General features: G+C 69.4%; 108 protein-coding genes and 3 rRNA genes (1 of these 111 cut by a window edge). 83 read left to right on the top strand and 28 right to left on the bottom strand.

What is annotated here, in order from left to right:
• Window positions 1–470: 470 nt before the first annotated feature.
• The 37 genes from J8N05_RS09845 (at window position 471) to J8N05_RS10025 (ending at window position 26,292) form a co-directional block, all read left to right on the top strand.
• On the top strand, window positions 471–1,190 hold the full coding sequence (locus J8N05_RS09845; RefSeq protein WP_210882044.1) for a hypothetical protein: 720 nt from the start codon (window positions 471–473) through the stop codon (window positions 1,188–1,190).
• Window positions 1,191–1,672: 482 nt separating this feature from the next.
• On the top strand, window positions 1,673–1,981 hold the full coding sequence (gene rpsJ, locus J8N05_RS09850; protein WP_003948644.1) for a 30S ribosomal protein S10: 309 nt from the start codon (window positions 1,673–1,675) through the stop codon (window positions 1,979–1,981).
• A 16-nt stretch (window positions 1,982–1,997) separates the two neighbouring features.
• Entirely contained in the window at window positions 1,998–2,642 is a 645-nt protein-coding gene (gene rplC, locus J8N05_RS09855; RefSeq protein WP_210882045.1) for a 50S ribosomal protein L3, read from the top strand.
• A 7-nt stretch (window positions 2,643–2,649) separates the two neighbouring features.
• Window positions 2,650–3,306 (top strand): 50S ribosomal protein L4, encoded by a 657-nt coding sequence (gene rplD / locus J8N05_RS09860; RefSeq protein ID WP_189776121.1) that lies wholly within the window; start codon window positions 2,650–2,652, stop codon window positions 3,304–3,306.
• The gene (gene rplW, locus J8N05_RS09865; RefSeq protein WP_107022195.1) at window positions 3,306–3,722 is read left to right on the top strand and encodes a 50S ribosomal protein L23; all 417 of its coding nucleotides are present in this window, start codon (window positions 3,306–3,308) and stop codon (window positions 3,720–3,722) included. Before rplD ends, rplW begins: the two co-directional genes overlap by 1 nt.
• Window positions 3,723–3,761: 39 nt before the next feature.
• Window positions 3,762–4,598 (top strand): 50S ribosomal protein L2, encoded by an 837-nt coding sequence (gene rplB, locus J8N05_RS09870; protein ID WP_028805741.1) that lies wholly within the window; start codon window positions 3,762–3,764, stop codon window positions 4,596–4,598.
• A gap of 12 nt (window positions 4,599–4,610) precedes the next feature.
• The gene (rpsS, locus tag J8N05_RS09875; protein WP_010986346.1) at window positions 4,611–4,892 is read left to right on the top strand and encodes a 30S ribosomal protein S19; all 282 of its coding nucleotides are present in this window, start codon (window positions 4,611–4,613) and stop codon (window positions 4,890–4,892) included.
• A gap of 42 nt (window positions 4,893–4,934) precedes the next feature.
• Window positions 4,935–5,282 (top strand): 50S ribosomal protein L22, encoded by a 348-nt coding sequence (gene rplV, locus J8N05_RS09880; protein ID WP_030619142.1) that lies wholly within the window; start codon window positions 4,935–4,937, stop codon window positions 5,280–5,282.
• Entirely contained in the window at window positions 5,282–6,133 is an 852-nt protein-coding gene (rpsC, locus tag J8N05_RS09885; protein WP_107022196.1) for a 30S ribosomal protein S3, read from the top strand. Before rplV ends, rpsC begins: the two co-directional genes overlap by 1 nt.
• 5 nt (window positions 6,134–6,138) lie before the next feature.
• The gene (gene rplP, locus J8N05_RS09890; RefSeq protein WP_010986348.1) at window positions 6,139–6,558 is read left to right on the top strand and encodes a 50S ribosomal protein L16; all 420 of its coding nucleotides are present in this window, start codon (window positions 6,139–6,141) and stop codon (window positions 6,556–6,558) included.
• On the top strand, window positions 6,558–6,782 hold the full coding sequence (gene rpmC / locus J8N05_RS09895) for a 50S ribosomal protein L29 (protein WP_003998824.1): 225 nt from the start codon (window positions 6,558–6,560) through the stop codon (window positions 6,780–6,782). Before rplP ends, rpmC begins: the two co-directional genes overlap by 1 nt.
• On the top strand, window positions 6,782–7,069 hold the full coding sequence (rpsQ, locus tag J8N05_RS09900; protein ID WP_107022197.1) for a 30S ribosomal protein S17: 288 nt from the start codon (window positions 6,782–6,784) through the stop codon (window positions 7,067–7,069). The genes rpmC and rpsQ overlap by 1 nt, the downstream gene beginning before the upstream one ends.
• Before the next feature lie 102 nt (window positions 7,070–7,171).
• On the top strand, window positions 7,172–7,540 hold the full coding sequence (rplN, locus tag J8N05_RS09905) for a 50S ribosomal protein L14 (protein WP_003992364.1): 369 nt from the start codon (window positions 7,172–7,174) through the stop codon (window positions 7,538–7,540).
• Window positions 7,541–7,542: 2 nt separating this feature from the next.
• The gene (gene rplX / locus J8N05_RS09910) at window positions 7,543–7,866 is read left to right on the top strand and encodes a 50S ribosomal protein L24 (protein ID WP_149511971.1); all 324 of its coding nucleotides are present in this window, start codon (window positions 7,543–7,545) and stop codon (window positions 7,864–7,866) included.
• On the top strand, window positions 7,866–8,423 hold the full coding sequence (gene rplE, locus J8N05_RS09915; protein ID WP_107022199.1) for a 50S ribosomal protein L5: 558 nt from the start codon (window positions 7,866–7,868) through the stop codon (window positions 8,421–8,423). Before rplX ends, rplE begins: the two co-directional genes overlap by 1 nt.
• A gap of 5 nt (window positions 8,424–8,428) precedes the next feature.
• Entirely contained in the window at window positions 8,429–8,614 is a 186-nt protein-coding gene (locus J8N05_RS09920; RefSeq protein WP_003948630.1) for a type Z 30S ribosomal protein S14, read from the top strand.
• A gap of 236 nt (window positions 8,615–8,850) precedes the next feature.
• Window positions 8,851–9,249 carry a 30S ribosomal protein S8 gene (gene rpsH / locus J8N05_RS09925; RefSeq protein WP_081218894.1) on the top strand — a complete coding sequence of 133 codons (399 nt, stop codon included), beginning with the start codon at window positions 8,851–8,853 and terminating at the stop codon, window positions 9,247–9,249.
• 24 nt (window positions 9,250–9,273) lie between these two features.
• The gene (rplF, locus tag J8N05_RS09930) at window positions 9,274–9,813 is read left to right on the top strand and encodes a 50S ribosomal protein L6 (RefSeq protein WP_210882046.1); all 540 of its coding nucleotides are present in this window, start codon (window positions 9,274–9,276) and stop codon (window positions 9,811–9,813) included.
• A gap of 3 nt (window positions 9,814–9,816) precedes the next feature.
• Window positions 9,817–10,200, top strand: coding sequence for a 50S ribosomal protein L18 (gene rplR, locus J8N05_RS09935; RefSeq protein ID WP_107022201.1), 384 nt, complete (start codon window positions 9,817–9,819; stop codon window positions 10,198–10,200).
• A gap of 42 nt (window positions 10,201–10,242) precedes the next feature.
• Window positions 10,243–10,845, top strand: coding sequence for a 30S ribosomal protein S5 (rpsE, locus tag J8N05_RS09940; protein ID WP_055513610.1), 603 nt, complete (start codon window positions 10,243–10,245; stop codon window positions 10,843–10,845).
• Between the two features lie 2 nt (window positions 10,846–10,847).
• Window positions 10,848–11,030 (top strand): 50S ribosomal protein L30, encoded by a 183-nt coding sequence (gene rpmD, locus J8N05_RS09945; protein WP_055513612.1) that lies wholly within the window; start codon window positions 10,848–10,850, stop codon window positions 11,028–11,030.
• Between the two features lie 2 nt (window positions 11,031–11,032).
• Window positions 11,033–11,488, top strand: coding sequence for a 50S ribosomal protein L15 (gene rplO / locus J8N05_RS09950; protein ID WP_107022203.1), 456 nt, complete (start codon window positions 11,033–11,035; stop codon window positions 11,486–11,488).
• A 248-nt stretch (window positions 11,489–11,736) separates the two neighbouring features.
• Window positions 11,737–13,050: a preprotein translocase subunit SecY gene (secY, locus tag J8N05_RS09955; protein WP_210882047.1), complete on the top strand. Its 1,314-nt coding sequence runs from the start codon at window positions 11,737–11,739 to the stop codon at window positions 13,048–13,050.
• Window positions 13,050–13,739, top strand: coding sequence for an adenylate kinase (locus J8N05_RS09960; protein WP_210882048.1), 690 nt, complete (start codon window positions 13,050–13,052; stop codon window positions 13,737–13,739). The genes secY and J8N05_RS09960 overlap by 1 nt, the downstream gene beginning before the upstream one ends.
• 101 nt (window positions 13,740–13,840) lie before the next feature.
• A complete protein-coding gene (gene map, locus J8N05_RS09965) occupies window positions 13,841–14,677 on the top strand; it encodes a type I methionyl aminopeptidase (RefSeq protein WP_210882049.1) in 837 nt (278 codons plus the stop codon).
• A 340-nt stretch (window positions 14,678–15,017) separates the two neighbouring features.
• On the top strand, window positions 15,018–15,239 hold the full coding sequence (gene infA, locus J8N05_RS09970; protein WP_003948620.1) for a translation initiation factor IF-1: 222 nt from the start codon (window positions 15,018–15,020) through the stop codon (window positions 15,237–15,239).
• A 57-nt stretch (window positions 15,240–15,296) separates the two neighbouring features.
• Window positions 15,297–15,410, top strand: coding sequence for a 50S ribosomal protein L36 (gene rpmJ / locus J8N05_RS09975; protein WP_003998809.1), 114 nt, complete (start codon window positions 15,297–15,299; stop codon window positions 15,408–15,410).
• Window positions 15,411–15,626: 216 nt separating this feature from the next.
• Complete coding sequence (rpsM, locus tag J8N05_RS09980; protein WP_107022207.1) at window positions 15,627–16,007, top strand: 30S ribosomal protein S13; 381 nt, start codon at window positions 15,627–15,629, stop codon at window positions 16,005–16,007.
• Between the two features lie 69 nt (window positions 16,008–16,076).
• Window positions 16,077–16,481 carry a 30S ribosomal protein S11 gene (gene rpsK, locus J8N05_RS09985; RefSeq protein WP_003956432.1) on the top strand — a complete coding sequence of 135 codons (405 nt, stop codon included), beginning with the start codon at window positions 16,077–16,079 and terminating at the stop codon, window positions 16,479–16,481.
• A gap of 122 nt (window positions 16,482–16,603) precedes the next feature.
• Window positions 16,604–17,626: a DNA-directed RNA polymerase subunit alpha gene (locus J8N05_RS09990; RefSeq protein WP_003966937.1), complete on the top strand. Its 1,023-nt coding sequence runs from the start codon at window positions 16,604–16,606 to the stop codon at window positions 17,624–17,626.
• A 188-nt stretch (window positions 17,627–17,814) separates the two neighbouring features.
• Window positions 17,815–18,324: a 50S ribosomal protein L17 gene (gene rplQ, locus J8N05_RS09995; protein ID WP_210882050.1), complete on the top strand. Its 510-nt coding sequence runs from the start codon at window positions 17,815–17,817 to the stop codon at window positions 18,322–18,324.
• Between the two features lie 145 nt (window positions 18,325–18,469).
• Window positions 18,470–19,327: a tRNA pseudouridine(38-40) synthase TruA gene (gene truA / locus J8N05_RS10000; protein ID WP_210882051.1), complete on the top strand. Its 858-nt coding sequence runs from the start codon at window positions 18,470–18,472 to the stop codon at window positions 19,325–19,327.
• A gap of 298 nt (window positions 19,328–19,625) precedes the next feature.
• The gene (locus J8N05_RS10005) at window positions 19,626–21,236 is read left to right on the top strand and encodes a glycosyltransferase family 2 protein (protein WP_407699894.1); all 1,611 of its coding nucleotides are present in this window, start codon (window positions 19,626–19,628) and stop codon (window positions 21,234–21,236) included.
• Complete coding sequence (locus J8N05_RS10010) at window positions 21,236–22,264, top strand: glycoside hydrolase family 26 protein (RefSeq protein ID WP_210882052.1); 1,029 nt, start codon at window positions 21,236–21,238, stop codon at window positions 22,262–22,264. The genes J8N05_RS10005 and J8N05_RS10010 overlap by 1 nt, the downstream gene beginning before the upstream one ends.
• Window positions 22,264–24,153 (top strand): ArnT family glycosyltransferase, encoded by a 1,890-nt coding sequence (locus tag J8N05_RS10015; RefSeq protein WP_210882053.1) that lies wholly within the window; start codon window positions 22,264–22,266, stop codon window positions 24,151–24,153. Before J8N05_RS10010 ends, J8N05_RS10015 begins: the two co-directional genes overlap by 1 nt.
• 77 nt (window positions 24,154–24,230) lie before the next feature.
• The gene (locus tag J8N05_RS10020) at window positions 24,231–25,535 is read left to right on the top strand and encodes a UDP-glucose dehydrogenase family protein (RefSeq protein ID WP_210882054.1); all 1,305 of its coding nucleotides are present in this window, start codon (window positions 24,231–24,233) and stop codon (window positions 25,533–25,535) included.
• Between the two features lie 4 nt (window positions 25,536–25,539).
• Window positions 25,540–26,292 carry a polyprenol monophosphomannose synthase gene (locus J8N05_RS10025; RefSeq protein ID WP_210882055.1) on the top strand — a complete coding sequence of 251 codons (753 nt, stop codon included), beginning with the start codon at window positions 25,540–25,542 and terminating at the stop codon, window positions 26,290–26,292.
• Between the two features lie 152 nt (window positions 26,293–26,444).
• On the opposite strand, the gene J8N05_RS10030 is transcribed toward J8N05_RS10025, so the two are convergent.
• Window positions 26,445–27,311: a hypothetical protein gene (locus J8N05_RS10030; RefSeq protein WP_210882056.1), complete on the bottom strand. Its 867-nt coding sequence runs from the start codon at window positions 27,309–27,311 to the stop codon at window positions 26,445–26,447.
• Window positions 27,312–27,690: 379 nt separating this feature from the next.
• Between J8N05_RS10030 and rplM the strand changes: the two genes are divergently transcribed.
• The 3 genes from rplM to glmM all read left to right on the top strand — a co-directional run bounded on the left by rplM (window position 27,691) and on the right by glmM (window position 30,487).
• Window positions 27,691–28,134, top strand: a complete 444-nt coding sequence (gene rplM / locus J8N05_RS10035; RefSeq protein WP_055614906.1) for a 50S ribosomal protein L13 — start codon at window positions 27,691–27,693, stop codon at window positions 28,132–28,134.
• Between the two features lie 45 nt (window positions 28,135–28,179).
• On the top strand, window positions 28,180–28,704 hold the full coding sequence (gene rpsI, locus J8N05_RS10040) for a 30S ribosomal protein S9 (RefSeq protein ID WP_107022214.1): 525 nt from the start codon (window positions 28,180–28,182) through the stop codon (window positions 28,702–28,704).
• 424 nt (window positions 28,705–29,128) lie between these two features.
• A complete protein-coding gene (gene glmM, locus J8N05_RS10045) occupies window positions 29,129–30,487 on the top strand; it encodes a phosphoglucosamine mutase (RefSeq protein WP_210882057.1) in 1,359 nt (452 codons plus the stop codon).
• A gap of 146 nt (window positions 30,488–30,633) precedes the next feature.
• Here glmM and coaA read toward each other — a convergent pair whose 3' ends face one another.
• Window positions 30,634–31,623, bottom strand: a complete 990-nt coding sequence (coaA, locus tag J8N05_RS10050; protein ID WP_210882058.1) for a type I pantothenate kinase — start codon at window positions 31,621–31,623, stop codon at window positions 30,634–30,636.
• A gap of 267 nt (window positions 31,624–31,890) precedes the next feature.
• On the opposite strand from coaA, the gene J8N05_RS10055 reads away from it, so the two are divergent.
• Together J8N05_RS10055 and glmS are read left to right on the top strand one after the other, a co-directional pair.
• Window positions 31,891–32,055: a hypothetical protein gene (locus J8N05_RS10055; protein WP_210882059.1), complete on the top strand. Its 165-nt coding sequence runs from the start codon at window positions 31,891–31,893 to the stop codon at window positions 32,053–32,055.
• A gap of 114 nt (window positions 32,056–32,169) precedes the next feature.
• Complete coding sequence (glmS, locus tag J8N05_RS10060) at window positions 32,170–34,017, top strand: glutamine--fructose-6-phosphate transaminase (isomerizing) (protein ID WP_210882060.1); 1,848 nt, start codon at window positions 32,170–32,172, stop codon at window positions 34,015–34,017.
• Here the strand turns inward: glmS and J8N05_RS10065 are convergent.
• Window positions 33,978–34,190, bottom strand: coding sequence for a DUF397 domain-containing protein (locus J8N05_RS10065; protein ID WP_210882061.1), 213 nt, complete (start codon window positions 34,188–34,190; stop codon window positions 33,978–33,980). The genes glmS and J8N05_RS10065 overlap by 40 nt on opposite strands.
• 8 nt (window positions 34,191–34,198) lie before the next feature.
• Complete coding sequence (locus J8N05_RS10070) at window positions 34,199–35,029, bottom strand: helix-turn-helix domain-containing protein (protein WP_210882062.1); 831 nt, start codon at window positions 35,027–35,029, stop codon at window positions 34,199–34,201.
• A gap of 243 nt (window positions 35,030–35,272) precedes the next feature.
• Here J8N05_RS10070 and J8N05_RS10075 point away from each other — a divergent pair, with 243 nt between their 5' ends.
• The 3 genes from J8N05_RS10075 (at window position 35,273) to J8N05_RS10085 (ending at window position 37,110) form a co-directional block, all read left to right on the top strand.
• A complete protein-coding gene (locus J8N05_RS10075) occupies window positions 35,273–35,695 on the top strand; it encodes an ATP-binding protein (protein WP_210882063.1) in 423 nt (140 codons plus the stop codon).
• Window positions 35,696–35,775: 80 nt separating this feature from the next.
• The gene (locus J8N05_RS10080; RefSeq protein ID WP_247706219.1) at window positions 35,776–36,705 is read left to right on the top strand and encodes a hypothetical protein; all 930 of its coding nucleotides are present in this window, start codon (window positions 35,776–35,778) and stop codon (window positions 36,703–36,705) included.
• A 33-nt stretch (window positions 36,706–36,738) separates the two neighbouring features.
• Complete coding sequence (locus J8N05_RS10085; RefSeq protein ID WP_210882064.1) at window positions 36,739–37,110, top strand: holo-ACP synthase; 372 nt, start codon at window positions 36,739–36,741, stop codon at window positions 37,108–37,110.
• 138 nt (window positions 37,111–37,248) lie between these two features.
• On the opposite strand, the gene J8N05_RS10090 is transcribed toward J8N05_RS10085, so the two are convergent.
• Entirely contained in the window at window positions 37,249–37,569 is a 321-nt protein-coding gene (locus J8N05_RS10090) for a hypothetical protein (protein WP_210882065.1), read from the bottom strand.
• A 333-nt stretch (window positions 37,570–37,902) separates the two neighbouring features.
• Here J8N05_RS10090 and J8N05_RS10095 point away from each other — a divergent pair, with 333 nt between their 5' ends.
• The 5 genes from J8N05_RS10095 to tsaE all read left to right on the top strand — a co-directional run bounded on the left by J8N05_RS10095 (window position 37,903) and on the right by tsaE (window position 43,510).
• Window positions 37,903–39,339 (top strand): NAD(P)H-hydrate dehydratase, encoded by a 1,437-nt coding sequence (locus J8N05_RS10095; protein WP_210882066.1) that lies wholly within the window; start codon window positions 37,903–37,905, stop codon window positions 39,337–39,339.
• Window positions 39,340–39,470: 131 nt separating this feature from the next.
• Window positions 39,471–40,427: a L,D-transpeptidase family protein gene (locus J8N05_RS10100; protein WP_210882067.1), complete on the top strand. Its 957-nt coding sequence runs from the start codon at window positions 39,471–39,473 to the stop codon at window positions 40,425–40,427.
• A gap of 105 nt (window positions 40,428–40,532) precedes the next feature.
• Window positions 40,533–41,672 carry an alanine racemase gene (gene alr / locus J8N05_RS10105; RefSeq protein ID WP_210882068.1) on the top strand — a complete coding sequence of 380 codons (1,140 nt, stop codon included), beginning with the start codon at window positions 40,533–40,535 and terminating at the stop codon, window positions 41,670–41,672.
• Between the two features lie 94 nt (window positions 41,673–41,766).
• A complete protein-coding gene (locus tag J8N05_RS10110) occupies window positions 41,767–43,017 on the top strand; it encodes an alpha/beta fold hydrolase (protein WP_210882069.1) in 1,251 nt (416 codons plus the stop codon).
• Entirely contained in the window at window positions 42,983–43,510 is a 528-nt protein-coding gene (tsaE, locus tag J8N05_RS10115) for a tRNA (adenosine(37)-N6)-threonylcarbamoyltransferase complex ATPase subunit type 1 TsaE (protein ID WP_210882070.1), read from the top strand. The genes J8N05_RS10110 and tsaE overlap by 35 nt, the downstream gene beginning before the upstream one ends.
• Window positions 43,511–44,077: 567 nt before the next feature.
• Here tsaE and J8N05_RS10120 read toward each other — a convergent pair.
• The gene (locus J8N05_RS10120; protein ID WP_210882071.1) at window positions 44,078–44,632 is read right to left on the bottom strand and encodes a hypothetical protein; all 555 of its coding nucleotides are present in this window, start codon (window positions 44,630–44,632) and stop codon (window positions 44,078–44,080) included.
• A 141-nt stretch (window positions 44,633–44,773) separates the two neighbouring features.
• Between J8N05_RS10120 and tsaB the strand changes: the two genes are divergently transcribed.
• Genes tsaB through J8N05_RS10140 form a run of 4 tightly spaced genes read left to right on the top strand, consistent with a single transcriptional unit; the run spans window position 44,774 to window position 47,310 of the window.
• Window positions 44,774–45,433: a tRNA (adenosine(37)-N6)-threonylcarbamoyltransferase complex dimerization subunit type 1 TsaB gene (gene tsaB / locus J8N05_RS10125; RefSeq protein WP_210882072.1), complete on the top strand. Its 660-nt coding sequence runs from the start codon at window positions 44,774–44,776 to the stop codon at window positions 45,431–45,433.
• Window positions 45,434–45,453: 20 nt separating this feature from the next.
• Complete coding sequence (gene rimI / locus J8N05_RS10130; RefSeq protein WP_210890110.1) at window positions 45,454–45,927, top strand: ribosomal protein S18-alanine N-acetyltransferase; 474 nt, start codon at window positions 45,454–45,456, stop codon at window positions 45,925–45,927.
• Window positions 45,920–47,059, top strand: a complete 1,140-nt coding sequence (tsaD, locus tag J8N05_RS10135; protein ID WP_210882073.1) for a tRNA (adenosine(37)-N6)-threonylcarbamoyltransferase complex transferase subunit TsaD — start codon at window positions 45,920–45,922, stop codon at window positions 47,057–47,059. Before rimI ends, tsaD begins: the two co-directional genes overlap by 8 nt.
• Window positions 47,056–47,310: a hypothetical protein gene (locus J8N05_RS10140; RefSeq protein WP_210882074.1), complete on the top strand. Its 255-nt coding sequence runs from the start codon at window positions 47,056–47,058 to the stop codon at window positions 47,308–47,310. The genes tsaD and J8N05_RS10140 overlap by 4 nt, the downstream gene beginning before the upstream one ends.
• 87 nt (window positions 47,311–47,397) lie before the next feature.
• Here the strand turns inward: J8N05_RS10140 and J8N05_RS10145 are convergent, their stop codons facing one another.
• From J8N05_RS10145 to J8N05_RS10160, 4 genes are all read right to left on the bottom strand, one after another.
• Window positions 47,398–49,695: a beta-xylosidase/alpha-l-arabinosidase gene (locus J8N05_RS10145; protein WP_210882075.1), complete on the bottom strand. Its 2,298-nt coding sequence runs from the start codon at window positions 49,693–49,695 to the stop codon at window positions 47,398–47,400.
• Window positions 49,696–49,721: 26 nt separating this feature from the next.
• Window positions 49,722–50,624, bottom strand: a complete 903-nt coding sequence (locus tag J8N05_RS10150) for a carbohydrate ABC transporter permease (protein ID WP_210882076.1) — start codon at window positions 50,622–50,624, stop codon at window positions 49,722–49,724.
• 4 nt (window positions 50,625–50,628) lie between these two features.
• A complete protein-coding gene (locus J8N05_RS10155) occupies window positions 50,629–51,510 on the bottom strand; it encodes a carbohydrate ABC transporter permease (RefSeq protein ID WP_210890111.1) in 882 nt (293 codons plus the stop codon).
• A 62-nt stretch (window positions 51,511–51,572) separates the two neighbouring features.
• Window positions 51,573–52,961 carry an ABC transporter substrate-binding protein gene (locus tag J8N05_RS10160; RefSeq protein ID WP_210882077.1) on the bottom strand — a complete coding sequence of 463 codons (1,389 nt, stop codon included), beginning with the start codon at window positions 52,959–52,961 and terminating at the stop codon, window positions 51,573–51,575.
• 163 nt (window positions 52,962–53,124) lie between these two features.
• Here J8N05_RS10160 and J8N05_RS10165 point away from each other — a divergent pair, with 163 nt between their 5' ends.
• From J8N05_RS10165 to J8N05_RS10185, 5 genes are all read left to right on the top strand, one after another.
• Window positions 53,125–54,153 carry a LacI family DNA-binding transcriptional regulator gene (locus J8N05_RS10165; protein ID WP_210882078.1) on the top strand — a complete coding sequence of 343 codons (1,029 nt, stop codon included), beginning with the start codon at window positions 53,125–53,127 and terminating at the stop codon, window positions 54,151–54,153.
• Window positions 54,154–54,358: 205 nt separating this feature from the next.
• The gene (locus J8N05_RS10170) at window positions 54,359–55,477 is read left to right on the top strand and encodes an LCP family protein (protein ID WP_407699895.1); all 1,119 of its coding nucleotides are present in this window, start codon (window positions 54,359–54,361) and stop codon (window positions 55,475–55,477) included.
• 131 nt (window positions 55,478–55,608) lie between these two features.
• Window positions 55,609–55,965 carry a YciI family protein gene (locus tag J8N05_RS10175; protein ID WP_107022241.1) on the top strand — a complete coding sequence of 119 codons (357 nt, stop codon included), beginning with the start codon at window positions 55,609–55,611 and terminating at the stop codon, window positions 55,963–55,965.
• Window positions 55,966–56,167: 202 nt separating this feature from the next.
• A complete protein-coding gene (locus J8N05_RS10180; protein ID WP_210890113.1) occupies window positions 56,168–57,394 on the top strand; it encodes an RNA polymerase sigma factor in 1,227 nt (408 codons plus the stop codon).
• Window positions 57,395–57,851: 457 nt separating this feature from the next.
• Entirely contained in the window at window positions 57,852–58,976 is a 1,125-nt protein-coding gene (locus tag J8N05_RS10185; RefSeq protein WP_210882079.1) for a dipeptidase, read from the top strand.
• Window positions 58,977–59,022: 46 nt separating this feature from the next.
• On the opposite strand, the gene J8N05_RS10190 is transcribed toward J8N05_RS10185, so the two are convergent.
• Entirely contained in the window at window positions 59,023–59,388 is a 366-nt protein-coding gene (locus J8N05_RS10190) for a VOC family protein (protein WP_210882080.1), read from the bottom strand.
• Between the two features lie 232 nt (window positions 59,389–59,620).
• Here J8N05_RS10190 and J8N05_RS10195 point away from each other — a divergent pair, with 232 nt between their 5' ends.
• The 3 genes from J8N05_RS10195 to J8N05_RS10205 all read left to right on the top strand — a co-directional run bounded on the left by J8N05_RS10195 (window position 59,621) and on the right by J8N05_RS10205 (window position 61,630).
• Window positions 59,621–60,046: a peptidase inhibitor family I36 protein gene (locus J8N05_RS10195; RefSeq protein WP_210882081.1), complete on the top strand. Its 426-nt coding sequence runs from the start codon at window positions 59,621–59,623 to the stop codon at window positions 60,044–60,046.
• A 6-nt stretch (window positions 60,047–60,052) separates the two neighbouring features.
• Window positions 60,053–61,015 carry a hypothetical protein gene (locus J8N05_RS10200; protein WP_210882082.1) on the top strand — a complete coding sequence of 321 codons (963 nt, stop codon included), beginning with the start codon at window positions 60,053–60,055 and terminating at the stop codon, window positions 61,013–61,015.
• 114 nt (window positions 61,016–61,129) lie between these two features.
• Window positions 61,130–61,630: a CGNR zinc finger domain-containing protein gene (locus tag J8N05_RS10205; protein WP_210882084.1), complete on the top strand. Its 501-nt coding sequence runs from the start codon at window positions 61,130–61,132 to the stop codon at window positions 61,628–61,630.
• A 38-nt stretch (window positions 61,631–61,668) separates the two neighbouring features.
• Here J8N05_RS10205 and J8N05_RS10210 read toward each other — a convergent pair whose 3' ends face one another.
• The gene (locus tag J8N05_RS10210; protein WP_210882086.1) at window positions 61,669–63,012 is read right to left on the bottom strand and encodes a UDP-glucose dehydrogenase family protein; all 1,344 of its coding nucleotides are present in this window, start codon (window positions 63,010–63,012) and stop codon (window positions 61,669–61,671) included.
• A gap of 188 nt (window positions 63,013–63,200) precedes the next feature.
• Here J8N05_RS10210 and J8N05_RS10215 point away from each other — a divergent pair, with 188 nt between their 5' ends.
• Window positions 63,201–64,358 carry an acyl-CoA dehydrogenase gene (locus tag J8N05_RS10215; RefSeq protein WP_210882088.1) on the top strand — a complete coding sequence of 386 codons (1,158 nt, stop codon included), beginning with the start codon at window positions 63,201–63,203 and terminating at the stop codon, window positions 64,356–64,358.
• A 75-nt stretch (window positions 64,359–64,433) separates the two neighbouring features.
• On the opposite strand, the gene J8N05_RS10220 is transcribed toward J8N05_RS10215, so the two are convergent.
• Window positions 64,434–65,705, bottom strand: coding sequence for an LCP family protein (locus tag J8N05_RS10220; RefSeq protein WP_210882090.1), 1,272 nt, complete (start codon window positions 65,703–65,705; stop codon window positions 64,434–64,436).
• Window positions 65,706–65,824: 119 nt separating this feature from the next.
• Between J8N05_RS10220 and J8N05_RS10225 the strand changes: the two genes are divergently transcribed.
• A complete protein-coding gene (locus tag J8N05_RS10225; RefSeq protein ID WP_210882092.1) occupies window positions 65,825–66,370 on the top strand; it encodes an acyl-CoA thioesterase in 546 nt (181 codons plus the stop codon).
• 354 nt (window positions 66,371–66,724) lie between these two features.
• On the opposite strand, the gene J8N05_RS10230 is transcribed toward J8N05_RS10225, so the two are convergent.
• On the bottom strand, window positions 66,725–68,203 hold the full coding sequence (locus J8N05_RS10230) for an LCP family protein (protein ID WP_456339977.1): 1,479 nt from the start codon (window positions 68,201–68,203) through the stop codon (window positions 66,725–66,727).
• A gap of 127 nt (window positions 68,204–68,330) precedes the next feature.
• On the opposite strand from J8N05_RS10230, the gene J8N05_RS10235 reads away from it, so the two are divergent.
• Window positions 68,331–69,359: a glycosyltransferase family 2 protein gene (locus tag J8N05_RS10235; protein ID WP_210882095.1), complete on the top strand. Its 1,029-nt coding sequence runs from the start codon at window positions 68,331–68,333 to the stop codon at window positions 69,357–69,359.
• A 103-nt stretch (window positions 69,360–69,462) separates the two neighbouring features.
• Here J8N05_RS10235 and J8N05_RS10240 read toward each other — a convergent pair whose 3' ends face one another.
• The 4 genes from J8N05_RS10240 to J8N05_RS10255 all read right to left on the bottom strand — a co-directional run bounded on the left by J8N05_RS10240 (window position 69,463) and on the right by J8N05_RS10255 (window position 75,656).
• On the bottom strand, window positions 69,463–71,235 hold the full coding sequence (locus J8N05_RS10240; protein ID WP_210882096.1) for an LCP family protein: 1,773 nt from the start codon (window positions 71,233–71,235) through the stop codon (window positions 69,463–69,465).
• 74 nt (window positions 71,236–71,309) lie between these two features.
• Window positions 71,310–73,052 carry an LCP family protein gene (locus tag J8N05_RS10245; protein WP_210882097.1) on the bottom strand — a complete coding sequence of 581 codons (1,743 nt, stop codon included), beginning with the start codon at window positions 73,050–73,052 and terminating at the stop codon, window positions 71,310–71,312.
• 260 nt (window positions 73,053–73,312) lie between these two features.
• A complete protein-coding gene (locus J8N05_RS10250) occupies window positions 73,313–74,653 on the bottom strand; it encodes an LCP family protein (protein ID WP_407699967.1) in 1,341 nt (446 codons plus the stop codon).
• Between the two features lie 247 nt (window positions 74,654–74,900).
• The gene (locus J8N05_RS10255; protein ID WP_210882099.1) at window positions 74,901–75,656 is read right to left on the bottom strand and encodes a TIGR03089 family protein; all 756 of its coding nucleotides are present in this window, start codon (window positions 75,654–75,656) and stop codon (window positions 74,901–74,903) included.
• Window positions 75,657–75,766: 110 nt separating this feature from the next.
• Here J8N05_RS10255 and J8N05_RS10260 point away from each other — a divergent pair, with 110 nt between their 5' ends.
• Entirely contained in the window at window positions 75,767–77,290 is a 1,524-nt protein-coding gene (locus J8N05_RS10260; RefSeq protein WP_210882100.1) for a peptidoglycan recognition protein family protein, read from the top strand.
• A 165-nt stretch (window positions 77,291–77,455) separates the two neighbouring features.
• Entirely contained in the window at window positions 77,456–78,538 is a 1,083-nt protein-coding gene (gene manB / locus J8N05_RS10265; protein WP_210882101.1) for a mannose-1-phosphate guanylyltransferase, read from the top strand.
• Between the two features lie 239 nt (window positions 78,539–78,777).
• Here manB and J8N05_RS10270 read toward each other — a convergent pair whose 3' ends face one another.
• The 4 genes from J8N05_RS10270 to J8N05_RS10285 all read right to left on the bottom strand — a co-directional run bounded on the left by J8N05_RS10270 (window position 78,778) and on the right by J8N05_RS10285 (window position 82,827).
• Window positions 78,778–79,797 (bottom strand): DNA-3-methyladenine glycosylase family protein, encoded by a 1,020-nt coding sequence (locus J8N05_RS10270; protein WP_210882103.1) that lies wholly within the window; start codon window positions 79,795–79,797, stop codon window positions 78,778–78,780.
• A 90-nt stretch (window positions 79,798–79,887) separates the two neighbouring features.
• A complete protein-coding gene (locus tag J8N05_RS10275) occupies window positions 79,888–81,258 on the bottom strand; it encodes a coenzyme F420-0:L-glutamate ligase (protein WP_210890114.1) in 1,371 nt (456 codons plus the stop codon).
• 14 nt (window positions 81,259–81,272) lie between these two features.
• The gene (gene cofD / locus J8N05_RS10280; protein ID WP_210882105.1) at window positions 81,273–82,232 is read right to left on the bottom strand and encodes a 2-phospho-L-lactate transferase; all 960 of its coding nucleotides are present in this window, start codon (window positions 82,230–82,232) and stop codon (window positions 81,273–81,275) included.
• Between the two features lie 70 nt (window positions 82,233–82,302).
• Window positions 82,303–82,827 carry a cysteine dioxygenase gene (locus J8N05_RS10285; protein WP_210882106.1) on the bottom strand — a complete coding sequence of 175 codons (525 nt, stop codon included), beginning with the start codon at window positions 82,825–82,827 and terminating at the stop codon, window positions 82,303–82,305.
• A gap of 750 nt (window positions 82,828–83,577) precedes the next feature.
• On the opposite strand from J8N05_RS10285, the gene J8N05_RS10290 reads away from it, so the two are divergent.
• From J8N05_RS10290 to J8N05_RS10300, 3 genes are all read left to right on the top strand, one after another.
• Window positions 83,578–83,841, top strand: a complete 264-nt coding sequence (locus tag J8N05_RS10290) for a WhiB family transcriptional regulator (protein ID WP_107022476.1) — start codon at window positions 83,578–83,580, stop codon at window positions 83,839–83,841.
• A gap of 257 nt (window positions 83,842–84,098) precedes the next feature.
• A complete protein-coding gene (locus tag J8N05_RS10295) occupies window positions 84,099–87,860 on the top strand; it encodes a glycosyltransferase (protein ID WP_210882107.1) in 3,762 nt (1,253 codons plus the stop codon).
• Entirely contained in the window at window positions 87,857–89,392 is a 1,536-nt protein-coding gene (locus J8N05_RS10300) for a DUF5719 family protein (RefSeq protein WP_210882108.1), read from the top strand. The genes J8N05_RS10295 and J8N05_RS10300 overlap by 4 nt, the downstream gene beginning before the upstream one ends.
• A 47-nt stretch (window positions 89,393–89,439) precedes the next feature.
• Here J8N05_RS10300 and J8N05_RS10305 read toward each other — a convergent pair whose 3' ends face one another.
• Entirely contained in the window at window positions 89,440–89,892 is a 453-nt protein-coding gene (locus J8N05_RS10305) for a metallopeptidase family protein (RefSeq protein ID WP_210890115.1), read from the bottom strand.
• A 375-nt stretch (window positions 89,893–90,267) separates the two neighbouring features.
• Here J8N05_RS10305 and J8N05_RS10310 point away from each other — a divergent pair, with 375 nt between their 5' ends.
• From J8N05_RS10310 to J8N05_RS10340, 7 genes are all read left to right on the top strand, one after another.
• Window positions 90,268–90,648 (top strand): DUF3499 domain-containing protein, encoded by a 381-nt coding sequence (locus J8N05_RS10310; protein ID WP_210890116.1) that lies wholly within the window; start codon window positions 90,268–90,270, stop codon window positions 90,646–90,648.
• A gap of 175 nt (window positions 90,649–90,823) precedes the next feature.
• Window positions 90,824–92,440 carry an L-lactate permease gene (locus J8N05_RS10315; RefSeq protein WP_210882109.1) on the top strand — a complete coding sequence of 539 codons (1,617 nt, stop codon included), beginning with the start codon at window positions 90,824–90,826 and terminating at the stop codon, window positions 92,438–92,440.
• A gap of 102 nt (window positions 92,441–92,542) precedes the next feature.
• Window positions 92,543–93,937 (top strand): phosphomannomutase/phosphoglucomutase, encoded by a 1,395-nt coding sequence (locus J8N05_RS10320; protein ID WP_210882110.1) that lies wholly within the window; start codon window positions 92,543–92,545, stop codon window positions 93,935–93,937.
• Between the two features lie 247 nt (window positions 93,938–94,184).
• Window positions 94,185–94,370 carry a Trm112 family protein gene (locus J8N05_RS10325; RefSeq protein ID WP_107022483.1) on the top strand — a complete coding sequence of 62 codons (186 nt, stop codon included), beginning with the start codon at window positions 94,185–94,187 and terminating at the stop codon, window positions 94,368–94,370.
• Between the two features lie 105 nt (window positions 94,371–94,475).
• The gene (locus J8N05_RS10330) at window positions 94,476–95,603 is read left to right on the top strand and encodes an SIS domain-containing protein (RefSeq protein WP_210882112.1); all 1,128 of its coding nucleotides are present in this window, start codon (window positions 94,476–94,478) and stop codon (window positions 95,601–95,603) included.
• Window positions 95,604–95,709: 106 nt separating this feature from the next.
• Window positions 95,710–96,861: a mannose-6-phosphate isomerase, class I gene (manA, locus tag J8N05_RS10335; protein ID WP_210882114.1), complete on the top strand. Its 1,152-nt coding sequence runs from the start codon at window positions 95,710–95,712 to the stop codon at window positions 96,859–96,861.
• A gap of 190 nt (window positions 96,862–97,051) precedes the next feature.
• A complete protein-coding gene (locus J8N05_RS10340; protein WP_210882116.1) occupies window positions 97,052–98,029 on the top strand; it encodes a cation diffusion facilitator family transporter in 978 nt (325 codons plus the stop codon).
• 132 nt (window positions 98,030–98,161) lie between these two features.
• On the opposite strand, the gene J8N05_RS10345 is transcribed toward J8N05_RS10340, so the two are convergent.
• Complete coding sequence (locus J8N05_RS10345) at window positions 98,162–100,261, bottom strand: fructose-specific PTS transporter subunit EIIC (RefSeq protein WP_282108145.1); 2,100 nt, start codon at window positions 100,259–100,261, stop codon at window positions 98,162–98,164.
• 492 nt (window positions 100,262–100,753) lie between these two features.
• On the opposite strand from J8N05_RS10345, the gene ahcY reads away from it, so the two are divergent.
• Both ahcY and J8N05_RS10355 read left to right on the top strand, forming a co-directional pair.
• Window positions 100,754–102,211, top strand: coding sequence for an adenosylhomocysteinase (gene ahcY / locus J8N05_RS10350; RefSeq protein WP_210882118.1), 1,458 nt, complete (start codon window positions 100,754–100,756; stop codon window positions 102,209–102,211).
• 82 nt (window positions 102,212–102,293) lie between these two features.
• The gene (locus J8N05_RS10355; protein ID WP_210882120.1) at window positions 102,294–102,971 is read left to right on the top strand and encodes a hypothetical protein; all 678 of its coding nucleotides are present in this window, start codon (window positions 102,294–102,296) and stop codon (window positions 102,969–102,971) included.
• 42 nt (window positions 102,972–103,013) lie between these two features.
• Here J8N05_RS10355 and J8N05_RS10360 read toward each other — a convergent pair whose 3' ends face one another.
• A complete protein-coding gene (locus J8N05_RS10360) occupies window positions 103,014–104,153 on the bottom strand; it encodes an RDD family protein (RefSeq protein ID WP_210882121.1) in 1,140 nt (379 codons plus the stop codon).
• Between the two features lie 127 nt (window positions 104,154–104,280).
• On the opposite strand from J8N05_RS10360, the gene J8N05_RS10365 reads away from it, so the two are divergent.
• Entirely contained in the window at window positions 104,281–105,288 is a 1,008-nt protein-coding gene (locus J8N05_RS10365) for a stage II sporulation protein M (RefSeq protein ID WP_210882122.1), read from the top strand.
• A gap of 195 nt (window positions 105,289–105,483) precedes the next feature.
• Here J8N05_RS10365 and J8N05_RS10370 read toward each other — a convergent pair whose 3' ends face one another.
• Entirely contained in the window at window positions 105,484–105,747 is a 264-nt protein-coding gene (locus J8N05_RS10370; RefSeq protein WP_210882123.1) for a hypothetical protein, read from the bottom strand.
• Window positions 105,748–105,895: 148 nt separating this feature from the next.
• On the opposite strand from J8N05_RS10370, the gene J8N05_RS10375 reads away from it, so the two are divergent.
• From J8N05_RS10375 to rrf, 3 genes are all read left to right on the top strand, one after another.
• Window positions 105,896–107,421, top strand: a 16S ribosomal RNA gene (locus J8N05_RS10375).
• Window positions 107,422–107,736: 315 nt separating this feature from the next.
• A 23S ribosomal RNA gene (locus tag J8N05_RS10380) occupies window positions 107,737–110,859 on the top strand.
• A gap of 88 nt (window positions 110,860–110,947) precedes the next feature.
• Window positions 110,948–111,064, top strand: a 5S ribosomal RNA gene (rrf, locus tag J8N05_RS10385).
• The 16S, 23S and 5S rRNA genes sit together here, the layout of an rRNA operon.
• Window positions 111,065–111,186: 122 nt before the next feature.
• On the opposite strand, the gene J8N05_RS10390 is transcribed toward rrf, so the two are convergent.
• Window positions 111,187–112,497, bottom strand: coding sequence for a DUF58 domain-containing protein (locus tag J8N05_RS10390; protein WP_210882124.1), 1,311 nt, complete (start codon window positions 112,495–112,497; stop codon window positions 111,187–111,189).
• Window positions 112,497–112,673, bottom strand: the final stretch of a protein-coding gene (locus tag J8N05_RS10395; protein WP_210882125.1) for an AAA family ATPase. It continues 825 nt past the right edge of the window; 177 of the gene's 1,002 nt are visible here — the last part of the coding sequence; the start codon falls outside the window, past its right edge; its stop codon occupies window positions 112,497–112,499. Before J8N05_RS10395 ends, J8N05_RS10390 begins: the two co-directional genes overlap by 1 nt.

The raw sequence follows: 112,673 nt of genomic DNA on the forward strand, positions 1-112,673 counted from the left end.
CCCATCCGGCCCGGCGAGGTGAACGTCTCCCATCTCTCCGAACTCCAGAGCTTCCACGGGGTCGAGCACGCCATCATCCAGAACCCGGCGGGGGATCTGCGTCTCTTCCGGGGGACGGAGCGGACCAGCTCCATCCCGCGGGACCTCAGGGGCCAGGATTACGACTTCATCGCCCATACGCACCCGGAAGACCGAATTCCCGGACCGCCCAACCGAATAGAACAGGCGCAGGGAATGCCCAACAGTATGTCGCGGGACCTGGAGTACAAAGCGTCGGATCATATGGAAGTGGTCGTCAGCCGGGACGGAAACCTGCGGTTCTTCGACGGTGACGGGATCCGTGAACTGCCGCAGGGAACGTACCCTGAGGGTGGTCCGGTGAATCCTTTGGGGTTCATCGTTCCCGTGCAAATGGGATGACCGATGTGCATACGTTGGCATGAACCGCGCCGCGGAAAGGGAAAGCCGTAATGAGTAGTGAATACGCCTCGTGTGTCTTCTGCGGGGAATTCGTCCTGCACATCCCCGGGTGGGCCAGCGATGTTCCCTCGTACCGGCTCATGCGGGCGACCTGGCAGGAGGAGCACGCGTTCGTGGTCGGGTCGCTCCACTTCTCCTGCCTGCGGGCGTCGCCCGCCCGGGAGGAGTTCGCCGCCGAGTTCGCGGGGATCGCGACAGGGCACGGGAGGGAGATCACGTTCCAGGCGGCCGGCGGGACCCAGACCCTGGTCCAGCCCGGTCTCGGGTACGTCGAGGAGATCTTCCGGGGCGACGAATGCGCCGTCCACCGCAGCGACACCCGGGACAGCTGGCTCGTACAGGAGCACGCCGGGCCCTGGTACGTGCTGGACCGGCCCCAGATGGAGGCCATCGCGCAGGGGAAGCCACCTCGTCTCGACCCCGGTGTGGAGCGGATCGTGCTCCCGGGCGAGCCGATGGCGGACCTCGCCGACGCCACGCTCACCGAACTCCTGGACGGCCTCGGCGTCACGGACCGGTATCCGGGCCTCGCGGCGGGGGAGCCGGAGTACGAGTTCTGGAAGTACTTCGCCCCCAAGCGCGTACTGGAGTACGCCGTGATCGCCACCCCGCCCCTGCCGACGGAGGCGGCCGCGTTCCTGCGCGACTACGCCCCGGGGTACCAGCCGATCGACTTCGACGCGCTCGAAGGTGACGAACTGCGGGGCTGAGAATGTGGGGCGTCGATGCCTTGAAGGCCCTCCGTCGGCATCGCCGACAGGGCGTGGGCGCCCGAAGAGTTTGACGCGCGTCCCCCCGGGGGTATCCTCTCCGGCTCGATTCGCCAGCTCCGTGCCCCGTATGGCAGACTGTCGGGGTTGCTCGGTTGAGTGCCGATGCTGCGCGCCTCCCGCCGGGAGGACCGGAAGCGAGTCCCACAGTACTCGTCGCCCCAACTGCCCCAGGGCAGCGCTGGGGCGGACGTACGGGAATCTTCCGGGAAGTGTCAGCGGGGTGCAGACCAGGCACCCGGTGGGTGTTTTGCCCCCGGTCCTGCGGTCGTCTTTGGGATGGGCCGTGTCCCTGGTAGGGAAATCCGCTTGTGGATATCTCTGCGGCAAGGACGCGACACACCCGACCGCGTGGGTCGGAGACAGGACGCGAACCCGCGGGTTGCAGAGCGTTTCACTAGACAAAGGACTACTGAGTAGCCATGGCGGGACAGAAGATCCGCATCCGGCTCAAGGCCTACGACCACGAGGTCATCGACTCCTCGGCGAAGAAGATCGTCGAGACGGTGACGCGCACTGGTGCGTCGGTCGCGGGCCCGGTGCCGCTGCCCACTGAGAAGAACGTGTACTGCGTCATCAAGTCGCCGCACAAGTACAAGGACTCGCGCGAGCACTTCGAGATGCGCACGCACAAGCGCCTGATCGACATTCTCGACCCGACCCCCAAGACCGTTGACTCTTTGATGCGACTCGACCTCCCGGCCGGTGTCGACATCGAGATCAAGCTCTAAGGGATGTGGTCTGAGAATGGCTAAGCAGATCAAGGGCATCCTGGGCGAGAAGCTCGGCATGACGCAGGTGTGGGACGAGAACAACCGTGTTGTTCCGGTCACCGTCGTCAAGGCCAGCCCCAACGTCGTGACCCAGGTCCGTACGAATGACGTCGACGGCTACGAGTCGGTCCAGATCGCCTTCGGCGAGATCGACCCGCGCAAGGTGAACAAGCCCCTCAAGGGCCACTTCGCCAAGGCCGACGTCACTCCCCGCCGTCACCTCGTCGAGATCCGTACCGCTGACGCCAGCGAGTACGTCCTCGGCCAGGAGATCACCGCTGAGACCTTCGAGTCCGGCATCAAGGTGGACGTGACCGGTACGAGCAAGGGCAAGGGCTTCGCCGGTGTCATGAAGCGTCACAACTTCAAGGGACTCGGCGCCGGTCACGGCACCCAGCGCAAGCACCGCTCTCCCGGTTCCATCGGTGGCTGCGCCACCCCGGGCCGTGTGTTCAAGGGCCTCCGCATGGCGGGTCGCATGGGCAACGAGCGCGTCACCACCCAGAACCTGACCGTCCACGCCGTTGACGCGGAGAAGGGTCTGCTGCTCATCAAGGGCGCGGTCCCCGGTCCGAACGGCGGCCTCGTCCTGGTCCGCACCGCGGCCAAGGGGGCCTGAGGTACCGATGAGCACTGTTGACATCATTTCGCCGGCAGGCGACAAGACCGGGACGGTCGAGCTCCCCGCGGAGATCTTCGACGTCGAGAAGATCAGCATCCCGCTGCTTCACCAGGTCGTAGTCGCCCAGCTGGCCGCTGCCCGCCAGGGCACGCACAAGACCAAGACCCGCGGCGAGGTTCGTGGTGGCGGTAAGAAGCCTTACCGTCAGAAGGGCACCGGCCGCGCGCGCCAGGGCTCGACCCGCGCCCCGCAGTTCGCCGGTGGTGGCGTCGTCCACGGCCCGCAGCCGCGTGACTACTCGCAGCGGACCCCGAAGAAGATGAAGGCCGCGGCCCTGCGCCACGCCCTCACCGACCGGGCCCGCAACGCTCGCATCCACGTCGTCTCCGGCGTGATCGAGGGCGACAACCCCTCCACCAAGGCCGCGAAGGTCCTGCTCGGCAAGATCTCGGAGCGCAAGAACCTGCTCCTGGTCATCGACCGTGCCGACGAGGCCGCGCTGCTCTCCGCGCGCAACCTGCCCCAGGTCCACATCCTGGAGCCGGGCCAGCTGAACACGTACGACGTTCTCGTCTCGGACGACGTGGTCTTCACCCAGGCCGCTTTCGAGTCCTTCGTGTCTGGCCCCCAGGCCGCTGACACCGAAGGGAGCGAAGCCTGATGGCTACGCGTCACCCGAGCATTGCCCCCAAGGCGGCCAAGGCCGCCAAGGCCGCGCGCATCGCCAAGGCGAAGCGCCACGAGGCCGAGGGCAAGAACACCGTTGAGACGCCGCTGAGCAAGAGCTTCACGGATCCCCGTGACGTCCTCATCAAGCCGGTCGTCTCCGAGAAGAGCTACGCGCTGCTCGACGAGGGCAAGTACACCTTCGTCGTCGCGCCGGGCGCCAACAAGACCCAGATCAAGCAGGCCGTCCAGGCGGTCTTCTCGGTCAAGGTCACCGGGGTCAACACGATCAACCGCCAGGGGAAGCGCAAGCGGACCAAGAGCGGCTTCGGCAAGCGTGCTGACACCAAGCGCGCCATCGTGACCCTCGCTGAGGGCGACCGTATCGACATCTTCGGCCAGGCCTCCTAACGGAGCGCCCTGGTCCGAATATCGGACGAGGACTGAGAAATGGGAATCCGCAAGTACAAGCCGACTACGCCGGGGCGTCGTGGCTCCAGCGTCGCCGACTTCGTCGAGGTCACGCGGTCCACGCCGGAGAAGTCGCTGGTCCGCCCCCTGCACAGCAAGGGCGGCCGTAACAACGCCGGTCGTGTGACCGTTCGCCACCAGGGTGGCGGACACAAGCGCGCCTACCGCGTCATCGACTTCCGTCGGCACGACAAGGACGGCGTGCCGGCGAAGGTCGCGCACATCGAGTACGACCCCAACCGCACCGCGCGCATCGCGCTGCTTCACTACGCGGACGGCGAGAAGCGCTACATCCTCGCCCCCCGCAACCTGTCGCAGGGCGACCGTGTCGAGAACGGTCCCGGGGCCGACATCAAGCCGGGCAACAACCTGGCCCTCCGCAACATCCCGGTCGGTACCACGATCCACGCGATCGAGCTCCGTCCCGGTGGCGGTGCCAAGTTCGCCCGCTCCGCCGGTGCCTCCGTGCAGCTGCTCGCGAAGGAGGGCCAGATGGCCCACCTGCGCATGCCGTCCGGAGAGATCCGCCTGGTCGACGTGCGCTGCCGCGCCACCGTCGGCGAGGTCGGCAACGCCGAGCAGTCGAACATCAACTGGGGCAAGGCCGGCCGCAAGCGCTGGCTGGGCGTCCGCCCGACCGTTCGCGGTGTGGCGATGAACCCGGTTGACCACCCGCACGGTGGTGGTGAAGGCAAGACCTCCGGTGGTCGTCACCCGGTCTCGCCGTGGGGTCAGAAGGAGGGTCGTACTCGTTCGCCGAAGAAGGCTTCGAACAAGTACATCGTCCGCCGCCGCAAGACGAACAAGAAGCGCTAGGAGCGGGTTTAGATGCCGCGCAGTCTCAAGAAGGGACCCTTCGTCGACGACCACCTGATCAAGAAGGTGGACGCACAGAACGAAGCTGGTTCCAAGAACGTCATCAAGACCTGGTCCCGTCGCTCGATGATCATCCCGGCCATGCTCGGCCACACGATCGCGGTGCACAACGGCAAGACCCACATTCCGGTGTTTGTCACCGAGTCGATGGTCGGCCACAAGCTCGGCGAGTTCTCGCCGACGCGCACCTTCCGGGGTCACGTCAAGGACGACCGGAAGTCGAAGCGCCGCTAACGCGGGGTGGAATCGACCATGACAGACACTGGAAGGACAACCATGGAAGCCAGGGCCCAGGCGCGGTACATCCGCGTCACGCCCATGAAGGCCCGCCGCGTGGTGGACCTTATCCGTGGCATGGATGCCACGGAGGCTCAGGCGGTCCTGCGTTTCGCCCCGCAGGCCGCGAGCGTGCCCGTCGGCAAGGTGCTTGACAGCGCCATCGCCAACGCCGCACACAACTACGACCACACCGACGCCGACAGCCTCGTCATCTCCGAGGCGTACGTCGACGAGGGTCCGACCCTGAAGCGGTTCCGTCCGCGCGCCCAGGGCCGCGCCTACCGGATCCGCAAGCGGACCAGCCACATCACCGTGGTCGTCAGCAGCAAGGAAGGAACCCGGTAATGGGCCAGAAGGTTAACCCGCATGGGTTCCGGCTCGGCATCACCACGGACTTCAAGTCCCGCTGGTACGCCGACAAGCTGTACAAGGACTACGTCAAGGAAGACGTCGCCATCCGTCGGATGATGACGTCCGGCATGGAGCGCGCCGGCATCTCGAAGGTGGAGATCGAGCGCACCCGTGACCGCGTCCGTGTGGACATCCACACCGCGCGCCCGGGCATCGTCATCGGCCGCCGCGGCGCCGAGGCCGACCGCATCCGCGGTGACCTGGAGAAGCTGACCGGCAAGCAGGTCCAGCTGAACATCCTTGAGGTCAAGAGCCCGGAGACGGACGCTCAGCTGGTGGCCCAGGCCGTCGCCGAGCAGCTGTCCTCCCGCGTCTCCTTCCGTCGTGCCATGCGCAAGAGCATGCAGGGCACGATGAAGGCCGGCGCCAAGGGCATCAAGATCCAGTGTGGTGGCCGTCTCGGCGGCGCCGAGATGTCCCGCTCGGAGTTCTACCGCGAGGGCCGCGTGCCCCTGCACACGCTCCGCGCGAACGTCGACTACGGCTTCTTCGAGGCCAAGACGACCTTCGGCCGCATCGGTGTGAAGGTCTGGATCTACAAGGGCGACGTCAAGAACATCGCCGAGGTCCGCGCCGAGAACGCCGCGGCCCGTGCGGGTAACCGCCCGGCCCGTGGTGGAGCCGGTGGCGGCGGCGACCGCCCGGCCCGTGGTGGTCGTGGTGGCGAGCGTGGCGGCCGCGGCCGCAAGCCGCAGCAGCAGTCCGCGCCGGCAGCCGAGGCCCCCAAGGCCGACGCTCCCGCCGCCGCTGCCGCTCCGGCCGAGAGCACCGGAACGGAGGCCTGACCGAAATGCTGATCCCTCGTAGGGTCAAGCACCGCAAGCAGCACCACCCGAAGCGCCGCGGTCAGGCCAAGGGCGGTACGCAGGTTTCGTTCGGCGAGTACGGCATTCAGGCCCTCACGCCGGCGTACGTCACGAACCGCCAGATCGAGGCGGCTCGTATCGCGATGACCCGTCACATCAAGCGTGGCGGCAAGGTCTGGATCAACATCTACCCGGACCGCCCGCTGACCAAGAAGCCCGCCGAGACCCGCATGGGTTCCGGTAAGGGATCCCCCGAGTGGTGGATCGCGAACGTGCACCCGGGCCGGGTCATGTTCGAGCTGTCCTACCCCAACGAGAAGATCGCCCGTGAGGCCCTCACTCGCGCAGCCCACAAGCTGCCGATGAAGTGCCGGATCGTCAAGCGCGAGGCAGGTGAAGCGTGATGTCGGCCGGTACCAAGGCGTCCGAGCTGCGCGAACTGGGTGACGAGGAGCTTCTCGCGAAGCTTCGCGAAGCCAAGGAAGAGCTGTTCAACCTCCGCTTCCAGGCGGCGACCGGTCAGCTCGAAAACCACGGTCGGCTCAAGGCCGTCCGCAAGGACATCGCGCGGATCTACACCCTCATGCGTGAGCGCGAGCTGGGCATCGAGACGGTGGAGAGCGCCTGATGAGCGAGAACAACGTGACCGAAGAGACCAAGACGAGCCGCGGTTTCCGCAAGACCCGTGAGGGTCTGGTCGTCAGCGACAAGATGGACAAGACCGTCGTCGTCGCCGTCGAGGACCGCGTCAAGCACGCTCTGTACGGCAAGGTCATCCGCCGTACGAACAAGCTCAAGGCGCACGACGAGCAGAACGCCGCGGGCGTCGGCGACCGGGTTGTCATCATGGAGACCCGTCCGCTGTCCGCGACGAAGCGCTGGCGCATCGTCGAGATCCTTGAGAAGGCCAAGTAGTAAGTACCTGAGGGGTTTCCCGCAGGTTGGTTCCGCCAGGCTCGGCAGGGGTTTCCGTGAAGGAGCCCCTGCCGGGAACCGGCAGACAATCAGGAGATAGACGTGATCCAGCAGGAGTCGCGACTGCGTGTCGCCGACAACACTGGTGCGAAGGAAATCCTTTGCATCCGTGTGCTCGGTGGCTCCGGTCGCCGCTACGCGGGCATCGGTGACGTCATTGTCGCCACCGTCAAGGACGCGATCCCCGGCGGCAATGTGAAGAAGGGTGACGTCATCAAGGCGGTCATCGTTCGCACCGTCAAGGAGCGCCGCCGTCCCGACGGCTCGTACATCCGCTTCGACGAGAACGCCGCCGTCATTCTGAAGAACGACGGCGACCCTCGCGGCACCCGTATCTTCGGCCCGGTCGGCCGTGAGCTGCGCGAGAAGAAGTTCATGAAGATCATCTCGCTCGCGCCGGAGGTGCTGTAAGCATGAAGATCAAGAAGGGCGACCTGGTTCAGGTCATCACCGGTAAGGACAAGGGCAAGCAGGGCAAGGTCATCGCCGCTTACCCGCGCGACGAGCGCGTCCTGGTCGAGGGTGTCAACCGGGTCAAGAAGCACACGAAGGCCGGTCCCACCGCCCGCGGTTCGCAGGCCGGTGGCATCGTCACGACCGAGGCGCCCGTCCACGTCTCCAACGTCCAGCTGGTCGTTGAGAAGGACGGCAACAAGGTCGTCACGCGCGTCGGTTACCGCTTCGACGACGAGGGCAACAAGATCCGCGTTGCCAAGCGGACGGGTGAGGACATCTGATGGCTACCACCACCATTCCGCGTCTCAAGACGAAGTACCGCGAGGAGATCGCGGGCAAGCTGCAGGAAGAGTTCTCGTACGAGAACGTCATGCAGACCCCGGGCCTCGTCAAGATCGTGGTCAACATGGGTGTGGGCGACGCCGCCCGCGACTCCAAGCTGATCGAGGGCGCCATCCGCGACCTCACCACGATCACCGGTCAGAAGCCGGCCGTCACCAAGGCCCGCAAGTCCATCGCGCAGTTCAAGCTGCGTGAGGGTCAGCCGATCGGTGCCCACGTCACGCTTCGTGGCGACCGCATGTGGGAGTTCCTGGACCGCACCCTGTCGCTCGCGCTGCCGCGCATCCGCGACTTCCGTGGTCTGTCTCCCAAGCAGTTCGACGGTCGTGGCAACTACACCTTCGGTCTCACCGAGCAGGTCATGTTCCACGAGATCGACCAGGACAAGATCGACCGCGTCCGGGGTATGGACATCACCGTGGTCACCACGGCGACCAACGACGCCGAAGGCCGTGCCCTTCTCCGTCACCTCGGCTTCCCCTTCAAGGAGGCGTAAGCGAGATGGCGAAGAAGGCTCTGATTGCCAAGGCTGCTCGTAAGCCCAAGTTCGGTGTGCGTGGCTACACCCGTTGCCAGCGCTGCGGCCGCCCGCACTCCGTGTACCGCAAGTTCGGTCTCTGCCGTGTGTGCCTTCGTGAGATGGCTCACCGTGGAGAGCTCCCGGGCGTGACCAAGAGCTCCTGGTAGTCCCCCTCAACAGGGACGACCGGACGCTCTCGGTAAGCAGTGGGTTGGCAGAGGCTCTCCCTTCCATGGCTTAGGCTAGGAGGGTTGGGCGTCTGCCGCCCGGACGCATGTGGGTACAGCCCACTAGTTAACGCTTACTACGCCGTAGGTCCCCGCACCGCACCCGTCCCGCCACAGAGTGGGGAGAGGGATGGCGCATACAGGAAACCCCGGCGAGAGAGGCCGAAGGCCAATTCATGACCATGACTGATCCCATCGCAGACATGCTTACCCGTCTGCGTAACGCGAACTCGGCGTACCACGACGATGTCGCGATGCCCCACAGCAAGATCAAGTCGCACATCGCGGAGATCCTCCAGCAGGAGGGCTTCATCACCGGCTGGAAGGTCGAGGACGCCGAAGTCGGCAAGAAGCTCGTCCTTGAGCTGAAGTTCGGTCCGAACCGTGAGCGCTCCATCGCGGGCATCAAGCGGATCTCGAAGCCGGGTCTGCGTGTGTACGCGAAGTCCACCTCCCTGCCCAAGGTGCTCGGTGGCCTCGGCGTGGCGATCATCTCCACGTCGCACGGTCTCCTCACCGGACAGCAGGCCGGCAAGAAGGGCGTAGGCGGAGAAGTTCTCGCCTACGTCTGGTAGCGGAAGGGAACGGAGGAAACAGCTATGTCGCGTATTGGCAAGCTCCCCATCACGGTTCCCGCCGGCGTGGACGTCACCATCGACGGCCGTACGGTTTCGGTGAAGGGCCCCAAGGGCTCTCTCTCCCACACCGTCGCGGCGCCGATCGAGGTCGCCAAGGGTGAGGACGGCATTCTCAATGTCACCCGCCCGAACGACGAGCGTCAGAACAAGGCCCTCCACGGCCTGTCCCGCACGCTGGTGGCGAACATGATCACCGGCGTGACCACGGGTTACGTGAAGAAGCTCGAAATCAGCGGTGTCGGTTACCGCGTCCTGGCGAAGGGTTCCAACCTGGAATTCTCGCTCGGCTACAGCCACTCGATCACGATCGAGGCGCCCGAGGGCATCTCCTTCAAGGTCGAGAACCCGACACACTTCTCGGTCGAGGGAATCGACAAGCAGAAGGTCGGCGAGGTTGCGGCCAACATCCGCAAGCTGCGCAAGCCCGACCCGTACAAGGCCAAGGGCGTCAAGTACGAGGGCGAAGTCGTCCGGCGCAAGGTCGGAAAGGCGGGTAAGTAAGCCATGGCATACGGTGTCAAGATTGCTAAGGGCGACGCTTACAAGCGTGCTGCCATCAAGCGACGTCACATCCGGATCCGGAAGCACATCTCCGGTACGGCTGAGCGGCCTCGCCTGGTCGTGACGCGTTCGAACCGCCACATCGTGGCCCAGGTGATCGACGACGTTAAGGGTCACACCCTCGCGTCGGCGTCCACCCTGGACACGACCATCCGCGGCGGCGAGAACGACAAGTCCGAGCAGGCCAAGTCGGTCGGCGCCCTGGTCGCCGAGCGCGCCAAGGCCGCTGGTGTCGAGGCTGTCGTATTCGACCGTGGTGGAAACCAGTACGCCGGGCGCATTGCCGCTCTGGCGGACGCCGCCCGCGAAGCCGGACTCAAGTTCTGAGTCCTGTTCCGTAGCTAGCGGAAACAGAGAGAGGTAATTCCAATGGCTGGACCCCAGCGCCGCGGAAGCGGTGCCGGTGGCGGCGAGCGGCGGGACCGGAAGGGCCGTGACGGCGGCGCAGCTGCCGAGAAGACCGCGTACGTCGAGCGTGTCGTCGCGATCAACCGTGTCGCCAAGGTTGTGAAGGGTGGTCGTCGCTTCAGCTTCACCGCGCTGGTCGTGGTGGGCGATGGTGACGGCACCGTGGGTGTCGGTTACGGCAAGGCCAAGGAGGTGCCGGCCGCGATCGCCAAGGGTGTTGAAGAGGCCAAGAAGCACTTCTTCAAGGTCCCCCGTATCCAGGGCACCATCCCGCACCCGATCACGGGCGAGAAGGCCGCGGGCGTCGTCCTGCTCAAGCCTGCCTCCCCCGGTACCGGCGTCATCGCCGGTGGCCCGGTGCGTGCTGTCCTGGAGTGCGCCGGCGTTCACGACATCCTGTCGAAGTCGCTCGGCTCCTCCAACGCGATCAACATCGTGCACGCGACCGTGGCGGCCCTCAAGGGCCTGCAGCGTCCCGAGGAGATCGCGGCCCGCCGCGGTCTGCCCCTTGAGGACGTCGCCCCCGCGGCTCTCCTGCGTGCACGTGCGGGAGCGGGTGCGTAATCATGGCTCAGCTCAAGATCACGCAGACGAAGTCGTTCATCGGCAGCAAGCAGAACCACCGTGACACCCTTCGTTCGCTTGGCCTCAAGCGGATCAACGATGTGGTCGTCAAGGAGGACCGCCCCGAGTTCCGCGGAATGGTGCACACCGTCCGCCACCTCGTGACGGTTGAGGAGGTCGACTGATCATGGCGGAGAACAACCCGCTCAAGATCCACAACCTCCGTCCCGCCCCGGGCGCCAAGACCGCGAAGACGCGAGTCGGTCGTGGTGAAGCGTCCAAGGGTAAGACGGCCGGTCGTGGTACCAAGGGCACGAAGGCCCGTTACCAGGTTCCGGAGCGCTTCGAGGGTGGCCAGATGCCCCTCCACATGCGTCTCCCGAAGCTCAAGGGCTTCCGGAACCCGTTCAAGACCGAGTACCAGGTCGTGAACCTCGACAAGCTGGCGTCGCTGTACCCGGAGGGTGGCGAGGTCACCGTCGAGGGACTCGTCGCCAACGGTGCGGTTCGCAAGAACAGCCTCGTCAAGGTCCTCGGCCAGGGCGAGATCTCCGTGGCACTGCAGGTGACGGTCGACGCCGTCTCCGGCTCCGCCAAGGAGAAGATCACCGCCGCCGGCGGTACCGTCACCGAGCTGATCTGATCTCTTCAGGCGATTCGATGACTTGAGCGATCCCGACCGGGGATGCCCCACAAAAGGGGCATCCCCGGTTGGTCGTTCCTAGGGGAGCGGTGTCGCCGGTAAGGTGGCCTGCGCTGCTAATTTTCGCCCGGTGTGCCGCCAGGGAACTCCAGGTGGCTTCTGACTGTTAGTTAGCTGTCCGTTACTTATTCGTCGAACCTCAAGACCGTCACCTCTGGCGCACTTGCGCGGGGGTCGCAGGAGGCACCGTGCTCACCGCGTTCGCCCGGGCGTTCAAGACGCCCGACCTGCGCAAGAAGCTGCTCTTCACGCTCGGCATCATCGTGGTCTATCGGGTGGGCACGCACATCCCGATCCCCGGTGTCGACTACAAGAACGTCCAGATCTGTATCGACAACGCGAGCCAGAACCAAGGCCTGTTCGGTCTGGTCAACATGTTCAGCGGTGGCGCTCTGCTGCAGATCACGATCTTCGCACTGGGCATCATGCCGTACATCACGGCGAGCATCATTCTGCAGCTGCTGACCGTGGTGATCCCGCGCCTGGAAGCCCTCAAGAAGGAGGGCCAGGCGGGTACGGCGAAGATCACGCAGTACACCCGTTATCTGACGGTCGCGCTGGCCATCCTGCAGGGCACCGGCCTGGTGGCCACCGCCCGCAGCGGCGCGCTCTTCACCAGCTGCCCGGTCGCCAACCAGATCGTGCCGGACCAGTCGATCTTCGTCACCATCACGATGGTCATCACCATGACCGCCGGTACGGCCGTCGTCATGTGGCTCGGTGAGCTCATCACCGACCGCGGCATCGGCAACGGCATGTCGATCCTCATGTTCATCTCGATCGCCGCCACGTTCCCGTCGGCGCTGTGGGCCATCAAGCAGCAGGGCAACCTGGCAGACGGCTGGATCGAGTTCGGCACCGTCATCGCGGTCGGCCTCGTCATGGTCGGCCTGGTGGTCTTCGTCGAGCAGGCCCAGCGCCGCATCCCGGTCCAGTACGCGAAGCGGATGATCGGCCGCAGGTCCTACGGCGGTACGTCCACGTACATCCCGCTGAAGGTGAACCAGGCGGGCATCATCCCTGTGATCTTTGCCTCCTCGCTGCTCTACATCCCGGCGCTGGTGGCCCAGTTCGCAGGTGGGACCTCGGGCTGGAAGACCTGGATCGAGCAGAACCTCACCAAGGGCGACCACCCGATCTACATCGCCACCTACTTCCTGCTGATCGTGTTCTTCGCCTTCTTCTACGTGGCCATCTCCTTCAACCCCGAAGAAGTCGCGGACAACATGAAGAAGTATGGTGGCTTCATCCCGGGCATCCGGGCCGGCCGACCGACCGCTGAGTACCTGGGATACGTACTCAACCGGATCACCTGGCCGGGTTCGCTGTATCTGGGCCTGATCGCTCTCGTACCGACGATGGCGTTGGTTGGTTTCGGGGCAAACCAGAACTTCCCGTTCGGTGGCACCAGCATCCTGATCATCGTGGGTGTCGGTCTTGAGACGGTGAAGCAGATCGAGAGCCAGCTCCAGCAGCGCAATTACGAAGGGTTCCTCCGCTGATGCGAATCGTCCTCGTCGGGCCGCCCGGGGCGGGCAAGGGAACGCAGGCCGCGTTCCTCGCCAAGAACCTGTCGATCCCGCACATCTCCACGGGCGACCTCTTCCGTGCGAACATCAGCCAGCAGACCGACCTGGGCAAACTGGCGAAGTCGTACATGGACGAGGGCAACCTCGTGCCTGACGAGGTCACCATCGCGATGGCCAAGGACCGCATGGAGCAGCCGGACGCCGTGAACGGCTTCCTGCTCGACGGCTTCCCGCGGAACGTCTCGCAGGCCGAGGCGCTTGACCAGGCCCTCAAGGCCGATGGTGTGGAACTCGACGGGGTGCTCGACCTGGAGGTCCCCGAGGACGAGGTGGTCAAGCGCATCGCCGGCCGCCGCATCTGCCGCAACGATTCGAGTCACGTCTTCCACGTGACGTACAGCCCGCCGAAGAAGGAAGGCGTCTGCGACGTCTGCGACGGCGAGCTGTACCAGCGCGACGACGACACCGAGGAGACCGTCCGCAAGCGCCTGGAGGTCTACCACACCCAGACCGAGCCGATCATCGACTACTACGGGGCCCAGGGCCTCGTGGTGACGATCTCGGCCCTCGGCAAGGTGGACGAGGTCACCAAGCGCGCGATGGACGCCCTCAAGGGTCAGTCCGAGGACAAGAACGACAGCCGGGGCGACGGCGACAAGTAGTCGTCCCGACCGGTTCGGCCGCGGTGCCCTCCAGGGGCGCCGCGGCCGTACTGTTGTGTACGTAACCCAGTAGGCAGAGAAGACGGAGAGCGCGGGCCCCCATGGTGCAGATCAAGACCCCCGAGCAGATCGCCAAGATGCGTGAGGCGGGCCTGGTCGTCGCCGCCGTCCACAGTGCGACGCGGGAAGCCGCGGTACCCGGTGCCACGACCCGGGATCTCGACCAGGTCGCCCGCAAGGTGCTCGACGAGCACGGCGCGAAGTCGAACTTTCTGGGCTACGGCGGCTTCCCCGCCACGATCTGCACCTCGGTGAACGAGGTCGTCGTCCATGGCATCCCGACCGACGACGTCGTCCTGAAGGACGGCGACATCATCTCGATCGACGCCGGCGCGATCATCGACGGCTGGCACGGGGACGCGGCGTTCACCGCCTTCGTGGGCTCCGGTCACGCTCCGGAGCTCCTTGAGCTGTCCCGGGTGACCGAGGAGTCGATGTGGGCCGGGATCGCGGCGATGAAGCTGGGGAACCGGCTCGTCGACGTCTCCCGGGCGATCGAGACGTACATCCGGCGTCAGCCGAAGCCCGGTGGCGGCAAGTACGGCATCGTCGAGGACTACGGCGGCCACGGCATCGGGACCGAGATGCACATGGATCCGCACCTGCTGAACTACGTCGAGCGCCGGCGGGGCAAGGGGCCGAAGCTGGTGGCCGGGTTCTGCCTCGCGATCGAGCCGATGGTTTCGCTGGGGACGCCTCGCACGGAGGTGCTGTCGGACGACTGGACCGTCATCACGACGGACGGTACGTGGTCGTCCCACTGGGAGCACTCCGTCGCTCTGACGGATGAGGGGCCGCTCGTCCTTACGTCTCCTGACGGGGGTCGCGCGAAGCTCGCCGAGTATGGGATCACTGCTGCGCCTGATCCCCTGGCGTAGGTCGCGCCCTCCGGGGAGGGGGTCCCCTTGGGGGGCGGGTGCGGGTTCGGTGGGGGCTTGTCGCGCAGTTCCCCGCGCCCCTAAAAGATTGCGCCGTTCCCCGCGCCCCTGAAGGGACTGCGCCCCTCCAACGGCAAAAGACCGCGCCGTTCCCCGCGCCCCTAAAAGCGTCCCCCTGCGGGGGTGTGTTCCGCTTAGGGATCTTGAACGTGGGGCAGACTTTCTCGATTCGTCTTTCCGGGGGCCCTGGCGTAGACTGACTCGTCGGCTCTCGTGCATCCGCATGTCTGCATGTGGTAAGCGCGGAGTCGATCAAGGTAGTCGATTCGAAGGGCGAAGCGTGGCCAAGAAGCAAGGTGCCATCGAGATCGAGGGCACTGTCGTCGAGTCTCTTCCGAACGCCATGTTCAAGGTTGAGCTCCAGAACGGCCACCAGGTTCTGGCACACATCAGCGGCAAGATGCGTATGCACTACATCCGCATCCTCCCTGACGACCGGGTCGTGGTGGAGTTGTCTCCTTACGACCTGACGCGTGGCCGGATCGTCTACCGGTACAAGTAGATCTTGCCTGTGCCCCGCTTCCGCGGGGTGGTGGCACTGACCCGGAGAACCTCACCAATGAAGGTCAAGCCGAGCGTCAAGAAGATCTGCGACAAGTGCAGGGTGATCCGCCGTCACGGCCGGGTCATGGTCATTTGCGAAAACCCGCGCCACAAGCAGCGCCAGGGCTGACGCACGACCGCACCTTCTGCACCCGCAGAACTTCGCGCGACGCACGAACATGTTCATACGCAGAGCCCGGATCGACTGTGCGCAGTGATCCGACACCCCCGGTCGGAGGCCGGGGACCCGGTTCGTACCGAATCTTCGAGGTGTTCGCCTCGGAAGAGGACGGCGGGCGGGAGCCGGTTCTGTGGAAGACCTCCGAACGACAACTGGAGCCATTGAATGGCACGCGTTTCCGGTGTTGACATCCCGCGCGAAAAGCGCGTGGAGGTTGCCCTCACCTACGTGTTCGGCATCGGCCGGACCCTCTCGCAGAAGACGCTGGCCGACACCGGCGTCAACCCCAACACCCGCGTCCGTGACCTCTCCGAGGAGGAGCTGGTCCGGATCCGCGAGTACGTGGACAACAACTTCAAGACCGAGGGTGACCTCCGCCGTGAGGTTCAGGCCGACATCCGCCGCAAGGTCGAGATCGGCTGCTACCAGGGTCTGCGCCACCGTCGTGGCCTGCCCGTCCACGGCCAGCGCACCAGCACGAACGCTCGTACCCGCAAGGGCCCGCGTCGCGCCATCGCCGGCAAGAAGAAGCCGGGCAAGAAGTAGTCCTCAGCGGACAACGCTTCATCAGCGGTCTTCGCTGTAGGACCGACCACCTCCCCGTAGGAGTTATAGATGCCCCCCAAGGGTCGTCAGGGCGCTGCCAAGAAGGTGCGCCGCAAGGAAAAGAAGAACGTCGCTCACGGCCACGCGCACATCAAGAGCACGTTCAACAACACCATCGTCTCGATCACGGACCCCTCGGGCAACGTGATCTCCTGGGCCTCCGCCGGCCACGTCGGCTTCAAGGGCTCGCGCAAGTCCACCCCCTTCGCCGCGCAGATGGCCGCCGAGTCGGCCGCCCGTCGCGCGCAGGAGCACGGCATGCGCAAGGTCGACGTCTTCGTCAAGGGTCCGGGTTCCGGTCGTGAGACCGCCATCCGTTCGCTGCAGGCGACCGGCCTTGAGGTCGGCTCGATCCAGGACGTGACGCCCACGCCGCACAACGGCTGCCGTCCGCCCAAGCGCCGTCGCGTCTGACGCACGGTTGTCTTAGCTTTTCCTGGGTTCGGGCGGTACGGCTCTTCGGAGGCGTGCCGCCCGTACCCTTGAAGTACTCAAGGGCATCAAATAGTGGGTGCCCATGACTGAAGGACTCCTTCATGCTTATTGCTCAGCGTCCGTCGCTGACCGAAGAGGTCGTCGACGAATTCCGCTCCCGGTTCGTGATCGAGCCGCTGGAGCCGGGCTTCGGCTACACCCTCGGCAACTCCCTCCGTCGTACGCTCCTCTCCTCGATCCCCGGTGCCGCTGTCACCAGCATCCGGATCGACGGCGTCCTGCACGAGTTCACCACCGTGCCGGGTGTCAAGGAGGACGTCACCGACCTCATCCTCAACATCAAGCAGCTGGTCGTGTCCAGCGAGCACGATGAGCCCGTCGTCATGTACCTGCGCAAGCAGGGACCCGGTCTCGTCACCGCCGCCGACATCGCCCCGCCCGCCGGTGTCGAGGTGCACAACCCCGACCTCGTCCTCGCCACGCTCAACGGCAAGGGCAAGCTGGAGATGGAGCTGACCGTCGAGCGCGGTCGCGGTTACGTCTCCGCCGTGCAGAACAAGCAGGTCGGTCAGGAGATCGGGCGCATCCCGGTCGACTCGATCTACTCGCCGGTTCTCAAGGTCACGTACAAGGTCGAGGCGACCCGTGTCGAGCAGCGCACCGACTTCGACAAGCTGATCGTCGACGTCGAGACCAAGCAGGCCATGCGTCCCCGTGACGCCATGGCGTCGGCCGGTAAGACCCTGGTCGAGCTGTTCGGTCTGGCGCGCGAGCTCAACATCGACGCCGAGGGCATCGACATGGGCCCGTCCCCGACGGACGCCGCCCTCGCCGCTGATCTCGCCCTGCCGATCGAGGAGCTTGAGCTCACCGTTCGGTCGTACAACTGCCTCAAGCGTGAGGGCATCCACTCCGTGGGTGAGCTCGTCGCCCGCTCCGAGGCGGACCTGCTCGACATCCGTAACTTCGGTGCGAAGTCCATCGACGAGGTCAAGGCCAAGCTCGCGGGCATGGGTCTTGCGCTCAAGGACTCGCCTCCCGGGTTCGACCCGACCGCTGCCGCTGACGCCTTTGGCGCCGACGACGACGCGGATGCGGGCTTCGTGGAGACCGAGCAGTACTGAGCCGCTCCGCGAGGAGGGTTCTTCGACTGCGGGGCCGTCGTGGCTGGTCGCGCAGTTCCCCGCGCCCCTTCGGGGCGCGGGTCCTCCGGGGCCTTGAAAAAGGCCCCGGATCTTCGACAGGCGATCGCCTGCTCGGACACTGACCTCGGTACCTGATACGGCCGGGGCAGACATCAAGGAGAAAGACCATGCCGAAGCCCACCAAGGGTGCCCGTATGGGCGGCAGTGCCGCGCACGAGAAGCTGCTTCTCGCGAACCTCGCGAAGTCGCTCTTCGAGCACGGCAAGATCACGACCACCGAGGCGAAGGCCCGCCGTCTGCGGCCGTACGCCGAGCGTCTGGTCACCAAGGCGAAGAAGGGCGACCTTCACAACCGCCGTCAGGTGCTGTCGGTCATCACGGACAAGAGCATCGTGCACACGCTCTTCACCGAGATCGGCCCGCGCTACGAGAACCGCCCGGGTGGCTACACCCGTATCACCAAGATCGGTAACCGTCGTGGCGACAACGCGCCCATGGCGATCATCGAGCTGGTGGAGGCCCTGACCGTGGCCCAGCAGGCTACCGGTGAGGCCGAGGCGGCGACGAAGCGCTCCGCCAAGGACGCCGAGGTCAAGGCCGAGGAGACTCAGGTCGAGGACGCCAAGGTCGACACGGCCAAGGGTGACGAGGCTGCCGAGGAGTCCAAGGACGCGTAAGCGTTCTGCCGGGGACCGGTTGTCGTCGGCTGCGGCTTCGTCGTGGCTGGTCGCGCCGTTCCCCGTGCCCCTTCGGGGGCTTGCTTGAGCGGGCCCGTTCCTTTTTGGAGCGGGCCCGCTTTCGTGTTCCTGAGAGGATTTCTGGGTGAGTGACGAAGTTGCGGCCGGGCATGTGCGGATCCGGATGGACGTCTCCTACGACGGGAGCGAGTTCTCCGGCTGGGCCAAGCAGGCCAGTGGCCGCAGGACCGTGCAGGGGGAGATCGAGGACGCGTTGCGGACCGTCACGCGGTCGGGCGGCACGACCTACGAGCTGACCGTGGCCGGGCGGACCGACGCCGGCGTGCACGCCCGCGGCCAGGTGGCGCACGTCGACCTGCCCGAGGAGCTGTGGGCCGAGCACCGGGAGAAGCTGCTCAAGCGGATGGCCGGGCGGCTGCCCAAGGACGTGCGGGTGTGGTCCCTGGCCGAGGCGCCGAGCGGGTTCAACGCGCGGTTCTCGGCGATGTGGCGGCGGTACGCGTATCGCGTCACCGACAACCCCGGCGGGGTCGACCCCCTGCTGCGCAGCCATGTCCTGTGGCACGACTGGCCGCTCGACGTCGACGCCATGAATGAGGCGGCCCGGGGGCTGCTCGGCGAGTACGACTTCGCCGCCTACTGCAAGAAGCGGGAGGGTGCGACGACCATCCGTACGCTCCAGGAGCTGCGGCTCGAACGGGGGAGCGACGGCGTGATCACCGCCACCGTGCGGGCCGACGCCTTCTGCCACAACATGGTGCGGTCGCTGATCGGGGCGCTGCTCTTCGTGGGCGACGGGCACCGCGGGGCCGACTGGCCGGCGAAGGTGCTGGCCGCGGGGGTGCGGGACTCCGCCGTGCATGTGGTGCGGCCGCACGGGCTGACCCTCGAAGAGGTCGGGTATCCGGCCGACGAGCTGCTCGCCGCGCGGAACAAGGAGGCGCGGAACCGGCGGACCCTGCCGGGCGCCGCGTGTTGTTGAACACCCTCGGGCGGTGCTGAGAGGTCCCGCCCCCGGCCCTGCCCCCGGCCTGCCCCCGCCTCCGTCCCGGCGTTCGCAAACCACCCCTTATCGGACTCGGTGAAATCAAGCCGTAACACGGAGCTTGGTGCCTTATATCGGACGTAAGGCGTCATGTCTGACTTCCTTGCTCACGCGAATCTTACGTACCTCTTGAAACTCGGTTATAGTTTCGCGGCCCGGCCTGTTGTTCGAATGGGGTGGCCGGGCAAGGGGCGGGGATCATCGGGCTTCTGCATGCCCGGGGGTGGGTTTTTTCATGACATCAGTAGGTCCTGTGCGGACCGGGGGGCGGCGCAGCACGCGCCAGACCGGGAAACGGAGGGCGGGGCGCGGCGGCCAGGCGTCGCTCGGGCTGCTGCCTCTGCCGCCGACGGAGAAGGAGAAGTACTCCTACGCCAGACGGCACCTGTGGATCCTGACGATCAGTTCGCTGATCAGCTTCTGCTGCCTGATCATGAGCCAGTTCAAGCTGGCGCAGTCGACCCCCGTGCTGTGGATCTACACACCGCTCCTCGTCTTCACGGTGATCTACTACCTGATCTCGCTGCGGGTCAACGGATTCACCCGGGACTTCGACATCAAGCACCACCGGTCGCTGGTCGCGAACTGGCGGCCCGAGACGTACCCGTCGGTGGACGTCTTCCTGCCGGTGTGCGGCGAGCCCATCGAGGTCCTGCACAACACCTGGACCCATGTCCGGGCGATGGCCGACCGCTATCCCGGCGTCTGCGTGCCCTTCGTGCTCGACGACGGCGCGAGCGCCGACCTTGAGGCGATGGCCCACGACTTCGGGTTCCGCTACGGGACCCGGGAGAACCGCGGCTGGTTCAAGAAGGCCGGCAACATGCACTTCGGCTTCGAGCAGTCGGACGGGGAGTTCATCCTCATCCTCGACGCCGACTTCACCCCGCGTGCGGACCTGCTCGAAGAGATGCTGCCGTACATGGACGAGAACCCGAGGACCGGGATCGTCCAGTCGCCGCAGTACTTCCGTGTCCTGGACTCGCAGAACTGGATCGAGCGCGGCGCGGGCGCGGTGCAGGAGCTGTTCTACCGCTCCGTGCAGGTCTCCCGGCAGGGCAGCGACGGCGCGATCTGCGTCGGCTCGTGCGCCATCTACCGGCGGGCGGCGCTGAACGACAACGGCGGTACGACGCTGATCGAGCACTCCGAGGACGTCCACACGGGCTTCGACCTGCGAGGCCTCGGCTGGGACCTGCGGTACATCCCCGTCGCCGTGTCCACGGGGGTGTGCCCGGACAGCGCGGGCGCCTTCTTCAACCAGCAGTACCGCTGGTGCTCGGGCTCCATGAGCCTGCTGGGCAGCAGGAAGTTCTGGCAGCGGAAGATCAAGTTCTCCAGCCGGCTCTGCTACATGTCGGGCTTCTTCTACTACATCCACACGGCGCTGTTCACGTTCGCTGCGCCCGTGATCCCCGTCGTACTGCTGCTGATGATGCCGGACAAGCTGAAGGTCGAGCATCTGCTCCTGGTGCTGCCGAGCATCCTCTACACCACGATCATCTTCCCGATGTGGCACAAGGCCCCCTACCGCCTGGAGGCGTGGGCGGCCCGCATGATGTACGGCTGGGCGCACTTCTTCGCGATCTGGGACATCCTGCGCAAGAACCGCATGGGCTGGCAGCCCACCGGTTCCGCCGGCGCGAAGAAGAACAAGACCCGCCGCTTCTGGATCGGCATGTGGGTCTGGGGCGGCGGCACCGCCCTGATCTGGGTGGGTGCCGCGGTGTGGCGGCTGTTCACGATGAACGCCCCCGACTTCGCCCTCATCCTTTCCACCGGACTCTTCTACGCCCTCGTCGTGGGACGGGTCCTGGTGCAGCCCCGAGCGGAGAGCGCCGTCTGATGTTCCTGACACGTGTACGTACCACCGCGGCCGGCTGCGCGCTGGCCCTGTCCGCGCTGCTCACGCTGAGCGGCTGCTCCCTGCTGGACGACTCCGGTACGACGGCCTCGTCCGAGGGCGGTGCCTCGCAGAACGGCGGGGGCGAGGACGCGCAGGGGACGGACGCCGACATCCCGTACGACGTCACGCCGCTGCTCAAGCCCGAGAAGAAGTACTTCGGCGCGGCCGTCGACGGAGCCCCGAACTCGATGAAGGGCGTCGACGCCTACACCGCGATGACCGGCAAGCAGCCGAACCTCATCGAGTACTACGCGGCCTGGGGCGACGGCTTCGACGCCCAGGGCGTGCGCAACGCCTGGGCCGAGGGCGCGCTGACCCTGGTCTCCTGGGAGCCGTTCGACGTCACGCTCGCCGACATCGCGGCCGGCGAGAAGGACGCGTACCTCAAGAAGTACGCGGCCTCGGTGCGCAAGCTGAACCTGCCCGTAGTGATCTCCTTCGCCGACGAGATGAACGGCCATTGGGAGAAGTGGGGCACCAAGAACGTCACGCCGAAGCAGTACGTGGCCGCGTGGAAGCACATCCACGACACGTTCACGGACGCCGGAGCCTCCAACGTCATCTGGGCCTGGTCGCCCAACATCGTCAACCCGGTCAAGAGCGTCGAGCTGAAGCCGTACTACCCGGGCGACGGCTATGTCGACTGGGTGGGCGTGATCGGCTACTTCACGCTCGAAGAGGACAACGCCTACAAGAGCGTCTTCGGGCCGACCCTGGACGAGATCCGGACCTTCACGAAGAAGCCGACGCTGATCCTGGAGACGGCCGCGGAGCCGGGCGAGCGGCGCCGGGCCGACGTCCGGAACCTGTTCGCCGGGGTCGAGGCGGACGACGACATGCTCGGGTTCGTGTGGTTCGACCACAAGAAGCGCGCCGACTGGCGTCTGAAGGTCAGCCCGCTGGCCCTCAAGGAGTTCAAGCGACTGGCCGCCGCCGACGTGTTCGGCTTCGACGTTCGGAAGCCGTGATGAATCGCAGCCAGAACCCTCGTCCGCCGCAGCCGCAGGGTCCGTACGGCGAGCAGTCGTACGGGGACCAGAGGTACGAGGACCAGAGGTACGGGGACCAGTTCGGGGGGCAGTACGGCGACCCGTACGCCGATCCGTACGTCGATCCCTATGGGGAGGGCGACTCGGCTTCCTGGTTCAACTCCAACGGGCGGCCCGCGCAGACCCGTCATGGGTACGGCACGCAGGCCGCGTACCCGCAGGAGCAGGAGCAGCAGCAGTACGTGCCGGGGATTCCCGAGCAGCGGCAGCGCGAGGACCAGCCGACGTACGCGCTGCACACCGTCGAGGAGACGCCCGCCGAGCCCTCGTACCACATCCCCGTCACGCCCGAGGCGGGCTGGGACATGGCGGCGAGCCGGCGCCGGGCCTGGGTCAGCCGGGCCGTGCTGCTGTGCATCCTGCTGATCCAGACGGTGCTGTCGCTGAGGCTGTCCAACACGGCGTTCCAGGACGAGGCGCTGTATCTCAGCTCCGGGCACGAGCAGTTGGACCACCTTCTCAACGGCACGCCCGTGACCACGGACTACGCGAGTTACTTCTCCGGTTCGCCGACGCTCTACCCCGTGCTGGCGGCGCTCGTCGACGGCTGGTTCGGGCTGACCGGGGCTCGGGTGCTCAGCCTCCTCTTCATGCTGGGCACGACGGCCCTGCTGTACTCCTTCTCGCGGCGGATGTTCAACGAGCGGGCCGCGCTCGCCGGTGCCGCGCTGTTCGCCGTCACCCAGTCGACGATCGTGCTCGGCTACTTCGCCACGTACGACGCTCCGGCGATCTTCCTGCTCGCCGCGGCGGCCTGGGTCGTCGTGCGGACCGACCGTGCGCCGGTCGCCGTGGTGCTGCTCGCCGCCCCGCCGGCGGTCCTCGCGGTCGGTGTGAAGTACGCCTCCGCGCTGTTCCTGCCCACGCTCGTGGTGCTCGCCCTGCTGACCGCCTGGCCGCACCGGGGGAAGGCGGCGTTCGCACGTGCCCTGCTGCTGGGCGTCGGGATCGCGGGTCTGCTGGGTGTCGCGCTGTACGGCACCGATGTGCTCGAAGGCGTACGGGCCACCACCACGGCCCGTGAGCACGGCACCGACTCGGCCGTCGACCTGCTGGAGAAGTCCGCCCTGTGGGGCGGTCTGATGTTCCTGACCGCGTGCGGCGGCGCCGTCTCCTACATCAGGCGCGGCCGGATGAACGAGTCGCCGCTCGCGCTGCGGCTCAGCGGTCCCGGCTGGCGCTGGCGTCTGCTGCTGGGGCTGCTGCTGTGCGGCACGGCGACGCTCGCACCCGCGTACCAGATCCATCTGTCCACGTCGGTCGCCCTGTACAAGCATCTGGGCTTCGGCCTGCTGTTCGCCGCGCCCATGGCCGGTATCGGTGTGACCAGGCTCGTCGGAGCGCACTTCCGCTATCCGCAGTTGGGCATCCTGCTCTGGGTCACCGTGCTGTGCCTCGGCCTGTCCCAGTCGGTGGAACGTTTCGCCTCCTGGCCCGGGACGTCCGGTCTCAACACGGTGCTCCGCGCACACATCACGCCGGACAAGGGCCGCTACCTGGCCTCCACGCCGAACGTGCCCGTGTACTACCTGCGGGACATCACCGAGCAGTCCCGATGGACCTCGCTCTACGGCATCGGCTACAAGGACGACAAGGGCAAGGTCCACCGCGGCGCGGACGGCTACCGCACGGCGATCAAGGACGGCTGGTTCGACATGGTCGTCCTCGACGGGGTCGCCACCCCGCAGATGGACAAGGTCGTCATCGCCGCCCTCAAGGAGAGCGGCAAGTACCGGCTGGCCGGCACCGTGCCGTTCAAGGTCAGCGGCGGCGACGGCACGTACCGCATCTGGATCAAGAGTTCCTGACGGTGGCCGTCGGCTCTTCCGGCGGCCACCCATGTCTTGAATCGACCAACACACTGTGTGAGAGAAAGGCCGTGCCCATGCGGCTCACTGTCATCGGCACCGGCTATCTCGGTGCCACCCACGCCGCCTGTATGGCGGAGCTCGGGCACGAGGTGCTCGGGGTCGACGTCGACCCGGACAAGGTCGCCGCGCTGCAGGCGGGGCGGGTGCCGTTCCACGAACCCGTGCTGCCCGAACTGCTCGCCCGGCACACGGCGAGCGGGCGGCTGCGGTTCACCACGTCCTACGAGGAGGCCGCGGCCTTCGGCGAGGTGCACTTCATCTGCGTGGGTACCCCGCAGCGCAAGGACTCGGAGGGCGCCGACCTGCGGTACGTGGACGCGGCGTTCGCGTCGCTGGCCCGGTACGCGGGCGAGGGCGCGCTCCTGGTCGGCAAGTCCACCGTGCCCGTGGGTACGGCCCGGCGTCTCGCGGACACCCACACCGGCGTGGAGATCGCCTGGAACCCGGAGTTCCTGCGCGAGGGCTTCGCCGTCGAGGACACCCTGCGGCCCGACCGCCTGGTCCTCGGCATCGGCTCCGAGCATGCTGAAACGTTGCTGCGCGCGGTGTACGCGCCCGTCATCGGCGCGGGGACCCCGGTGGTCACCGCGGACTTCCCGACCGCCGAACTGGTCAAGACGGCCGCGAACGCGTTCCTCGCCACCAAGATCTCGTTCATCAACGCCATGGCCGAGGTTTGCGAGGCCACGGGCGGCGACGTCTCCGTACTCGCGGAGGCGATCGGCCACGACGACCGCATCGGGAAGAAGTTCCTGCGGGCCGGCGTCGGCTTCGGCGGCGGCTGTCTGCCCAAGGACATCCGGGCCTTCGCGCACCGCGCCGACGAGCTGGGGGTGTCCCTGGAGTTCCTGCGCGAGGTCGACGCCATCAACATGCGGCGCCGCGACCGGGTGGTCGAGCTGGCCCGCGATCTGTGCGGGGGCGCGGTTCTCGGCGCGCGGATCGCCGTGCTCGGCGCGGCCTTCAAGCCGGACTCCGACGACATCCGCGACTCGCCCGCGCTGAACGTCGCCGCGCGCTTGCGTCTCGACGGCGCCGATGTCACGGTCTACGACCCGGAGGCGATGGACAACGCCCGCAAGGCGTTCCCGCTGCTCGGGTACGCGCTGTCGGCCGAGGACGCGCTGCGCGGAGCCGATCTCGTGCTGCACCTGACCGAATGGCCGCAGTTCCGCGAGCTCGCTCCCGAGCGGGCCCGCACCTTGGTCTCCCGTCCACGGATCGTGGACGGGAGGGGGACGCTCGACGGGGCCACCTGGGCCGCGGCGGGCTGGGAGTTCCGGGCGCTGGGTAGACCCGCGCCCGGTGGGGAGGGGTAAGGACATGACGTACGAGACATTCGACGACGTGCGCGTCACGATCGTGATGCCCACGTACAACGAGGCCGCCAATCTGCCGAGAATGGCCGAGGCGGTGCTCCAACTGCCTCTGGGCGGGCTTCACTTGAAGGTGGTGGACGACTCCAGCCCGGACGGTACGGGCCGGATCGCCGAGGAGCTGGCCGAGAAGTACAACGCGGACGGGCAACGCCGGATGAGCGTGCTGCACCGCACCGAGAAGGACGGGCTCGGGCGCGCGTACGTGGCGGGCATGAGCGCGGCGGTCGACGAGGGCGCCGAGTACCTGGTGCAGATGGACGCCGACGGCAGCCATCCCGTGGAGGCGGTGCCGCGCATGCTGGGCACCGCCGTGGCCTCGGGGGTCGGGCTGGTCATCGGGAGCCGGTACGTCGAGGGGGGCTCGCTCGACGAGGACTGGGGCGCGCACCGGGTGCTGCTGTCCCGGTTCGCGAACCGGTACGCGCGGACCGTGCTCGGCACGAAGATCCGGGACATCACCGCGGGGTTCAATCTGTGGTCCGCGCGGGCCCTGAACGACGTGGATCTGCACTCGCTGGACAGCGCGGGGTACAGCTTTCAGGTAGAGCTGAAGTACAAGGCCGTGCGGGCCGGGCACAGTGCGGTGGAGATTCCCATCCGGTTCGAGGAGCGGACCGAAGGGGTTTCGAAGATGACTCTTCGTACGCAGCTTGAGTCGGCGTTGGTGCCGGTGAAGTTGCGTCTTAAGAGGGACTGACCACCTGCCGGGGGGCTGGGGGTTTGGGGTGTCCGGGGTTGTTCTTCGGGTGCGGGTGCGTGGGGGCTGGTCGCGCAGTTCCCCGCGCCCCTCGGGGGCCTGCGGCCCCCTGAAGACAAAAGATTGCGCCGTTCCCCGCGCCCCTGAGGGGGCTACTCGTTGGCTGCCGCCGATGCCTGGGCCTCGCCTCTGCGGCGGATCTGGCGGAAGGTGAATTCGGCCAGGTCGTCGCCCGTGCTGAAGACCTTGGCGTCCTTCTCGGTGACGTCCTTGCCGTTGGTGAAGCCGGCGACGGTGAAGTAGGCGTAGCGGCCGTACGAGTTCGTCGTCGAGCGGCAGATCGCCGAGCGGCAGAAGACGGGGACGCCCTCACCGGACAGGGACTGGACGACGCTCTTCTTGTCGGCGTCGGTCTTCGCCCTGAGCGCCTTGGCCTCGTTGTCGAAGACGGCCACGCCGACGGTGACGGCCACCCCGTCCTTCGAGTACGTGACACGCATGAGGCGGGTGCAGTCGTTCTTGGTGAGGACCGGGCCGAGCGTGCCCTGGGCGGCCGACGCGCAGTTCTTCGTGGACGCCATCGCGCCCTTCTTGTAGACGGTCTCGCCCATCGTCAGCTGGGTGCCCGGGAAGAGGGTGTCCGGCGCGAGCGCCGCCGTGTCCTTCTTCACATCGGATATGAAGTCCTTCGGATCCAGCGGCGGCGGCGCCGAGGTCGCCTCGAAGGACGGCCCGGTCCCGGCGGTGTCCGACGGGATGTCCGCGGAGGCGGGCAGCTCGGAGGCGGGTTTGTTCGACGCCTGTTCCTTGCCGTCCGCCGAGACGACGGCCACCGCGACGGCCGCGCCCACGGCGATGGTGGCCAGGGCGCCGCCGCCGACCAGCATCCACCTGCGACGCCGGTTGCGCGTTTCGGACGCCTCGGCCAGCGCCGCCCAGTCGGGAGACTGACTGCTCCACTGCGGCTGAGAATTTGATCCCCCGGAACCCCACTGGGGTCCCCCCTGCCCAAAGCTCATGGGCCGCATCTTAGACGGGACAAGGGGACAAGGGATCCGCCGGTCCTCTCCCGCAGCACTCGAAACGCCGATGTGTCAAGCCCGAATGAGAGCAAAGGGGGCATCTCAGGAACACCGAGTGCGGTCGCGTACCCTCGAACCCGGCGAGCGCCTGCCCTCCGGCACGCGTTTTGACCCGTACGGGCCACCGAAGGTATTCTTGCGGTTCGTTATGTGTATTGGCTTGCTCATTCTCACGTGAGGGGCCCTTACACCGGTCCACCGGGCCGATGACCAGCGGCAGGACTCGGTTGCGTCCCGAGGTCCGCCAGGGCTGTCGTACATCGTCCGTGGTGGCCCATTGTCAGGACCCACTCACTGAAGAAGCGAAGGCATGACCGTGCGTACGTTCAGCCCCAAGCCCGGCGACATCACTCGCCAGTGGTACGTCATCGACGCCCAGGATGTCGTCCTGGGTCGTCTGGCCACCACTGCCGCGAACATCCTGCGGGGCAAGCACAAGCCGATTTACGCCCCCCACGTCGACGCTGGTGACTTCGTCATCATCATCAACGCCGACAAGGTGCACCTCTCCGGCAACAAGAAGACCCAGAAGCTGGCGTACCGCCACTCCGGTTACCCGGGTGGTCTGCGCTCCGTCCGTTACGACGAGCTGCTGGCGAAGAACCCCGAGAAGGCCGTCGAGAAGGCCATCAAGGGCATGATCCCCAAGAACACCCTGGGCCGTCAGGTGCTCTCGAAGCTGAAGGTCTACTCGGGCGACCAGCACCCGCACGCTGCACAGCAGCCGGTGCCGTTCGAGATCACCCAGGTCGCGCAGTAGTTCCGGCCACCACCCCCTAAGACTGAACAGAATCTGAGGAGAATCGTGGCCGAGACCACCGTTGAGCAGCCGGTCGAAGAGACCGAGGCTGTCGACATCGAGAGCTACACCACCGAGTCCGAGGCCCCCGTCGTCGAGGGCGAGTACACCTCGGAGTCGCTCGCCGGCCGCTTCGGCGACCCGCAGCCGGCCGCCGGCCTGGGCCGTCGCAAGAACGCCATCGCCCGCGTCCGGATCGTCCCGGGCACCGGCAAGTGGAAGGTCAACGGGCGCACGCTTGAGGACTACTTCCCGAACAAGGTGCACCAGCAGGAAGTCAACGAGCCCTTCAAGGTGCTCGAACTCGACGGCCGCTACGACGTGGTCGCCCGTATCTCGGGTGGCGGCGTCTCCGGTCAGGCCGGTGCCCTGCGCCTCGGCGTGGCCCGCGCGCTGAACGAGGCCGACGTGGACAACAACCGCGGCGCCCTCAAGAAGGCCGGTTACCTCAAGCGTGACGACCGTGCGGTCGAGCGCAAGAAGGCCGGTCTCAAGAAGGCCCGTAAGGCCCCGCAGTACAGCAAGCGCTAAATCTCAGCGATTTTCGCTCGCTTTCTGCACGAATCGCCCCGGCGGCACGTTCTGTGTCGCCGGGGCGTTCGTTTTATCGCAATCCGTGGCACAACCTGTGGTGCCGCTCGTGGGTCAGAGGCTGTGGGGTACTCGTGGCGGTACGCGTCGCGTGCCGTGGTCGGGTGTCGCAGCCGCGTGCCGCGGCCTTTTCGGCCACAGCCTTGGAACAGGCGTGGGAGATATACAGGCCCGGGGGATATACCTGACGTGTGCCGGGCCGGGGCGGGACCCTCGGCCGAGCCGCACGTGGTGGCGTACGCGTCGCGTGTGGCGTACGCGTCGCGCGTGGCGTACGTGGCGGCCGTGTCGCACGTTGTGCCGCACGCCGTGTCGCACATTCTGATCAAGACTGATCGAGCTTGAGCAAGTTCGGAGGACACCAGTGGGACGACTCTTCGGGACGGACGGCGTACGTGGTGTCGCCAACGCGGATCTGACGGCAGAGCTCACGCTCGGCCTCTCCGTGGCGGCGGCGCACGTACTGGCCGAAGCGGGAACCTTCGAAGGCCACCGGCCGACGGCGGTGGTCGGACGGGACCCGCGTGCGTCCGGGGAGTTCCTGGAGGCCGCCGTGGTCGCCGGCCTCGCCAGCGCCGGTGTGGACGTGCTGCGCGTCGGCGTCCTGCCGACCCCCGCGGTGGCGTACCTCACGGGTGCCCTCGGCGCCGACCTCGGTGTGATGCTCTCCGCGAGCCACAACGCCATGCCGGACAACGGCGTCAAGTTCTTCGCCCGCGGCGGGCACAAGCTCGCCGACGAGCTGGAGGACCGGATCGAGTCCGTCTACGAGGAGCACCGCACCGGCGCCCCCTGGGACCGGCCGACCGGCTCCGGCGTCGGACGCGTCCGCTCGTACGAGGAGGGCTTCGAGAAGTACGTCGCCCATCTCCTCGGCGCCGTCCCGAACCGGCTGGACGGTCTGAAGGTCGTCCTCGACGAGGCGCACGGCGCTGCCGCGCGGGTCTCGCCCGAGGCCTTCACGCGCGCGGGCGCCGAGATCGTCACGATCGGCGCGGAGCCCGACGGCCTCAACATCAACGACGGCTGCGGCTCCACCCATCTCGGTCTGCTGAAGGCCGCCGTCATCGAGCACGGCGCCGATCTCGGTATCGCGCACGACGGTGACGCCGACCGGTGCCTCGCCGTGGACCACACCGGTGCGGAGGTCGACGGGGACCAGATCCTGGCCGTGCTCGCGCTCGCGATGCGGGAGCGGTCCGAGCTGCGGTCCGACACCGTGGTCGCCACGGTCATGTCGAACCTCGGGTTCAAGCTGGCCATGGAGCGTGAAGGCGTGTCCCTCGTGCAGACCGGGGTCGGCGACCGGTATGTGCTGGAGGAGATGAAGAGCCACGATTACGCGCTCGGCGGTGAGCAGTCCGGGCACGTGATCATCCTGGATCACGCGACGACCGGCGACGGGACGCTGACGGGGCTGCTGCTGGCGGCCCGGGTCGCGCAGACCGGGCGTACGCTGCGGGATCTCGCGTCCGTGATGGAGCGGTTGCCGCAGGTGCTGATCAATGTGCCCGACGTCGATCGGTCGCGGGTGTCGACGTCCGCGGAGCTCGCTGCCGCGGTGAGTGAGGCCGAGCGGGAGCTTGGCGCGACCGGGCGGGTGCTGTTGCGGCCTTCCGGGACCGAGCCGCTGGTGCGGGTCATGGTCGAGGCCGCTGATATCGATCAGGCTCGGGCTGTGGCGGGGCGGCTTGCTGACGCGGTGAAGTCTGCGCTCGGCTGAGCCGGGGTTCTTGTTCTGGGCCCCGGGCCCGGGGTGGGGGCTTGGGGTTCGTTGCGGGGTGCGGGTGCGTTGTGGCTGGTCGCGCAGTTCCCCGCGCCCCTAAGGGCAAAAGACTGCGCCGTTCCCCGCGCCCCTGAATCGGCTGTTCAGAGTTTTCTTAGGCTCAGCTTCTGGACCTTGTGGTCCTGGCCTTTGCGGACCACCAGGGTGGCTCGGCCTCGGGTGGGGGCCACGTTCTCCAGGAGGTTGACCTTGTTGACCGTTCGCCAGGTCGTGCGGGCGTAGTCGAGGGCCTCCTCCTCGGAGACCTGGGTGTACTTGCGGAAGTACGAGGACGGGTTCTGGAACGCCGTCTCGCGCAGCCGGCGGAAGCGGTTCAGGTACCAGCGCTCGATGTCCTCCTCCCGCGCGTCCACGTACACGCTGAAGTCGAAGTAGTCGGCGAGGCCGACGCGGGTGCGGCCGTCCTTGCCGGGGAGGGCGGGCTGCAGGACGTTCAGGCCCTCGACGATCAGGATGTCGGGGCGGCGGACGGTGAGTCGCTCGTCGGGGACGATGTCGTAGATGAGGTGGGAGTAGACCGGGGCCGTCACCTCGTCCTTGCCCGCCTTGATGTCGGCGACGAACCGGGTCAGCGCCCGGCGGTCGTACGACTCCGGGAACCCCTTCCTGGACATCAGCCCGCGCGCCTGCAGTTCCTTCGTGGGCAGCAGGAAACCGTCCGTGGTGACCCGCTCGACCCGCGGATGCTCCGGCCAGCGGGACAGCAGGGCCTGCAGCAGGCGGGCGACGGTGGACTTGCCGACGGCGACCGAACCCGCCACGCCTATCACGAACGGCGTACCGGACTGCGACCCCTTCTCGCCGAGGAAGGTGTTCAGGGCGCCGCGCAGGCCGTCGGTCGCGCCCACGTAGAGATTGAGGAGCCGGGACAGCGGCAGATAGATGTCCCGTACCTCGTCGAGGTCGATGACATCGCCGAGACCCCGCAGTCTCTCCACCTCCTCGGCGGTCAGCGGAAGAGGTGTCTTCTCACGCAGCGCGCTCCACTGGGCACGGGTGAGGTCGACGTAGGGAGTCGCCTCCGGCCTGGGCCGGTGGGCGCTCCGCGGCAACGAGGAGACCGATGAGATCACAGTCCATTGTTACGGGAGTTTGAACGAACCGTCGGGTGGAGTCCGTCACGCCGTGCCTGTGTTCGGGCGCGTCCGAACCCTGGACCGGTGGGGCGCATGGGCATAGCGTGCCGCCCACCCGGGAGCGAGCCGCCTTCCGGGACGCCGGTGGTGGGGATGGTCGTCATGACCGTACGTTTCCGAGTGCGTGGCCTGGTGGGCACAAGAGCCGGGCTCACAAGAACCGGGCGCAGACCCGGTCCCGGTCCGGTAGATGTGGCCGGTCAGGTGTGCAGTGAACTGGCCGTCGATCTGCCGGACGAGGACCTGGGGGAGTACCTCTACGACTGCATCGACCTCTACCGGATGGGCAGCAAACCGCGCTGCGAGGAGGTCGAGTATCTCGGGATGGTGCAGGACGCGATCGACCGGATCGAGCGCGGGGAGCAGTAACCGGCGAACGGCCCGGCCCGCGACCCGCCCGTGGCTCGGCCCGTGGCTCGGCAATTTCCGATATCGGGCACGCGGTGCCTCCGCCGGGCGCCGGTCGGCCCCTAGGCTGCCGTCATGTGCGGAATCGTGGGATACGTGGGGTCGCAGTCGGCGCTCGATGTCGTGGTCGCCGGACTGAAGCGGCTGGAGTACCGGGGGTACGACTCGGCGGGCATCGCGGTGCTCGCCGACGGCGGGATGGCCGCGGCGAAGAAGGCCGGCAAGCTCGCCAATCTGGAGAAGGAGCTGGTGGAGCGGCCGTTGCCGGCCGGTTCCACGGGGATCGGGCACACCCGCTGGGCCACGCACGGCGGCCCTACGGACGCGAACGCGCATCCGCATCTCGACAACGCGGGACGGGTCGCGGTCGTCCACAACGGCATCATCGAGAACTTCGCCGAGCTGCGGGCCGAGCTGACCGAGCGGGGACACGCGCTCTCCTCCGAGACGGACACCGAAGTCGTCGCGCACCTCCTCGCCGAGGAGTTCTCCGCGTGCGCCGACCTCGCCGAGTCCATGCGGCTGGTGTGCCGGCGGCTCGAAGGGGCCTTCACGCTGGTGGCCGCGCACGCCGATGAGCCGGACGTGGTGGTCGGCGCCCGGCGCAACTCGCCGCTCGTCGTGGGCGTCGGGGAGGGCGAGGCCTTCCTCGCCTCGGACGTCGCCGCGTTCATCGCGCACACCCGGTCCGCGATCGAGCTGGGGCAGGACCAGGTCGTCGAACTGCGGCGCGACGGCGTGCACGTCACCGGGTTCGACGGATCGCCGGCCGAGACCCGCTCGTACCACGTCGACTGGGACGTGTCCGCCGCCGAGAAGGGCGGCTACGACTACTTCATGCTCAAGGAGATCGCCGAGCAGCCGAAGGCGGTCGCCGACACGCTGCTCGGCCGTATCGACGCGAGCGGTTCGCTGACGCTCGACGAGGTGCGCATCGCGCCCGGGGCGCTGCGGGAGGTCGACAAGGTCGTCGTGGTGGCCTGCGGGACCGCCTTCCACGCCGGGCTCATCGCCAAGTACGCCATCGAGCACTGGACGCGGATCCCGTGCGAGGTGGAGCTGGCGAGCGAGTTCCGGTACCGGGACCCGATCCTGGACGCGCGGACGCTGGTCATCGCGATCTCGCAGTCCGGGGAGACCATGGACACGCTGATGGCGCTGCGGCACGCGCGGGAGCAGGGGGCGAAGGTCCTGGCCGTCTGCAACACGAACGGTTCGACGATCCCGCGCGAGTCGGACGCGGTGCTCTACACGCACGCTGGGCCCGAGGTGGCGGTCGCCTCCACGAAGGCGTTCCTGACGCAGCTCGTGGCCTGCTACCTGGTCGCCCTGTACCTGGGGCAGGTGCGCGGCACGAAGTGGGGCGACGAGATCCGGGCCGTCGTACGCGACCTGTCCCGGATCTCCGAGGAGGTCGAACAGGTCCTGGAGACGATGGAGCCGGTACGGGAGTTGGCGCGCTCCCTGGCCTCGAAGAACACCGTGCTGTTCCTGGGCCGGCACGTGGGCTACCCGGTCGCCCTGGAGGGCGCGCTCAAGCTCAAGGAACTCGCCTACATGCACGCCGAGGGCTTCGCGGCGGGCGAGCTGAAGCACGGGCCGATCGCTCTGATCGAGGACGACCTGCCGGTGGTCGTGGTGGTGCCGTCGCCGAAGGGGCGCTCGGTGCTGCACGACAAGATCGTCTCCAACATCCAGGAGATCCGGGCGCGGGGTGCGCGGACGATCGTGATCGCGGAGGAGGGGGACGAGACGGTGGTCCCGTACGCGGACCACCTGATCCGCATCCCCGCGACGCCGGTGCTGTTGCAGCCGCTGGTCGCGACGGTGCCGTTGCAGGTCTTCGCCTGCGAACTGGCGACCGCCCGCGGCAACGAGGTGGATCAGCCGCGCAACTTGGCGAAGTCGGTGACGGTGGAATAGCGCTGCGCGAGGGCTTCGACGAAGGGGGTGAAGGCTCCGGCCGTGAAGGTGAGGGTGCCGTCGGCCGGGGTCTTTGAGTCGCGGACGGCTATGTGGGTGGGGGTGGTTGCGACCTCCACGCACTCGTTGCCGTCGCCCTCGCCCGAGTAGGAGGACTTCCGCCAGTTGTCCATGGGATGCCTCATAGCTCTTTCGTCAGCTTGTGGATGAACTCGCGCGACTGTTCGGAGGCGAGCGAAGAGGCTTCCACTGTACGGAAGCTCGTTCGGTAGGTGTTGAGCTGCGCATCGGCGTCAATGAAGACCGAGCCGTGCGGTGCGTCGCGCACCACGGTGTCCAGCTTGGGCAGGGGCCCGCCGACGTACGTCATCGTGCTGGACGCCTTGGCGAAGCCGTCCAGGTCGAAGGGGATGACTCGCAAGGTGATGTGGTCCGCTTCGGAAAGCGTGAGCAGTTGGGCGAGTTGTGCCTTCGAGGTGGCGCGGTCATCGACCCGGATCCGCAGTGCCGCCTCGTGAAGCACCACTTCGTACGGGACGCGGATCTCCTGGCGTGCCATCCGGTGGCGAATGCGCAACTCCACTTCCTCATCGGTGAGTTCGGGCAGCCTGGAGGCGAAGACAGCGCGTGCGTAATCCTCCGTCTGGAGCAGCCCTGGCACGTACAGGATGGCCACATGGCGTTGGAATCCGGCGTGGTGCTCCAACTCGGCGAGGTCCAGGAACGACGTGGGCAGTAGGCCCCGGTACTCCTCCCACCACCCCTGTGTCCGATCCGTGGCCATCGCGACCAGGGCGTCGATGAACTCCGTGTCCGTGCACGCGTAGTGGGACGCGAGGCGGCGGAGGCGTTTCTCGCTCACGCCCGCCAGGCCGGACTCGATGTGGGTGATCTGGGCCGGGCTCACTCCGAGCAGTGCCGCCGCCTCGCGGGAGTTGAGGCCTGCGGCCTCGCGCAGTCTGCGCAGTTCGGTGGCCAGGCGCAGCTGGCGTGCCGTTGGTTCGCGCCTCAAAGCTCTCGACCACTCCTCAAGTTCAACGCGCCTACGAGCGTGACCCGTTCGGTGTCAGGTTACGCGACTCGCTTGCTGCATCTCTAAATTTAGATATACCGTCAGTGATGCAACGCACACTCTGCGAGACGTGCGGGGCTCCGGAAGCGCACCACTCCGTCCTGCCGGGACGGCTGAGGCATGCCCACCGCCCGTGATCGGCCGCAGATCTCCGAAACCCCACCACTGAAACGGAGTTGACGCATGCCTGGAATCGAGACCGACGTGCCGTGGGAGTACTCCCTCTACATCCCCAACGACCTCAGAGCGGTCACGGTGAGCCGCCGTACCCTCCGGCTGATCCTCACCATGCACGGCCTGATCCGGCACGTCGACGTGGCCGAACTCCTCGCCGCCGAGCTGGTGAGCAACGCCGTACGCCACACCAAGGGCCCCGCCGCCCTCCGCGTGCGCTGGGCGGCCGGCGTACTTCGGATCGGCGCCTGGGACGCGGACCCCGGCCCGCCGGAACCGCCGTGCTCGACGGGCGACTTGCTCGACCTCTCGGAGGAGGGTCGCGGCCTCGCCCTGGTCAAGTCCTGCGCCGACACCTGGGGCTGGCACCCCCTGACGACCAACGGCAACGGCGGCAAGTACGTGTGGTGCGAGCTGGCCTCTACGGCGTGAACGTTTCATCGCAGCTCGAATGAGTGAACGCAGCTCAATTGTCTGGATCTTCAGCCTTTTACTCCATCAAGGTTTGACACATGGTCACATCAGCTCACGAGGGCATGCACCGGATCTTCCAGGAGCGGCCCGAGATCCTGGGGCCCGTTTTCGGGGTGCTGGGTGTCCCGTTCGCCGCGAAGGCGACCGTGGACGCCGTCACCACGGACGTTACGGAAGCCCGGCCGCTGGAACGCCGCGTGGACACCGTGCTGCGCATTGGGCCGTCCGACGGCGAGGACTTCCTGCTCGCGATCGAGTCGCAGTCGGGCAAGAACAAGGAGAAGGCCGCGAGTTGGGCGTACTACGTCGCGTACCTGCAGTCGAAGTTCGGTCTGCCCGTGCTGCTCGTGGTGGTCTGCCAGGACAGGGCCACGGCCAAGTGGGCGGTCGGCCCCTTCGACTGCGGCACGCGCGGCTGGACCGCGCAGCGGACGTATCCGCTGGTCGCCGGGCCGGACAACCTGCCGGTGATCACTGACGCGAGAACCGCGTCGAAGAACCTCGCGCTGTCCGTGCTCTCAGCCGTGGCACACGCCAGCGGTCCACAGGGCAGCGCCATACTGAAGGCGATCGCCCGCGCCGTTCAGGAACTTCACCAAACGGACCCCGTAACCGCCGGGTATTTCGCCGAGTTCCTGGACATCACCCTGGGGAACTCCCCAGCCGGAGATCAATGGAGGAAAGACATGTCGTTCGTCAGCTACTTCCCGGGCAGGGGGACCGTCCGCGAGACGGCTTACCTGGAAGGCAAGGCAGAAGGTAAGGCGGAGGGCGAGGCCAAGGGGATTCTGTCCGTGCTTGAGGTACGTGGCATCCCCGTACCGGAAAGCGTGCGCGAGCGCATCACCACCTGCATCGACCTCGGCCAGATGGACGCCTGGCTGCAGCGTTCTCGTACGGTCGAGCGCGTCGAGGATCTGTTCACCGAGGACCTGGAGGTCCCGCCGAGCACTCCAGGACAAGGCTGACTGAAGTAGCCGGGCGGGCCATAGGGTGCCCTGATGAGCATCATCGGGGTCGGTATTGATGTGGCCGAGATCGAGCGGTTCGCTACGTCGTTGGAGCGGACGCCGGGGATGGCCGAGCGGCTGTTCCTGGAGAGCGAGCTGCTGCTGGGCAGTGGGGAGCGGCGGGGAGTTGCCTCTCTTGCCGCTCGCTTCGCCGCGAAGGAGGCGCTGGCCAAGGCGTTGGGGGCGCCCGGGGGGCTGCGGTGGACCGATGCCGAGGTGTATGTCGAGGAGAGTGGGCAGCCTCGGCTTCGGGTCACGGGGACCGTTGCTGCGCGGGCGGCGGAGTTGGGGGTGCGGTCTTGGCACGTATCGCTCAGCCATGATGCGGGGGTGGCGTCCGCGGTGGTGATCGCGGAGGGGTAGCCGCTCCGCGGGGTGGTGTTCGTCTGCGGGTGGGTTGTGGCTGGTCGCGCCGTTCCCCGCGCCCCTTCAGGGCGAAAGGCAAAAGACTGCGCCGTTCCCCGCGCCCCTGAAGGACCCGCCCCCTTTGGACGCTGTCGCCTACATGCCGCTCAAAGCCACCATCAGGGCCGCTACGGACAGTGCCGTGGTTGCTGCGTAGGTGGCGCCTGCTGTCAGCATTGCTTTTGTGGTTGGTAGGCGGTTGCGTGTTGCCAAGTAGATGATCAGGGCCACCGTGAAGCCCAGTAATGCGTGGAAGAGCGTCAGTAGCCAGCCCGCGCCCACGGCCACCACCGCGCCGCCGGTGGCCAGCAGCGCTCCCGTCGGGGTGAGGTCGAGCCGGGCGATCGGGTAGGTCACGGCGCCGGCGATCAGGACCACGACCGTGGTGGCTATGGCAATCGCGAGGACATCGCTCATGCGGACGACCTTCCGATCAGTGCCGACGTCTGTCCGATCGGCAGGCTCGCGGATTCACCGGGTTAGATGACTTACGGAGGCGCGCGGTTGCGTGCTGTCCCGCGGCCCGAGGGGGCGTGGCGGGATGTGCGGCCGCAGCGTACGACGACTCCCACCCACCGATCCCTCAGGTGGGACACCCGTACGTTTCCGGCTGCGGACGCATGTCCCGACACGCCCCCGAACCCGGAGGACGAAACCCCCGCCCCCACCCACCCAGGGGCGCGGGGAACTGCGCGACCAGCCCCCACCGGCCCCCAGCCGAAAAGGACGGCGTAGGGGAGACTCGAAACCATGCGTACCGCTTACAGCGTGGAGACGGTCCGGGCCGCCGAGCAGGAGCTGATGGCGCGGCTGCCGGACGGGGCACTGATGCAGCGCGCCGTGGCCGGGCTCACCGCCGCGTGTGCCGAGTTGCTCGGGCGGGTCTACGGCCGCCGCGTCGTGCTGCTCGTCGGCAGCGGGGACAACGGGGGCGACGCCCTGTACGCCGGTGCCCGCCTCGCCAGGCGCGGCGCCGGCGTCGTCGCCGTCCTGCTCACCCCCGACCGCACCCACCCCGGCGGCCTCGCCGCCCTGCGCCGCGCCGGCGGCCGGGTGGTCGAAGGGGCCGAGGCCGCGGAGGAACCGCTCCGGCGCGCCGATCTCGTCGTCGACGGCATCGTCGGGATCGGCGGCAAGGGCGGGCTCCGCCCCGACGCCGCCCCGCTCCTCGACGTACTGGGCGAGATCCGCGCCGCCGTCGTCGCCGTCGACCTGCCCAGCGGCGTCGAGGCCGACACCGGCGAGGTCCGCGGAGCCGCCGTACGCGCCGATCTGACCGTCACCTTCGGGACGCACAAGCCGGGGCTGCTCGTGGACCCGGCGAGGGAGTACGCCGGGTCCGTACGGCTCGTCGACATCGGCCTCGCGCTCCCCGGCGAGGCCGAACTCCAGGCGCTCCAGCACGCCGACGTCGCCGCGCTGCTGCCCGTACCCGGCGCCGAGAGCGACAAGTACCGGCGAGGCGTCGTGGGCATCGCCGCCGGGTCCTCCCGCTATCCGGGCGCGGCCGTGCTCGCCGTCTCCGGCGCCCTGCGCGGCGGCGCCGGAGCCGTACGGTACGTCGGGCCCGCGGGCGACGCGGTCATCGCACGGTTCCCCGAGACGCTCGTGTCCACCGGTTCGCCGGAGCAGGCCGGGCGCGTCCAGGCCTGGGTCGTCGGCCCCGGCGCCGGTGACGACGCCGACGCCGTCGCGGCCGTGCTCAAGGCGGACGTGCCCGTACTCGTCGACGCCGACGGGCTGCGGCTCGCCGACCGCGACGCCGTACGGGCCCGGCGGGCGCCCACCCTGCTCACCCCGCACGCCGGAGAGGCCGCCGCACTGCTCGGCGTCCCGCGCGAGGAGGTCGAGAGCGCCCGGCTGGCGTCCGTACGGAAACTCGCCGAGCGGTACGGAGCCACCGTCCTGCTGAAGGGGTCCACCACCCTCGTCGCCTCCCCGGGCGGCGGAGCCGTGCGCGTGAACTCCACCGGCACCGGCTGGCTCGCCACCGCGGGCAGCGGCGACGTGCTGTCCGGGCTGACCGGGTCCCTCCTCGCCGCCGGGCTCGACGCGCGGGACGCCGGCAGCGTGGGCGCGTACCTGCACGGACTGGCCGGGCGACTCGCCGCGGACGGCGCACCCGTGGGGGCGCACGACGTCGCCGAGGCGGTACGCGAGGCCTGGCGGGATGTCACGACGGCCTGACGCCATGAACTGAGCGGGGCGCACGTGGGCGCACGCAGACGCACGCCGGTGCACGCGGGCGTGCGCCACAACGGGCGACCCTGCCGCGCGGCTGACCGCGCCCCGGCACCCTCCCGGGTTTCGCTGAGCACATGGCCCGTATCCGCAGGAGAACCGCCGCCGCGCAGCCCACCGCCCTCGTCGCCCTCGCCACCCTCTTCGCCGTGCTGTCCGGGCCGGGGGCCACCGCCGCCACAGCCCCGCCCCCGCCCGCGCCCGGCGCGCCCCGCACTCCCAGCGCGCCCCGCGCCCCCGCACCGCAGAGCGAACTCGTCCCCGGCGTGCACCCGGGCCCGTACCAGCCCTGGCAGGTGGACACCCCCGACCAGGTGCTCGCCCCGCAGGTCTACACCCCCTCCGCCGCGGAGGACGCCGTCGAGCCGCCGCGCGCCGCCGAGGGGAGCGACGCGCTGATCGAGTACGTACCGCTGAGCGAGGCCGTCGCGCGGGAGGCCGGGGTGACGGCGTGCAGCCGGCGGACCGGGCCCCACCAGCGGCAGGTCGAACGGTGGCTGCGGCTCAAGGAGGACGGGAAGCAGTCGGCGGCGGACTGCCGGGCCGTGCGGGCCTTCCAGAGCAAGCAGGGCATCCGGCCCGACAGCGGTTTCGCCGGGCCCGTGACCTGGGGCCGGATGCGGCTCCTGTCCGCCGCGAAGGCGCCGAACGCGGCCGGGAGATGCCCCGTACGGGCCGGTCGCGTCGCCTGTGTCGACCTCCGTCGGCAACTGGTCTGGGTGCAGAAGGGGAAGCGGGTGGTGTTCGGGCCCGTGCCGGTCCGTACCGGCAAGGCCGGATACCGGACCAGGACCGGCTGGTTCAAGGTCTACTGGAAGCACAAGAACCACTGGTCGACGCTGTACAACACCCCCATGCCGTACAGCCAGTTCTTCAGCGGCGGCCAGGCCTTCCACGCCATCTACGGCAGCGTGTACAGCCCGCCCGGATCGCGGGGCTGCGTCAACATGCGGCTCGCCGACGCCCGCACCCTGTGGAGCAGGCTCTCCACGGGCGACCGCGTGTACGTGTGGGGCCGCAAGCCCGGCACCTGAGACCGGCACACGGGAAGCGGTGGCCGGGACCCGGTACCCGGGACGAGGCAGTCGGGACCCGGCACCCGAGAGTGGTGTCGGACCCCTCTGAGACACTGGTCGGCGATGACTGAGACAGCACCCGCGCGTGCCCGCGCCGAGATCGACCTGGCCGCCCTGCGGGCCAATGTGCGGACCCTGCGCGCCCAGGCGCCGGCCGCCGCCCTCATGGCGGTGGTCAAGTCCGACGCGTACGGACACGGGGCCGTGCCGTGCGCCCGCGCGGCCCTGGACGCCGGAGCGACCTGGCTGGGCACGGCCACCCCGAAGGAAGCCCTCGCCCTGCGCGCGGCCGGGCTCCAGGGGCGGATCATGTGCTGGCTGTGGACGCCGGGCGGGCCCTGGCGGGAGGCCGTCGAGGCCGACCTGGACCTGGGGATCAGCGGGTTGTGGGCCCTGCGCGAGGCCGCGGAGGCCGCGCGGGCCGCGGGCCGTACCGCCCGCGTACAGCTCAAGGCCGACACCGGTCTCGGGCGCAACGGCTGCCAGCCCGCCGACTGGGCCGAACTGGTCGCCGAGGCGCGGCGGGCCGAGACCGAGGGACTGGTCACCGTCACCGGCCTGTGGTCGCACTTCGCCTGCGCCGACGAACCGGGGCACCCCTCCATCCAGGCCCAGCTCACCCTCTTCCGCGAGATGCTGGCCCAGGCGGAGGGAGCCGGGCTGCGCCCGGAGGTGCGGCACATCGCCAACTCGCCCGCCACGCTCACGCTTCCCGAGTCCCACTTCGATCTCGTACGGACCGGGATCGCCACGTACGGCATCTCGCCCAGCCCCGAACTGGGCACCTCCGGCGACCTCGGGCTGCGGCCCGTGATGACGCTCTGGGCCTCGCTCGCGCTGGTGAAGCACGTGCCCGCGGGCCACGGCGTCAGTTACGGACACCACTACGTCACCGCAGGCGACACGACCCTCGGCCTCGTGCCCGTCGGGTACGCGGACGGCATCCCGCGGCACGCCTCCGGCACCGGGCCCGTCCTGGTGGGGGGCAAGTGGCGGACGGTCGCGGGACGGGTCGCGATGGACCAGTTCGCGGTCGACCTCGGCGGCGACGAGCCGCCGGTCGGCGAGCGGGCCGTCCTCTTCGGGCCCGGCGACCACGGCGAGCCGACCGCCGAGGACTGGGCCCGCGCCGCGGGCACGATCGCGTACGAGATCGTCACCCGCATCGGAACCCGCGTACCGCGCGTCTACGTGAACGAGTAACGAGCGGGGTATCCGCATGAGTGCGCCCATGAGTGCGGAGCACGGCACTGCACGGCACCCGTAAGAAGACGAGGACGAGGAAGAGGAGCGGTTCGTGAGCGAGAGCAGCGCGGAGGCAGCGGTGGAAGCGGCCACGGCCGCGGCCTCGGCACTCTCCGCGACGGGGCCCGCGAACTGGCGCAGGGCAGGCATCGCCGGCGCCGCGATAGGCGTGGTCGCCGCGGGCGCGGCGGCCGGAGTCGCCATAGAGCGGCTCACGGTCGGCCGCGGCATGCGCAGGAAGGCGCGGCTCGCCCTCGACTCGACCGGTCCGTACGGGGCGCTGCGCGGCACACCGGGCAAGGCCGCCGCGGACGACGGCACCGAGCTGTACTACGAGGTCGACGAGGTGGGCACCGACACCGCGCTGGCCCCGCGCCGCCGCCGGCTCTTCGGCCGCAAGGCGCCCGCCCCGGTCACCGTCGTCTTCAGCCACGGCTACTGCCTCAGCCAGGACTCCTGGCACTTCCAGCGGGCCGCGCTGCGCGGGGTCGTCCGGACCGTCCACTGGGACCAGCGCAGCCACGGCCGCTCCGGGCGGGGCGTGGCCCAGGTCCGGGACGACGAGCCGGTCACCATCGACCAGCTGGGCCGGGACCTGAAGGCCGTCATCGACGCGGCGGCGCCCGAGGGCCCGCTCGTGCTCGTCGGCCACTCGATGGGCGGCATGACGATGATGGCCCTGGCCGACCAGTACCCCGGCCTGATCCGCGACCGCGTCGTCGGCGTGGCGCTCGTCGGTACGTCGTCCGGGCGGCTCGGCGAGGTCAACTTCGGGCTGCCCGTCGCGGGCGTCAACGCGGTGCGGCGGATCCTGCCCGGAGTGCTGAAGGCGCTCGGGCAGCGGGCCGAACTGGTGGAGCGTGGACGGCGGGCCACCGCGGATCTGTTCGCGGGGATCATCAAGCGGTACTCGTTCGCGTCCCGTGACGTCGACCCGGCGGTCGCGCGGTTCGCGGAGCGGCTGATCGAGGCCACGCCCATCGACGTGGTCGCCGAGTTCTACCCGGCCTTCACCGACCACGACAAGACCGAGGCACTCGCGTACTTCGCCGAACTGCCCGTGCTCGTACTGGCCGGGGTCAAGGACCTCGTGACGCCGAGCGAGCACAGCGAGTCCATCGCCGACCTGTTGCCGGACGCCGAGCTGGTGCTCGTGCCGGACGCCGGACACCTCGTGATGCTGGAGCATCCGGAGGTCGTCATAGACCGGCTCGCCGACCTGCTCACCCGCGTCGGCGCCGTGCCCGCAGGGGCTACCGTTGGTGGCTATGGAAGCACCAGCAGCACCGCGCAACCCGGCTGACCCCGGTGGCGTGACCGCGGAGATCGTCGTCAACTCGCCCGAGCAGATGAAGGAGTTGGGCCGCAGACTCGCCAAGCTCCTGCGGGCCGGCGATCTCGTGATGCTCACCGGCGAACTGGGCGCGGGCAAGACCACGCTGACCCGCGGGCTCGGGGAAGGGCTCGGGGTCCGGGGCGCGGTCACCTCGCCGACGTTCGTGATCGCCCGGGTGCACCCCTCGCTCGCCGGCGGGCCGCCGCTCGTCCACGTCGACGCGTACCGCCTGGGCGGCGGGCTCGACGAGATGGAGGACCTCGACCTCGACGTGTCGCTGTCCGACTCCGTGATCGTCGTGGAGTGGGGCGAGGGGAAGGTCGAGGAGCTGACGGACGACCGGCTGCAACTGCTGATCCACCGGGCCGTCGGGGACACGACGGACGAGGTGCGGCATGTCGCCGTGACCGGGGTGGGGGAGCGGTGGGGGTCGGTCGATCTGGGTGTGCTCTCCGCCTGAGGCGCTGACGCTCCGGGGCCCTGGGGCGGGGGTCGGTTTGTACGTTCGCCCCAACATTCCGACAGGGCGTCGGGAAGATGTTGCGGCGGGGGGCTTCGGCGTGTTCACATGGGCGGAGGAGTTGGTTAGGTCTACCTAACCACGTCTGCTGCCGGAGCTCTTCAGGAGGCCGCGATGTCTGCGTCTGCGTCGGAACGTGTTCCTTCCGGGGGCGGTGGGGGCTCGGTGTCGGTGGGGGAGTTGTTGGCGGTGGGTGGGTTTGTGCGGGCTGTGTCCGTGCCGCCGCCACCGCCGCCTGCGGCGGGCTCTGTGTCTGGGCCTGTGCCGGTGCCTGCGGTGGCTGGGCGGGATGGGTGGCGGGCGGCCTAGGGTCGTTCGCGGGTGCGGGTCGGTGGGGGCTGGTCGCGCAGTTCCCCGCGCCCCTGAAGGGGCTGCGCCCCTCCAAAGGCAAAGATTGCGCCGTTCCCCGCGCCCCTTGGGGGCTGCGCCCCCGAAAAGACTGCGCCGTTCCCCGCGCCCCTGTCTGGGCTTGGGCGGGTGGGTGGGTATGCGGGTGGGTTGAGTCGGTTACTTGATTACCGTGACCCTCGTGCCGATCGTGGCGAAGTCCCACATCGCCGCGCCGGCGCCCCGTGGCTCGCGGATCGCGCCCAGTTTTCGTGCGGGGTCGGGGGGTGTCACCGAGCCGTCCACCGCCGCGCTGAAGCCGATCGCGATGCCGTCCAGGCTGGCGAAGCGGACCACGTGTTCGACGGCCACACCGTCGGAGCCGACGATCGTCCCGGAGCGTGACGTGACGACGTACCGGGCGGGCAGCGGATCGACCGTACCGGGGCTGACCCGGAACGTGAGCCTGACCTTGTCGCCCTCGTCGACCAGCCACACCCGGTCGTCGTCCAGCGAGTACACGACCCGCTGACCGGTGCCGGAACTGGCGGGCAGGGCCGTCGGGTGGTTCTTGTCCCGAGGGGCCTTCGACGCCGTGGCCGGCGAGGACTCGGCGGCCCGCGAGGCGGACAGGTCGGCCGGCGCGTACGCCGAAGCCTGGTAGGTGAGGAAGCCGATCACGGCGAGCGCCACCGCGGTGAGCGCGGCCACGAATCCCGAGCTGCTCCGAATCACCTGGGTGCCCACCTCTCGTACGATCTCTGATCTTCGATCTTGTACGGTATTTGTCCGTGTTGTGACGGTGTGACGTTAGCAGCAGCCACCCGCCGGATTGAGGCGGCCGTGCGCCGGGTCCGGGCGCCGTAGGCTGTTCGCGTGCTCTTGCTCGCTCTGGATACCGCCACCCCCGCCGTCACCGCCGCGCTGCACGACGGCACGTCCGTCGTCGCCGCCCACAGCCAGGTGGACGCGCGTCGGCACGGGGAACTGCTCCTGCCGGCCGTCGACCGGGTGCTCACCGAGGCCGGGCTGCGGCTCGATGCCGTCACGGGCGTCGTCGTCGGCGTGGGCCCCGGCCCGTACACCGGGCTCAGAGTCGGTCTGATGACCGCCGACACGTTCGGGCTCGCGCTCGGCGTGCCCGTGTACGGACTGTGCACGCTCGACGGCCTCGCGTACGCCGCCGGCGGTGAGGCGGGGATCGAGGGACCCTTCGTCGTCGCCACCGACGCCCGCCGCAAAGAGGTCTACTGGGCCCGCTACGCCGACTCCCGTACGCGGCTCACCGAACCCGCCGTGGACCGGCCCGGGGAGCTCGACATCGGCGGACTGCCCGCCGTGGGCGCGGGCGCGCTGCTCTACCCCGACACCTTCCCGGACGCCCGCGAACCCGAGCACGTGTCGGCGGCCTCGCTCGCCTCCCTGGCAGCCGAGCGGCTGGCGGCCGGCGAGGAGCTGGAAGCGCCCCGGCCGCTCTATCTGCGCCGGCCCGATGCCCAGGTGCCCAAGAACTACAAGGTGGTCACCCCCAAGTGACGACCGCGGTGCTGCGTGAGATGCGCTGGTGGGACATCGAGCCCGTACTGGAGCTGGAGAAGGACCTCTTCCCCGAGGACGCCTGGTCGCGGGGCATGTTCTGGTCCGACCTGGCCCACGCGCGAGGCCCCGAGGCGACCCGGCGGTACGTCGTGGCGGAGGACGGCGGGGCGATCGTCGGCTACGGCGGTCTGGCCGCCGCCGGTGACGCCGGCGACGTACAGACCATCGCCGTCGCCCGCGAGCACTGGGGCACCGGGCTCGGCGCGCTGATCCTGACCGAACTGCTGCGGGCCGCGACCGCCTTCGAGTGCACCGAGGTGCTGCTCGAATGCCGGGTCGACAACATCCGCGCCCAGAAGCTCTACGAGCGCTTCGGCTTCGAGGCGATCGGCTTCCGGCGCGGCTACTACCAGCCGGGGAACGTGGACGCTCTCGTGATGCGCCTCAACGACCCGTCAACTTCCGTACAAGGAACCGAGATCAATGGCTGACGAACCTCTCGTCCTCGGCATCGAGACCTCCTGCGACGAGACCGGCGTCGGCATCGTCCGCGGTACGACCCTCCTCGCGGACGCGATCGCCTCCAGCGTCGACGAGCACGCGCGCTTCGGCGGCGTCGTGCCCGAGGTCGCCTCCCGGGCGCACCTGGAGGCGATGGTGCCGACCATCGAGCGGGCGCTGAAGGAGGCCGGGGTCAGCGCGCGCGACCTCGACGGCATCTCCGTCACCGCCGGGCCCGGACTCGCGGGCGCGCTGCTCGTCGGGGTCTCGGCGGCGAAGGCGTACGCGTACGCGCTGGGGAAGCCGCTGTACGGGGTGAACCATCTGGCGTCCCACATCTGTGTGGACCAGCTGGAGCACGGGCCGCTGCCCGAGCCGACGATGGCCCTCCTCGTCTCCGGCGGCCACTCCTCGCTGCTGCTGTCCTCGGACATCACCAGTGACGTACGGCCGATGGGCGCGACGATCGACGACGCGGCGGGCGAGGCGTTCGACAAGATCGCCCGGGTTCTGAATCTCGGGTTCCCGGGCGGGCCCGTCATCGACCGGTACGCGAAGGAGGGCGACCCGCGTGCCATTGCCTTCCCGCGCGGGCTCACCGGGCCGCGCGACGCCGCGTACGACTTCTCCTTCTCCGGGCTGAAGACCGCCGTGGCCCGGTGGATCGAGGCGAAGCGGGCGGCCGGCGAGGACGTGCCCGTGCGGGACGTGTCCGCGTCCTTCCAGGAGGCCGTGGTGGACGTGCTGACCCGCAAGGCCGTACGGGCCTGCCGTGACGAGGGCGTCGACCATCTGATGATCGGTGGCGGCGTCGCGGCCAACTCGCGGCTGCGGGCGCTCGCGCAGGAGCGGTGCGAGGCCGCGGGGATCACGTTGCGGGTGCCGCGGCCGAAGCTGTGCACGGACAACGGGGCGATGGTCGCTGCGCTGGGCGCGGAGATGGTGGCTCGGGGGCGGGCCGCCTCCGACTGGGATCTGTCGGCGGACTCGTCGTTGCCCGTGACCGATCCGCATGTTCCGGGGCGTTCCCATGCGCAGGGGCACGCGGACGGGCACTCACACTCTCACTCACACTCGCACGATCATGTGCATGAGGTCAGCAAGGGCAATCTGTACTCATGAGCGTCGCGTTGATGTGGGAGGCGCGGGCCGCCGAGGGGCGGGGGGAGGAACTGCTCGCGTGGGTGCGGGAGCAGGACCTCCCGGCGCGGCCCCTGCGGCGGGAGGTCCTGCGGGCTCCGGGGGAGCGGGTGCTTGTCATCACGTGGTGGGATGCCGCGTATGACGACTCGCTCCCTGAGCTTCCGGAGCCGGCTGGGGGGTTGGTTGCTCGGGCCGTTCATCGGTGGCGGTTCGAGTCCGTCGAGGGGTAGGGGGTGCCTTCGGGGGGTGTTCGTCGGGTGCGGGTCCGGTGGGGGCTGGTCGCGCAGTTCCCCGCGCCCCTGAAGGGGCTGCGCCCCTTAGGCGGTCGTTGTCCTGCATGTCAGTTGGCGGGATGCGGGGAGGTGGCGTTCCTCGCCCGTCAGGGTCAGGTGCGTTGTGTGGACCACGTCCGTGCTGGACCTGGAAACCCGGAGTTCCAGGGCGCCCGGTTCCACGATGCGGCGGCCCGTTCGGTCCGTGAACGCCGACAGGTCCGGGTGGAAGTGGAACGTGATCCGGCGGGCCTCTCCCGGGGTCAGGGTCAGGCGGTGGTAGCCGATCAGGCGTACGTCGGGGCGGGTCACGGACGCCACCGGGTCGTGCAGGTACAGCTGGACCACCTCCGTCCCCTCCCGCGCGCCCGTGTTGCGGACCGTGACCGAGACGTCGTGCCCCTCGTCCGTGGTCGTCCGCGCGTGCGCGTCGGCCGTGTCCTCCCACGTGAAGTCCGTGTAGCCCAGGCCGTGGCCGAAGGGGTGGAGCGGGGTCGGGTCCAGGTTGCTGACCTCGCCCGCCAGGCCCAGCGGGGGCTGGAGGTAGGTCCACGGCTGGCCGCCGGGGGTCTGCGGGACGCTGACCGGGAGCCTGCCCGACGGGTTCACGCGGCCCGACAGGACGCCCGCCACCGCCGGGCCGCCCTCCTCGCCCGGGAAGAACGCCTGGACCGTGGCGGCCAGCCGGTCGTGCCAGCGGCCCAGCGCGTACGGCCGGCCGGTGAGCAGGACCAGCACGACGGGGGTGTCCGCGGCGGTCAGCGCGTCCAGCAACTGGGCCTGTACGCCCGGTAGTTGCAGGTCCGCCACGTCGCAGCCCTCGCCCGACGTGCCCCGGCCGAAGAGGCCCGCCCGGTCGCCGAGCACCGCCACGCAGACGTCCGCTTCCGTGGAGCGTGCGACGGCCTCCTCGAAGCCGGACGTGTCCGGGTCGGTCGTGTCGCAGCCCTCGGTGAACGTGATCTTCGCGTCGGGGAGTTCCGTGCGCAGGGACTCCAGGAGCGTGGGGATCTCGACGCCCATCGGCAGGGCCGGGTGGTTGACGCCCACATGGGACGGGAACGAGTAGCAGCCCAGCATCGCCAGGGCGTCCGCCGCCCGCGGGCCCACCACGGAGATACGGGTGTCGGGGGCCAGCGGCAGCAGGCCCTGCGGGTTGGAGAGCAGGACCACGGATTCCTCCGCAAGGCGGCGGGCCAGGACGCGGTTGGCCGTCGAGTCGAGGTCGACGGGGCCGGTGGGCTCCGGGGTCCAGGTCTCGTCCAGCAGGCCCAGCTCGCACTTCTGGCGGAGCACCCGCGCCGCCGCCCGGTCCACCAGGGACTCGGGGATGTCCCCGGCCCGTACCGCTTCGACCAGCGGGTCGCCGTTGCAGTGGACCGTCGGCAGTTCGACGTCCACGCCCGCCGCGAGGGCCGCGCGGGCGGCCTCGGCCTCGGTGCCCGCCACCCGGTGCAGGGTCTTGAGGAAGCCGACGCCGAAGTAGTCGCTGACGACCGTGCCGGTGAAACCCCACTGCTCACGCAGGAGTTCGGTCAGCAGATACGGGTCCGCGGTCGCGGGCACGCCGTCCGTGTCCGTGTACGCGGCCATCACCGAACGGGCCCCGCCCTCGCGCAGCGCGAACTCGAACGGCGGCAGCGTGATGTCGGCGAACTCGCGCACCCCGGCCCGTACGGGAGCGAGGTTGCGGGCGCCCGCCGAGGACGCGTACCCCGCGAAGTGCTTGAGCGTGGCGACGATTCCCGCGGACTCAAGCCCGCGCACATAGGCCGCGCCGATCGTGCCGACGAGGTACGGGTCCTCGCCGATCGTCTCCTCGACCCTGCCCCAGCGCGGATCCCGTACGACGTCCAGGACCGGGGCGAGGCCCTGGTGGACGCCGACGGAGGCGAGGTCCCGGCCGATGCGGTGGGCCATCTCCTCGACCAGCGCCGCGTCGAACGAGGCGCCCCAGGCCAGCGGCACCGGATAGGCGGTCGCGCCCCAGGCCGTGAAGCCCGCCAGGCACTCCTCGTGGGCGACGGCCGGGATGCCGAAGCGGCCCGCCTCGCTGATCCGGCGCTGGGCGCGGGCCAGTGCCTGCGCGCCCAGCGCGGGGTCCACGGGGGCCGTACCGAACGAGCGGGTGAGCTGGCCCAGACCGCGGGTGATCAGCTCGTCCCAGTCGAAGTCCGAGGTCATCTCGTCCTGGTGCGGGGCGACTCCGTCGCCGTCCGTGGCGGCTCCCACCCACACGCCGTACAGCTGGGCGGTCTTCTCCTCCAGGGTCATCCGGGCGAGCAGGTCGTCGACCCGGGCCTCGGCGGGCAGCGCGGGATCACGCCACGGGGCGTTGGTCATGGAACTCCTGTCAGAGTCGAGTGGGTTCACTTTCCGCCCACACCCATCAGGCCGCCGACCAGCGCGCGGCGGGCCACCAGGTAGACGGCGAAGATCGGGACGCCGGAGAGGACGACCGAGGCCAGCAGGGCGGGGATGTTGACGCCGAACTGGCTGACGTAGTTGAAGAGGCCGAGCGTCAGGACGCGCGGCTCGTCGGACTGGGTGAAGATCAGCGGGAAGAGGAAGCCGTTCCACGCCTGCAGCGCCGCGTAGATGACGACCGTGCTGATACCGCCCTTGGCCATCGGGACCGCCAGCTGGAACAGCATCCGCTGCGGTGAGGCGCCGTCCAGGGCCATCGCCTCGTACAGCTCCTCCGAGACGTCCCGCAGGGTGCCCACGAGGACGAGGACGGAGACCGGCATCGCGAACGCCGCCGTCGGCAGGATGACCGCGAGCAGACTGTCGTACAGGTCGAGCTTGGCGATCAGGAGGTAGAGGGGGACCACGACCGCCTGGGCCGGGATCGCGACCCCGAGCAGGAACAGCCGGAAGGCCAGGCCCGACCAGCGGTCGCGGGTGCGGACGGCGACGTACGCGAGCGGGACCGAGAGGCCGAGGACGATGGCCACGACCGCGACGGCCACGATCGCCGTGTTGGCCAGCAGATGCCCGAAGCCGCTGTTCAGCACGGTGTTGTAGTTGTCGAGCGTCGGACTCGTGGGCGGGGTCAGCGGGTTGCCGGTGAGGGCCTTGTCCTGGCTGGTGAGCGAGGCCGACAGCATCGCGTAGATCGGAACGATGACGATCGCCAGCCAGACCACCGCGCCCAGCCCGGCGACGGGGTTGGCGCGCTTCGTCCAGTGCCGGCGGCGGGGCGTGGGCGCTCGCGTGTCGTGCTTCTCGGTCCGCACGGGACGCGGACGCGGCAAGGTGTCGTGTGACACTCCGTCACATCCCTTCGCGGGTACTGCGCATGCCGCCGAAGCCGGTCAGCCGCACGAGGATCAGGGACAGGCCGGTGGCGACCAGCACCAGGAAGGACGCGATGGCGCTCGCGTAACCGAAGTCGTAGCTCTTGAAGCCCGCCTCGTACATCAGGTACGGCAGGATCGCGGTGTCGGTGCCCGGGCCGCCCTTGGTGAGGATCAGCACGGTCTCGAAGTACGTGAGAGAGCCGACGACCATCAGGACCGTGGACGTGGTGATCGTGTGGCGGAGCTGCGGCAGCGTGATCGAGAAGAACTGGCGGTAGCGGCCCGCCCCGTCGATCGCCGCTGCCTGGTAGAGCACTTCGGGTATCTGCCGGGCGCCGCCCTGGTAGATCAGCGTGTGGAAGGGGATGAACTGCCAGCCGCCGACGAAGACGATCGCCAGGAACGCGCCGCCGGAGGAGCCGAGGATGTTCTCCCGGATGATCCCGAAGTTCGGGTCGAGCAGGGCGTAGAAGAGCAGCGCGATCGCCGTCGAGGACAGCAGGAACGGGACGAAGAAGATCGCGGACAGCACCGCCCGGTTGCGCTGGCGGCCCGCGGCCCAGACGCCGAGCAGCAGCGCGATCACCGTCTGGAAGACCCAGCTGGCCGCCGTCAGCAGGACCGTGAGCCACAGGGACTGGATCATCCGGTCGTCGTCGATCAGCTTCCGCCAGTTGTCGAGGCCGACGGGTGTCGGATCGCCCAGGCCGTCCCAGCTGGTGAAGGAGAGATAGAAGGCGAGTCCCATCGGGACCACGGCGAAGAACGCGAAGAACAGCACACCGGGCAGTGCCCAGACGGCGTGCGGCCGGCCGGCCGTGGCGGCCCCGGACCGCTTTCGCGGCCCTTGGGGCACCTCGGGCCGGCCGCGCTCGGCGACCGGGCTTCCCACCGGGGCCTTGGTGGGGGTGGGTGCGCTCACTTCAGCTCCTTGAGCGCCGACACGAACGCGCTCGGTGAGGACTTCCCGACGAACAGCTTGTTGATCTCGGTGAGCATCGGGGTCGCGATGTCCGCGTCGACCGCTTGGTCCCAGGAGAGCGTGAACGCCGGCGCCTTCTCGACCATCTCGTACTGGAACTTCGCGAACTCCGGGTTGGGCGAGGCGTCGAGCAGCTTCGCCGCGTTGGAGGTCGTCGGGATGTCACCGTTGGCGACCAGCGCCTTCGCGTACGTCTCGGAGGCGCAGTCCTTCAGGAAGGCGATCGCCGCGTCCTTGTTGCCCGCACGCGCGTTGACCGACCAGTAGTTGGTGGGGTTGCCGACGACGTTGCGGATGTCGCCGGTGCCGCCCTCGACCGTCGGGAACGGACACCAGCCCAGGTCGTTCTTCGCGAAGGACGGGAACTTGCCGAGCTGCGTCGAGTACTCCCACGAACCCATCAGGTGCATCGCCGCCTTGCCCTTGGCGAAGACCGCGGGAGCGCCGCCGTTGACGTACGACACCGAGCTGAACTTCGACCCGAACGCGCCGTCGTCGATGAGTTCCTTCACCCGCTCCGCGGCCTTGAGGACGGCCGGATCGCCCCACGCGGAGGCGTCGCCGCCCTGGATCTTCGCGAAGACCTCCGGGCCGCCGATCCGGTCGACCAGGTACTCCAGCCACATCAGCTCGGTCCAGGTGTCCGCCCCGCCGAGCGCGAACGGCGTGATCTTCGCGGCCTTCAGCTTGGCGTTGACGTCCTTCAGCTCCGCCCAGGTGGTGGGTGGCTGGAGCTTGTGCTCGGCGAAGACCGACTTGTTGTAGAAGAGGATCACCGGCTGCATGCCGCGCATCGGTATCCCGTAGTTGCGGCCGCCGAGCGCGCCCGCCGCGAGCACCGCGGGCAGGAACCCCGACTTCAGGACCGGGTCGCCCGCGATGGTGTCGGTCAGGTCGACGAGCTGCTTCGCCTCCTGGTAGGCCCTGATCGAGCCGCCGCCCCAGTTGAAGAAGACGTCCGGGGCGCTCGGGGAACCCATCGCCGTACGGAGCTTGGAGGTGTAGTCCGCGCCCGGGACCTTGACCAGCTTCACCGTGCCCTTGGCCGACTTGCTCGCGGCGGACTTGTTGAAGCGTTCCACGGCCGTCTGCTGGACCTTGACCGCGTCGTCCCCGTACACGAAGGCGTCGATCGTGCCGCCGCCTCCGCCGGGGCCGTCGTCGGAGCCGCAGGCGGTGAGGCCGGTGGTGAGCAGGGTGGTGGCACCGGCGCCCAGGACCCAGCGCCTGCTGAACGCGCGCCCGCCGAGGCTGCCTCCCGCGCTTCCGCCCGGGCCCGCGCCCGTGGGCCGCCCGCCGTTGGACCGCCCGTTGATCGACTCCATGACAGCACCTCTTCTTGTCCGGCTCGTCCGCTCACCAGCGCGCTCGCGGCACGCATACGCATCGAACATGCGCGAATGTTTCGGGTGGTACTTCGAATGTTCCGGGAACGTATGGCGGTCGAAGGTCTTCGTCAAGAGGTTGCGCAGGGATACGATCCCGTTCATGACTCGCCCGAATCCCGCCGTAGCCCAGTCAGCGACGCTCGCCGAGATCGCCCGCGAGGCGGGAGTCTCGGCCCCGACTGTTTCGAAGGTGCTCAACGGCCGCGCCGATGTGGCCCCCTCGACCCGCACCCGGGTCGAGGAACTGCTGCGCAACCACGGCTACCGGCGCCGCCGGGCCGAGGCGTCCCGGTCGCCGCTCATCGACCTCGTCTTCCACGAACTGGAGAGCGCGTGGGCGATGGAGGTCATCCGGGGCGTGGAGAACGTGGCGCGGGACGAGGGGCTGAGCGTCGTCCTGTCCGAGAGCGCGGGGCGGCTCACCCCCGGGCGCACCTGGGCCGACCAGGTCGCCGCCCGCCGCCCGCACGGTGTCGTGCTCGTCCTCAACGGGCTCGACGAGTCCCAGCGGGCGCTGCTGACCAGCCGGTCCATCCCGTTCGTGGTGGTCGACCCGGCCGGCGACCCCGGCGACGACGTGCCCTCGGTGGGCGCCACCAACTGGCAGGGCGGGCTCGCCGCGACCCGGCATCTGGCCGACCTCGGCCACCGCCGCATCGGCGTGATCAGCGGGCCCTCGCGGATGATGTGCAGCCGGGCCCGGCTCGACGGGTACCGGGCGGCGCTCGACACGGCCGGGCTGCCCGTCGACCCGGCGCTCGTGCGCACCGGCGACTTCCACCACGACAGCGGCTACCGCGCCGGGCTCGAACTGCTGAAGCTCCCCGACCGCCCCACGGCCGTCTTCGCGGGCAACGACCTCCAGGCCCTCGGCCTGTACGAGGCCGCCCGCGAACTGGGCCTGCGGGTACCGGAGGACCTCAGCATCGTCGGCTTCGACGACCTGCCGGTGGCCCGCTGGGTCGGCCCGCCGCTCACCACCGTGCGCCAGCCGCTCACGGAGATGGCCGAGGCGGCGGCCCGGCTCGTCCTGGACCTCGGCCGCTCGGAGCGCCCCTCGACCGCCACGAGGGTGGAGCTGGCGACGAGTCTGGTGGTCAGGAGCAGTACGGCGCCGCCGTCGGCGTGATCGATGCCACGGTCGTGCCGCGGTTCGCCGTGAGCGGTATCGGCGCGTCGAAAGTTTCGAAGACTTTCCAGGTCCCGGCTGCCCCGGGGCGGGCGGCGTCTGAGAAAACTCAACGAAACCTGAGAGTTTCCGAAGGAAAGCCGGGAAGTGGTTCCTTGTTGGAATAATTCGGACTTATGTTCTTCCTGTGAGCGGGAGCGTGGGCGTGAGCGGAGAAGACGGGTCCGGGGGCGAGGACGCCGCGATACCCGACGGCGGGGGTGACGGTGGCGTGGGCGTGGGTGACGCCGGCGGCGCCGGGGGACGGTCGTGGTGGTCCGGCCGGTCACGGCTGTTCAAGGTGGCGGGCATCGCCCTCAGCTGCGTACTCGTCGCCTCCGTGGCCGGGGCCGCGTGGGTGTACTGGCATCTGAACCACAACATCAAGAGCGTCGACATCGACAGCGCGCTCGGCGACAACCGGCCGGCCAGGGCCGTGACGACCCCGACAGGCCCCGAGTCCGCCACCCCGCTGCCCAGCGGCGCGCTCAACATCCTGGTCCTCGGCTCGGACTCGCGCAGCGGCAAGCGCAACAAGGCGCTCGGCGGCGGCAGCAGTGAGGGCGCCCGCTCCGACACGGCGATGATCGTCCATGTCGACGAGGGCCGCTCCGAGGCGACCGTCGTGAGCATCCCGCGCGACACCCTCGTCACCCGCCCCTCCTGCCCGCTGGAGTCGGGCGGCTCGACGGCGGAGGCGTACGGCGTGATGTTCAACAGCGCGTACTCGCTCGGCGGGCCCGTCTGCGCGGTCAAGACCGTGGAGACCCTGACGAACGTCCGCATGGACCACTACATAGAGATCGACTTCTCCGGCTTCGCCGATCTGGTGGACGCGCTCGGCGGGGTCACCGTGACGACCGACGACGACATCTCCGACGAGGACAGCCACCTCGAACTGGACGCGGGCACCCACCACCTCGACGGCGCGGACGCCCTGGCCCTGGCCCGTACCCGGCACGGCATAGGCGACGGCAGCGACCTCGGCCGCATCGGCCTCCAGCAGAAACTGGTGAAGGGGCTCCTCGACCAGGTCTCCTCCAGCAACCTCCTCACCAACCCCACCCGGCTGTACAGCGTCGCCGACGCGCTCACCGGCAGCCTCACCATGGACACGGGGCTGAACTCCCTGACCGAGCTGATGAGCCTCGGCCAGAGCCTGAAGTCCCTCTCCTCCACGTACACCGAGACCGTGACGATGCCGGTGGTGCCCGCGCCCTCCAACCCCAACCGGGTGGTGGCGCAGGAGCCGGAGGCGGGGAAGCTGTGGGAGTCGCTGAAGTGACCTCCACGAAGAAAAACCGATGAAGTCCGGCGGGTGTGTCGATCCCGGTGCCGGTCGTTCGACGCATGGGTGAGAGGCGATGAGGGACGGGGACCGGCCCCGGCTCCGCGCCGAGAACTCAGGGAGTCACCATGCCGCGCTACCTGTCGATGATCCGTATCGACGAGCAGAACGCCCCCGCCGAGGGGCCGAGCGACGCGCTCATGGAGCGCATGGGCGAGCTGATCGAGGAGATGACCAAGGCCGGCGTGCTGCTGGACACCTCCGGGCTGACGCCGACCGCGCAGGGCACGCGGGTGCGCTGGGAGGGCGGCGAGCTGTCCGTCACCGACGGGCCGTTCACCGAGGCGAAGGAGGTCGTCGGCGGGTACGCGATGCTCCAGGCCAAGGACCGGGCCGAGGCGGTCGAATGGACCAAGCGGTTCCTGCAGATCCACGAGGCCCACTGGACGGTGACCTGCGAGGTGCGGGAGATCGTCGAGGGCTGAGCCCGGGCGTCCGGCCTCGGCGTCCGGCCTGCGGCCCGGGCCTGGGCTTCGGCTTCAGCCTCGGCTTCGGCTTCGGCTTCGGCTTCGGGTTTTGCCTTGGCCGTACGGGTCCGGGGGTGTCTGATGGTGGAGCGTGACGCCAGACACCCCCGCGGACACCCCCGCCCAGGACCCTGACCGCACCATCGAGACCGTCTTCCGGATGGAGTCGCCCCGCATCATCGCCGGGGTCGCACGCATCGTGCGGGACGTCGGGATCGCGGAGGAACTGGCGCAGGACGCGCTGGTCGCGGCGCTGGAGCAGTGGCCCGAGGACGGGGTGCCGGACAATCCCGGGGCCTGGCTCATGGCCACCGCCAAGCACCGGGCGATCGACCTCGTACGGCGGCGCGAGCGGTACGCCCGCAAGCTGGCGGAGATGGGGCGCGACCTGGAGACGTCCGGGCCGCGGAGCCATCTCGACGAACCCGCCGATCCCGACGACATCGACGACGACCTGCTGCGGCTCGTCTTCACCGCCTGCCACCCCGTGCTGTCCGCCGAGGCCAGGATCGCCCTCACCCTGCGGCTGCTCGGCGGGCTGACCACCGTCGAGATCGCCCGCGCCTTCCTCACGCCCGAGAAGACCCTCGCCCAGCGCATCGTGCGCGCCAAACGGACGCTCGCCGCGAAGGGCATTCCCTTCGAGGTGCCGTACGGGCCCGAACGCGAGGCCCGGCTCGGTTCCGTGCTGGAGGTCATCTACCTGATCTTCAACGAGGGGTACGCCGCCACGGCCGGGGACGACTGGCTGCGGCCCGCGCTCTGCGAGGACGCGCTGCGGCTCGCGCGGGTGCTGGCCGAGTTGATGCCCAAGGAGCCCGAAGTGCACGGGCTGGCCGCTCTGTTGGAGCTGCAGGCGTCGCGGTCGGCCGCGCGGACCGGGCCCGCGGGGGAGCCCGTGCTGCTCAAGGACCAGAGCCGGGCGCGGTGGAACCGGGTGCTCGTCCGGCGGGGGTTCGCCGCGCTGGGGCGGGCGGAGGCGGTGTCCTCGGGGGGTGGGCCGGGGCCGTACGTGCTGCAGGCCGCCATCGCCGCGTGCCATGCGCACGCGCTTACGTACGCGGAGACCGACTGGGGGCGGATCGTCACGCTCTACGGGATGCTCGCCGTGCGGGCGCCGTCGCCGGTCGTCGAACTGAACCGGGCCGTCGCCGTGTCGATGGCCGAGGGGCCGGGGGCGGCGCTGGCCCTGGTGGACGCGCTCGTGGGGGAACCGGCTCTGCGCGACTACCACTTGCTGCCGAGTGTCCGGGGGGACCTGTTGGTACGGCTCGGCCGTACGGACGAGGCGGCGCGGGAGTTCACCCGGGCGGCGGGGCTCGCCCGCAACGAGCGTGAGCGGACGTTCTTGCTGACGCGAGCGCAGGAGTGCGGTTCGCTCCGCTGAGGGGGGACCGACGATCTTACGGGTGCGACCCGGTGGGGGCTGGCCGCGCAGTTCCCCGCGCCCCTGGGGGTGGGTACCGGGCCGTCTTATGGGTGCGGCCCGGTGGGGGTCACCCGCGCAGTTCCCCGCGCCCCTAAAGACTCGGCTGCGCCCTCGCTCCCTAAGGGGCGCGGGGAACTGCGCGAGCAACCACGACGTGCCCGCACCCGTAAGACGGCCGTTCTCCCCACCCCCTGAGGGGCGCGGGGAACGGCGCGATCAGCCACGGCGTGCCCGCACTCGTAAGACGGCCGACACCCCACCCCCCTAAGGGGCGCGGGGAACGGCGCAACAAGCCCCCACCCACAAGCCCCGCACGGGACGCCCGTCGCTCGAACGGCTCTTTCGCCGTGAAGGTGGGGCGGGGCCGTGGCACGGTGGAGCCACCTGTCGGCACCACCGGACCCCGGAGCCTCGTATGGCCGATCTGCAGGACGAACTGCACTCCACCGCAGAGGTCGGGGACCTGGACCTGGACCACCCCGAGCCGCTGAGCGGCGCGTTCGAGCCGCCGCCCGTCGCGGCCGCGCCCGGCACCGACCCCCTGGCCCGCGCCCACACCCTCCTCGCCGCCCACCCCGTCGCGGACGGCTACAGCGGCCTCCCCTGGGCCCTGCGCCGCCTGTCCTGGTACGACCTCGAACTCGGCGAGAGCGCGGTCGACACGGACGTACCCCGGCTCCGTGAGGGCCACGTGGGAGCGCTGTTCTGGTCGCTGCACCTGCCCGGGGGCCTGGCCGGCGAACGGGCCGTCGGCGCCACGCTGGAACAGCTCGACCTCGTGAAGACCGTCGTCGCCGCGCATCCGGAGGGCCTGCGCATGGCCCACAGCGCGGCCCAGGTCACGGACGCCAGGAACTGCGGGCGGGTCGCCGTCCTGCTCGGCCCGGCGGGCGCGGCCGCGCTGGACGACTCGCTGGGCATCCTGCGCGCGCTGCACGCCCTCGGCCTGCGCGTCCTCACCCTCTCCGGCGCCTCCTGGGCCGGTGAGAACGGGCTGACCCGGTTCGGCGAGGAGGTCGTGCGCGAGATGAACCGGATCGGTGTCGTCGCCGATCTCTCCGGTGCCTCGGACGCCACCGTCCGCCGTGCCCTCACCATCTCCAAGGCCCCGGTGATGTGCACCCGCTCCGCCGCCCGCGCCCTGCGCCCGCACCCGTCGAACCTCCCCGACGACGTCCTCGTCGAACTCGGCGCCACCCAGGGCCTGTGCCTGGTCCCGCTGACCGCCGAGCAGACGGGCCCCACGGTCCGGGACGTCGCCGACCACCTGGACCACGTACGGGAACTCGCGGGACCGGGGTGCGTCGGCCTCTCGGGGACGTACGACTCCGGGGCCGCGCACCCGCAGGACCTGTCCGACGCGTCGGGCTATCCGCGGCTGGTCGCCGAACTCCTCGGCCGCGGCTGGTCCGAGACCGACCTGGCCCTGCTCACCTGGGGCAACGTCCAACGCGTCCTGCGCACCGCGGACTTCACCTCCCGCGCCGCCCGGCAGCGCCGCGAGCCGTCCATGGCGCGGATCGCCGAACTCGACGGCTAGGACGTCCGCGAGGCGCGCCGGGAACCGCGCGGGACCGGCGGGGCGGTCAGCAGGCGCACAGGCAGAACGGATGGCCGGCCGGGTCGGCGTACACCCGCCAGCCGCGCCGCCGGTCCTCCGCGTCGAGCACCTTCGCGCCCAGCGCCAGCACCTCCTTCTCCGCCGCGTCCAGGTCCTCGACCGTGAGGTCCAGATGGACCTGCTGCGAGGCGTCCGCCGCGGGCCACTTCGGCGGTACGTACCCGGGCGCGGCCTGGAAGGCCAGCGTCCCGCCCTCCGGCAGCCGCAGATCGACCCACCTGCCGTCCCCCTCGGCCTCGACGGTGCCGCCGAGCACCCCGGCGTAGAACGCGGCGAGCGCGCCCGGGTCGGGACAGTCCAGGGCGACGGCGCCCAGCTTGGCGAGAGCCATGGCTCTTCCTCCTCGGTTCGGTGCGTTACCTCATGAAAGGTTCATCCAGTAACCGTTACCGCATGCTGCCCCATTGAAGGTAACGGCGCAAGGGTGGCGTGAAACGTGCTTCAAGGTCATTTATTTCGATGGACGCCTCATGTGTCTCTCCGGTAACTTGCCGCCGGGGGATGATCATTTGGGCCCCCTTTCCATCGCTGACCTTTCGTTTCTTGTCGTAGGGGGACCTTTGATGAAGAAGTCACGACTCGGCGCGCTCGCCATGGCGACCGCCGGAACCGTCGCCATGGTGGGCCTGTCCACCGGTACGGCCCACGCGGGCGTCGCGGGCTACAACCTCTGCGCCCAGGCCACCGGCTCCGCGGCCAACTCGCTGTGTCTGTACTACAACTCCAACCAGGAGGGCTCCTTCGCGGCGTTCACCAGGAACGTCGCCGACCTGGACCCGTGGATCTTCGGCCACATCGGCACCCCCAACAGCGCCGGCCAGGGCCAGGGCGTCAAGAACAACGCCGCGAGCGCCGCCAACCCGGGCAGCAACTGCTGGCGCGTGTACTTCAACAGCAACTACGCCGGCGCCTCCGACTACATCGGCGACCACGGCTACCGGCAGCTCACCGCGACGTACAACGACAACGCCTCCGTGAAGGCCTGCTGACAGCCGATGCGACGACCACTCCCGCGGGCCACGCCCGCCGTGGCGCTGCTCTCCGCCCTCGCCGCGGGACTGATCGGCGGCTGTTCGGCGGGTGACACGCCGGACGACCCGAAGAGCCCCGGCCCCGGCCCGGCGACGGCCGGGGCCGACGCGCTCGGCTTCACCCCCCGCCGCCTCGATCTCCCGGTGTACGACTACCAGTTGAGCCCCGCCGAGCACGCCGAGGTGGCCACGGCGAAGAACCTCCTCGTCACCTCGTGCATGAAGCGCTACGGCTTCTCCTGGAGCGCGCCGGCCCCCACCGTGCCCCGCCAGGACCGCAGATACGGGGTCATCGACCGCCAGGCCGCCCTGCGCCACGGCTACCACCTGCTGCCCACGGACAGCTCGGCCCTGGGCGCGTCCGGCGCGGCCCCGGCCTCCCAGGAGGAGGCCGACGCCCTCTCCGGCGGGCAACTGCTCGACAGCGACACGGGCAGGTCGCAGCTCGCCGCCGGTTACCGGGAGCCGGTGAAGCGCGTCCGCGGCAAGGCGGTTCCGCCCGGTGGCTGCGCGCAGGAGGCCGAGCGCGAACTGCTGGGCAGGGACGACCTGAAGTCCGCGGCCGGCGTGGTCAGCCGGATCAACACCGGCTCGTTCAGCGAGTCCATGACCACCGGGGCCGTGAAGAAGGTCTTCGCCGCGTGGTCCTCGTGCATGGACGGGGCCGGGTACGACTTCGCCGACCCCCTCAAGAGCATCGGCTCCGCCGACCTGAGCACGCCCACCGCGTCCGCCGCCGAGAAGAAGCTCGCCGCCGCGGACGTCACCTGCAAGGAGTCGGTGGACCTCGTCGCCGTCTGGAGCCGCGCCGAGACGGCCGTCCAGAAGCGGATGATCCGGGAGGAGGCCGCGGCGACGACCGCGCAGCGCGCCGACAACGCCGTAAGGCTCCGCAACGCGGCTGCGGTCATCGAGAAGTCCGGCTGACCCGCTGAGCCTTTGACCCGCTGACCCGCTGACCCGACGGGCCCGAGGGTACGGCCCGCGGCGCGGGCGGGCGGCGGTTACCGCATGCCCCGCCCCGGGAGTAACGTCGCGGACATGAGTGAGCGCATGCCCGCACCCGGCGGCCTGGTCCTCATCCAGTCCCTGGTCAACACCCTCGACATCGAGTCGGGCGCCGACGCGCTCGACACGGCCGAGGGGCGGGCCCGGTTCGGGATCGGCGAGGACGGGACACAGAGCGCGCGCGAACTGCGCGAGTCGCTGCGCGTCGTGTGCCTGGCGCACGCCGGCCACCCCGCGCACCGCGAGGCGCCGCTGCTCGACGAACTGCTCGCGGCGGCCCCGCTCGTCGTCACGGTCGCCTCGGCCGACGGCTCGGCGGCCTTCCGGCCCGCGGATCCGGCCGCCCTGGCCTCCCGGGTGGCGGCGGCCGTCGCCGAGGCCCTCGCCGCCGGCACCTGGCTGCGGCTCAAGGCCTGCGAGGCACCGGACTGCCACTGGGCGTACTACGACCGCAGTCCGGCCGGCCGCGGCCGCTGGTGCTCGATGTCGGTCTGCGGCGCCCGGGCCAAGATGCGCCGCTACCGGGCCAAGTAGGCGAGAAGCCGACACCCACCGGCCCCGGCGGGACGGCGTCAGGCCGTCGGGCGGCCCATCGCGCGGTACGTCCAGCCCGCCGCCCGCCACGCCGACGGGTCGAGCGCGTTGCGGCCGTCCAGGACCACGCGGTCCGCGGCGACCTCGCCCAGCGCCGCCGGGTCCAGCTCACGGAACTCGCGCCACTCGGTGAGGTGCAGGACGGCATGCGCCCCGCGTACGGCGTCCACGGCCGTCTCCGCGTAACCGAGCGTCGGGAAGAGACGGCGGGCGTTGTCCATGCCCTTGGGGTCGTAGACCGTGACCTGGCCGCCCTGGAGGTGGATCTGGCCCGCGACGTTCAGCGCGGGGGAGTCCCGGACGTCGTCCGAGTCGGGCTTGAAGGTCGCGCCGAGCACCGCGATCCGCTTGCCGAGGAAGGAACTGCCGCCCAGCGCCTCCCGCGTCATCTCGACCATCTGGCCGCGGCGCCGCATGTTGATGGAGTCGATCTCGCGCAGGAAGGTGAGCGCCTGGTCGGCGCCCAGCTCGCCCGCGCGGGCCATGAACGCGCGGATGTCCTTGGGCAGGCAGCCGCCGCCGAAGCCGATGCCCGCGCGCAGGAACTTCTTCCCGATCCGGTCGTCGTGCCCGATCGCCTCGGCGAGCTTCACGACATCACCGCCGCCGGCCTCGCAGACCTCGGCCATCGCGTTGATGAACGAGATCTTGGTGGCGAGGAAGGAGTTCGCGGCGGTCTTCACCAGCTCGGCGGTCGGGAAGTCGGTCACCACGAAGGGCGTGCCCTCGGACAGCGGCGTCGCGTACACCTCGCGCAGCAGCTTCTCGGCGCGCTCGCTGCGGATACCGGCGACGATCCGGTCGGGGTGCAGGGTGTCCTGGACGGCGAAGCCCTCGCGCAGGAACTCCGGGTTCCAGGCCAGCTCGACGTCCTCGCCCGCGGGTGCCAGTCCGGTGAGTGTGCGGGCCAGCCGGTCGGCCGACCCGACGGGCACGGTGGACTTGCCGACGACCAGGGCGGGCCCGGTGAGGTGCGGCGCCAGCGAGGCGAAGGCGGCGTCGACGTACGACATGTCGCAGGCGTACTCGCCGTGCTTCTGCGGGGTGTTCACGCAGACGAAGTGGATGTCGCCGAACTCCGCGACCTCGGCGAAGTCCATGGTGAACCGCAGCCGCCCGCTGGACCCCTCGATCCCGGCGACGTGCTTGCGCAGCAGCTCCTCAAGACCGGGCTCGTACATCGGGACCTCGCCCCGCTGGAGCATCTCGATCTTCTCGGGCACCACGTCCAGGCCCAGCACCTCGAAACCGAGCTCGGCCATGGCGGCGGCGTGCGTGGCGCCGAGATAGCCGGTGCCGATCACGGTGATCTTGAGGGCCATGGGTGCTCCAGGAGGTAGCCGTCGGGTGCGCGGACAGAGCATAGTCGGGGCGTGCCGGAGCCCTTCACCGGGCAGATCCCCCCTGTCGGCAAGCTCACGTATCACTCGCGTGGGCGGGCGCATAAAATTTGGGTTACTTAACGGTAGTTAGCGTCAGCGTCACTGCATCTTTGGGAGCGTGAGAGACCTTGGCCGGATCGGCTGATTTCGACCTGTACCGCCCGTCCGAGGAGCACGACATGCTCCGGGACGCGATCCGCTCACTGGCCGAGGCGAAGATCGCGCCGCATGCCGCGGCCGTGGACGAGGAGGCCCGCTTCCCCCGGGAGGCCCTGGACGCGCTCGTCGCGGCCGACCTGCACGCCGTGCACGTACCGGAGTCGTACGGCGGCACCGGCGCGGACGCGCTCGCCACGGTCATCGTGATCGAGGAGGTGGCGCGGGTCTGCGCGTCCTCGTCGCTGATCCCCGCGGTGAACAAGCTCGGCTCGCTGCCCGTCATCCTGTCGGGCTCCGAGGACCTGAAGAAGAAGTACATGACGCCGCTGGCCAAGGGCGACGGCATGTTCTCGTACTGCCTCTCCGAGCCGGACGCCGGCTCCGACGCGGCCGGCATGAAGACGAAGGCGGTCCGCGACGGCGACTTCTACGTCCTGGACGGCGTGAAGCGCTGGATCACCAACGCCGGCGAGTCCGAGTACTACACGGTGATGGCCGTGACCGACCCCACCAAGCGCTCGAAGGGCATCTCGGCCTTCGTCGTCGAGAAGTCCGACCCGGGCGTCTCCTTCGGCGCCCCGGAGCGCAAGCTCGGCATCAAGGGCAGCCCGACCCGCGAGGTCTACCTCGACAACGTTCGCATCCCCGCCGACCGCATGATCGGCGAGGAGGGCACGGGCTTCGCCACCGCGATGAAGACCCTGGACCACACCCGCATCACGATCGCCGCGCAGGCGCTCGGCATCGCCCAGGGCGCGCTCGACTACGCCAAGGGGTACGTCCAGGAGCGCAAGCAGTTCGGCAAGCCGATCGCCGACTTCCAGGGCATCCAGTTCATGCTCGCCGACATGGCCATGAAGATCGAGGCCGCCCGCCAGCTCACGTACGCAGCCGCCGCCAAGTCCGAGCGCGGCGACAAGGACCTCACCTTCCAGGGCGCGGCGGCCAAGTGCTTCGCCTCCGACGTCGCCATGGAGGTCACCACGGACGCCGTCCAGCTCCTCGGCGGCTACGGCTACACCCGTGACTACCCGGTCGAGCGCATGATGCGCGATGCCAAGATCACGCAGATCTACGAGGGCACGAACCAGGTCCAGCGGATCGTGATGGCCCGCAACCTCCCGTAGGCCGCCTCCCGCACCTGCACGAGGGCCCCGGCAGCCACTGGCTGCCGGGGCCCTCGCACGTGTGTCAGGTGCGGCCTACCGGTCGCTGGTCACCGTGACCTTCTCGTCGTTCTTCAGCTGCTCGACCAGCTGCTTGACCTTGGCGGTGTCCCACTGGAGGTTGCCGTTGCCGGTGTTGCCCGAGATCGGCATGTTCATCGACTTGCCGTCGCCGCTGGTGACGCCCTTCATGGCCAGGAACATCGAGCCGAGGTCCCACAGCGACATGTCCTTGTCGACGGTGAGGGTGTCGAGGCCGGAGCTGAGCGTCGGGTAGAGCTTGAAGGGGTTCAGGACCGTGGACGGGGTCGCCGTCTGGTTGGCGAGCGCCGAGAGGAACTTCTGCTGGTTCTTCGTACGGTCCAGGTCGCTGCCCGCGAGCGCGTACCGGGTGCGGACGAACGCCAGGGACTGCTCGCCGTTGAGGGTCTGCTTGCCCGCCTCGAAGTCGGCGCCGGACTTGGTGTCCTTCATGCCGCCCTTGGGGATCTCGATCTCCACGCCGCCGACGGAGTCGACGATCTTGGCGAAGCCGGCGAAGCCGATCTCCGCGTAGTGGTCGATGCGCAGGCCCGTGTTGGCCTCGACGGTCCGTACGAGCAGCTCGGGGCCGTCCTCCGCGTACGCGGCGTTCAGCTTCACCTGGCGGCCGGTGCCCTGGAAGGTCTTGCCGGACTCGGAGCCCTTGAAGGTGGGGATCGTCACGTTCGAGTCGCGGGGCAGCGAGATCATCGTGTTCCCGTTGTCGCCCACGTGCAGGATCATCATCGAGTCCGTGCGCTTGCCGTCGGCGGAGCCCGTGTGGAGCTTCTTCTTCTCCTCGGCGGACATGCCCTCGCGGCTGTCGGAGCCGACGATCAGGTAGTTCGTGCCCTCGCCCGCGTCGGGACGGTCGATGACCTTCGACAGGTCGACGTCCCGGTTGAGCTTGGAGTCGGCCCAGAAGTACGTGCCCACGGTCACCACGACGAGCACGGTGACCACGGTGATCGAGATCCACTTGATCCGCTTGCGCCAGTTCGGCGCGGGGCGGCCGGGCCGGCCGTCGGGGCCGGGGCCCTGCGTCCCGCCGCCGCCCCCGTAGACCTGCCCCGTGTTGTATCCGTCGTAGCCGTCGTCACCGTGACCGTCGGTGTACGACTGCTGCGGCGGGACCCCGTGAGGAGGCGCCGAGGAGTGCGGGGCGCCGGCCGGGCCGCGCTGCACCTGCCGCATCACGCGGGCACCCTCGGGCCGGGCGCTCGCGCTGCCACGGCCTTGGCGGTCGCCGCCGTTGTTTCCGGACCATCCCTGGGGCCAATCGTTCATGCGACCCAGTGTGCAGTGCGCGAGGGTGTGGCATACAAGGGTCTTCGGAAAATCGGATCAGGGCTGTTGCCAAGCTGATGCAAAGCGGGCCTTGCGCGCCCCGGCATAGGGTGGACGGCATGACAGACCAGGCCACCACCCCGGAATCCGATATTCCGGGCAAGCCGACTTCGGCGTCCCGGACCACCCTCAGCCACATCATGAGCCACAACGACACCAACCTGCTGGGGACGGTGCACGGTGGGGTGATCATGAAGCTCGTCGACGACGCGGCGGGGGCCGTGGCGGGGCGGCACTCGGGTGGGCCCGCCGTCACCGCGTCCATGGACGAGATGGCGTTCCTGGAACCCGTACGCGTAGGCGACCTGGTCCATGTGAAGGCACAGGTCAACTGGACCGGGCGTACGTCCATGGAGGTCGGCGTCCGGGTGCTCGCCGAGCGGTGGAACGAGTCGACGCCGCCGCAGCAGGTGGGGTCGGCGTATCTCGTGTTCGCGGCGGTGGACGCGGACGGGAAGCCGCGGCCGGTGCCGCCTGTGTGTCCGGAGACGGAGCGGGACGAACGCCGTTACCAGGAGGCGCAGATCCGCCGCCGGCACCGGCTGGCTCGCCGCCGGGCGATCCTGGCCCTCCGCGAACGCCGCGCGGCGGAGGGCTTGGACTAACGGTCCGGCCCACGTGGGCGCGCCCAAAGGATTGCGCAGTTCCCCGCGCCCCTCAAAGACAAAAGACTGCGCAGTTCCCCGCGCCCCCAAGAAGCAGGCCGTCTCGCACCCGCGGGTCCGCGGTGGCCGGCCGCGCAGTTCCCCGCGCCCCTAAGGGCTCGGCTGCGCCCTCGCCCCCTCAGGGGCGCGGGGAACGGCGCAATCTTTTGTCTTTGAGGGGCGCGAGGAACTACGCAGTCCTCTGCCTCTAGGGGCGCGGGGAACGGCGCGGCCGGCCGCCGCGGACCCGCAGATGTCGTCTTCAGGGGCGCGGGGAACTGCGCGAACGGCCCCCGCCGGGCCGCACCGGGGGTGCTACCCGTTGCCGCCCGGGCCGGGGCAGATCACCTGGTCGCCCGTGACCGTTGCGAACTCCCCCTGCGTCGGATCGTCCGCCCGCACCTTCCGGACCCCCGAGAAGTCCGCCCCCACCACCACCTTCATCAACGGCCCCTGCCCCGTCACAGCGTGCAGCTCACTGCCCGGCAACGCCGCCGCGAGCGACTTCGCGGACCGGTCCCAGCGCGGGTCGTACCGCACGACGGTCCGCCGCAGCGTCCGGTCCTGCGCGTTCACCGGCGCCCGGCTGGTCCGGAACCCCGTCCCCGCGAGCCCGCTGTCGACCCGCAGCCCCAGCCCCGCGGTCATCGTCCCGTTCTCCACCTGCACCCGGATCTGCTGCGGAGCCACATCGACGCTCAGCGCCTTGGACCGCACCCGGTGCGGAGCGAGCGGCTTGTCGTCGCGCAGGGTGTCGAAGAGCCGCCCCGCCTTCTTCGGGTCCCACTTCAGCGTCGAGCCGATGCCCTTGACGGCGTACCCCATCTGTCCGATCGGGACCGTCGTGAACTCCGAGGACGACGGCGAGAAGCCCCGCATCGCCCGTCCCAGGTCGATGAGTTCGTTCGTCCCGAAGCCCTTGTCCGCCCGCACGGAACCGAGCACGGACCGCGTCACGTCGCGGAACCTCATCGGGTTGAGCAGCACCCCGGACGACGTGGCCCGCTCGATCAGCGCCGCCAGGAACCGCTGCTGACGCTGCATCCGGCCGAGGTCGGAGGCCCCGTCGACGTGCCGCGAACGCACGTACTGCAGCGCCTGTCCGCCGTTCAGATCGTGCGTCCCGGTCGCGAGGTCGAGGCCGGTGACCGTGTCCTTCAGCGGCCGGACCGTGCAGATCCGCACCCCGCCGAGCACGTCCACGGTCTTCATGAAGCTGATGAAGTCGACCTCCAGATAGTGGTCGATCTTCACGTCGGTCATCTTCTCGACCGTGCGCACGGTCAGCTGCGGCCCGCCCTCCGCGTACGCCGCGTTCAGCTTGACCGGATGCGACTTGTGCCGGTCGCCGGTGGTCCGGTCGACGTGCGGGGGCGTCTCGGCGTACGAGTCGCGCGGCAGGCTCACCACACTGGCCCGCCGCCGGTCCTCGGAGAGGTGCACGATCATGACCGTGTCCGTGCAGTGGCAGGGCGCGCCGCCGAGCCGGTACTCCGCCTTCTCCCGCGCCGTGATCCGGTCGCGTCCGTCGGTGCCGACCAGGAGCACGTTCATGCCGTGGCCGCGGGCGGGCCGGTTCTTCATGTCCTTGAAGGGGTCGATCCGGTGGATGTCGGAGTCGAGACCGGTGACCACCGCGTGTCCGACGCCGGCCGCCGCGAGCACCGCCACGGACAGCGCGGTCGTCACCCGCATGGCCCACTGCGGCCGGCCGCCCCGTACGGGCCGCCGCACGGGCCCCCGTACGGGACGCCGTCGCGGGGGAGGGGCGGGAGAGCTGGGCGGGGTGGGCAAAGCGGACACCTCCGCGTAGGCCGGGTGTGGGGGTCCGTGAGCACCGTAGGCCCATACGATCTCCTGCCCGGTGCAGGGGCCGGGCGGCGCGCGTCGGTGTCCCCCGTTCGCGGTAACGTAATCCGCGATGAACGCCGAACCCGCCGTGCAGCTTCCCGCCGTGTCCGTGATCATGCCCGTCCTCAACGAGGAACGGCATCTGCGCGGAGCCGTCCAAGCGATCCTCGCCCAGGAGTACGCGGGCGAGATGGAGGTCGTGATCGCCATCGGTCCCTCGTCGGACCGTACGGAGGAGATCGCGGCCGAACTCGTACGCGAGGATCCCCGGGTGCACACGGTCCCGAACCCGACCGGCCGCACCCCCGCCGCGCTGAACGCCGCGATCAAGGCGTCCCGCCACCCGGTCGTCGTCCGCGTCGACGGGCACGGCATGCTCTCGCCGAACTACATCGCGACCGCCGTGCGGCTCCTGGAGGAGACCGGCGCGCAGAACGTCGGCGGCATCATGCACGCCGAGGGCGAGAACGACTGGGAGCACGCGGTCGCCGCCGCCATGACCTCGAAGATCGGCGTGGGCAACGCGGCCTTCCACACGGGCGGCCAGGCGGGTCCCGCGGACACCGTCTACCTGGGCGTCTTCCGGCGGGCGGCGCTGGAGCAACAGGGCGGCTACAACGAGGAGTTCATCCGCGCCCAGGACTGGGAGCTGAACTTCCGGATCAGGGAGGCGGGTGGCCTCATCTGGTTCTCGCCCGAGCTGCGGGTCTCCTACCGGCCGCGCCCCTCGATGCAGGCCCTGGCCAAGCAGTACAAGGACTACGGCCGTTGGCGTCATGTCGTGGCCCGCTACCACTCCGGCTCCATCAACCTGCGCTATCTGGCGCCGCCGACGGCGGTCGTCGCGATCGTCCTCGGCCTCGTGGCGGGCGCCGCGGTGACCCCGTGGGGCTTCCTGGTCCCCCTCGGCTACCTCGCCGCGATCTCGCTGGGCTCGCTGCCCGCGGGCAAGGGGCTGCCCCTGAAGGCGCGGCTGCGGATCCCGGTGGCGCTGGCGACCATGCACATGTCGTGGGGCTGGGGTTTCCTCACCAGCCCGAAGGCGCTGGCCAGGAAGGTCATCGCGTCCCGCCGTCCCGCGGTGCTGAGCGAGACCTGAGCGCCGGGAACCCGGACCGCCGAGGGGCCGGAACCACTGTCGTCGTGACAGCGGTTCCGGCCCCTCACCGGTTCATGGCCCCTCGCCGGTCCGGCGGCCGGACTCAGTACCGGTACGGCTTGTACACGGGCATGCAGGCGTCCTCCTTGGAGCCGCTGAGGGCGTCCGCGCTCTCGGGCAGGTCACCCGCGTCCGGAGTCTCCTGCTTCGGATAGGTGTTGCCCTCCCGCCAGTCGCTGCCGATGGTCAGCGTGGTGGTGACGGCGTCGGCCGTGGCGCGCACCTGACCGCTCGGCACACCGACGGCCTCGGCCACGGACAGCGCGTTCGCCCTGCCCTGCGCCCCCGAACTCTTCGGGTACGTGATCTGCGTCCGCGAGCTGGGATCGGCCTGCGCGCTCGCGGTGGCCTTGGCGAACCCCTTGCCCTGCAGGGCGCCCGCGACCGCCGTGGCCCGGCTGCCCACCGGCGCCAGCTCGCTGTCGTCGCCGGCCGTGCCGTTGACGACCGTGACGGCCAGCCCCTCGGCGGGCGCCGCCGCGGGCCCGGTCGGCGTCGGGCTCGCGGACGCACCGCTCTTTCCCTCGCCGTCCTTGCCGCTCTTGCCGCCCTTGTCGAAGGACACGTCGCCCCGGATCATCGACCACACCTTGTCCGCGTCCGTGGGTTTGGGGACCAGGTGGTTGGCGTTCAGCGGGTCCGGCACCGTGGGCATGGTCGTCATCGTGAACCGGTCCATCGGCACGGACTTGAGCTTCATCCCCAGGTCGTACAGTTTCTTGACCGTGCCGATCTCCTCGGAGACCTCAAGGGAGTCGGTGGCCGCCTCGGCCAGCCCCATCAGCCTGCCGCTGTCGGTGAAGGCGTTCTGGCCCTTCAGCGTGCGGATCATCGAGTTCATGTACATGTGCTGGGCCTTGGCGCGGCCCAGGTCGCTCTCGAAGGCGTGCCGGGTGCGCAGCCACTGCAGGGCCTGCTTCCCCTTGATCTTGTGGCTGCCCGCCTTCAGCTTCAGACCCGAACCGCCCGGGACGCCCGGCAGCGGACGGTCCCACACGTTCTGCTCCACGCACACCTCGACACCGCCGATGGCGTCGGCCATCTTCACCACGCCGCCGAAGTCGACCATCATCCAGTGGTCGATGTAGACACCGGTGAGGTTCTGCCAGGTGGCCAGCGTGCAGCCGGCCCCGCCGCGCTGCAGCGACATGTTGATGATGTTGTTCGTCTCCGGGTACGTCTCCCCGGTCTCGGGGTCCTCGCACTCGGGGATCTTCACCCGGGTGTCGCGCGGGATGCTCACGACGGAGGCGCTCTTGCGGTCCGCGGAGACGTGCACCAGCATCTGGACGTCGGCCAGCGGCTTGCTGCCCACCTGGTCCTTGCTGCCGCCGAGCTTCACGTTCTCTTTCGAGTTGCGGCTGTCGGAGCCGAGCAACAGGATGTTCAGCGGTGTCTGACCGGCCGCGTTGGGCTCCGTCTTCTTGACGTCGGACTCACCGTTGTTGCGCTTGCCCTTGGATATGTTGCCGTTCAGATGGCGGTAGTAGAGGTATCCGGCGCCGGCCGTCCCGAGTATCAGCACCGCGAGGACCAGCGCGAACCACCGGAGTATGCGCCGGGGTTTGCCGCCCCGCCGTCTCGCCCGTCTGCCGCCGTCCCCGCCGTCGTCGCCGCCGTTCCCGCCCGAAGCGGTCCGCGCCCGCGGTATCTGCCCCTCCTGCGAGGAGTCGCCGCCGCCCGCTTCCCCCGTGTCCGAGGAACCGTCACTGCGACCTCGTTCCCCCGCGTGCGAGGAACCGTCACTGCGGCTCCGTTCCCCCGCATGCGAGGCGCGTGGACGAGCCCCCTCCCCACGCACACTGCTCTGCGTCATGTTCCTGCCTCCCCACCCTGCGCCTGACACAGGTCCGTCCTACGCCCTGTGAGACGTAGGACGGACCTGTTAGGTCACTTGGCGCACTCGACCTTGTCCGCCGTGGACTTCTCGACGTCCTCCGGCGCCGTCGACGGAGTGGTCAGAGAGACCCCGGCCCCCTTGAAGTCCTCACCGAGGGTCAGCGTGATCGCAGGAAGACCCTGGGAGTTGGTCACGCTCTTGCCCGGCTTCATGGCCGATCCGGACAGGCCCATGAGATCGGCGAGCCTGCGTGCCTGATCGGCCTGGTCGGGAGCGTACTCGACGGTTGTCTTCTTCAGCGTCGCTCCGGCGTTGCCCGCGTTCTCGGACTTCGTGACGCCCTCTTCGAGCTGCAGCCAGTTGAGGGTCTCCTGCGCGGAGCCCGCGACCGCACCGCCGTTGAGGACCCGTACGCGTACCTCGGCGGGGTCGGCCTTGCTGCCCTTGAGGCGGGCGGCCTCGGCGGCCTTCTCCTTCTTCTTCTCCTGCTTGACCGCGGTGAGCGAGACGTCGTCCTTGATCAGGGCGAACAACTCCTTCGCCTTGGCCTCCTGGAGGACCACCGTGGCCTTGACCTTCTCGGTGGGGTTGTCGGCCACCGGCACGGTGGTGAAGGACAGGTTCTTGGTGGGGAACTTGCCCAACTCGGTGCCCAGGTCACGCAGTTTGTTGATGCTGCTGATCTTCGAGTCGACGGTCAGCGCCTTGGTGCCCGCCTCCGCCAGCTTGAGCATCTTGGTGGGGCTGGTGAGGGTGTCGTTCGACTTCAGCTTGCGCATCAGGGAGCTGAGGAACTGCTGCTGGATCTCGATCCGGCTGAGGTCGCCGCCGAAGCCCACCGAGTGGCGGGTACGGACGAAGGCGAGTGCCTCCTCGCCCTGGATGCTGTGCTCGCCCTTGGACAGCTTGAGCTTGGAGTCCGGGTCGTCGATGTCCTTGGCGAGACAGACGTCCACGCCGTCGACCGCCGTCGTCAGCGTCTTGACCGCGTTGAAGTCGGCGATCATGAAGTGGTCCATCTTGACGCCGGTGAGCGCGGTGACGGTCCGCATCGTGCAGCTCGGCGTCCGGCCCTCCTGGCCCAGACTCTCGTTGAACCGCGTGTTCAGCGTGCCGGGGATGACCTTGGTGGAACCATCCTCCTGCGTCGTCGGGCAGTCCGGGATGTCGGTGATCAGGTCACGCGGAATGCTCATCGCGGTGGCGTTCGTACGGTCCTTGGAGACATGCAGCAGCACCGTGGTGTCGGCGTGCCCGGGACTGTCCGAGTCGCCGTAGCCGTCGTTCCCGTCACCGGTGCGCTTGTCCGTGCCCACGAGGAGGACGTTGATCGCCCGGTCCTTGCTGAAGCCGCCGGTACCCGCGCCGTCGTCGGAGACGGACGTGATGTTGTCGTTTAGATGCTTCCAATAGAGGTACCCGGCGGTACTCGTACCGACGAGCAGGAAGGCCATCGTGCCGCCGGTCCAGAGCAGTATTTTCTTGCCCCGCGACTTCTTGGGCCTGCCCTTGCGCCGGCCGGGCGGCGGGCTCTCGGGCGCACGGCGTCTGCGCGGACCGGGCACGCCGGGCTCCGGCGCCTCCTCCGGTGTCCCCTTCCGCTCCCGGCCGGGAGCGGTGCGCCCGCGCGGTGGCGCGGCGGCGCCCGCCGTTCTGCGGGAACGGGGACCTGGGACCGTCGACTGCGGTGCGGAATTCTCCAGTCGCAGTTCGTAGTCGCCTGTGTTCGGGTTGAGTACCCACTGGTCTGCGGGGTCGATATCGTCCGCCCGCCCACGGCCTTGCGCGTCCACGGTTGCTTGAGTCCTCCGTCGGGGCCACGCGGCGTCTTTTCCCCCTCAAAAAGACGCTCGGTCAGTCGGTCCAACCAGTGCGCGACTCCCAGGACAGGCCTCGGGCCGGGTGCACCGGATCGCTCACACTATCCGGCCGGATCAGCCATGAGCGACGACGGTGACGAATTCCACGTCCCTACAACCGGGCAATCCGCCCAATTCCTTGAACGTACGTTCCCGCTCTTGGTTTGCCCTTTACCCGGAGGGCTGTTCGGGTGTTAACCGCACACGTCCTCGGCCGCGGTGTTTCCCCGGAAAGTCGGCGCGGGGCTCGGTGTGGGGTCCGGCGTGGCCGAGGTCCCGTCGGCCCTCTTTCCGCCCGATTCGCCGTCGTGCGCACCCGACTCGGGCCCAAATCGCCCCTTCTCGTCCCCGTCGCCCGGCCGATAGCGCTCGAAGTCGTACGAATAGCCGCGCCTGGCCGGCTCGTCAACCGGCTCCGGGGTGCTCCTCTTTGCGCCGGAATCCTCCGGAACTTCCCTGGCGACCTCCAGCGGCGCGTCCCTGCGCAGCCGCTCGAAGAGTTTCTCCGCCTCGGGTTCGACGAGCTGGTCGCGATTGGCGTCGAGGGCGTACGACTCCCTCGGCACGGTAAGGAATTGCACGCGTTCGGTGGGGATGTTGCGCATACCGCGGACCAGGTCGTACAGCCCCCGCAGGTTCGCCAGTCCGGGGTCGGTCGTGAGGGACGACGTCGCCGCGTCCAGCACGGGATAGAGCTTCGCGGGATTCAGCAGTACGTCGTTGCTGCGCACCTTGTTGACGAGCGCTCCCAGGAAACGCTGCTGGCGGTCCATCCGGTCGGTGTCGCTGCCGTCGCCGATGGTCTTGCGGGCCCGGACGTAACCGAGGGCCTGCTCGCCGTCGAGCCGCACCTTGCCCGCGGGCAGCCGCAGTTTCGCGGCGGGGTCGTCGATCGGCTCCTTCAGGCACACCTCGACGCCGTCGACCGCCTCGACCATGTCCTTGAACCCGTGGAAGTCCACCACCATGTGATGGTCCACGCGCACGCCGGTCAGTTTCTCGACGGTACGGATCGTGCAGGCCGGACCGCCTTTCTGGAAGGCGTAGTTGAACATCGAGAACACGGGGGCGGCGCGGGAGCCGTCCGACCGCCGGCAGCTCGGTATCTCGACCATCAGGTCGCGCGGGAGCGAGACGGCGGTCGCGCTGCGCCGGTTCGCCGCGAGGTGCAGCAGGATCGTGGTGTCGGAGCGCTCGGTGCCGGAGTCCCTGCCGTACTTGCGGTTCCCGTCCCCGGACCGCGAGTCCGACCCGATCAGCAGGATGTTCTGCGCGGCGCGTACCAGTGCGGTGGGCCGTTCCCTCTCGTAGCGGGCGAGTTCGGCGGCCGTGTCGTCGTCCGAGGTGATGTTGGCGTTCAGTTTCTCGTACACCGCCCAGCCGGCTCCCGCGGCGCCGACGAGGGTCACGGCGACGCCGATGCCCGTCCAGCGCAGCCACCGTCTGCGGCGCCGGGTGGCACCGGTTCCGGTGGCGGCGGAGCCCGCACCGGGCCCGGCCGTCCCGTCACCACGCGTCCCACCGCTCCGGCTCACCACGCTGACACCTCCTCCCACCACCCGTGCCGTGCCCTCTACGACCATGCCGCGTTTTGGCCGACGGGGGCGCTGGGTGGTGGGCCGAACGGGGGATGCGGGCGGGTGGGGGCGGGCCCAAAAGATTGCGCAGTTCCCCGCGCCCCTAGGTACCTAGGGGCGCGGGGAACTGCGCAAAGGGGGGCGAGGGGGCGCAGCCCCCATGCAGTGACGGGAAGGGTAGGGGCGGCGGGGGCGAGGGAAAGGCTCAGCGGGCCGTCGACGTGACCCGTTCGCTCTCGATGCGCTTCGCGAGCGCGTCCTCCCCGAGCAGATCGAGGTTCCGGCACAACACCACGGACCCCCCAGCGGCCAACGCGGCGTACAACCCCGCACTCAACCCCTCCCACGTGTCGTAAGACAACCCGGACAACACCCGCCCCCCGGGCCCCGCCAGCCCGAGCGCCCCCGCATCCCCCCGAGCCCGCTCGACCACCCCGCCCCCCGAGAACTCCGCCCCCGCGACCACCAACGCCGCGGACTCCGGATCCACAGGCCCGTACGCCCGGAACACATCCCCCTGCCCCGGCACCTCGACCGCGTAGTCGACGTACCCGCCCGGCACCTGCGCGAAGCGACGCCCCAGCGGCGCGAGCGACAGCGCCACCCGCTCCCCGGAACACGCGAGCCCGGCCTCGAACTGCCCGGGCCCGGCGACCACATGATCGGCGTCGCCCGCGTCACCCCCGACCTGCGCCACGACACCCACCGAGGAACACGCGAGCAGCCACACCGCCGTCTGCCAGTGCGCGGGCAGCAGCAGCGCCACCCGCTCGCCGGGCTCGGCGCCCAGTTCGCCCTGGAGCAGATTGGCGGTCTTGGCCACCCAATTGGCGAAGGTGGCCACGGACAGTTCGACACGTTCGCCCGTGGCGTCGTCGTAGAAGGTCACCAGGGGGCGCGCGGGGTCCGCGGCGAGCGCGGATCGCAGCAGGTCGGCAGGGGTGCGGTCGATGGCGGTCACGGGACGCAAGCGTACGCGGGCGGCTCCCCGGGCGGGGGAGACAGGGCCACCGGTTCGGCGGAGTACGACCGACGGTCCGTCATATCCCGGATGGACAGATAAGTCTGACTATGTCCAGGATCAGGGGCATGCGCGCATCTCTGGCTTCCTCGATCGCCGTCACCTGTGCGGCCGCCCTGGCCCTCCCGCTGACCCTGTCCTCCGACGCCACGGCGACCCCCGCGGCGGCCGAAAGACGGACCACCGGCACATCGGCCCCCGGCGGCACGACCCCCGGCAGCACCCAGTCCCTCCCCCTCACCCCTCTCACTTCCAACGCCCCCCGCACCCCACCCTCGTCGTCCTCGTCCCCGTCCTCGGGCGACCGCACCCTGCCGCCTCCCGCGCTCGCGCCCGCCCAGGGCCTGGCCCGCCGGGACGTCCGACACTTCTCCCTCGTGGGCGTCGTCTGGGACAACCCGGACAGCGAACTCCACGGCCGGGTCCAGGTCCGTACCCGCGCGACCGGCACCGCGAAGTGGTCCGCCTGGCAGGACGTGGACACCCACAACCACGAGCACGCGGCCGACCCGGACACCCCGGAGCGCGCCTCCGGCCGGGTGCGGGGCTCCACCGCACCCCTGTGGGTGGGCGACTCGGACGGCGTGGAGGTCAGGGTCCAGGGCGAGGCGGACGGCCGGACGGGCGCCGACGGAAGAGCCGTCACCGCCGAGCCCCTCCCCAAGGGCCTGCACGTCGAACTGGTCGACCCCGGCGCCGAACCGCCACCCCAGGGCCCCGAACTGAACGCCCCGCCCCCGGGTGCCCTGACCGCCGAGTCCGCGGCGGCGGCCTCGGCGGCCGTCAACGCCGAGCTGGCGCCCATCGGCGCCACCGAGATCCCGGCCCTGAGCCAGAAGGAGACCCGGGCGGACCTGCTGGCCACCCGTGGCGAGGAGGCGGACCCGACCGCTACGACGGGCACGACAGGTACGACGGGCACGACGGGTACGGCCGTCGGCGGGGCCGCGAACCCGCGCGCGAAGCCGTACATCGGTGCCCGTCCGCGCATCGTCACCCGCCGGGGCTGGGGCGCCGACGAGGGGCTGCGGGAGTCGAACTTCAGCTATACGAAGACGGTGAAGGCCGTCTTCGTCCACCACAGCGCCTCGGGCAACAACTACCGCTGTGCGCAAGCGCCTTCAGTCATCCGCAGTATCTACCGCTACCACGTGAAGAGCAGCGGCTGGCGGGACATCGGCTACAACTTCCTCGTCGACAAGTGCGGAAACATCTACGAGGGCAGGGCCGGTGGCGTGGCCAGGCCCGTGATGGGCGCACACACGCTCGGTTTCAACAGCAAGAGCATGGGGATCGCCGTCCTCGGAAGTTTCGGCACCGCGAACCCGCCCGCCGCCTCGGTGAAGGCCGTCGCGAAGCTCACGGCATGGAAGCTCGGCCTCTACGGGGCGAACCCGCGCGGCAAGACCTACCTCAGGTCGGGAGGCGGAAATCTGTACCGAAAAGGAAAGAACGTACGACTCAATGTAATCTCCGGTCACCGGGACGGATTCGCCACCGAATGCCCGGGCGGCCGGCTCTACGCGAAGCTCGGCAAGGCCCGTACCACTTCGGCCCGCTACCAGGGGCGATGACGTCCGGTCGGCGGGAGCGGGGTGGCCCGGTACGCCGGGCCACCCGCTCCCGGCGGCTCCCCACGGCCACCTCCCAGAGGCGCCCCACAGCCATCGAAACGGTCTGCATACACTGGCCGGTCGAATGACCGTTCGACCGGCCCCAGCAGGAAGCAGAGACGACAGGTGACAGAAGCGATCCTCCTGGTCGGCGGCAAGGGCACCCGGTTGCGTCCTCTCACGGTGCACACGCCCAAACCGATGGTCCCGGCGGCCGGCGTACCGTTCCTCACGCACCAGCTGGCACGGGCGAGAGCGGCCGGGGTCGAGCACATCGTGCTCGCCACGTCCTACCTGGCCGAGGTCTTCGAGCCCTACTTCGGCGACGGCTCGTCGCTGGGGCTCCACATCGAGTACGTCACCGAGGACGAACCCCTCGGCACCGGCGGAGCCATCCGGAACGTGGCCGCCCGGCTGAGATCGGCCCCCGACGACCCCGTACTGATCTTCAACGGGGACATCCTGACCGGCCTGGACATCCCGGCCCTGGTCGACACCCACCGGTCCTCGGGCGCGGACGTCTCGCTGCACCTGACCCGGGTGACGGACCCGCGGGCGTACGGGCTGGTCCCGACGGACGCTTCGGGCCGCGTTCAGGCGTTCCTCGAAAAGCCCCAGACCCCCGAGGAGATCGTCACCGACCAGATCAACGCGGGCGCGTACGTCTTCCGCCGGTCGGTCATCGACTCGATCCCCGTCGGCCGGCCCGTCTCGGTCGAACGGGAGACGTTCCCGGACCTGCTGGCCGCCGGGGCCCACCTCCAGGGCATGGTCGACTCCACGTACTGGCTGGACCTGGGCACTCCGCAGGCCTTCGTCCGCGGCTCCGCCGACCTGGTCCTCGGCCGGGCGCCGTCCCCGGCCGTCCCTGGCCGCTGCGGCGACCGCCTGGTCCTGCCGGAGGCCACCGTCGCCCCGGACGCCAAGCTCACCGGTGGCACGGTCGTCGGCCGCGGCGCGACCGTGGGGGAGGGGGCGCGCGTCGTCGGCAGCGCGATCCTGGCGGGCGCGGTCGTCGAACCGGGCGCGGTCGTGACGGACTCCCTGATCGGCGCCCGCGCCCGGGTGGGCGCGCGCTCGATCCTCACGGGGGTGGTGGTCGGCGACGGAGCGGTCGTCGGCCCGGACAACGAACTCCGGACCGGAGTCCGAATCTGGTGCGACGCCCACATCCCCGAGGCATCCCTCCGCTTCTCCTCGGACCAGTAGGACCGCACGCAAGGGATCGCGCAGTTCCCCGCGCCCCTCAGCGCCAGTTCTCGGGTGCGGGCCGTATGTGGCTGGCCGCGCAGTTCCCCGCGCCCCTGAAAAGCGGGCTGCGCCCGGCTCTTCGGCCTCCCCGCGCCCCTGAGCCCCTCAGGGGCGCGGGGAACTGCGCGAAGGGGGGCGAGGGGGCGCAGCCCCCATGCAGTGACGGGAAGGGTAGGGGCGGCGGGGGCGGAAGAAGCTCACAGCAGCCCGATGTCCCCGCGGGGCATCTTCGGATGCCGCCGAGCCGGCGTACGCCCGCTCAACAAAATCAGCCGAGCAGCCCGATGCCGCTGCCCGGCATACGGCTCCAACAACCCCAACATCACGGAATCGTCCGCATCCCGATCCCCCGCCAACGCGAACCCCACGATCCCCGGCAGATGAAGGTCCCCGACCGTCACCGCATCCGCCGCCCCATGACTCCGCTGCACCACCTCCGCCGAGGTCCAAGGCCCCACCCCGGCCACCACTTCGAGCCGCTCCCGAGCGGCAACGGGGTCGAAGGCCACAGCCTCCTCCATCCGCCGAGCCACCCGCACGGCCCGCAGAATCGTCGACGCCCGCTTGTTGTCGACCCCGGCCCGATGCCACTCCCACGAGGGAATCAGCGACCAGACCCGCGGCTCGGGCATGACGAACATGCGCCCCTCCACGGGCCCGGGCGCGGGCACGCCGTACTTCCGCACGAGCAGCCGCCACGCCCGGTACGCCTCGTCGGTGGTGACCTTCTGCTCCAGAACCGACGGAATCAGCGACTCCAGCACCAGCCCGGTACGCGTCAGCCGCAGCCCGGGCCGCCGATGCCGGGTCAGCGCGACCAGCCGGTGCCGGGGCTCGAAGGCATCGGGATCGTCGGCCTCCCCGAGCAGCAGGGGAAGCCGGTCGAGCAGCCACTCGGCCCCGGGCCCCCACGCCTGTCCGCGCACCACGCCCGCGCGCAGGGACACCCGCAGGGTGCCGGGCCCGACGGGGGTGAGACTGGCCCGCCACACGGACCCGTCCGGGGTCGCACGGAAGGTGGGATCGGCGGGCCCCCGCCGCAACGGCCCGAGCACGAGCCCCAGATCGAGCGGCCACGGCGGCACCCATTCCCGCGTCAGCCCGCCGCCACCGCCACCGGCCGCCGCACCCCGGGGCTGGGGCACGGACCCGGGCACCACGACATGCCCGCCGCGCACGGTCGTACGCGTGGGCCGCTGTTCGAAGCGTCCGGCCACGGATGAGGTCCTTCGGTAAAGAAGCTGCTCGGGATACCCGCACAAGGCTATGCGCCGGTCACCGGCCTTCAGGTCGGTCACCAGGTCCGGTCACCGCACCTCGATGAACGCCCCCGCGTCCCGCCCCGGCCGGGCCTTCGGCTCCTCCGCCGCGTGCCCGACGGCGACGGCCCCCATGGGATCCCAGTTCTCCGGCAGCGCCAGCACGTCCCGGACGACGTCCCGGCAGAACATCGTCGACGACACCCACGCGGACCCGAGCCGTTCCCCGGCGAGCGCGACCAGGAAGTTCTGCACCCCGGCACCGGTGGCGACCACGAACATCTCCCGCTCGGCCCCGTCGCGCCGGGCGTCGCCGTACGTGTGGGACCCGTCCATGACGAGACACGGCACGACGAGATACGGGGCCTTCCTCAGCACGTCCCCGCGGCGCACCCGCTTGGCGATGGACTCCGCGCTCTTCCCGTCCCGCTCCAGATCGGCGATCCAGGCGTCCCGCATGGCGTCCAGCAGCCGCGTCCGCGACTCCGCGGTCTCCAGGAGGACGAATCGCCACGGTGTCGTGTGGTGCGGGGCGGGCGCGGTCACCGCCGCGGCCACCGCTCGCCGTACGGCACCGGGGTCGACGGGCTCGTCGGTGAAGGCCCGTACGGTACGCCGCTGGGTGACGGCCTCCCGGACGGCCTCGGAGGTGCCGAGCCGGAACATGTCGTCGCGCGCGCCCCGGACCATGCCCCTGGTCCCTTCGTCCTCGCCGCCGTCCGTGCCCACCACGTGGGACAGCCCGCGCACGACGGCGACGGGCAGCCCGGTGGCCTTGCCCTTGACCAGGTCCCCGGCGGCGGCCAGTTCGTCGGCGGTGGCGACGACGGTGGCGCCCAGCGGATTCCCGTGCGCGTCCGTGCCGCCCCGCAGATCGTCGAGCACGCGCACTCCGGCGGCCCCGATGGCGACATCGGTGAGCCCGGTCCGCCAGGGCCGGCCGAAGGTGTCCGTGACGAGGACGCCGACCTCGACACCGAGCGCGTCCCGCAGGCCGTCCCGGATGGTGCGGGCGGAGGCGTCGGGGTCCTCGGGCAGCAGCAGTACGGTCCCGGCGGGGGTATTGGAGGCGTCGACGCCGGCGGCGGCCATCACGAGCCCCTGCCGGTTCTCCACGATCCGCAGCGGTCCGCGCCGGGCCACGACCCGTACGGTCTCGGCGTCGATGGCGGACTCCCGGTCCACCGCCTCCACGACGCGGCCCTCGGCCTTGGACACGATCTTGGACGTGACCAGCAGCACATCCCCGTCCGCCAGTCCCGGCCCGGCGGCGGCACCGGCACCGGCGACCGCACTGGCGATCAGTTTGGCGAGGTCGTCCCCGGGCCGTACCTCGGGCAGTCCTGGGAGCGCCCACACCCGGTAGCCGGGCGCGGCCGGCGGGAGCCCGCTCACCGGCACCCCCGTACCCCGGGACATCTCGTCGCCGTCGCTCAAGCGCCCCGCACCTCCTCGGCCAGCGTCAGCGCCTCGCGGGCCATCTCGGCCGTCGCGGCGAGGTCGGTCATCATCAGCGGCACGGCACGGCACCGGATGCCCGCCCCGGTGACCCGCTCGACGACGTCGGCGTCCACGGTGTCGACCAGCCAGCCGTCGAGGAGCCCCGAGCCGTAGTGCTCGGCGACCGCGGCCGCGGTGGACTCGACGCCGACGGCCGCCAGGACCTTGTCGGCCATGCCGCGCACGGGCGCGTCCCCGACGATGGGGGAGAGGCCGACGACCGGGACCCCGGCCTCGGCGATCGCCTCCCGGATGCCGGGCACGGCGAGGATGGTGCCGACGGACACGACGGGGTTGGACGGCGGGAAGAGGATGACGTCCGCGGAGGCGATGGCCTCCAGCACCCCGGGCGCCGGCTTGGCCTGGTCGGCTCCCACGGGCACCACCGCGTGCGCGTCCACGGAGGCCCGCAGCCGCACCCAGTACTCCTGGAAGTGGACGGCCTTGCGCTCACCGTCGATCTCGACGGCCACATGCGTCTCGACGCGGTCGTCGGACATGGGGATCAGCCGGACGCCCGGCTTCCACCGGTCGCACAGCGCCTCGGTGACGGCGCTGAGCGGATATCCGGCGCTCAGCATCTGCGTGCGCACGATGTGCGTCGCGAAGTCCCGGTCGCCGAGGCCGAACCAGGAGGGCCCGGCGCCGTAGGCCGCCAGCTCCTCCTTGAGGTGGAACGTCTCGTCGGCCCGCCCCCAGCCCTGGTCCTCGTTGATACCGCCGCCGAGCGTGTACATCACCGTGTCGAGATCCGGGCAGACCTTCAGCCCGAAGAGGTGGATGTCGTCCCCGGTGTTGCCGATGACGGTGATGTCCGCGTCCGGCGCGGCCTGCTGGAGACCACGCAGGAACCGGGCACCGCCGATGCCGCCTGCCAGAACCACAATGCGCATGGCATGCAGTCTTGCAGGCGGCTACGACAACGCGTCAGCCGGTTACGACAACGCGTCACCGATGACCGCGTCACCGGACCTCGGCCATCGCGCACCGCGCGTTGGGCGCTGCCGCGGCCGAACGGAGGTGCGACTCGGGGAGCATCGGCATCTCCGTCAACCCGGGGTAGTAGACGTGCAGGCTCACGGCCGGTTCGAGCGAGTCGTTGACGACTTCGTGCGCGTAGCCGGGCGCGAACACCCGCTGGCTTCCCGCGGCCAGCGCGCGCGTGCCCCGTCCGGTGCGCTCGGTCAGCGCTCCCTCCAGGACGGTCAGCACGCCGGAGGAGGGGCCGTGGTCGTGCAGCCCGCTGCCCTGCCCGGGGACCCAGGACAGCAGCCACACCTCGTAGCCGGGGCCGGTGCGCAGCCGGTGGTACCAGCGGGAGGCCGCGTCGTAGCGGACGAGGTGCTCCCACTGGGAGCGGTCGGCGGCGATGGAGCGGGCGAGGCCGACGAACTCGGCCACGGTGGCCGGGTGTTCGCGCGGCGGCTGGAGGAGGTGCGGTACTTCGAGGATGTCGCCGGCGATCTGGAGGTCGCTGTCGCTGTTCATGGAGTGCGGTGGTTTCCTCGGCGGAAGAGAGTGCTGGAGGTCTGGGATGTCACGTACCGGCCGCCCGGATCGCGGGCGTGAGGTGTGCCCCGGTGGGGGCGGGCCCTGGTACGGGCGGAAGGGGACCGGCGGCCGGTCTCAGTGGACCCGGCGGCAGCGGGAGCGCGGTGAGCTCAACAGCTGCGACAGCAACAGCTACAGCGAGCGTGGACAGCACCGAGGGACCCGGCGGTGCGGGTCGAGGTGAGTGCCAAGTTCGCGAGCATGCCCACCAGCACACCGGTTCACACCCCCACTGTCAACTTGACGTCCGATATGTGGGAGATCTTTCACCTCTTCCGGGCCACCTCGGAGGTGAAAGGTTTGTGCAGGAGGTTGCCGGGACACATGGCGCACAACCGGGCGCACGAACCTCGGCGCGACCCCGCGATCCCTGTGTGATCCGAGTGATCCATATGTGATCCGGTTCGCTTCGTCGGTCGTGTCGGAACGAGATCGAACTCCTGGGCGTCTTCCTCTGTACAAGTCACGTGCGGAGTCGGTGTCCCACTGGCTCCCTTTCAGCTGTCAGGGTTTATGCCGATTTGAACACTTTCCGCATGGCCTTGGTTCCGCAGAGTGAATAAGGGGCCCAATAGCAGATCTCGGCTTGACTGGGCCGGAGCAGCGCAATTGTAATTTCACTCGTGTCGTTCAGCCGAAATCGGTAGCGGCAGCATCACGGGGACGCGAGACGGACGAGGGGCGCATATGACCGAGCTGTTTCAGGAACTGCTGGTCGACGAGGCCGAAGAGGAGATCGGCTGGCAGGAGCGGGCGCTCTGCGCGCAGACCGACCCCGAGTCCTTTTTCCCCGAGAAGGGCGGCTCCACCCGTGAGGCGAAGAAGGTCTGCCTCGCCTGTGAGGTCCGCTCGGAATGCCTTGAATATGCCCTCGCCAACGACGAGCGCTTCGGTATCTGGGGCGGTCTGTCCGAGCGTGAGCGGCGTCGTCTGAAGAAGGCCGCCGTCTGATCGTTGCTGGACAGGGACCAGAAGTGACCTGATTGCATCCGGTCGTACTTCGGTCACACTCCGATCGTGTTCCGATCGAACGGCGCACACCCCTACGTAGTGATACGTAACGCACGGCCCGTCGCGGGTGGGTTGTCCACAGGCGGCGGGCCGCGCCGTTGTGCAGCCGTTAGTGTGGGCCTCCGTCCGAGACGCCCCGTGATCCCCCAAGGACACAGGCGTCCACCGCAGTCCAGCGAACCGGGGCCCGTACCTCGATGTCCGTGCACAGCCATTCGGCAGGTCAGTACGACACTGCCTCCGCAGCGTTCGACCCGGCCGGCCCGATGGTGTCCGACCCGGGCCGCCCGCCCGAGTTCCCGAGGCACGTGGTCACCGCCGTGCTCGTCTCGCACGACGGCGCCCGCTGGCTGCCCGACGCCCTCTCCGGGCTGCTCGGCCAGGAGCGCCCCGTGCAGAACGCCGTGGCGGCCGACACCGGCAGCGCGGACGCCTCCGCCCAGCTGGTCACCGACGCCCTCGGCGCCGACCGGGTGCTCCACCTCGCCCGGCGCACCGGCTTCGGCCAGGCCGTCGAGGAGGCCGTCCGCATCGCGGGCGTGCTGACCCCGGAGGAACTTCCGTACCTGAAGCGCCCCAGCGGCTGGGACCCCGTCACCCGCACCTGGCGCGACGACGCGTACGACATGCCGGAGCTGCCGCACGGCGAGCCCGAGCAGTGGCTGTGGCTCCTGCACGACGACTGCGCCCCCGAGCCCGACGCCCTGGCCCAGCTGCTGCGCGTCGTGGAGAACGAACGGGAACTGGGCAAGGACGTCGCCGTCATCGGCCCCAAGCTCCGCGGCTGGTACGACCGCAGACAGCTCCTCGAAGTAGGCGTGACCATCGCCCACAGCGGCCGCCGCTGGACCGGCCTCGACCGGCGCGAGCAGGACCAGGGCCAGCACGACCACGTGACCCCCGTACTGGCCGTCTCCACCGCCGGCATGCTGATCCGCCGCGAGGTCTACGAGGAGCTGGGCGGCTTCGACCGCAGGCTGCCCCTGATGCGTGACGACATCGACCTGTGCTGGCGCGCCCAGTCCGCGGGCCACCGCGTCCTGGTCGCCCCCGAAGCGGTCGTACGGCACGCCGAGGCGTCCTCCCGCGAGCGCCGCACCGTCGACTGCGTGGGCCGCACCTCCGCCTCCCCGCACAAGGTCGACAAGGCGGGCGCCACCTACACCCTCCTCGTCAACGCCCGCACCGCGGTCCTCCCCTGGATCCTCGTGCGGCTCGTCCTCGGCACCCTGCTGCGCACCGTCGCCTACCTCGTCGGCAAGGTCCCCGGGCAGGCGGTCGACGAGATCCGCGGCCTCCTGGGCACCCTGCTGCGCCCCGAGCGCATCATCGCGGGCCGCCGCAGGCGCGGCACCCCGCAGGTCGACAAGGACGAACTGCGCGCGCTGTTCCCGCCCCCCGGCGCCACCGTCCGGGCCACCGTCGAGCAGGCCGCGGGCAACCTCGTGGGCCGCTCAGACCCCGAACTGAACGCGGCGGGACGCCACGGCAGCGCGGTCGAGTCCGGACCGGGCGGCGACGACGCCGACTTCCTCCAGGTCGAGCAGTTCGCCCGCCTCAAGCGCGTCGCCCGCAAGCCCGGGCCGATGGTCTTCGTGGTGCTCCTCTTCTTCACCCTCATCGCCTGCCGCGAACTCCTCGGCGGCGGTGCCCTCGCGGGCGGCGCGCTGCTGCCCGCCCCCGCGGACTCCTCCGAACTGTGGGCGCGCTACCTGGACGGCTGGCACCCCGTCGGCGCCGGCGGCACGCAGTCCGCGCCGCCCTACCTCGCGCTCGTCGCCATGCTGGCGAGCGTGCTGTTCGGCTCCGCCGGACTCGCGGTCACCGTCCTGCTGATCGGCTCGGTGCCGCTGGCCGGCTTCGCCGCCTACTTCGTCTCCCGGCCGCTCGTCGAGTCGCGCCTGCTGCGCGCCTGGGCGTCCGTCGCGTACGCCTTCCTGCCCGCCGCCACCGGCGCGCTCGCGGGAGGCCGCCTCGGCACCGCCGTGCTCGCCGTCCTGCTGCCCCTCATCGCGCGCGCGGGGATCGCGGCGAGCGGTCTCGCCTCGGAGTCCGGCCGCGGCAGCTGGCGTGCCACCTGGGCGTACGCGCTCCTGCTGACGCTGGCCACCGCGTTCACGCCGATCGTGTGGCCCATCGCGCTGGTGCTCGGCGTCGCCCTCGCGGTCGTGCGCCGCGGTGACATCGCCGCCTACGGACTGCGCCTCCTGGTCCAGCTCGGCACCCCGCTGCTGGTCCTCGCCCCCTGGTCGCTCACCCTGCTCCCGTTCGGCTTCTTCCAGGAGGCCGGCATGGAGTACGAGTCGGGGGCGGCCTCCGCGCTCGACCTGCTGGGCGCGAGCCCCGGCGGACCCGGCACGGTCAGCGGGCTGATGCTCATCGGCATCGTGTGCGCCGCCGTGGCCGCCCTGATGCGCGCGGAACGGCAGCTGGGCATCTGGGCCGCCTGGACGGCAGCCCTGGTGGCGCTCGTCTTCGCCGCCCTCTCGAACGGCTCCACCTGGGCCGGACCCGCCACCCTCGTCTACGGCCTCGCCTTCCTCGCCGCCGCCGCGCTCGGCGCCGACGGGGCACGCTCGCGCGTGGCCGAGCAGAGCTTCGGCTGGCGTCAGCCCGTCGCCGTCCTCATCGCCTTCGCCTCGGCCGCCGGGCCCCTGCTCATCGCCGCCGGCTGGATGATCCGCGGCGCGGACGGCCCCCTGGAGCGACGAGATCCCGTCCAGGTCCCCGCGTTCGTCGCGGAGGAGAGCGGCACCCGCGACCAGGCCCGCACGCTCGTCCTCGGCAGCGACACGGAGTCCAAGGTCGGCTACACCCTCGTCCGCGGCTCCGGCGCCCGCCTCGGCGACGCCGAGCTGGCCGCGGCGGACGGCGAGAACAAGATCCTCGACAAGGTCGTCGCCAACCTCGTGGCGGGCTCCGGCGCCGACCAGGCCGACCAGCTCGGCGGCTTCGCCGTGCGGTACGTCCTGGTGCGCGACGGCGCGCCCCGCGAGGTCGCCCGCGTCCTGGACGCCACACCGGGCCTGAGCCGCCTCAGCCAGCAGGACGGCAGCGCCCTGTGGCGCGTCGACCGGCAGGTCGCCCGCGCGGCCGTCGTGCCCGCCTCCGGCGACCCGCAGCCCATCGCCGCGGGCCCCGTCGAACTGCACACCAAGATCTCCGCCGGTGCCGAGGGCCGCGTCCTGCGCCTCGCGGACACCGCCGACGAGGGCTGGACGGCCACCCTCGACGGGAAGCCGCTCACCAGGACCACGGTCGACGGCTGGGCCCAGGGCTTCGAACTGCCCGCCACCGGGGGCCGCCTCGACGTCACCTTCGAGGCGCCGTTCGGCCACACCGGCTGGCTGTGGGCCCAGGGCGCGCTCGCCGTCGTCCTCGTGGTGCTCGCCCTGCCGGGCCGCCGCCGCGACGTCGACGACGACCTCCCCGAGGAGGACGTCGCACCCGTCGAGTCCGCGTCCGGCGAGGGCCGCAGGGCCCGCCGGCTGCGCGCCCAGGCCGAGGCCGAGGCCGAACAGACGGAACAGGCCGAGCCGGCCGCGCACGCCGAGCAGGCCGAGCAGCCGGAGCGGACCGACCTGTTCGCGCCCGGCGCCCCGCCCCCTCCGGGGGAGGCCCCGGTGGTCGCCCCGGTCCCGCAGCAGCAGTCCTACGACGAGTGGGACGCGACGACGTACGGCGCCGAGTACGGCACCTACGAGCAGCAGCAGTACCAGGGCGCCCCGCAGTACCCCGCGGGCACCTACGAGCAGCAGCAGTACCAGGCGGACCCGTACCAGGCGGACCAGTACGACCCGTACGCGGCGTACGGCACGGGGAACGGGGGGTACGACCCGTCGCAGGCGTACGGCCAGGGCTACGACCCCTCGTACGACCAGCAGCAACAGCAACAGCAACAGCAACAGCAATCGCCCCACGGCACCGACAGTGAGCGCCCCGACGGGAGCCAGCAGTGAACCGCACCACCGTGTCCCTGATCGCCGGCGTGGCCGCGCTCGCCGCCGTCACCGGCTTCGCCTCGATGTCCGAGCCGCAGGCCGCCGAGGAGGGCACGGCCAAGGCGGCCGCCCAGCTGCCCGTGGAGCGCACGAGCCTGCTCTGTCCGGCTCCCAGCACCTCGGACCTCGCGGAGACCGCGTACACGTCCTTCACCCCCGTCACCAAGGGCACCGGTACGAGCGGCAAGGCCGAGCTGGTGGCCGCGGGCGCGCAGTCGGCCGACGAGGACGAGGACGAGAAGCAGGACAGCGAGCAGGACGACAAGAAGGACGGTGAGAAGGACGGCAAGAAGGAGAAGCCCGTCCTGACGCCGAAGGAGCCCGGGAAGCCGGTGACGGGCAAGGCCTCGGGCGCCGAGTCGCCCGCGCTGGTCGGCACGGCCGAGGGCAGGTTCGCCCCCGGCTGGGCCGTCCAGCAGACCACCGAGGTCGAGGCGGGCACCGGCCGCGGCCTGCTCGGCACCAGCTGCTCGGCCCCGGACACGGACTTCTGGTTCCCGGGCGCCAGCACCGCCAAGGAGCGCACGGACTACGCGCACCTGACCAACCCCGACGACTCCGCCGCCGTCGCCGACATCGAGCTGTACGGCAAGGACGGCGTCCTGAAGTCGACGGTCGGGGAGGGCATCAAGATCCCGCCGCACTCCAGCGAGTCGGTGCTCCTGTCGACGCTCATCGACGAGCCGGAGACCAACCTCACCGTGCACGTCACGGTTCGCAGCGGCCGGGTCGCCGCCGCCGTCCAGGCCCTGGACGACACGCTCGGCGGCGACTGGCTCAACGCCTCGGCCGCTCCGGCGGGCAGTCTCGTCCTGCCGGGCATCCCGAAGGACGCCACCTCCGTACGGCTGGTCGCGTTCGCGCCCGGTGAGGCCGACGCCGACCTGAAGGTGCGGCTCGCCTCGCCGACCGGCACGATCACCCCCGCCGGGCACGAGACGCTGCACGTGAAGGCCGGCATGACGGCCGCCGTCGACCTCGGCGACGTCACGCGCGGCGAGGCGGGTTCCCTGGTGCTGTCACCGACCGGGAAGTCCACCCCGGTCGTCGCGGCCCTGAGGGTCGTACGCGGCAAGGGCGACAACCAGGAGACGGCGTTCATCCCGGCCACGGCCCCGGTGGGCGCGCGGGCGACGGCCGCCGACAACCGCGCCAAGGGGTCCACGCTCTCCCTGGTCGCCCCCGGCCGCGGCGCGAAGGTCAAGGTCACGGCCTCCGCGGGCAGCGACGGCGGAACGGCCGCCTCGAAGACGTACACGGTCAAGGCCGGCACCACGCAGAACGTCGACCTGCCCGTGCCCGCCGGCCTCAAGGGAACGTACGCGCTCACGGTGGAGCCGCTGTCCGGCGGGCCCGTCCACGCCTCGCGCATGCTCGAAGCGGCCGAGGGGGGCGTGCCCATGTTCACCGTGCAGACCCTCCCGGACGACCGGGGGACGGTGAGGGTGCCGGAGGCCGAGCAGGACCTCTCGGTGCTGCAGAGGAAGTAGGACGGCACCTGCACTCTGGGGAGGAGCCCGGACCGGAGCGTCCGGGCTCAGTCCTCCCCGTAGCGGGGATCGACGGTCTCCGGGGTCAGGCCCAGCACCTCGGCGACCTGTTCCACCACGACCTCGTGCACCAGCGCGGCCCGCTCGTCGCGGCTCTTCGTACGGATCTCCACGGGGCGCCGGTAGACGATGACCCGGGCGGGCCGGCCCTCGTGCGCCGGAGTCGTGCCGCCCAGGGGCACGGCCTCGTCGCCCCAGCCCTCGTCGCCCGCCGGATCGAACCGGGGCACCTCCAGCACCATGAACTCGATGTCGGAGAGCTGCGGCCACCGCCGCTCCAGCCGCTCCACGGAGTCCTGCACCAGATCCGCGAACACCTCGGCGCGACTGGCCGAGAGGGGCACCTGCGGCGGTGCCACGGGCCCACGCATCCCGCGCCCGTGTCGATCACGACGGCGGGGCCTGGGTTCGGCGGGAGGGGGCGGCACGGGGTTGTCCATCACTGACGAAGAGTAGTCCCCGCGCCCTGCCGCCGCCCGCACACGGCACGCGTCCCGCCCGTGGCCGTGGACCGCCGTTCCGCGCGCCTCCTGGGACCTCGTGTCCGGCGGGTGTCCGACGGGTCGCAGGATGAGTATTCCAGCCAAGCTCAGGCTGGATTCCGTATCCTCCCGGACTGGATATTGTGCGGAGATCGACAGCTTTTGAGCGTCTCATGACCACTCCCGGGTCTGTCCGACACCTCGTCAACACCCGTACCAGCAGGTCGAACAGGCTCGCCGGACACCTCCTGTGTCAGGCGTCACAGCACGACACGGGGGAGTGGGCCGGGGAGGAGTCGTCGCGGCCCGCTCAAGAGTGCGGTACCGTCCAACATCGTGAGCCCTGTACGTCGCTGTTCGCGCACCGCTTGCGGCCGTCCCGCCGTAGCGACGCTGACGTACGTCTACGCCGACTCGACCGCGGTCCTCGGCCCGCTCGCCACCTACGCCGAACCCCACTGCTACGACCTGTGCGCCGAGCACTCCGAGCGCCTCACCGCGCCGCGCGGCTGGGAGGTCGTCCGGCTCGCCGACGCCTCCGCCCCCTCGCGCCCCAGCGGTGACGACCTGGAAGCGCTCGCCAACGCGGTCCGCGAGGCGGCCCGCCCGCAGGAGCGCCCCAACCGCCAGGGCGGCGGCAACGCCCGCGGCGCCGACCCGATGGAGGTCGCCCGCCGCGGCCACCTGCGGGTCCTGCGCTCACCGGATTCCTGAACCCTCCCTCTTCGCGGGGGACTTCCCCCCGGGTGTGTCCCCTGTGGCCCGTGTGCATTCGGTGCATGTTTCGCTCAGTGGTGCATGACCATTGACGTGCGCTTGTCGCGGACACGACCATTTTCCCCGGCCCGTGAGAAATTAATTTCCGCATAGCGGAATCGGGGGAGGCTCCGTGTACGTCCAGGAACTTGAGCCCTTGGCCGACTCGCTCGGTCTGTCCGCGCTCGTCGCGACCCTGCCCCTCGTCATCGTCCTCGTCCTGCTCGGCGGGGTCCGCATGAAGGCGCACCTGGCCGGCCTCATCGGACTCGCCGCCGCGGCCCTGGTCGCCACGCTCGCGTACGGCATGCCCGTGGGCCAGACCCTCTCCAGCGCCGCCCAGGGAGCGGTGTTCGGCCTCTTCCCCATCCTGTGGATCGTCGTCAACGCCCTCTGGGTGTACCGGATGACCGTCCGCACCCGGCACTTCGACATCCTGCGCCGCTCCTTCGGAAGGCTCTCCGACGACCCGCGCATCCAGGCGCTCGTCGTCGCGTTCTGCTTCGGCGCGCTCCTGGAGGCCCTCGCGGGCTTCGGAGCGCCCGTCGCCATCTGCTCGGTGATGCTCGTCGCGCTCGGCTTCGACCCCGTCCGCGCCGCGGTCGTCGCGCTGGTCGCCAACACCGCGCCGGTCGCCTTCGGGGCGATGGGCACACCGGTCGTGACGCTCGCCCAGGTCACCGACCTGCCCCTGGACACCGTCGCCTCCGTCGTGGGCCGCCAGACCCCGCTGCTCGCCCTGGTGGTGCCCCTCGTCCTCGTCTTCCTGGTGGACGGCCGACGCGGTCTGCGCGAGACCTGGGTACCCGCCCTGGCCTGCGGAGTCGCCTTCGCCGTCGCCCAGTTCGCCGCCTCCAACTACGTCTCCGCGCAACTCGCCGACATCGGGGCCGCCCTGGCCGGCGCGGGCGCGCTGATGGCGGTGCCGCACGCGCGCAGGCCCGCCGCCGAACCCGTACGCGCCGCCGTCCTGACGGGCACCCGCAGCGAGGACCTGGACGAGGAGGACCCGCGCCCCGAGGTGCTGCGCGCGTACGCCCCGTACGCACTGATCGTGGTGATCTTCTCCATCGCCCAGATCCCGCCCGTCAAGGACCAGTTGGCGAAGGCGACCCGGGTCTTCGACTGGCCCTTCCTGAACGTCGTGAACCCGGACGGCGACCCGGTCGGAGGCAATGTCTTCACCTGGCCGATCGTGTCCACCGGAGGCACGCTGGTGCTGCTCGCCGGAGTGTGCACGGCCGCCGTTCTCGGGGTGCACGCGCGCGTGGCCCTCAAGGAATGGGCCGCCACCGTCCACGAGTTGCGGTTCGCGATCCTCACCGTCACCTCCGTCCTGGCGCTCGCCTACGTCATGAACCTGTCCGGACAGGCGGCCACGATCGGCCACTTCGTGGCGGCGGCCGGCGCGGGACTCGCCTTCCTGTCACCCGTCCTCGGCTGGTTCGGAGTGGCCGTCTCCGGCTCGGACACCTCGGCCAACGCGCTCTTCGGCGCCCTCCAGGTGACCGCGGCGAGGGAGTCAGGACTGTCCCCGGAACTCCTCGCGGCCGCCAACAGCTCGGGCGGTGTCCTGGGCAAGATGATCTCCCCGCAGAACCTCACCATCGCCTGCGCGGCGGTCGGACTCGCGGGCCGGGAGGGCGACCTGCTGCGCAAGGTGCTGCCGTGGAGCCTGGGACTTCTGCTGGTCATGTGCCTGATCGTCGTCGGGCAGAGCTCACCGGTCCTGGAATGGATGCTTCCGTAGGTCCGTCCGAGGCCCGCGTGGGCGTACGGGTAGTTTTGGGACCTCTGTAGAGGACTGGGTCGAGCACTCGGTCGAGGACTCAAGGCTCAAGGAAGGCTGGCCGTGACCGCTGATCTGTCGCAGCTCGTGAAGGCGTACGACGTACGCGGGGTGGTCCCGGACCAGTGGGACGAGACCCTGGCCGAGCTGTTCGGTGCCGCCTTCGTGCAGGTGACGGGAGCGGACGCGATCGTGACCGGTCACGACATGCGCCCCTCGTCACCGGGGCTGTCCCGGGCCTTCGCGCGCGGGGCGGCGGCGCGCGGCGTGGACGTGACGGAGATCGGGCTCTGCTCGACGGACCAGCTGTACTACGCGTCGGGGGCGTTCGGCCTCGCGGGCGCGATGTTCACGGCCTCGCACAACCCGGCCCGGTACAACGGCATCAAGATGTGCCGGGCGGGCGCGGCCCCCGTCGGCCAGGACACCGGCCTCACGGAGATCCGGGAGCTGGTCGAGTCATGGCTCGACGAGGGAGCCCCGACAGCGCAGGCCCCGGCCTCCGGAGCCGCCGCCCCGGATGCGGCACCCGGCACGATCACGGCGCGCGACACGTTGGAGGACTACGCGGCGCACCTGCGCGGCCTCGTCGACCTGACCTCGATCCGCCCCCTGAAGGTCGTGGTGGACGCGGGCAACGGCATGGGCGGACACACGGTCCCGACTGTCTTCGCGGGCCTGCCGCTGACCCTCGTCCCGATGTACTTCGAGCTGGACGGCACGTTCCCGAACCACGAGGCGAACCCGCTGGACCCGGCGAACATCGTCGACCTCCAGAAGCGTGTCCGCGAGGAGTCGGCCGACCTCGGCATCGCCTTCGACGGCGACGCCGACCGCTGCTTCGTAGTCGACGAGCGCGGCGAGCCGGTCTCCCCGTCCGCGATCACGGCCCTGGTCGCCGCCCGCGAGCTGGCCAGGCACGGCGGCAAGGGCACGGTCATCCACAACCTGATCACCTCCTGGTCGGTCCCGGAGGTCGTCCGCGAGAACGGCGGCACTCCGGTACGCACACGGGTGGGCCACTCCTTCATCAAGGCCGAGATGGCCGCCTCCGGGGCGATCTTCGGCGGCGAGCACTCCGCGCACTACTACTTCAAGGACTTCTGGAACGCGGACACGGGCATGCTCGCGGCCCTCCACGTCCTGGCGGCCCTCGGCGGGCAGGAGGGCACCCTCTCCGCCCTCGTCGCCCAGTACGACCGCTACGCCGGCTCGGGCGAGATCAACTCAACGGTCGACGACCAGACGGCCCGCCTCGCCGCGATCCGCACGGCGTACGAGGGCCAGGAGGGCATCACCCTCGACGAACTCGACGGCCTCACCGTCACGGCGGCCGACTGGTGGTTCAACGTCCGCCCCTCGAACACGGAGCCGCTGCTGCGGCTGAACGCGGAGGCGCGGGACGGGGGGACGATGGCGCGGGTGCGCGACGAGGTGCTGACGCTCATCAGAGGCTGAGGGGCAGTGGTCGTCCGCGGGCCCGGTGGGGGCTGGTCGCGCAGTTCCCCGCGCCCCTTGGTATCTCAGCCTGTCCGGCGTTTGAGGACGAGCGCGGAGCGCGATCAGGGGGCGAGGGGGCGCAGCCCCCATGCAGTGACGGGAAGGGTAGGGGCGGCGGGGGCGAAGACCCCCCGCGCCCACCCCCACGCAGCGGTACCCTGACCAGGCCACATCCCCGCACCCCACCCCCCCGAAGGGACCCGACATGCCGCTAGAAGCCGGCCTCCTGGAGATCCTCGCCTGCCCGGCCTGCCACGCCCCCCTCAAGGAGGCCTCCTCCGAAGAGCAGGAGGCCGAGCTGATCTGCACGGGCAAGGACTGCGGCCTGGCCTACCCCGTCCGCGACGGCATCCCGGTCCTCCTCGTCGACGAGGCCCGCCGCCCCGCGTAGACCCCGCCGGTCACGGAGAAGCGACCCGCGAAGCGCCCGCAGTAGCAACGCCGCAGAAGCAACCCCGCACAAGCGACCCCGCCAGGCGTCCGGAGGCTGCCCACCATGTTCGACGAAACACTCCTCGACGACCCGGAGGCGCTGGCCCGCGCGGACCGGCGGGACCTGCTCCGCGGCGCCGCCGAAGCGGGCGCCCGCGTACGCACCGCCGTCCGGCACGCCACCGAGGCCGGCATCGCCGAGCTGAAGCCCGACGGCCGCCCGCGCGCCATCCTGACCGCGGGCCCCGGCCTCGCTGCCACCTGCGTCGCCGACCTCCTCGGCTCGCTCGCCGGCGCCGCCTGCCCCGTCACCCGGCTCACCCCCCGCGGAGTGGCCCCCGCCGCGGGCGCCCTGCTCTGGGAACTCCCCGGCTGGGCGGGTCCCGTGGACCTGCTCCTGGTCGCCACCCCGGACGGCAGCGAACCCGGCCTCTCGCTCCTCGTCGAACAGGCCTACCGGCGCGGCCTCACCGTCGTCGCCGTCTGCCCGACCCGCACCCCGCTCACCGAGGCGGTCGCGGTCGCCCACGGCCTCTCCGTACCGATGGCGACCGCCCCCTACGAGCCGCAGGCCCCCACCACCGCCTCGGCCCCGGGCTCCCTCTGGGCGCTGCTCACCCCGCTGCTCGCGCTGCTCGACCGCACCGGCCTGCTGTCCGCGCCGCCCGACGCCCTGGAGAGGGTCGCCGACCGTCTCGACCAGGTGGCGGAGCGCTGCGGCCCGGCCATCGCCACGTACAGCAACCCCGCCAAGACGCTCGCGTCCGAGCTCGCCGAGGCGCTTCCGGTGATCTGGACCGAGGGCGATTCCGCGGGTCCCGCGGGCCGCCGCTTCGTCGGGGCCCTGGCCGAACTCGCGGGACGCCCCGCCCTCACCGCCGAACTGCCCGAGGCCCTGGCCGCGCACAGCGTCCTCCTCGCGGGCACCCTGGCGGCGGGCGCGGACCCCGACGACTTCTTCCGCGACCGGGTCGAGGAGGCGCAGGTCGTCCACGCGCGCGTGGTCCTGCTGCGCGACCGCCCGGCCGGCGGCCGCACCGCCGCCCCGGCCGCCCGCGAGCTGGCCCTCAGCCACGACACGGCGATCAGCGAACTCGAACCGGAGGAGGGCGGCGACCTGGAAACACTCGCCGAACTGATCGCCGTCACGGATTTCGCCGCCGTTTACCTGGCGCTCGCCTCGACGGCCTGACCTTGAGCCACGCCTCCTGAACCTGGAGCCAGGCACCCCGAACATCGAGCCACGCCTCCTGACCGGAGCACGCGTACCAGCGCACGTACGGAGAAGAAGACAGAGCATGGACCGCCTCGACAACACCGTCCGCCCCTACGCCTGGGGCTCCACCACGGCCATCCCGCGGCTCCTCGGCACCGAGCCGACCGGCGAACCGCAGGCGGAGATGTGGATGGGCGCCCACCCGGGCGCGCCCTCGCGCACCCCCCGCGGCCCCCTCACCGAGGTGATCGCCGCGGCCCCCGAGCGTGAACTGGGCACCGGTGCGGTCGCGAAATTCGGCCCGCGCCTGCCCTTCCTGCTCAAGATCCTCGCCGCGGGCGCCCCCCTCTCCCTCCAGGTGCACCCCGACCTGACCCAGGCCAAGGAGGGGTACGAGGACGAGGAGCGCCGCGGTGTCCCGATCGACGCCCCGCACCGCAACTACAAGGACGCCAACCACAAGCCCGAACTGATCTGCGCGCTCACGGAGTTCGACGGCCTGTGCGGCTTCCGCGCCCCGCTGGAGGCCGCCGCACTGCTGTCGGCCCTGGAGGTCGACTCCCTCAAGCCGTACGTCGACCTGCTGCACGCGCACCCCGAAGAGGCCGCGCTGCGCGAGGTGCTGACCGCGGTACTCACTGCCGACCCCGAGCTGATGGCCACCACGGTCACCGAGGCCGCCGCTGCCTGCGCCCGGCTCGGCGGCGCCCATGCCCCGTACGCCTCGATCGCGCACCACTACCCCGGCGACCCGGGTGTCATCGCCGCGATGCTGCTCAACCACGTACAACTGCAGCCCGGTGAGGCGCTGTTCCTCGGCGCCGGTGTGCCGCATGCGTATCTGAACGGCCTCGGCGTCGAGATCATGGCCAACTCCGACAACGTGCTGCGCTGCGGGCTCACCCCCAAGCACGTCGACGTCCCCGAACTCCTGCGCATCGTCCGCTTCGAGGCGGGCGACGCGGGCGTACTGCGCCCCGAGGCCTCCCCGGACGGCGAGGAGGTCTACGAGACCCCCATCGACGAGTTCCGCCTCTCCCGGTACGTCCTCCCGGCGGGCGGACCCGACCGCGACCTCACCCGCGGCACCCCGCAGATCCTGCTGTGCACCGCGGGCTCCGTACGGACGGGCGACATCACGCTCGTCCCCGGCGGATCCGTGTTCGTCCCGGCGGACGAAAAGGTGGAAGTCTCCGGAAGCGGGACGATTTTCCGGGCCACGGTCGTCGTCTGACGGAATCACCGGGCGTCACTGCGGCGGCCCGGCGTTCCGGGGCCGGTCCGGGCTGCAACAATGGCCCACCGCAAAGGGCAGGCAAAGCGCGGGACGGCGGCCTGAGGGCGGCACGACCGGGGCAGCCGGGTGACAGACGAGTGCCGGTCGAGTGGCAGTCGAGTCGCAGACGAAGGGACATCGGAAGCACATGAGCGCGTCAGGCGGCACCAAGGCGATCGTGGCGGCACTCGCCGCCAACCTCGCGATCGCGGCAGCGAAGTTCGTGGCGTTCCTCTTCAGTGGTTCGTCGTCGATGCTCGCCGAGTCCGTGCACTCGCTCGCCGACTCCGGCAACCAGGGACTGCTGCTCCTCGGCGGCAAGAAGGCCAAGCGCGAGGCGACCCCGCAACACCCCTTCGGCTACGGCCGCGAGCGCTACATCTACGCCTTCCTCGTCTCGATCGTCCTCTTCTCGGTCGGCGGCATGTTCGCGATCTACGAGGGCTACGAGAAGATCAAGCACCCGCACGACATCGAGCACTGGTACTGGCCGGTGGGCGTCCTCGTCTTCGCGATCATCGCCGAGGGGTTCTCCTTCCGGACGGCCATCAAGGAGTCCAACCACACGCGCGGCAAGCAGTCCTGGAAGGACTTCGTACGCCACGCCAAGGCGCCCGAGCTGCCGGTCGTCCTCCTGGAGGACCTGGGCGCGCTCGTCGGTCTGGTCCTCGCGCTCGGCGGTGTGGGCATCGCCCTGGCCACCGGTGACGGCGTCTGGGACGGCATCGGCACCCTCTGCATCGGCATCCTGCTCATCGTCATCGCGATCGTCCTGGCCGTCGAGACCAAGTCGCTGCTCCTGGGCGAGGCCGCCGGCATCGAGGCGGTCCACAAGATCGAGGCCGCGATCGTCGACGGCGACACGGTCACCGGCATCATCCACATGCGCACGCTCCACCTCGGTCCCGAGGAACTGCTGGTCGCCGCCAAGATCGCGGTCGAGCACGACGACACGGCCGCCGAGGTCGCCTCGGCGATCAACGCCGCCGAGTCCCGTATCCGCGAGGCCGTCCCGATCGCCCGCGTCATCTACCTCGAACCCGACATCTTCAACGAGTCCGAGGCCGTGAAGGGCGCCGACCCGGAGGCCACCCCGGGCGGTCCGGCACCGACCGCCGAACACTGACCTCCGTAACACCGACTCTCGGACACGTGACCGGGGCCCGCCGAATCATCCGGCGGGCCCCAGTCATGTGTACGGCCACGGGTTACGTACGGCCATGGGCACGTGCGGCCTTCGGGCATCCGTGGCCTACGGCTACCGGATCTCGCGCAGCACGTCGAGGACAGCCGTCCCGTCGGGAGCCGCCAGCAGCCGCTCACGGAACTCCGCGTCCACCAGCTTCCGCGACAGCAGCGCCAGAATCCGCAGATGCTCATCGCCCGCGGCGGCCTCCGGTACGGAGATCATGAAGATCAGCCGGGCCTTCGTACCGTCGAGCGAACCCCACTCGACACCCTCCGCCGACCGCGCGAACCCCACGACGGGCGCGGTCACCGCGTCGGTCTTGGCGTGCGGGATCGCGATCTCCTCGCCGAGCCCGGTCGTGCCCTGCTCCTCGCGCCGCAGGGCCGTCGCCACCAGCTCGTCGACATCGGCGACCTTCCCGGTGGCCGCCAGCAGCCCGGCCAGCTCCCGGATCGCGGCCTCCTTGTCGACGGCGTCGAGCCGCACCTGCACGGTCCGGGCGGTGAGGTAACCGGAGAGGACCTCGTCGTCGGAGCCCGATTCCGCGCTCCCGCCGGTGTCGATGCCGGTGACCGCCGCAGCCGACGGGGCCGCCGCCGCTCCGGTGCCGGTGCCCGCCCCCACGAGGGCGAACTCGGGCCGCGGTGCCGTCGAACCGCCGGTCGTGGCCCCCACCGGCGACTGCCCCTTCCGCCTCCGCTCGCCGACATCGATGAGCGCGACCGTCGTCAGCGCCGTCACCGCCGTCCCGAGGACCACGGCGACGAAGAACATCGGTACGCCGCTCACGGCGCCCAGCACCGCCACGATCGGCCCGCCGTGCGGCACCGCGTCCTCGACCCCGGCGAGACCCGCGACCGCGCCCGCCACCGCGCCGCCCAGCATGTTGGCGGGAATGACCTGGGCGGGACGGGCCGCCGCGAACGGAATGGCACCCTCGGAGATCCCGAACAGCCCCATGAACAGTGAGGCGAGACCCGTCTCGCGCTCCTGCTCCGTGTAGAGGCGCCTGCGGATCAGCGTGGACACGCCCTGCCCGAGCGGCATCACCGGGATCGCGGCGGCGCACATGCCCATGACCTCCTGGTTGCCGGTCGCGATGAGCCCCGCGCCGAACAGGAACGCCGTCTTGTTGACCGGCCCGCCCATGTCGAACGCGATCATCAGCCCCAGGATCGCGCCGAGCAGCACGGCACTGGTCCCGGTCATCCCGCCGAGCCAGTCCGTCAGATGCTCGAAGACCCAGGAGATGGGCTTGCCGATCACGTAGATGAAGAACAGCCCGAGCGCCGTCGTCGCCACGATCGGGATCACGATGATCGGCATGATCGGCCGGACGAACTTCGGGACCTCGACCTTCTTGATCCACAGCACCAGATATCCGGCCAGGAACCCGGTCACGATCGCCCCGATGAAGCCCGCGCCCGCCTCGGAGTCGTACAGCGAACCGGTGTTGGCGATCCACCCGCCGATCATGCCGGGCACGAGCGCGGGCCGGTCCCCGATCGCGTACGCGATATAGCCGGACAGGATCGGCACCATCAGCTGGAACCCGATGACGCCGATGTTGTTGACGTCCATCCAGAAGGAACCCTTCGGGATGACCAGCCCGCCGGAGGGATCGGTGTGCCCGCCGAGCGAGAGCGAGATCGCGATCAGCAGCCCGCCGACCACGACGAACGGGATCATGTAACTGACACCGTTCATCAGCGCCTTGTACGCGATCCCGCGCTCCTTGCCGCCGCTCCCACCGCTGCCGGCGCCTGCGGGTCCGGCCACTCCGGAACCGGCCTGCGGGCCGCCGCCGTGCACCGGCGCCGTCCGCACCTGCTCGATGAGCCGCTCGGGATGGTGGATCCCCTCCGCGACCCCGACCTTCACGATCCGCTTTCCGGCGAACCGGCTCAGGTCCACATCCTTGTCGGCCGCGACGATCACGCCGTCCGCGGTGTTGACATCGTTGTCAGTGAGTACGTTCTCGGACCCGATCGAGCCCTGGGTCTCCACCTTCATGTCGATACCGAGCCGCTCCGCCGCCTGCGCGAGCTTCTCGGCCGCCATATAGGTGTGGGCTATGCCGGTGGGGCACGCGGTCACCGCGAGCAGCTTCAGTCGCCGCTGCTCTTCGGTGCCGCCGCCCGTGGGGGGAATTCCGGCCGGACTGGTCACGTGGATCTCCTAACGCCTTCGTCATGGGGGATCGCGGTCTGTCGTCGCGGTCCGCGGCCGCTCGTCGGGGTCCTGCCGGCGCGATCTTTCGTGGTGGGGGTTCGCGATCCGCGGGGTCGCGAGGTCGCGCACATGTTCCCGATCCCCGGCATCCTGCAACAGACCCCCGGACGGGATCAAAAGTTCAAAAGTCCCTTGTTGTCCAGGCCTGTTACCTCTGTCCCCGGCCCGCCGGACGCTCGAAATCCGCTTGATCTGTTCGCAGGCGGACTGGGGCCCACTGCGCCGATCGGTGTAGATTCGTAACCGAGCCAGACGTCGCTGCTGATGGCGGTCGGGCGGCCCCACGGGCCGGCCGAGGGAGAGAGGGCCTCCGACGGACTGCGCTGCGCAAGGCACCGGGCATTCGTGTGCCCCGTGGGGCGCTCACCGTGCCCGCCGCCGCGCAGACCAGCCGAAACCGACCTCGCCCCAACCCGAGGAGCAGCTCGCATGACCACTGTCGACAACCGACAGGACTTCAAGGTCGCCGACCTTTCCCTGGCCGACTTCGGTCGCAAGGAGATCACCCTCGCCGAGCACGAGATGCCCGGCCTGATGTCGATCCGCAAGGAGTACGCCGAGGCGCAGCCCCTCGCCGGCGCCCGCGTCACCGGCTCCCTGCACATGACCGTGCAGACCGCCGTACTCATCGAGACCCTGGCCGCCCTGGGCGCCGAGGTCCGCTGGGCCTCCTGCAACATCTTCTCCACCCAGGACCACGCGGCGGCCGCCATCGCCGTCGGCCCGAACGGCACGCCCGACAACCCCCAGGGCATCCCGGTCTTCGCCTGGAAGGGCGAGACCCTGGAGGAGTACTGGTGGTGCACGGAGCAGGCGCTGACCTGGCCGAACACCCCCACCGGCGGCCCGAACATGATCCTGGACGACGGTGGCGACGCCACCCTCCTCGTCCACAACGGCGTCCAGTACGAGAAGGACGGCAAGGTTCCGTCCGTCGACACCGCCGAGAACGACGAGCACCGCGTCATCCTGGAGCTCCTCAACCGCACGATCTCCGGCGGCTCGCAGAAGTGGACCCAGCTCGCCTCGGAGATCCGCGGCGTGACCGAGGAGACCACGACCGGCGTCCACCGTCTCTACGAGATGCACCGCGACGGCACCCTTCTGTTCCCGGCGATCAACGTGAACGACGCCGTCACCAAGTCGAAGTTCGACAACAAGTACGGCTGCCGCCACTCCCTGATCGACGGCATCAACCGCGCCACCGACGTCCTCATCGGCGGCAAGACCGCCGTCGTCTTCGGCTACGGCGACGTGGGCAAGGGCTGCGCGGAGTCCCTGCGCGGTCAGGGCGCCCGCGTGATCATCACCGAGATCGACCCGATCTGCGCACTGCAGGCGGCGATGGACGGCTTCCAGGTCACCACCCTCGACGAGGTCGTCGACAAGGCGGACATCTTCGTCACCACGACCGGCAACAAGGACATCATCATGGCCGCGGACATGGCCAAGATGAAGCACCAGGCGATCGTGGGCAACATCGGCCACTTCGACAACGAGATCGACATGGCCGGCCTGGCGAAGATCCCCGGCATCGTCAAGGACGAGGTCAAGCCGCAGGTCCACACCTGGAAGTTCCCCGACGGCAAGGTGCTCATCGTCCTCTCCGAGGGCCGCCTGCTGAACCTGGGCAACGCGACCGGCCACCCGTCGTTCGTGATGTCCAACTCGTTCGCGGACCAGACGCTGGCCCAGATCGAGCTGTTCACCAAGCCCGAGGAGTACCCGACCGACGTCTACGTGCTGCCCAAGCACCTCGACGAGAAGGTCGCCCGCCTCCACCTGGACGCGCTTGGCGTGAAGCTCACGACGCTCCGCCCCGAGCAGGCCTCGTACATCGGTGTCGAGGTCGAGGGCCCGTACAAGTCGGACCACTACCGCTACTGAGCCCGGCGCTCACACAACGGTTGTCAGCAGGCCCCCGGTCCTCACCGGCGGGGGCCTGCCCCCTACGAGGACCCGAGCCACCATGCCCCGCGGCCGATATTCGCTCCATGACCCGCACGACCACACCCCTCTCGCCGAAGAACGGTTCCACTGCGCGCCCGGCCCCTCCGGCTGGCGCTACGTCTCCCAACTGACGACCCCTTCCGGACCCCCTCCTTCCGGACCGACCGCTCCTTCCGGCACCGGGCACGAGGGAGCCGTAGGGCAAGGCACCTCCGTCGGCTCCGTCGACCTCGCCCTCGACGACCGCGGCCGCCCCATCCGCCTCGAACTCCACGCGTCGGGCTGGCAGGTCCGCGCCGCAGCCCTCGACGGGGTCACCTGGGTCCGTACCGACCCCACGGGAGAGCACGCCACCGAAGGCAATGTCCGCGCCCACGCCTTCACCGGTTCGTCCCCCGCTTTCCTCGTCGCCACCGCACGTCTGCTGCGCCTCACCCCCGATGCCTCCGCCACGCGTGTACGCCTCGTCGCCTTCACGGACCCGGTCCTCGCCCCGCGCACCCTCGACCAGTCCTGGGCCCTGATCACGAGAGAAGCACACGCCACTGACAACGGCCCCCTGACCGTGGAGGAATACCAGGTCACAGCCCTGGACACCGGTGAACAGCACACCGTGCACCTGTCGGGCGACGTGGTGCTCTCGGCCCCCGGCATCGAGCTCGAAGACCTCGAATCACCGCCGTCGGTCTTCACCTGACACCGGTTCCGGACGGTCCCGGCGGTCAGGCGAACACGTCGGTCAGGCGGGCGGGGCGAACCCGGTGGAGGGTCGCTCCGCGTCGGCCTCCTGCGGCGCCGGCTCGGCCCAGGCGTTCGCGGGGGCCGCGACGGGTGCCGGGGGCGGGGGAGCCGCCGGGCGATGAGGAGCCGGAGCAGGCGGGAGATAGGGAGCGGGCGGGCGGGCAGCGTCCTGGACAGGGCTCTGCGCCGGACCTCCCAGCGCACCCTGCATCGGGTGCCCGACCGGCGGCTGGGGCTGACTCGCGCCCTGTCCCGGGCCAGGCGGAGTCCCGTACGGCGGCCCGGCGTGCGCTGTGCCGTACGGCATGTTCGGGGTGCCCCAGCCCGGTACACCGGGCACAGGCCCGGCCGGGCCACCGGCGAAGCCGCCACCCGCAGCCCCGCCACCGCCGCCACCGAACGCACGCCGCGCCTCCCGCGCCTGCCGCTCCTGCATCACGGCCGCCAGGAATGCCGCCGGCGGGATGCCGGGCGGTACCGGAGCCCCGGTGCGCTCGGCGACGTCGTTCGCGAGGCGCTCGGCCATCGCCCACCCGACCTGCGGGTCCAGCTGCTGCATCCGCGTCAGGTACTGCCGGACGGCCAGCCACAGCCCGTCCGGGACCCCGGACAGATCGAGCCCGGAGAACCGCCCCGAGAGCCAGGGCGGCGGGGGAGGCACGAAGGACGTACGCCCGGCGGGAATCCGTTCGCGTACGACGAGGGTTCCGGCGAACACGTCACCGAGCCGCCGCCCCCGTGCCGACGCGAGCGACGCGATGCACGCCACGACCCCGAACGTCATCAGGATCTCGACCACACCGACCGCCCCGCGCACCAGCGCGTGCCGGAACCGGATGGGCCCGCCGTCGTCCCGCACCACGCGCAGCCCGCACGCCATCTTCCCGAGAGAGCGCCCATGGCTGAGCGTCTCCACGGCGATCGGCCCGCCCACCAGCAGAAGAAGAAACGCGGCGATCGCCATGGCCGTCTGCGCCGCCTCGTCGAGCGAGGCCGTGGCCAGGGCCAGGGCGATCATCGCGACCACATAGGCGGTCACCGCCACGGCCAGGTCGAGCACCACGGCCAGTACCCGGCTCGGCAGCTTCGCGGGGCGCAGCTCCAGCGCCACCGCCTCGCCCGTCACAAGCTCACTCACGCCCGTCGTCCTTCCCCGAACTGCCCTGAGAACAGCCAGTCTGCCAAGCTGAGGCAGATCGCGCCGCAGTGCGACAAGCTGACCACATGACGAGCGCAGGACGAGCAGCCGAGGAGCAGGCAAGCCGATGGACCTCGATGTCTTCGTGTCCGCCCACCGGGCGGAGTGGGACCGGCTCGACGCACTCCTCCGACGCCGGCGCCGTCTCACCGGAGCGGAGGCCGACGAACTGGTCGTCCTCTACCAGCGCACGGCGACCCATCTCTCCCTGATCCAGTCCAGCGCCCCGGACCCTCAGCTCACCGGCCGGCTCAGCCAACTGGTCGCCCGCGCGCGCAGCGCCGTCACGGGCACCCGCCGTGCCTCCTGGCGAGACGTCACCCGCTTCCTCACCCAGGGCTTCCCCGCTGCGGTCTACCGGGCGCGCCACTGGTGGGTTCCGACCGCGCTCCTGTCCACCGCGCTGGCGGTCCTCCTGGGCTGGTGGATCGGTACGCACCCCGAGGTCCAGTCCTCGATCGCGGCCCCCGCCGAACTACGGGAGCTCACCCGTCCCGGCGGCCAGTACGAGACGTACTACTCCAGCCATCCAGCGGCGTCCTTCGCGGCCCAGGTGTGGACGAACAACGCCCAGGCTGCCGCGATGTGCCTGGTACTCGGCGCCTTCCTGTGCCTGCCGGTCGTCTGGATCCTCTTCCAGAACATGCTCAACGTGGGGGTCGGCATCGGCCTGATGTCCTCGGCGGGCCGCCTCGACACCTTCCTCGGTCTGATACTCCCGCACGGCCTCCTGGAGCTGACCGCCGTCTTCGTGGCGGCCGGCACCGGACTGCGCCTCGGCTGGACCGTCATAGACCCGGGCCCGCGCACTCGCCGTGCGGCCCTCGCCGAGGAGGGTCGTGCCGCCCTGGGCATGGCGATAGGCCTCGCCCTGGTCCTCTTCGTCTCGGGCGCCATCGAAGGCTTCGTCACCCCCTCCGGCCTGCCGACCTGGGCCCGCATCGGCATAGGCATAGCCGCCGAAGTGCTGTTCCTCGTCTACGTCTACGTCCTGGGCGGGCGTGCGGTGCGGGCCGGAGAGACGGGCGATGTCGAGGAGGCCGAGCGCAGCGCCTCGGTGCCGACCGCGGCCTGATGTGCAGGCACCCCGATCAGGCTGCTAGTCTCCTCTTCGCCCCACAAAAACCGTTGACATGGGACGTGTGGGGAGGTAGATTCGAACAGTTGCCTAGAGCTGGACAAGCTCGGCGGTGGCAGTTAGCATCTGTCAGCTCCCTGGAATTCAATTCCGGTGGAGCACCTCCCGATAATTCAGAAAATGAGCGGCCGGTCAGGCCGGTCGAAAACTTCTGATAAAGTCGGACTCGCCGAAAGAGAGCCGCAAGGCAATCAAATAGGCAAAGGCCTTCCAACTGGCCACCGGAAACAAATTCCGACCGGAAACGGAACGGGAAAAGGATCTGGTAAGGTTGGAAACACGAAGGGAAGCGCCCGGAGGAAAGCCCGAGAGGGTGAGTACAAAGGAAGCGTCCGTTCCTTGAGAACTCAACAGCGTGCCAAAAATCAACGCCAGATATGTTGATACCCCGTCCATCACCGCATGGTGGTGGGTGGAGGTTCCTTTGAAAAAGTCCTGCCGGGGTAACACCTGGTAGGCGCATCAGCGAGGACGCTGTGAACGGCCTTCCTTATTCCGGTTGGTCGTTCCGCTCTCATGGTGTTCGCCGGATTACCGGTAAACATTCACGGAGAGTTTGATCCTGGCTCAGGACGAACGCTGGCGGCGTGCTTAACACATGCAAGTCGAACGATGAACCACTTCGGTGGGGATTAGTGGCGAACGGGTGAGTAACACGTGGGCAATCTGCCCTTCACTCTGGGACAAGCCCTGGAAACGGGGTCTAATACCGGATGACACTCCTACTCGCATGGGTGGGGGTTGAAAGCTCCGGCGGTGAAGGATGAGCCCGCGGCCTATCAGCTTGTTGGTGAGGTAGTGGCTCACCAAGGCGACGACGGGTAGCCGGCCTGAGAGGGCGACCGGCCACACTGGGACTGAGACACGGCCCAGACTCCTACGGGAGGCAGCAGTGGGGAATATTGCACAATGGGCGAAAGCCTGATGCAGCGACGCCGCGTGAGGGATGACGGCCTTCGGGTTGTAAACCTCTTTCAGCAGGGAAGAAGCGAAAGTGACGGTACCTGCAGAAGAAGCGCCGGCTAACTACGTGCCAGCAGCCGCGGTAATACGTAGGGCGCAAGCGTTGTCCGGAATTATTGGGCGTAAAGAGCTCGTAGGCGGTCTGTCGCGTCGGATGTGAAAGCCCGGGGCTTAACCCCGGGTCTGCATTCGATACGGGCAGACTAGAGTGTGGTAGGGGAGATCGGAATTCCTGGTGTAGCGGTGAAATGCGCAGATATCAGGAGGAACACCGGTGGCGAAGGCGGATCTCTGGGCCATTACTGACGCTGAGGAGCGAAAGCGTGGGGAGCGAACAGGATTAGATACCCTGGTAGTCCACGCCGTAAACGGTGGGAACTAGGTGTTGGCGACATTCCACGTCGTCGGTGCCGCAGCTAACGCATTAAGTTCCCCGCCTGGGGAGTACGGCCGCAAGGCTAAAACTCAAAGGAATTGACGGGGGCCCGCACAAGCAGCGGAGCATGTGGCTTAATTCGACGCAACGCGAAGAACCTTACCAAGGCTTGACATCGCCCGGAAAGCATCAGAGATGGTGCCCCCCTTGTGGTCGGGTGACAGGTGGTGCATGGCTGTCGTCAGCTCGTGTCGTGAGATGTTGGGTTAAGTCCCGCAACGAGCGCAACCCTTGTTCTGTGTTGCCAGCATGCCCTTCGGGGTGATGGGGACTCACAGGAGACTGCCGGGGTCAACTCGGAGGAAGGTGGGGACGACGTCAAGTCATCATGCCCCTTATGTCTTGGGCTGCACACGTGCTACAATGGCAGGTACAATGAGCTGCGATACCGCAAGGTGGAGCGAATCTCAAAAAGCCTGTCTCAGTTCGGATTGGGGTCTGCAACTCGACCCCATGAAGTCGGAGTTGCTAGTAATCGCAGATCAGCATTGCTGCGGTGAATACGTTCCCGGGCCTTGTACACACCGCCCGTCACGTCACGAAAGTCGGTAACACCCGAAGCCGGTGGCCCAACCCCTTGTGGGAGGGAGCTGTCGAAGGTGGGACTGGCGATTGGGACGAAGTCGTAACAAGGTAGCCGTACCGGAAGGTGCGGCTGGATCACCTCCTTTCTAAGGAGCACTTCTTACCGAGTCTTTCGGGGCAAGGTCAGAGGCCAGTTCATCGGCGAATGTCCGGTGCTGGTTGCTCAAGGGTGGAACGTTGATTATTCGGCACACTCGGCCTTCTACAGGCTGTAAGTACTGTCCTTCGGGGCGTGGAAAGCGGACCTTAGGGGCGAGGGTGTCGGGCGCGCTGTTGGGTGTCTGAGGGTACGGCCGTGATGGTCGCCTTCAGTGCCGGCCCCAGTGCACTCGGACTTCTGGTCCGGGGTGATGGGTGGTTGGTCGTTGTTTGAGAACTGCACAGTGGACGCGAGCATCTGTGGCCAAGTTTTTAAGGGCGCACGGTGGATGCCTTGGTACCAGGAACCGATGAAGGACGTGGGAGGCCACGATAGTCCCCGGGGAGCCGTCAACCAGGCTTTGATCCGGGGGTTTCCGAATGGGGAAACCCGGCAGTCGTCATGGGCTGTCACCCACATCTGAACACATAGGGTGTGTGGAGGGAACGCGGGGAAGTGAAACATCTCAGTACCCGCAGGAAGAGAAAACAACCGTGATTCCGGGAGTAGTGGCGAGCGAAACCGGATGAGGCCAAACCGTATGTGTGTGAGACCCGGCAGGGGTTGCGCATGCGGGGTTGTGGGATCTCTCTTTCACAGTCTGCCGGCTGTGAGACGAGTCAGAAACCGTTGGTGTAGGCGAAGGACATGCGAAAGGTCCGGCGTAGAGGGTAAGACCCCCGTAGTCGAAACATCAACGGCTCGTTTGAGAGACACCCAAGTAGCACGGGGCCCGAGAAATCCCGTGTGAATCTGGCGGGACCACCCGCTAAGCCTAAATATTCCCTGGTGACCGATAGCGGATAGTACCGTGAGGGAATGGTGAAAAGTACCGCGGGAGCGGAGTGAAATAGTACCTGAAACCGTGTGCCTACAAGCCGTGGGAGCGTCGCGCAAGGAACTTGTTCCTTGCGTCGTGACTGCGTGCCTTTTGAAGAATGAGCCTGCGAGTTTGCGGTGTGTTGCGAGGTTAACCCGTGTGGGGAAGCCGTAGCGAAAGCGAGTCCGAATAGGGCGGTATAGTAGCGCGCTCAAGACCCGAAGCGGAGTGATCTAGCCATGGGCAGGTTGAAGCGGCTGTAAGAGGTCGTGGAGGACCGAACCCACCAGGGTTGAAAACCTGGGGGATGACCTGTGGTTAGGGGTGAAAGGCCAATCAAACTCCGTGATAGCTGGTTCTCCCCGAAATGCATTTAGGTGCAGCGTCGTGTGTTTCTTGCCGGAGGTAGAGCACTGGATAGGCGATGGGCCCTACCGGGTTACTGACCTTAGCCAAACTCCGAATGCCGGTAAGTGAGAGCGCGGCAGTGAGACTGTGGGGGATAAGCTCCATGGTCGAGAGGGAAACAGCCCAGAGCATCGACTAAGGCCCCTAAGCGTACGCTAAGTGGGAAAGGATGTGGAGTCGCACAGACAACCAGGAGGTTGGCTTAGAAGCAGCCACCCTTGAAAGAGTGCGTAATAGCTCACTGGTCTAGTGATTCCGCGCCGACAATGTAGCGGGGCTCAAGCGTACCGCCGAAGTCGTGTCATTCATACAATAGGGCCAACGCCTGTATGGATGGGTAGGGGAGCGTCGTGTGCCGGGTGAAGCCGCGCCGGAAGGCAGTGGTGGACGGTTCACGAGTGAGAATGCAGGCATGAGTAGCGATACACACGTGAGAAACGTGTGCGCCGATTGACTAAGGGTTCCTGGGTCAAGCTGATCTGCCCAGGGTAAGTCGGGACCTAAGGCGAGGCCGACAGGCGTAGTCGATGGATAACCGGTTGATATTCCGGTACCCGCTGTGAAGCGTCAAACATCGAACCAGGCGATGCTAAGTCCGTGAAGCCGTTCCGGACCCTTCGGGGAATGGAAAGTGGTGGAGCCGACGGACCAGACCTGTAGTAGGTGAGTGATGGGGTGACGCAGGAAGGTAGTCCAGCCCGGGCGGTGGTTGTCCCGGGGTAAGGGTGTAGCCCGTTGTGTAGGTAAATCCGCACAACATCAAGGGTGAGACCTGATGCCGAGCCGATTGTGGTGAAGTGGATGATCCTATGCTGTCGAGAAAAGCCTCTAGCGAGTTTCATGGCGGCCCGTACCCTAAACCGACTCAGGTGGTCAGGTAGAGAATACCGAGGCGTTCGGGTGAACTATGGTTAAGGAACTCGGCAAAATGCCCCCGTAACTTCGGGAGAAGGGGGGCCATCACCGGTGATAGCACTTGCTGCTTGAGCTGGGGGTGGCCGCAGAGACCAGCGAGAAGCGACTGTTTACTAAAAACACAGGTCCGTGCGAAGCCGTAAGGCGATGTATACGGACTGACGCCTGCCCGGTGCTGGAACGTTAAGGGGACCGGTTAGTCAGATTTCGGTCTGGCGAAGCTGAGAACTTAAGCGCCAGTAAACGGCGGTGGTAACTATAACCATCCTAAGGTAGCGAAATTCCTTGTCGGGTAAGTTCCGACCTGCACGAATGGCGTAACGACTTCTCGACTGTCTCAACCATAGGCCCGGTGAAATTGCACTACGAGTAAAGATGCTCGTTTCGCGCAGCAGGACGGAAAGACCCCGGGACCTTTACTATAGTTTGATATTGGTGTTCGGTTCGGCTTGTGTAGGATAGCTGGGAGACTGTGAAGCTTGAGCGCCAGCTCGGGTGGAGTCGTCGTTGAAATACCAGTCTGGTCGTGCTGGATGTCTAACCTGGGTCCGTGATCCGGATCAGGGACAGTGTCTGATGGGTAGTTTAACTGGGGCGGTTGCCTCCTAAAGAGTAACGGAGGCGCCCAAAGGTTCCCTCAGCCTGGTTGGCAATCAGGTGTTGAGTGTAAGTGCACAAGGGAGCTTGACTGTGAGACCGACGGGTCGAGCAGGGACGAAAGTCGGGACTAGTGATCCGGCGGTGGCTTGTGGAAGCGCCGTCGCTCAACGGATAAAAGGTACCCCGGGGATAACAGGCTGATCTTCCCCAAGAGTCCATATCGACGGGATGGTTTGGCACCTCGATGTCGGCTCGTCGCATCCTGGGGCTGGAGTCGGTCCCAAGGGTTGGGCTGTTCGCCCATTAAAGCGGTACGCGAGCTGGGTTTAGAACGTCGTGAGACAGTTCGGTCCCTATCCGCTGTGCGCGTAGGAGTCTTGAGAAGGGCTGTCCCTAGTACGAGAGGACCGGGACGGACGAACCTCTGGTGTGCCAGTTGTCCTGCCAAGGGCATGGCTGGTTGGCTACGTTCGGGAGGGATAACCGCTGAAAGCATCTAAGCGGGAAGCCTGCTTCGAGATGAGGACTCCCACCAACTTGATTGGTTAAGGCTCCCAGTAGACGACTGGGTTGATAGGCCGGATGTGGAAGCCCTGTAAGGGGTGGAGCTGACCGGTACTAATAGGCCGAGGGCTTGTCCTCAGTTGCTCGCGTCCACTGTGTTGGTTCTGAAACCACGAACAACCGTTGTAGCCATGGTCACGGCTCCGGTTTGTCAGTTTCATAGTGTTTCGGTGGTCATAGCGTGAGGGAAACGCCCGGTTACATTCCGAACCCGGAAGCTAAGCCTTACAGCGCCGATGGTACTGCAGGGGGGACCCTGTGGGAGAGTAGGACGCCGCCGAACAAATATTACGGAAAGCCCCCGCACTTCGGTGCGGGGGCTTTTCTGCGTTTGCCTGCCGTTATGCGTTCTCCCCTTTCCGGTTTCCTGGAATTTCCCGGAAACCGGAAAGGGCAGAAGCAGGTTCAGAGACGGCCTGCGGCCTTGAGAGCCAGGTATGCGTCCGCCAAAGACGGCGGCAGGTTGTCCGGGGTCGCGTCCACGACAGTGACACCGTGACGCGTCAGTTGCTCCGCCGTGCGGTGACGTTCCGCCTGGGCCTGCGCCGCTGCGGCGGCCTCGTACACGGCCTCCGTGTTTCCCCGTGCCGTGGCCATGCGCTCGATGTGCGGGTCCGATACCGAGGCGACCAGGACCGTGTGGCGCTGGGTGAGGCGGGAGAGTACGGGAAGCAGGCCCTCCTCGATGGGGGCCGCGTCCAAGGTCGTGAGGAGCACGATCAGTGAGCGGCGCGGGGCCGTGCGGAGCGCGGTGGAGGTGAGACCGCGGGCATCCGTCTCGACGAGTTCCGGTTCCAGGTGTGCCATGGCGTTGACCAGCGAAGGAAGAACATCGCCCGCGGCACGGCCCTGAACCAGAGCGCGTACCCGGCGGTCGTAGGCCAGCAGGTCCACCCGGTCGCCGGCGCGGGACGCGAGAGCCGCCAGGAGGAGGGCCGCGTCCATGGAGGCGTCGAGACGCGGGGCGTCTCCGACGCGGCCCGCGGCTGTGCGGCCCGTGTCGAGGATCAGCAGGATGTGCCTGTCGCGTTCGGGACGCCAGGTGCGTACGGCGACCCTCGACTGACGGGCAGTGGCCCGCCAGTCGATCGAGCGCGTGTCGTCACCGGGGACGTAGTCACGCAGGCTGTCGAACTCGGTTCCCTCACCGCGGGTCAGCACGCTGGTGCGGCCGTCGAGTTCGCGCAGTCGGGCGAGCTTCGAGGGGAGGTGCTTGCGGCTGGCGAAGGGAGGAAGGACGCGTACCGTCCAGGGGACCTCGTGGTTGCCCTGGCGGGCGAAGAGGCCCAGAGGACCGTACGAGCGGATGGTGACGCGGTCGGCCCGGCGGTCGCCGCGGCAGGTGGGGCGCAGGCGGGTCGTGACGCGTCGGCGCTCGCCCGGAGGGACCGTCAGAAGGTGGCGGGACGCCGTGACTTCCGTGCCGGGCTGCCAGCTGCTCGGGGGCCAGGCGTCACGGACGCGGGCGCGCAGGGGACGGCCCGACGTGTTGGTGACCGTGAGGGTGACGTCGGCGGACTCGCCCAGGCGTACGGAGGTGTCGCCGGAGCGGGTCAGGCCCAGGCGGCGTACCGGTGCCGCCAGGGCGAAGTCGCAGGCGCAGGCGAGGGCCAGAGGGGCGTTGACGGCGAGGATGCCCGTCCAGCTGGGTTCCCAGATGCCCACGGGGAGGGTGCCGAGGGCCGCGAGGAGGGCGGTGCGGCCGGTGAGGGCCATCAGCGGGGGACGGGGACGTGGGAGAGGATCGCGTTGATGACCGAGTCGGCCGTCACACCCTCCATCTCGGCTTCCGGGCGGAGCTGGACGCGGTGGCGGAGAGTCGGCAGCGCGAGGGCCTTCACATCGTCCGGGATCACGTAGTCGCGGCCCGTCAGCCAGGCCCAGGCGCGAGC

It is taken from the genome of Streptomyces liliiviolaceus (assembly GCF_018070025.1).
GTDB classification, from domain to species: domain Bacteria; phylum Actinomycetota; class Actinomycetes; order Streptomycetales; family Streptomycetaceae; genus Streptomyces; species Streptomyces liliiviolaceus.

Excerpts from the sequence above, each read along its gene's own strand:
- J8N05_RS09845 (WP_210882044.1), top strand. The coding sequence starts at position 471 with ATGAGTAGTGAATACGCCTCGTGTGTCTTCTGCGGGGAATTCGTCCTG.
- rpsJ (WP_003948644.1), top strand. The coding sequence starts at position 1,673 with ATGGCGGGACAGAAGATCCGCATCCGGCTCAAGGCCTACGACCACGAG.
- rplC (WP_210882045.1), top strand. The coding sequence starts at position 1,998 with ATGGCTAAGCAGATCAAGGGCATCCTGGGCGAGAAGCTCGGCATGACG.
- rplD (WP_189776121.1), top strand. The coding sequence starts at position 2,650 with ATGAGCACTGTTGACATCATTTCGCCGGCAGGCGACAAGACCGGGACG.
- rplW (WP_107022195.1), top strand. The coding sequence starts at position 3,306 with ATGGCTACGCGTCACCCGAGCATTGCCCCCAAGGCGGCCAAGGCCGCC.
- rplB (WP_028805741.1), top strand. The coding sequence starts at position 3,762 with ATGGGAATCCGCAAGTACAAGCCGACTACGCCGGGGCGTCGTGGCTCC.
- rpsS (WP_010986346.1), top strand. The coding sequence starts at position 4,611 with ATGCCGCGCAGTCTCAAGAAGGGACCCTTCGTCGACGACCACCTGATC.
- rplV (WP_030619142.1), top strand. The coding sequence starts at position 4,935 with ATGGAAGCCAGGGCCCAGGCGCGGTACATCCGCGTCACGCCCATGAAG.
- rpsC (WP_107022196.1), top strand. The coding sequence starts at position 5,282 with ATGGGCCAGAAGGTTAACCCGCATGGGTTCCGGCTCGGCATCACCACG.
- rplP (WP_010986348.1), top strand. The coding sequence starts at position 6,139 with ATGCTGATCCCTCGTAGGGTCAAGCACCGCAAGCAGCACCACCCGAAG.
- rpmC (WP_003998824.1), top strand. The coding sequence starts at position 6,558 with ATGTCGGCCGGTACCAAGGCGTCCGAGCTGCGCGAACTGGGTGACGAG.
- rpsQ (WP_107022197.1), top strand. The coding sequence starts at position 6,782 with ATGAGCGAGAACAACGTGACCGAAGAGACCAAGACGAGCCGCGGTTTC.
- rplX (WP_149511971.1), top strand. The coding sequence starts at position 7,543 with ATGAAGATCAAGAAGGGCGACCTGGTTCAGGTCATCACCGGTAAGGAC.
- rplE (WP_107022199.1), top strand. The coding sequence starts at position 7,866 with ATGGCTACCACCACCATTCCGCGTCTCAAGACGAAGTACCGCGAGGAG.
- J8N05_RS09920 (WP_003948630.1), top strand. The coding sequence starts at position 8,429 with ATGGCGAAGAAGGCTCTGATTGCCAAGGCTGCTCGTAAGCCCAAGTTC.
- rpsH (WP_081218894.1), top strand. The coding sequence starts at position 8,851 with ATGACCATGACTGATCCCATCGCAGACATGCTTACCCGTCTGCGTAAC.
- rplF (WP_210882046.1), top strand. The coding sequence starts at position 9,274 with ATGTCGCGTATTGGCAAGCTCCCCATCACGGTTCCCGCCGGCGTGGAC.
- rplR (WP_107022201.1), top strand. The coding sequence starts at position 9,817 with ATGGCATACGGTGTCAAGATTGCTAAGGGCGACGCTTACAAGCGTGCT.
- rpsE (WP_055513610.1), top strand. The coding sequence starts at position 10,243 with ATGGCTGGACCCCAGCGCCGCGGAAGCGGTGCCGGTGGCGGCGAGCGG.
- rpmD (WP_055513612.1), top strand. The coding sequence starts at position 10,848 with ATGGCTCAGCTCAAGATCACGCAGACGAAGTCGTTCATCGGCAGCAAG.
- rplO (WP_107022203.1), top strand. The coding sequence starts at position 11,033 with ATGGCGGAGAACAACCCGCTCAAGATCCACAACCTCCGTCCCGCCCCG.
- J8N05_RS09960 (WP_210882048.1), top strand. The coding sequence starts at position 13,050 with ATGCGAATCGTCCTCGTCGGGCCGCCCGGGGCGGGCAAGGGAACGCAG.
- map (WP_210882049.1), top strand. The coding sequence starts at position 13,841 with ATGGTGCAGATCAAGACCCCCGAGCAGATCGCCAAGATGCGTGAGGCG.
- rpmJ (WP_003998809.1), top strand. The coding sequence starts at position 15,297 with ATGAAGGTCAAGCCGAGCGTCAAGAAGATCTGCGACAAGTGCAGGGTG.
- rpsM (WP_107022207.1), top strand. The coding sequence starts at position 15,627 with ATGGCACGCGTTTCCGGTGTTGACATCCCGCGCGAAAAGCGCGTGGAG.
- rpsK (WP_003956432.1), top strand. The coding sequence starts at position 16,077 with ATGCCCCCCAAGGGTCGTCAGGGCGCTGCCAAGAAGGTGCGCCGCAAG.
- J8N05_RS09990 (WP_003966937.1), top strand. The coding sequence starts at position 16,604 with ATGCTTATTGCTCAGCGTCCGTCGCTGACCGAAGAGGTCGTCGACGAA.
- rplQ (WP_210882050.1), top strand. The coding sequence starts at position 17,815 with ATGCCGAAGCCCACCAAGGGTGCCCGTATGGGCGGCAGTGCCGCGCAC.
- J8N05_RS10005 (WP_407699894.1), top strand. The coding sequence starts at position 19,626 with ATGACATCAGTAGGTCCTGTGCGGACCGGGGGGCGGCGCAGCACGCGC.
- J8N05_RS10010 (WP_210882052.1), top strand. The coding sequence starts at position 21,236 with ATGTTCCTGACACGTGTACGTACCACCGCGGCCGGCTGCGCGCTGGCC.
- J8N05_RS10015 (WP_210882053.1), top strand. The coding sequence starts at position 22,264 with ATGAATCGCAGCCAGAACCCTCGTCCGCCGCAGCCGCAGGGTCCGTAC.
- J8N05_RS10020 (WP_210882054.1), top strand. The coding sequence starts at position 24,231 with ATGCGGCTCACTGTCATCGGCACCGGCTATCTCGGTGCCACCCACGCC.
- J8N05_RS10025 (WP_210882055.1), top strand. The coding sequence starts at position 25,540 with ATGACGTACGAGACATTCGACGACGTGCGCGTCACGATCGTGATGCCC.
- J8N05_RS10030 (WP_210882056.1), bottom strand. The coding sequence starts at position 27,311 with ATGAGCTTTGGGCAGGGGGGACCCCAGTGGGGTTCCGGGGGATCAAAT.
- glmS (WP_210882060.1), top strand. The coding sequence starts at position 32,170 with ATGTGCGGAATCGTGGGATACGTGGGGTCGCAGTCGGCGCTCGATGTC.
- J8N05_RS10065 (WP_210882061.1), bottom strand. The coding sequence starts at position 34,190 with ATGGACAACTGGCGGAAGTCCTCCTACTCGGGCGAGGGCGACGGCAAC.
- J8N05_RS10075 (WP_210882063.1), top strand. The coding sequence starts at position 35,273 with ATGCCTGGAATCGAGACCGACGTGCCGTGGGAGTACTCCCTCTACATC.
- J8N05_RS10080 (WP_247706219.1), top strand. The coding sequence starts at position 35,776 with ATGGTCACATCAGCTCACGAGGGCATGCACCGGATCTTCCAGGAGCGG.
- J8N05_RS10085 (WP_210882064.1), top strand. The coding sequence starts at position 36,739 with ATGAGCATCATCGGGGTCGGTATTGATGTGGCCGAGATCGAGCGGTTC.
- J8N05_RS10090 (WP_210882065.1), bottom strand. The coding sequence starts at position 37,569 with ATGAGCGATGTCCTCGCGATTGCCATAGCCACCACGGTCGTGGTCCTG.
- J8N05_RS10095 (WP_210882066.1), top strand. The coding sequence starts at position 37,903 with ATGCGTACCGCTTACAGCGTGGAGACGGTCCGGGCCGCCGAGCAGGAG.
- J8N05_RS10100 (WP_210882067.1), top strand. The coding sequence starts at position 39,471 with ATGGCCCGTATCCGCAGGAGAACCGCCGCCGCGCAGCCCACCGCCCTC.
- alr (WP_210882068.1), top strand. The coding sequence starts at position 40,533 with ATGACTGAGACAGCACCCGCGCGTGCCCGCGCCGAGATCGACCTGGCC.
- tsaE (WP_210882070.1), top strand. The coding sequence starts at position 42,983 with ATGGAAGCACCAGCAGCACCGCGCAACCCGGCTGACCCCGGTGGCGTG.
- rimI (WP_210890110.1), top strand. The coding sequence starts at position 45,454 with ATGCGCTGGTGGGACATCGAGCCCGTACTGGAGCTGGAGAAGGACCTC.
- tsaD (WP_210882073.1), top strand. The coding sequence starts at position 45,920 with ATGGCTGACGAACCTCTCGTCCTCGGCATCGAGACCTCCTGCGACGAG.
- J8N05_RS10140 (WP_210882074.1), top strand. The coding sequence starts at position 47,056 with ATGAGCGTCGCGTTGATGTGGGAGGCGCGGGCCGCCGAGGGGCGGGGG.
- J8N05_RS10145 (WP_210882075.1), bottom strand. The coding sequence starts at position 49,695 with ATGACCAACGCCCCGTGGCGTGATCCCGCGCTGCCCGCCGAGGCCCGG.
- J8N05_RS10160 (WP_210882077.1), bottom strand. The coding sequence starts at position 52,961 with ATGGAGTCGATCAACGGGCGGTCCAACGGCGGGCGGCCCACGGGCGCG.
- J8N05_RS10165 (WP_210882078.1), top strand. The coding sequence starts at position 53,125 with ATGACTCGCCCGAATCCCGCCGTAGCCCAGTCAGCGACGCTCGCCGAG.
- J8N05_RS10175 (WP_107022241.1), top strand. The coding sequence starts at position 55,609 with ATGCCGCGCTACCTGTCGATGATCCGTATCGACGAGCAGAACGCCCCC.
- J8N05_RS10180 (WP_210890113.1), top strand. The coding sequence starts at position 56,168 with ATGGAGTCGCCCCGCATCATCGCCGGGGTCGCACGCATCGTGCGGGAC.
- J8N05_RS10185 (WP_210882079.1), top strand. The coding sequence starts at position 57,852 with ATGGCCGATCTGCAGGACGAACTGCACTCCACCGCAGAGGTCGGGGAC.
- J8N05_RS10190 (WP_210882080.1), bottom strand. The coding sequence starts at position 59,388 with ATGGCTCTCGCCAAGCTGGGCGCCGTCGCCCTGGACTGTCCCGACCCG.
- J8N05_RS10195 (WP_210882081.1), top strand. The coding sequence starts at position 59,621 with ATGAAGAAGTCACGACTCGGCGCGCTCGCCATGGCGACCGCCGGAACC.
- J8N05_RS10200 (WP_210882082.1), top strand. The coding sequence starts at position 60,053 with ATGCGACGACCACTCCCGCGGGCCACGCCCGCCGTGGCGCTGCTCTCC.
- J8N05_RS10205 (WP_210882084.1), top strand. The coding sequence starts at position 61,130 with ATGAGTGAGCGCATGCCCGCACCCGGCGGCCTGGTCCTCATCCAGTCC.
- J8N05_RS10210 (WP_210882086.1), bottom strand. The coding sequence starts at position 63,012 with ATGGCCCTCAAGATCACCGTGATCGGCACCGGCTATCTCGGCGCCACG.
- J8N05_RS10220 (WP_210882090.1), bottom strand. The coding sequence starts at position 65,705 with ATGAACGATTGGCCCCAGGGATGGTCCGGAAACAACGGCGGCGACCGC.
- J8N05_RS10225 (WP_210882092.1), top strand. The coding sequence starts at position 65,825 with ATGACAGACCAGGCCACCACCCCGGAATCCGATATTCCGGGCAAGCCG.
- J8N05_RS10235 (WP_210882095.1), top strand. The coding sequence starts at position 68,331 with ATGAACGCCGAACCCGCCGTGCAGCTTCCCGCCGTGTCCGTGATCATG.
- J8N05_RS10240 (WP_210882096.1), bottom strand. The coding sequence starts at position 71,235 with ATGACGCAGAGCAGTGTGCGTGGGGAGGGGGCTCGTCCACGCGCCTCG.
- J8N05_RS10260 (WP_210882100.1), top strand. The coding sequence starts at position 75,767 with ATGTCCAGGATCAGGGGCATGCGCGCATCTCTGGCTTCCTCGATCGCC.
- J8N05_RS10275 (WP_210890114.1), bottom strand. The coding sequence starts at position 81,258 with ATGTCCCGGGGTACGGGGGTGCCGGTGAGCGGGCTCCCGCCGGCCGCG.
- cofD (WP_210882105.1), bottom strand. The coding sequence starts at position 82,232 with ATGCGCATTGTGGTTCTGGCAGGCGGCATCGGCGGTGCCCGGTTCCTG.
- J8N05_RS10285 (WP_210882106.1), bottom strand. The coding sequence starts at position 82,827 with ATGAACAGCGACAGCGACCTCCAGATCGCCGGCGACATCCTCGAAGTA.
- J8N05_RS10290 (WP_107022476.1), top strand. The coding sequence starts at position 83,578 with ATGACCGAGCTGTTTCAGGAACTGCTGGTCGACGAGGCCGAAGAGGAG.
- J8N05_RS10295 (WP_210882107.1), top strand. The coding sequence starts at position 84,099 with ATGTCCGTGCACAGCCATTCGGCAGGTCAGTACGACACTGCCTCCGCA.
- J8N05_RS10305 (WP_210890115.1), bottom strand. The coding sequence starts at position 89,892 with ATGGACAACCCCGTGCCGCCCCCTCCCGCCGAACCCAGGCCCCGCCGT.
- J8N05_RS10325 (WP_107022483.1), top strand. The coding sequence starts at position 94,185 with ATGCCGCTAGAAGCCGGCCTCCTGGAGATCCTCGCCTGCCCGGCCTGC.
- J8N05_RS10330 (WP_210882112.1), top strand. The coding sequence starts at position 94,476 with ATGTTCGACGAAACACTCCTCGACGACCCGGAGGCGCTGGCCCGCGCG.
- manA (WP_210882114.1), top strand. The coding sequence starts at position 95,710 with ATGGACCGCCTCGACAACACCGTCCGCCCCTACGCCTGGGGCTCCACC.
- J8N05_RS10340 (WP_210882116.1), top strand. The coding sequence starts at position 97,052 with ATGAGCGCGTCAGGCGGCACCAAGGCGATCGTGGCGGCACTCGCCGCC.
- ahcY (WP_210882118.1), top strand. The coding sequence starts at position 100,754 with ATGACCACTGTCGACAACCGACAGGACTTCAAGGTCGCCGACCTTTCC.
- J8N05_RS10355 (WP_210882120.1), top strand. The coding sequence starts at position 102,294 with ATGCCCCGCGGCCGATATTCGCTCCATGACCCGCACGACCACACCCCT.
- J8N05_RS10365 (WP_210882122.1), top strand. The coding sequence starts at position 104,281 with ATGGACCTCGATGTCTTCGTGTCCGCCCACCGGGCGGAGTGGGACCGG.
- J8N05_RS10370 (WP_210882123.1), bottom strand. The coding sequence starts at position 105,747 with ATGGACGGGGTATCAACATATCTGGCGTTGATTTTTGGCACGCTGTTG.
- J8N05_RS10390 (WP_210882124.1), bottom strand. The coding sequence starts at position 112,497 with ATGGCCCTCACCGGCCGCACCGCCCTCCTCGCGGCCCTCGGCACCCTC.